At 68.8% G+C, this 113,781-nt stretch carries 97 protein-coding genes, 3 tRNA genes and 3 pseudogenes (1 of these 103 running past the window's edge); 56 read left to right on the forward strand and 47 right to left on the reverse strand.

Annotated features, from left to right (window positions below):
* The first annotated feature begins 30 nt into the window (after positions 1–30).
* The 3 genes from gspF to AC3A6X_RS03370 all read left to right on the forward strand — a co-directional run bounded on the left by gspF (position 31) and on the right by AC3A6X_RS03370 (position 4,082).
* A complete protein-coding gene (gspF, locus tag AC3A6X_RS03360) occupies positions 31–1,263 on the forward strand; it encodes a type II secretion system inner membrane protein GspF (RefSeq protein ID WP_487840796.1) in 1,233 nt (410 codons plus the stop codon).
* A gap of 14 nt (positions 1,264–1,277) precedes the next feature.
* Complete coding sequence (locus AC3A6X_RS03365; RefSeq protein ID WP_487840797.1) at positions 1,278–2,177, forward strand: 5'-nucleotidase; 900 nt, start codon at positions 1,278–1,280, stop codon at positions 2,175–2,177.
* A gap of 117 nt (positions 2,178–2,294) precedes the next feature.
* Positions 2,295–4,082 (forward strand): ABC transporter ATP-binding protein/permease, encoded by a 1,788-nt coding sequence (locus AC3A6X_RS03370; protein WP_487840798.1) that lies wholly within the window; start codon positions 2,295–2,297, stop codon positions 4,080–4,082.
* Here the strand turns inward: AC3A6X_RS03370 and queC are convergent.
* The 3 genes from queC to AC3A6X_RS03385 are packed head-to-tail and all read right to left on the reverse strand — an operon-like array spanning position 4,061 to position 7,518.
* Entirely contained in the window at positions 4,061–4,762 is a 702-nt protein-coding gene (gene queC / locus AC3A6X_RS03375) for a 7-cyano-7-deazaguanine synthase QueC (protein ID WP_487840799.1), read from the reverse strand. The two genes, AC3A6X_RS03370 and queC, sit on opposite strands and share 22 nt — an antisense overlap.
* Positions 4,763–4,780: 18 nt before the next feature.
* Positions 4,781–5,248: a cyanophycin metabolism-associated DUF1854 family protein gene (locus AC3A6X_RS03380; RefSeq protein ID WP_487840800.1), complete on the reverse strand. Its 468-nt coding sequence runs from the start codon at positions 5,246–5,248 to the stop codon at positions 4,781–4,783.
* Positions 5,248–7,518 (reverse strand): cyanophycin metabolism-associated ABC transporter, encoded by a 2,271-nt coding sequence (locus tag AC3A6X_RS03385; RefSeq protein WP_487840801.1) that lies wholly within the window; start codon positions 7,516–7,518, stop codon positions 5,248–5,250. Before AC3A6X_RS03385 ends, AC3A6X_RS03380 begins: the two co-directional genes overlap by 1 nt.
* 127 nt (positions 7,519–7,645) lie before the next feature.
* Here AC3A6X_RS03385 and AC3A6X_RS03390 point away from each other — a divergent pair, with 127 nt between their 5' ends.
* The 5 genes from AC3A6X_RS03390 to AC3A6X_RS03410 all read left to right on the forward strand — a co-directional run bounded on the left by AC3A6X_RS03390 (position 7,646) and on the right by AC3A6X_RS03410 (position 14,965).
* On the forward strand, positions 7,646–9,886 hold the full coding sequence (locus tag AC3A6X_RS03390) for a cyanophycin synthetase (protein WP_487840802.1): 2,241 nt from the start codon (positions 7,646–7,648) through the stop codon (positions 9,884–9,886).
* A 45-nt stretch (positions 9,887–9,931) separates the two neighbouring features.
* Positions 9,932–12,499 (forward strand): cyanophycin synthetase, encoded by a 2,568-nt coding sequence (gene cphA / locus AC3A6X_RS03395; protein ID WP_487840803.1) that lies wholly within the window; start codon positions 9,932–9,934, stop codon positions 12,497–12,499.
* 172 nt (positions 12,500–12,671) lie between these two features.
* Positions 12,672–13,061: a hypothetical protein gene (locus tag AC3A6X_RS03400; RefSeq protein WP_487840804.1), complete on the forward strand. Its 390-nt coding sequence runs from the start codon at positions 12,672–12,674 to the stop codon at positions 13,059–13,061.
* Positions 13,062–13,167: 106 nt separating this feature from the next.
* Positions 13,168–13,419, forward strand: coding sequence for a hypothetical protein (locus AC3A6X_RS03405; protein ID WP_106555108.1), 252 nt, complete (start codon positions 13,168–13,170; stop codon positions 13,417–13,419).
* 31 nt (positions 13,420–13,450) lie between these two features.
* Positions 13,451–14,965 carry a CYTH and CHAD domain-containing protein gene (locus AC3A6X_RS03410; RefSeq protein WP_487840805.1) on the forward strand — a complete coding sequence of 505 codons (1,515 nt, stop codon included), beginning with the start codon at positions 13,451–13,453 and terminating at the stop codon, positions 14,963–14,965.
* 474 nt (positions 14,966–15,439) lie between these two features.
* Here the strand turns inward: AC3A6X_RS03410 and AC3A6X_RS03415 are convergent, their stop codons facing one another.
* The 3 genes from AC3A6X_RS03415 to AC3A6X_RS03425 all read right to left on the reverse strand — a co-directional run bounded on the left by AC3A6X_RS03415 (position 15,440) and on the right by AC3A6X_RS03425 (position 17,709).
* Positions 15,440–15,724: a hypothetical protein gene (locus tag AC3A6X_RS03415; protein WP_487840806.1), complete on the reverse strand. Its 285-nt coding sequence runs from the start codon at positions 15,722–15,724 to the stop codon at positions 15,440–15,442.
* Positions 15,721–16,389, reverse strand: coding sequence for a hypothetical protein (locus AC3A6X_RS03420; RefSeq protein WP_487840807.1), 669 nt, complete (start codon positions 16,387–16,389; stop codon positions 15,721–15,723). Before AC3A6X_RS03420 ends, AC3A6X_RS03415 begins: the two co-directional genes overlap by 4 nt.
* 351 nt (positions 16,390–16,740) lie before the next feature.
* Positions 16,741–17,709, reverse strand: coding sequence for an AraC family transcriptional regulator (locus tag AC3A6X_RS03425; RefSeq protein ID WP_487840808.1), 969 nt, complete (start codon positions 17,707–17,709; stop codon positions 16,741–16,743).
* A gap of 140 nt (positions 17,710–17,849) precedes the next feature.
* Here AC3A6X_RS03425 and AC3A6X_RS03430 point away from each other — a divergent pair, with 140 nt between their 5' ends.
* From AC3A6X_RS03430 to AC3A6X_RS03470, 9 genes are all read left to right on the forward strand, one after another.
* Positions 17,850–18,752 carry an NmrA family NAD(P)-binding protein gene (locus AC3A6X_RS03430; RefSeq protein WP_487840809.1) on the forward strand — a complete coding sequence of 301 codons (903 nt, stop codon included), beginning with the start codon at positions 17,850–17,852 and terminating at the stop codon, positions 18,750–18,752.
* A gap of 149 nt (positions 18,753–18,901) precedes the next feature.
* On the forward strand, positions 18,902–19,252 hold the full coding sequence (locus AC3A6X_RS03435) for an alpha/beta hydrolase (RefSeq protein WP_487840810.1): 351 nt from the start codon (positions 18,902–18,904) through the stop codon (positions 19,250–19,252).
* Positions 19,253–19,461: 209 nt separating this feature from the next.
* On the forward strand, positions 19,462–21,351 hold the full coding sequence (gene glgB / locus AC3A6X_RS03440) for a 1,4-alpha-glucan branching protein GlgB (protein ID WP_487840811.1): 1,890 nt from the start codon (positions 19,462–19,464) through the stop codon (positions 21,349–21,351).
* Positions 21,344–23,389 (forward strand): alpha-1,4-glucan--maltose-1-phosphate maltosyltransferase, encoded by a 2,046-nt coding sequence (locus AC3A6X_RS03445; protein WP_487840812.1) that lies wholly within the window; start codon positions 21,344–21,346, stop codon positions 23,387–23,389. The genes glgB and AC3A6X_RS03445 overlap by 8 nt, the downstream gene beginning before the upstream one ends.
* Positions 23,390–23,400: 11 nt before the next feature.
* Positions 23,401–26,736 (forward strand): maltose alpha-D-glucosyltransferase, encoded by a 3,336-nt coding sequence (gene treS, locus AC3A6X_RS03450; RefSeq protein ID WP_487840813.1) that lies wholly within the window; start codon positions 23,401–23,403, stop codon positions 26,734–26,736.
* Between the two features lie 41 nt (positions 26,737–26,777).
* Complete coding sequence (locus AC3A6X_RS03455) at positions 26,778–27,488, forward strand: mechanosensitive ion channel family protein (RefSeq protein ID WP_487840814.1); 711 nt, start codon at positions 26,778–26,780, stop codon at positions 27,486–27,488.
* Positions 27,485–29,659: a glycogen debranching protein GlgX gene (gene glgX, locus AC3A6X_RS03460; RefSeq protein ID WP_487840815.1), complete on the forward strand. Its 2,175-nt coding sequence runs from the start codon at positions 27,485–27,487 to the stop codon at positions 29,657–29,659. The genes AC3A6X_RS03455 and glgX overlap by 4 nt, the downstream gene beginning before the upstream one ends.
* Positions 29,656–31,506, forward strand: a complete 1,851-nt coding sequence (gene treZ / locus AC3A6X_RS03465) for a malto-oligosyltrehalose trehalohydrolase (RefSeq protein ID WP_487840816.1) — start codon at positions 29,656–29,658, stop codon at positions 31,504–31,506. The genes glgX and treZ overlap by 4 nt, the downstream gene beginning before the upstream one ends.
* A complete protein-coding gene (locus tag AC3A6X_RS03470; protein ID WP_487840817.1) occupies positions 31,499–36,628 on the forward strand; it encodes a malto-oligosyltrehalose synthase in 5,130 nt (1,709 codons plus the stop codon). Before treZ ends, AC3A6X_RS03470 begins: the two co-directional genes overlap by 8 nt.
* A 52-nt stretch (positions 36,629–36,680) precedes the next feature.
* On the opposite strand, the gene AC3A6X_RS03475 is transcribed toward AC3A6X_RS03470, so the two are convergent.
* From AC3A6X_RS03475 to AC3A6X_RS03485, 3 genes and pseudogenes are all read right to left on the reverse strand, one after another.
* Entirely contained in the window at positions 36,681–36,878 is a 198-nt protein-coding gene (locus AC3A6X_RS03475) for a hypothetical protein (protein WP_487841107.1), read from the reverse strand.
* A gap of 51 nt (positions 36,879–36,929) precedes the next feature.
* A pseudogene (locus AC3A6X_RS03480) lies at positions 36,930–37,058 on the reverse strand (ESPR domain-containing protein); the annotation flags it as partial.
* A 239-nt stretch (positions 37,059–37,297) separates the two neighbouring features.
* Positions 37,298–37,495, reverse strand: coding sequence for a hypothetical protein (locus tag AC3A6X_RS03485; RefSeq protein WP_487840818.1), 198 nt, complete (start codon positions 37,493–37,495; stop codon positions 37,298–37,300).
* Between the two features lie 170 nt (positions 37,496–37,665).
* Here AC3A6X_RS03485 and AC3A6X_RS03490 point away from each other — a divergent pair, with 170 nt between their 5' ends.
* From AC3A6X_RS03490 to AC3A6X_RS03505, 4 genes are read left to right on the forward strand one after another with little or no spacing between them, the layout of a single operon-like run.
* Entirely contained in the window at positions 37,666–38,256 is a 591-nt protein-coding gene (locus tag AC3A6X_RS03490) for a cytochrome b (RefSeq protein WP_487840819.1), read from the forward strand.
* Positions 38,253–38,813, forward strand: coding sequence for a YceI family protein (locus AC3A6X_RS03495; protein ID WP_487840820.1), 561 nt, complete (start codon positions 38,253–38,255; stop codon positions 38,811–38,813). Before AC3A6X_RS03490 ends, AC3A6X_RS03495 begins: the two co-directional genes overlap by 4 nt.
* Positions 38,813–39,541: a YceI family protein gene (locus AC3A6X_RS03500; protein WP_487840821.1), complete on the forward strand. Its 729-nt coding sequence runs from the start codon at positions 38,813–38,815 to the stop codon at positions 39,539–39,541. Before AC3A6X_RS03495 ends, AC3A6X_RS03500 begins: the two co-directional genes overlap by 1 nt.
* Entirely contained in the window at positions 39,538–40,113 is a 576-nt protein-coding gene (locus tag AC3A6X_RS03505; protein WP_487840822.1) for an SRPBCC family protein, read from the forward strand. The genes AC3A6X_RS03500 and AC3A6X_RS03505 overlap by 4 nt, the downstream gene beginning before the upstream one ends.
* 8 nt (positions 40,114–40,121) lie before the next feature.
* Here the strand turns inward: AC3A6X_RS03505 and AC3A6X_RS03510 are convergent, their stop codons facing one another.
* Positions 40,122–41,627 (reverse strand): tripartite tricarboxylate transporter permease, encoded by a 1,506-nt coding sequence (locus AC3A6X_RS03510; protein ID WP_487840823.1) that lies wholly within the window; start codon positions 41,625–41,627, stop codon positions 40,122–40,124.
* Positions 41,627–42,049: a tripartite tricarboxylate transporter TctB family protein gene (locus AC3A6X_RS03515; protein ID WP_487840824.1), complete on the reverse strand. Its 423-nt coding sequence runs from the start codon at positions 42,047–42,049 to the stop codon at positions 41,627–41,629. Before AC3A6X_RS03515 ends, AC3A6X_RS03510 begins: the two co-directional genes overlap by 1 nt.
* Positions 42,050–42,420: 371 nt before the next feature.
* On the opposite strand from AC3A6X_RS03515, the gene AC3A6X_RS03520 reads away from it, so the two are divergent.
* Positions 42,421–48,810 (forward strand): amino acid adenylation domain-containing protein, encoded by a 6,390-nt coding sequence (locus AC3A6X_RS03520; protein ID WP_487840825.1) that lies wholly within the window; start codon positions 42,421–42,423, stop codon positions 48,808–48,810.
* 61 nt (positions 48,811–48,871) lie between these two features.
* Here AC3A6X_RS03520 and AC3A6X_RS03525 read toward each other — a convergent pair whose 3' ends face one another.
* On the reverse strand, positions 48,872–50,164 hold the full coding sequence (locus tag AC3A6X_RS03525) for an SUMF1/EgtB/PvdO family nonheme iron enzyme (RefSeq protein ID WP_487840826.1): 1,293 nt from the start codon (positions 50,162–50,164) through the stop codon (positions 48,872–48,874).
* Positions 50,165–50,316: 152 nt separating this feature from the next.
* Here AC3A6X_RS03525 and AC3A6X_RS03530 point away from each other — a divergent pair, with 152 nt between their 5' ends.
* The 7 genes and pseudogenes from AC3A6X_RS03530 (at position 50,317) to AC3A6X_RS03560 (ending at position 56,952) form a co-directional block, all read left to right on the forward strand.
* Positions 50,317–50,856 carry a TRAP transporter small permease subunit gene (locus tag AC3A6X_RS03530; RefSeq protein WP_487840827.1) on the forward strand — a complete coding sequence of 180 codons (540 nt, stop codon included), beginning with the start codon at positions 50,317–50,319 and terminating at the stop codon, positions 50,854–50,856.
* 36 nt (positions 50,857–50,892) lie between these two features.
* The gene (locus AC3A6X_RS03535) at positions 50,893–52,443 is read left to right on the forward strand and encodes a TRAP transporter large permease (RefSeq protein ID WP_487840828.1); all 1,551 of its coding nucleotides are present in this window, start codon (positions 50,893–50,895) and stop codon (positions 52,441–52,443) included.
* On the forward strand, positions 52,440–52,907 hold the full coding sequence (locus tag AC3A6X_RS03540) for a hypothetical protein (protein ID WP_487840829.1): 468 nt from the start codon (positions 52,440–52,442) through the stop codon (positions 52,905–52,907). The genes AC3A6X_RS03535 and AC3A6X_RS03540 overlap by 4 nt, the downstream gene beginning before the upstream one ends.
* A gap of 80 nt (positions 52,908–52,987) precedes the next feature.
* Positions 52,988–53,080 (forward strand): annotated as a pseudogene (locus AC3A6X_RS03545) (2Fe-2S iron-sulfur cluster-binding protein); the annotation flags it as partial.
* A gap of 282 nt (positions 53,081–53,362) precedes the next feature.
* Positions 53,363–54,844 carry an aldehyde dehydrogenase family protein gene (locus AC3A6X_RS03550; RefSeq protein ID WP_487840830.1) on the forward strand — a complete coding sequence of 494 codons (1,482 nt, stop codon included), beginning with the start codon at positions 53,363–53,365 and terminating at the stop codon, positions 54,842–54,844.
* Between the two features lie 42 nt (positions 54,845–54,886).
* Complete coding sequence (locus AC3A6X_RS03555; RefSeq protein ID WP_487840831.1) at positions 54,887–55,606, forward strand: cupin domain-containing protein; 720 nt, start codon at positions 54,887–54,889, stop codon at positions 55,604–55,606.
* A gap of 20 nt (positions 55,607–55,626) precedes the next feature.
* Positions 55,627–56,952, forward strand: a complete 1,326-nt coding sequence (locus AC3A6X_RS03560; protein WP_487840832.1) for an NAD(P)/FAD-dependent oxidoreductase — start codon at positions 55,627–55,629, stop codon at positions 56,950–56,952.
* A gap of 228 nt (positions 56,953–57,180) precedes the next feature.
* On the opposite strand, the gene AC3A6X_RS03565 is transcribed toward AC3A6X_RS03560, so the two are convergent.
* The 4 genes from AC3A6X_RS03565 to AC3A6X_RS03580 are packed head-to-tail and all read right to left on the reverse strand — an operon-like array spanning position 57,181 to position 62,377.
* The gene (locus AC3A6X_RS03565; RefSeq protein ID WP_487840833.1) at positions 57,181–58,512 is read right to left on the reverse strand and encodes an MmgE/PrpD family protein; all 1,332 of its coding nucleotides are present in this window, start codon (positions 58,510–58,512) and stop codon (positions 57,181–57,183) included.
* A gap of 13 nt (positions 58,513–58,525) precedes the next feature.
* Positions 58,526–60,619 (reverse strand): acetate--CoA ligase family protein, encoded by a 2,094-nt coding sequence (locus tag AC3A6X_RS03570; protein ID WP_487840834.1) that lies wholly within the window; start codon positions 60,617–60,619, stop codon positions 58,526–58,528.
* Positions 60,616–61,419 (reverse strand): enoyl-CoA hydratase/isomerase family protein, encoded by an 804-nt coding sequence (locus tag AC3A6X_RS03575; RefSeq protein ID WP_487840835.1) that lies wholly within the window; start codon positions 61,417–61,419, stop codon positions 60,616–60,618. Before AC3A6X_RS03575 ends, AC3A6X_RS03570 begins: the two co-directional genes overlap by 4 nt.
* A 13-nt stretch (positions 61,420–61,432) precedes the next feature.
* Entirely contained in the window at positions 61,433–62,377 is a 945-nt protein-coding gene (locus AC3A6X_RS03580) for a tripartite tricarboxylate transporter substrate binding protein (protein WP_487841093.1), read from the reverse strand.
* A 220-nt stretch (positions 62,378–62,597) separates the two neighbouring features.
* On the opposite strand from AC3A6X_RS03580, the gene AC3A6X_RS03585 reads away from it, so the two are divergent.
* On the forward strand, positions 62,598–63,389 hold the full coding sequence (locus tag AC3A6X_RS03585; RefSeq protein ID WP_487840836.1) for an IclR family transcriptional regulator: 792 nt from the start codon (positions 62,598–62,600) through the stop codon (positions 63,387–63,389).
* Here AC3A6X_RS03585 and AC3A6X_RS03590 read toward each other — a convergent pair.
* From AC3A6X_RS03590 to hrcA, 4 genes are all read right to left on the reverse strand, one after another.
* Positions 63,376–63,564: a hypothetical protein gene (locus tag AC3A6X_RS03590; protein ID WP_487840837.1), complete on the reverse strand. Its 189-nt coding sequence runs from the start codon at positions 63,562–63,564 to the stop codon at positions 63,376–63,378. The two genes, AC3A6X_RS03585 and AC3A6X_RS03590, sit on opposite strands and share 14 nt — an antisense overlap.
* Positions 63,565–63,978: 414 nt before the next feature.
* A tRNA-Arg gene (locus AC3A6X_RS03595) sits at positions 63,979–64,055 on the reverse strand.
* A gap of 61 nt (positions 64,056–64,116) precedes the next feature.
* Positions 64,117–64,193, reverse strand: a tRNA-Ile gene (locus AC3A6X_RS03600).
* Positions 64,194–64,228: 35 nt separating this feature from the next.
* Positions 64,229–65,233 (reverse strand): heat-inducible transcriptional repressor HrcA, encoded by a 1,005-nt coding sequence (gene hrcA, locus AC3A6X_RS03605; RefSeq protein WP_487840838.1) that lies wholly within the window; start codon positions 65,231–65,233, stop codon positions 64,229–64,231.
* Between the two features lie 28 nt (positions 65,234–65,261).
* Here hrcA and AC3A6X_RS03610 point away from each other — a divergent pair, with 28 nt between their 5' ends.
* The 3 genes from AC3A6X_RS03610 (at position 65,262) to rapZ (ending at position 68,858) form a co-directional block, all read left to right on the forward strand.
* The gene (locus AC3A6X_RS03610) at positions 65,262–66,158 is read left to right on the forward strand and encodes an NAD kinase (protein WP_487840839.1); all 897 of its coding nucleotides are present in this window, start codon (positions 65,262–65,264) and stop codon (positions 66,156–66,158) included.
* A gap of 142 nt (positions 66,159–66,300) precedes the next feature.
* Positions 66,301–67,983 carry a DNA repair protein RecN gene (recN, locus tag AC3A6X_RS03615; protein WP_487840840.1) on the forward strand — a complete coding sequence of 561 codons (1,683 nt, stop codon included), beginning with the start codon at positions 66,301–66,303 and terminating at the stop codon, positions 67,981–67,983.
* A complete protein-coding gene (gene rapZ / locus AC3A6X_RS03620; protein ID WP_487840841.1) occupies positions 67,980–68,858 on the forward strand; it encodes an RNase adapter RapZ in 879 nt (292 codons plus the stop codon). Before recN ends, rapZ begins: the two co-directional genes overlap by 4 nt.
* On the opposite strand, the gene mutY is transcribed toward rapZ, so the two are convergent.
* The 3 genes from mutY to mutM form a co-directional block, all read right to left on the reverse strand.
* Positions 68,855–69,922 (reverse strand): A/G-specific adenine glycosylase, encoded by a 1,068-nt coding sequence (gene mutY / locus AC3A6X_RS03625; RefSeq protein WP_487841094.1) that lies wholly within the window; start codon positions 69,920–69,922, stop codon positions 68,855–68,857. The two genes, rapZ and mutY, sit on opposite strands and share 4 nt — an antisense overlap.
* A complete protein-coding gene (locus AC3A6X_RS03630) occupies positions 69,915–71,876 on the reverse strand; it encodes a dynamin family protein (RefSeq protein ID WP_487840842.1) in 1,962 nt (653 codons plus the stop codon). Before AC3A6X_RS03630 ends, mutY begins: the two co-directional genes overlap by 8 nt.
* A 71-nt stretch (positions 71,877–71,947) precedes the next feature.
* Positions 71,948–72,763, reverse strand: a complete 816-nt coding sequence (gene mutM, locus AC3A6X_RS03635; protein ID WP_487841095.1) for a bifunctional DNA-formamidopyrimidine glycosylase/DNA-(apurinic or apyrimidinic site) lyase — start codon at positions 72,761–72,763, stop codon at positions 71,948–71,950.
* Between the two features lie 81 nt (positions 72,764–72,844).
* Here mutM and AC3A6X_RS03640 point away from each other — a divergent pair, with 81 nt between their 5' ends.
* From AC3A6X_RS03640 to AC3A6X_RS03675, 8 genes are all read left to right on the forward strand, one after another.
* A complete protein-coding gene (locus tag AC3A6X_RS03640; RefSeq protein WP_487840843.1) occupies positions 72,845–74,668 on the forward strand; it encodes a tetratricopeptide repeat protein in 1,824 nt (607 codons plus the stop codon).
* Entirely contained in the window at positions 74,665–75,156 is a 492-nt protein-coding gene (locus tag AC3A6X_RS03645; RefSeq protein ID WP_309967994.1) for a lipoprotein insertase outer membrane protein LolB, read from the forward strand. The genes AC3A6X_RS03640 and AC3A6X_RS03645 overlap by 4 nt, the downstream gene beginning before the upstream one ends.
* On the forward strand, positions 75,153–76,016 hold the full coding sequence (gene ispE / locus AC3A6X_RS03650) for a 4-(cytidine 5'-diphospho)-2-C-methyl-D-erythritol kinase (protein WP_487840844.1): 864 nt from the start codon (positions 75,153–75,155) through the stop codon (positions 76,014–76,016). The genes AC3A6X_RS03645 and ispE overlap by 4 nt, the downstream gene beginning before the upstream one ends.
* 69 nt (positions 76,017–76,085) lie before the next feature.
* A tRNA-Gln gene (locus AC3A6X_RS03655) sits at positions 76,086–76,162 on the forward strand.
* Between the two features lie 68 nt (positions 76,163–76,230).
* A complete protein-coding gene (locus AC3A6X_RS03660) occupies positions 76,231–77,205 on the forward strand; it encodes a ribose-phosphate pyrophosphokinase (RefSeq protein WP_487840845.1) in 975 nt (324 codons plus the stop codon).
* A gap of 99 nt (positions 77,206–77,304) precedes the next feature.
* Complete coding sequence (locus AC3A6X_RS03665; RefSeq protein WP_309968000.1) at positions 77,305–77,967, forward strand: 50S ribosomal protein L25/general stress protein Ctc; 663 nt, start codon at positions 77,305–77,307, stop codon at positions 77,965–77,967.
* Between the two features lie 85 nt (positions 77,968–78,052).
* On the forward strand, positions 78,053–78,685 hold the full coding sequence (pth, locus tag AC3A6X_RS03670; protein WP_487840846.1) for an aminoacyl-tRNA hydrolase: 633 nt from the start codon (positions 78,053–78,055) through the stop codon (positions 78,683–78,685).
* Positions 78,686–78,720: 35 nt separating this feature from the next.
* Complete coding sequence (locus tag AC3A6X_RS03675) at positions 78,721–79,170, forward strand: hypothetical protein (protein ID WP_487840847.1); 450 nt, start codon at positions 78,721–78,723, stop codon at positions 79,168–79,170.
* Here AC3A6X_RS03675 and AC3A6X_RS03680 read toward each other — a convergent pair.
* A complete protein-coding gene (locus tag AC3A6X_RS03680) occupies positions 79,167–79,460 on the reverse strand; it encodes a YfhL family 4Fe-4S dicluster ferredoxin (RefSeq protein WP_309968009.1) in 294 nt (97 codons plus the stop codon). The genes AC3A6X_RS03675 and AC3A6X_RS03680 overlap by 4 nt on opposite strands.
* A gap of 234 nt (positions 79,461–79,694) precedes the next feature.
* Here AC3A6X_RS03680 and AC3A6X_RS03685 point away from each other — a divergent pair, with 234 nt between their 5' ends.
* The 6 genes from AC3A6X_RS03685 to AC3A6X_RS03710 all read left to right on the forward strand — a co-directional run bounded on the left by AC3A6X_RS03685 (position 79,695) and on the right by AC3A6X_RS03710 (position 86,306).
* Positions 79,695–80,645 carry an ABC transporter permease gene (locus AC3A6X_RS03685; RefSeq protein WP_487840848.1) on the forward strand — a complete coding sequence of 317 codons (951 nt, stop codon included), beginning with the start codon at positions 79,695–79,697 and terminating at the stop codon, positions 80,643–80,645.
* Positions 80,642–81,523: an ABC transporter permease gene (locus tag AC3A6X_RS03690; protein WP_487840849.1), complete on the forward strand. Its 882-nt coding sequence runs from the start codon at positions 80,642–80,644 to the stop codon at positions 81,521–81,523. Before AC3A6X_RS03685 ends, AC3A6X_RS03690 begins: the two co-directional genes overlap by 4 nt.
* 13 nt (positions 81,524–81,536) lie before the next feature.
* Entirely contained in the window at positions 81,537–82,523 is a 987-nt protein-coding gene (locus tag AC3A6X_RS03695) for an ABC transporter ATP-binding protein (protein ID WP_487840850.1), read from the forward strand.
* Positions 82,520–83,323 carry an ATP-binding cassette domain-containing protein gene (locus AC3A6X_RS03700; RefSeq protein WP_487840851.1) on the forward strand — a complete coding sequence of 268 codons (804 nt, stop codon included), beginning with the start codon at positions 82,520–82,522 and terminating at the stop codon, positions 83,321–83,323. Before AC3A6X_RS03695 ends, AC3A6X_RS03700 begins: the two co-directional genes overlap by 4 nt.
* 86 nt (positions 83,324–83,409) lie before the next feature.
* Positions 83,410–84,903, forward strand: coding sequence for an ABC transporter substrate-binding protein (locus tag AC3A6X_RS03705; RefSeq protein ID WP_487840852.1), 1,494 nt, complete (start codon positions 83,410–83,412; stop codon positions 84,901–84,903).
* Positions 84,900–86,306 (forward strand): amidase, encoded by a 1,407-nt coding sequence (locus tag AC3A6X_RS03710; protein ID WP_487840853.1) that lies wholly within the window; start codon positions 84,900–84,902, stop codon positions 86,304–86,306. The genes AC3A6X_RS03705 and AC3A6X_RS03710 overlap by 4 nt, the downstream gene beginning before the upstream one ends.
* A 15-nt stretch (positions 86,307–86,321) precedes the next feature.
* Here AC3A6X_RS03710 and AC3A6X_RS03715 read toward each other — a convergent pair whose 3' ends face one another.
* Positions 86,322–87,185: a LysR family transcriptional regulator gene (locus AC3A6X_RS03715; RefSeq protein WP_487840854.1), complete on the reverse strand. Its 864-nt coding sequence runs from the start codon at positions 87,183–87,185 to the stop codon at positions 86,322–86,324.
* Positions 87,186–87,295: 110 nt separating this feature from the next.
* On the opposite strand from AC3A6X_RS03715, the gene AC3A6X_RS03720 reads away from it, so the two are divergent.
* From AC3A6X_RS03720 to AC3A6X_RS03730, 3 genes and pseudogenes are all read left to right on the forward strand, one after another.
* A complete protein-coding gene (locus AC3A6X_RS03720) occupies positions 87,296–87,694 on the forward strand; it encodes a tautomerase family protein (RefSeq protein ID WP_487840855.1) in 399 nt (132 codons plus the stop codon).
* A gap of 13 nt (positions 87,695–87,707) precedes the next feature.
* Positions 87,708–89,057: a tetratricopeptide repeat protein gene (locus tag AC3A6X_RS03725; RefSeq protein ID WP_487840856.1), complete on the forward strand. Its 1,350-nt coding sequence runs from the start codon at positions 87,708–87,710 to the stop codon at positions 89,055–89,057.
* Between the two features lie 20 nt (positions 89,058–89,077).
* Positions 89,078–89,502, forward strand: a pseudogene (locus AC3A6X_RS03730) (LysE family translocator).
* 15 nt (positions 89,503–89,517) lie between these two features.
* On the opposite strand, the gene AC3A6X_RS03735 reads toward AC3A6X_RS03730, so the two are convergent.
* A complete protein-coding gene (locus AC3A6X_RS03735; protein WP_487840857.1) occupies positions 89,518–89,880 on the reverse strand; it encodes an SPW repeat protein in 363 nt (120 codons plus the stop codon).
* A gap of 163 nt (positions 89,881–90,043) precedes the next feature.
* Here AC3A6X_RS03735 and AC3A6X_RS03740 point away from each other — a divergent pair, with 163 nt between their 5' ends.
* A complete protein-coding gene (locus AC3A6X_RS03740; protein ID WP_487840858.1) occupies positions 90,044–93,049 on the forward strand; it encodes a transglycosylase domain-containing protein in 3,006 nt (1,001 codons plus the stop codon).
* Here the strand turns inward: AC3A6X_RS03740 and AC3A6X_RS03745 are convergent.
* Positions 93,044–93,715 (reverse strand): histidine phosphatase family protein, encoded by a 672-nt coding sequence (locus tag AC3A6X_RS03745; RefSeq protein ID WP_487840859.1) that lies wholly within the window; start codon positions 93,713–93,715, stop codon positions 93,044–93,046. The genes AC3A6X_RS03740 and AC3A6X_RS03745 overlap by 6 nt on opposite strands.
* A gap of 70 nt (positions 93,716–93,785) precedes the next feature.
* Between AC3A6X_RS03745 and AC3A6X_RS03750 the strand changes: the two genes are divergently transcribed.
* Entirely contained in the window at positions 93,786–94,496 is a 711-nt protein-coding gene (locus tag AC3A6X_RS03750) for an alpha/beta fold hydrolase (RefSeq protein WP_487840860.1), read from the forward strand.
* Here AC3A6X_RS03750 and pcp read toward each other — a convergent pair.
* From pcp to AC3A6X_RS03795, 9 genes are all read right to left on the reverse strand, one after another.
* Complete coding sequence (gene pcp, locus AC3A6X_RS03755) at positions 94,493–95,143, reverse strand: pyroglutamyl-peptidase I (RefSeq protein WP_487840861.1); 651 nt, start codon at positions 95,141–95,143, stop codon at positions 94,493–94,495. The genes AC3A6X_RS03750 and pcp overlap by 4 nt on opposite strands.
* A 19-nt stretch (positions 95,144–95,162) precedes the next feature.
* Positions 95,163–95,903 carry a 5-oxoprolinase subunit PxpA gene (gene pxpA / locus AC3A6X_RS03760; protein WP_106557472.1) on the reverse strand — a complete coding sequence of 247 codons (741 nt, stop codon included), beginning with the start codon at positions 95,901–95,903 and terminating at the stop codon, positions 95,163–95,165.
* Positions 95,893–96,936 carry a 5-oxoprolinase subunit C family protein gene (locus AC3A6X_RS03765; RefSeq protein WP_487840862.1) on the reverse strand — a complete coding sequence of 348 codons (1,044 nt, stop codon included), beginning with the start codon at positions 96,934–96,936 and terminating at the stop codon, positions 95,893–95,895. Before AC3A6X_RS03765 ends, pxpA begins: the two co-directional genes overlap by 11 nt.
* Complete coding sequence (gene pxpB, locus AC3A6X_RS03770) at positions 96,933–97,589, reverse strand: 5-oxoprolinase subunit PxpB (RefSeq protein ID WP_487840863.1); 657 nt, start codon at positions 97,587–97,589, stop codon at positions 96,933–96,935. The genes AC3A6X_RS03765 and pxpB overlap by 4 nt, the downstream gene beginning before the upstream one ends.
* Positions 97,586–98,089, reverse strand: a complete 504-nt coding sequence (coaD, locus tag AC3A6X_RS03775) for a pantetheine-phosphate adenylyltransferase (protein WP_487840864.1) — start codon at positions 98,087–98,089, stop codon at positions 97,586–97,588. The genes pxpB and coaD overlap by 4 nt, the downstream gene beginning before the upstream one ends.
* A gap of 36 nt (positions 98,090–98,125) precedes the next feature.
* A complete protein-coding gene (locus tag AC3A6X_RS03780; protein WP_487840865.1) occupies positions 98,126–98,776 on the reverse strand; it encodes an RsmD family RNA methyltransferase in 651 nt (216 codons plus the stop codon).
* The gene (locus AC3A6X_RS03785) at positions 98,769–99,584 is read right to left on the reverse strand and encodes a TIGR00266 family protein (protein WP_487840866.1); all 816 of its coding nucleotides are present in this window, start codon (positions 99,582–99,584) and stop codon (positions 98,769–98,771) included. The genes AC3A6X_RS03780 and AC3A6X_RS03785 overlap by 8 nt, the downstream gene beginning before the upstream one ends.
* Before the next feature lie 61 nt (positions 99,585–99,645).
* On the reverse strand, positions 99,646–100,986 hold the full coding sequence (locus AC3A6X_RS03790; RefSeq protein ID WP_487840867.1) for a M16 family metallopeptidase: 1,341 nt from the start codon (positions 100,984–100,986) through the stop codon (positions 99,646–99,648).
* Positions 100,987–101,006: 20 nt separating this feature from the next.
* The gene (locus tag AC3A6X_RS03795) at positions 101,007–102,470 is read right to left on the reverse strand and encodes a M16 family metallopeptidase (RefSeq protein WP_487840868.1); all 1,464 of its coding nucleotides are present in this window, start codon (positions 102,468–102,470) and stop codon (positions 101,007–101,009) included.
* A 29-nt stretch (positions 102,471–102,499) separates the two neighbouring features.
* Between AC3A6X_RS03795 and ftsY the strand changes: the two genes are divergently transcribed.
* The 3 genes from ftsY (at position 102,500) to rpoH (ending at position 105,303) form a co-directional block, all read left to right on the forward strand.
* Entirely contained in the window at positions 102,500–103,687 is a 1,188-nt protein-coding gene (gene ftsY, locus AC3A6X_RS03800; protein ID WP_487840869.1) for a signal recognition particle-docking protein FtsY, read from the forward strand.
* A 61-nt stretch (positions 103,688–103,748) separates the two neighbouring features.
* Positions 103,749–104,210 carry an Mpo1 family 2-hydroxy fatty acid dioxygenase gene (locus tag AC3A6X_RS03805; RefSeq protein WP_487840870.1) on the forward strand — a complete coding sequence of 154 codons (462 nt, stop codon included), beginning with the start codon at positions 103,749–103,751 and terminating at the stop codon, positions 104,208–104,210.
* A 157-nt stretch (positions 104,211–104,367) separates the two neighbouring features.
* Entirely contained in the window at positions 104,368–105,303 is a 936-nt protein-coding gene (gene rpoH, locus AC3A6X_RS03810) for an RNA polymerase sigma factor RpoH (RefSeq protein WP_487840871.1), read from the forward strand.
* 54 nt (positions 105,304–105,357) lie between these two features.
* Here the strand turns inward: rpoH and AC3A6X_RS03815 are convergent, their stop codons facing one another.
* The 6 genes from AC3A6X_RS03815 to AC3A6X_RS03840 are packed head-to-tail and all read right to left on the reverse strand — an operon-like array spanning position 105,358 to position 110,314.
* Positions 105,358–106,185, reverse strand: coding sequence for a DNA alkylation repair protein (locus AC3A6X_RS03815; RefSeq protein WP_487840872.1), 828 nt, complete (start codon positions 106,183–106,185; stop codon positions 105,358–105,360).
* A gap of 13 nt (positions 106,186–106,198) precedes the next feature.
* Positions 106,199–106,807, reverse strand: a complete 609-nt coding sequence (locus tag AC3A6X_RS03820) for an SCO family protein (RefSeq protein ID WP_487840873.1) — start codon at positions 106,805–106,807, stop codon at positions 106,199–106,201.
* 8 nt (positions 106,808–106,815) lie between these two features.
* A complete protein-coding gene (gene cyoE, locus AC3A6X_RS03825) occupies positions 106,816–107,721 on the reverse strand; it encodes a heme o synthase (protein WP_487840874.1) in 906 nt (301 codons plus the stop codon).
* Complete coding sequence (locus AC3A6X_RS03830; protein ID WP_487840875.1) at positions 107,718–108,902, reverse strand: COX15/CtaA family protein; 1,185 nt, start codon at positions 108,900–108,902, stop codon at positions 107,718–107,720. The genes cyoE and AC3A6X_RS03830 overlap by 4 nt, the downstream gene beginning before the upstream one ends.
* Positions 108,903–108,921: 19 nt before the next feature.
* Positions 108,922–109,647: an SCO family protein gene (locus tag AC3A6X_RS03835; protein WP_487840876.1), complete on the reverse strand. Its 726-nt coding sequence runs from the start codon at positions 109,645–109,647 to the stop codon at positions 108,922–108,924.
* Positions 109,589–110,314 (reverse strand): SURF1 family protein, encoded by a 726-nt coding sequence (locus AC3A6X_RS03840; protein WP_487841096.1) that lies wholly within the window; start codon positions 110,312–110,314, stop codon positions 109,589–109,591. Before AC3A6X_RS03840 ends, AC3A6X_RS03835 begins: the two co-directional genes overlap by 59 nt.
* A 99-nt stretch (positions 110,315–110,413) precedes the next feature.
* Here AC3A6X_RS03840 and AC3A6X_RS03845 point away from each other — a divergent pair, with 99 nt between their 5' ends.
* Positions 110,414–110,635 carry a twin transmembrane helix small protein gene (locus tag AC3A6X_RS03845; protein WP_487840877.1) on the forward strand — a complete coding sequence of 74 codons (222 nt, stop codon included), beginning with the start codon at positions 110,414–110,416 and terminating at the stop codon, positions 110,633–110,635.
* 71 nt (positions 110,636–110,706) lie between these two features.
* Here AC3A6X_RS03845 and AC3A6X_RS03850 read toward each other — a convergent pair whose 3' ends face one another.
* The 5 genes in view from AC3A6X_RS03850 to ctaD are tightly spaced (at most 53 nt apart) and all read right to left on the reverse strand, a layout consistent with a single transcriptional unit that may run on beyond the window.
* Entirely contained in the window at positions 110,707–111,588 is an 882-nt protein-coding gene (locus tag AC3A6X_RS03850) for a cytochrome c oxidase subunit 3 (RefSeq protein ID WP_487840878.1), read from the reverse strand.
* Between the two features lie 53 nt (positions 111,589–111,641).
* The gene (locus AC3A6X_RS03855; protein ID WP_309968113.1) at positions 111,642–111,857 is read right to left on the reverse strand and encodes a DUF2970 domain-containing protein; all 216 of its coding nucleotides are present in this window, start codon (positions 111,855–111,857) and stop codon (positions 111,642–111,644) included.
* Complete coding sequence (locus tag AC3A6X_RS03860; protein ID WP_487840879.1) at positions 111,854–112,486, reverse strand: cytochrome c oxidase assembly protein; 633 nt, start codon at positions 112,484–112,486, stop codon at positions 111,854–111,856. Before AC3A6X_RS03860 ends, AC3A6X_RS03855 begins: the two co-directional genes overlap by 4 nt.
* A gap of 22 nt (positions 112,487–112,508) precedes the next feature.
* Complete coding sequence (locus tag AC3A6X_RS03865) at positions 112,509–112,619, reverse strand: cytochrome oxidase small assembly protein (RefSeq protein ID WP_487840880.1); 111 nt, start codon at positions 112,617–112,619, stop codon at positions 112,509–112,511.
* Between the two features lie 13 nt (positions 112,620–112,632).
* Positions 112,633–113,781, reverse strand: partial view of a cytochrome c oxidase subunit I gene (ctaD, locus tag AC3A6X_RS03870; protein WP_487840881.1) — the 3' portion only. 492 nt of this gene lie beyond the right edge of the window; 1,149 of the gene's 1,641 nt are visible here — the last part of the coding sequence; its start codon lies off the right edge, out of view — the gene reads right to left on this strand; it ends in the stop codon at positions 112,633–112,635.

Below are 113,781 nucleotides of genomic sequence, written 5' to 3' on the forward strand. Positions count from 1 at the left end.
GCGGACTCGCGCATTTTGCCGCCAGTCCCCATGCCCGCCTATTCGTTCGAAGCCATAGACCAACAGGGGCAGCCCCGCAAGGGCGTGCTCGAAGCCGACACCGCGCGCAGCGCGCGCGGCCTGCTGCGGGCGCAGGCCCTGATCCCGCTGTCGGTGACGGTGGTCGGCAGCGCCGAGGGCGGCGCCCCCGCCTCGGGCGGCTGGCGCCGCTTACTGGGCGGCAGGCGCATCTTCAATTCCACCACCCTTGCGGTCTGGACCCGGCAGCTCGCGGGGCTGGTCTCCTCGGGCCTGCCGCTGGAACGCGCGCTCACCGCGCTGACCGACGAAGCCGAGACCGAGGAACAGCGCAACCTGGTCGCCTCGCTCCGGGCGGACGTCAACGCGGGCTCGCCCTTCGGGCGCGCGCTGTCGCAACATCCGCGCGAGTTCTCGCCCATCTACACCGCGGTGATCGGCGCCGGCGAGCAGAGCGGCAACCTCGGCCTGGTGCTCGAGCGCCTGGCCGACGACCTGGAGCAGCGCCAGGCCCTGCAGCAGAAGCTGGTCGGCGCGGCCCTCTATCCGGCGATCGTGACCCTGGTCGCGATCGTGATCGTGGTCTTCCTGGTCAGCTACGTCGTGCCGCAGGTGGCCAACGTCTTCGCCGGCACCAAGCGCGCGCTGCCGATCCTCACCGTGATCATGCTGAAGATGAGCGACTTCGTCCGCAACTACGGCTGGCTGATGCTGGGCGTCGTCGTGCTGGCGGCCATCGGTATGCGCATGGCACTGGCGCGCGCCGCCTTCCGCGAGCGCTTCGATGCCACCTGGCTCGAACTGCCGCTGGTGGGCCGCCTCTCGCGCGGCTACAACGCAGCGCGCTTCGCCAGCACGCTGGCCATGCTGGCCACCGCCGGCGTGCCCATCCTGCGCGCGCTGCAGGCTGCCTCCGAGACGCTGGGCAACCGCGCGATGCGCGCCGATGCGCTCGATGCGCTGGTGCTGGTGCGCGAGGGCGCGCCGCTGGCCTCGGCGCTGGCGCAGAAGAAGCGCTTCCCCGGCATCGTCTCGATGTTCGCGCGCCTGGGCGAGCAGACCGGCACCCTGCCCCTGATGCTGCAGCGCGCCGCCACCCAGCTGGGCGCCGAGGTGCAGCGCCGCGCGATGCACCTGGCCACCATCCTCGAGCCCCTGCTGATCGTCGCGATGGGCGCGGTGGTCATGCTGATCGTGCTGGCGGTGCTGATGCCGATCATCCAGCTGAACCAGTTCGTCAAGTAGTCGAGTCCTCAACCATGCCGGTCTCCCTGGACGACAAGCTGGTGGTCGCGATCTCGTCCCGCGCCCTGTTCAACCTGGAAGAAGAGAACCGCCTGTTCGATGCCGGCGACCCCGACGCCTACATGCGCCTGCAGCTCGAGCGCCTCGACGTGCCGGCCGCGCCCGGCATCGCCTACTCGATGATCCGCAAGCTGCTGCGCTTCAACGACGACGGCGTCCAGCGCGTCGAGGTCGTGATCCTCTCGCGCAACGACCCGGTGTCCGGCATGCGCATCTTCAATTCGGGCGCCGCGGCGGAGCTGCGCGTGCAGCGCGGCGTGTTCACGCAAGGACGGCCTCCCTACCGCTACCTCCGGCCGCTCAACGCCGACATCTTCCTGTCGGCCAACGCATCGGACGTGCGCGAGGCGCTGGTGGCCGGCTTTCCCGCCGCGCACGTGCGCGTCGATGGGGCCCTTGCCAGCGCGCTGCACCCCGACGAGGTCCGGATCGCCTTCGACGGCGATGCGGTCCTTTTCTCCGACGAGGCGGAGAAGGTGTACCAGATGGAAGGCCTCGATGCCTTCCAGGCGCACGAGACCAGCAAGGCCGCCGTGCCGCTCGGGGCCGGCCCGTTCAAGCCCTTCCTCGTGGCCTTGCACCGGCTGCAGCAGGCTTCGAGCACCGGCATGCGCGTGCGCACCGCGCTGGTGACGGCGCGCGGCGCCCCCGCCCACCGCCGCGCGATCCAGACGCTGATGGACTGGAACATCCGCGTCGACGAAGCCATGTTCCTGGCCGGGCTGCCCAAGGGCGAGTTCCTGCGCGAGTTCGAGCCCGACTTCTTCTTCGACGACCAGACCGGTCACGTCGATGCGGCCGCGCGGCACGTGCCGGCCGGGCATGTGGCCAGCGGGATCAGCAACCCCCGCTGAGCGCCGGACCCGCCCTGCGGACCCGCTTCTTGCTTCAGCCCCGCTTAAGACGCCGGCGGCTACGATCTGGCCCTCCGCGGCAGAACAGAACGCGCGTCCATCGCGCCCGGGAACTCCATGTCAACCTCGACCGACTCCAAGCCCTCGCTCCTGCAGACGCTCAGGCACATCCTCGCGCTGGCAGCCCCCTACTTCAGATCCGAGGACAAATGGAAAGCACGCGGCATGTTGGTGGCCGTGGTCCTGCTCAATCTCGGCACGGTCTACGTGACGGTGCTGATCAACGACTGGAGCCGGGTCTTCTATGACGCGCTGCAGAACAAGGACCAGGCCGTGTTCTGGACGCAGCTGCTGCGCTTCACCTACATCGCCATGGCGGGCATCCTTGTTGCCGTCCTCAAGTTTTACGTGACGCAGCTGCTGCAGGTGCGTTGGCGCGCGTGGATGACGCGCAACTACCTGACTCGCTGGTTGTCCAACCGCACGTTCTACCGGCTGGAGCTCGCGCGCTATGCGACACAGCCGGCGCTGACAGGCAACAACGCCGGGCAACCAGGCACGCCGGACAACCCGGACCAGCGCATCCAGGAAGACATGCAGATGTTCACCGACTACACGATGACCCTGTCGATGGGCATCCTGAATTCGGTGGTCACGCTGGTCACCTTCATCGGCATCCTGTGGACGCTCTCGGGTCCGCTGTCTTTCACGCTGATGGGCCAAGCGGTGTCGATCCCGGGCTACATGGTGTGGGTCGCCGTGCTCTACTGCGCGGCCGGCACGGTCCTCACGCACTTCATCGGGCGCCCGCTGATCGGCCTCAACTTCCGCCAGCAGCGTTTCGAGGCCGACTTCCGGCACCACCTGATCCGCGTGCGCGAGAACAGCGAGGCCATCGCCCTGGACCGCGGAGAGACGGTGGAGCACCGCCAGCTGGACACGCGTTTCTCGTCCGTCCTGCGCAACTATCTCTCCCTGATCCGCCAGCAGAAGAACCTGGTGGCCTTCACGGCTTCTTTCGCGCAGCTCTCGGTGGTGTTCCCCTTCTTCCTCGCGGCGCCGCGCTTCTTCAGTGGTGCGATCCAGTTCGGCACGTTGATGCAGATCTCGCGCACCTTCAACACCGTGCAGGACGCGCTTTCCTGGTTCGTCGACAACTACGATCGCGTCGCGATCTGGCGCGCCACCGCCGATCGTCTCACCAGCTTCGACGAGGCCATGACAGCACAGGCCGCCATGCAGAGCGCCGTCGAGCGCACCGAGGCGCCTGCATTGCAGGCGCAAGACCTCGATGTCGCCCTGCCCGACGGCACCGCGCTGCTCGACAACGCGGCACTTTCGGTGCAACCCGGCGAGAGCGTGCTGCTGCAGGGTCCCTCGGGCAGCGGCAAGTCGACCCTCTTCCGCGCCTTCGCCGGCATCTGGCCTTTCGCGCACGGGCATGTCGCGCTGCCGCGCAATGCGATGTTCATTCCGCAGCGCCCTTATGTGCCGGACGGCAGCCTGCGCGATGCGCTGGCGTACCCGGACCCCGCCTCCGACTACACCGACGCCCAGCTCGTGCAGGCGCTCGATGAGGCCATGCTGCCCCAGCTGGCCGGCCGGCTGGACGACACCGATGTATGGAGCCAGAAGCTCTCGGGCGGCGAGCAGCAGCGCCTGGCCATCGCCCGCGTGCTGCTGAAGAAGCCGGCATGGGTCTTTGCCGACGAAGCGACGAGCGCGCTCGACGCACCCACCGAAGAAAAGCTCTACCGCAAGCTGGTCGAGGGCGTGCGCACGGCCGGCGGGGCGATGGTGTCGATTGCCCACCGCGCCTCGGCCGCGGCCTTCCACGACAAGCACTGGACCCTGGTGCCGCAGCCCGAAGGCGCGGGCGCGCGCTACCGGCTCGAAGCCGCGTAGCGCTCCCAGCCGCGAGCGCGCAGCTCGCAGGCCGGGCAGCTGCCGCAGCCATAGCCCCACACGTGACGCTGGCCGCGGTCGCCGAGGTAGCAGGTGTGGGTGTCCTCGACGATCAGCTCGACCAGCGCATCGCCGCCCAGCCGGTGCGCCATGGCCCAGGTCGCGGCCTTGTCGATCCACATCAGCGGCGTCTCGATCACGAAGCGGCGGTCCATGCCCAGCGAGAGCGCGAGCTGCATCGCCTTCATGGTGTCGTCGCGGCAGTCGGGGTAGCCCGAGAAGTCGGTCTCGCAGACGCCGGTGACGATCACCGTCAGCCCGCGCCTATAGGCCAGCGCGCCGGCCAAGGTGAGGAACAGCAGGTTGCGGCCCGGCACGAAGGTGTTGGGCAGGCCGTTGGCCTGCATCTCGAAGGCGATGTCCTGCGTCAGGGAGGACGCGCTGATCCGGCCGAGCACGTCGACGTTGATCAGATGGTCCTCACCCAGCCGCGGCGCCCAGTGCGGGAAGCGCTCGCGCAGATGCGCCAGCACGGTGCGCCGCGCTTCGAGCTCGACGCTGTGGCGCTGGCCGTAGTCGAAGCCGATGGTCTCGACGCGCTCGTACTTGTCGAGCGCGTCGGCCAGGCAGGTGGTGGAGTCCTGGCCGCCGGAGAAGAGGACGAGTGTGGTGGTGTGCATCGAAGGTCGACCGTCGGCTCAGAGAAATCGTTCCAGCAGCTTGCGCGACGCCCGATCCAGCGCCTTCGCATCCGGAATGCGGAACTGCACCCCATGCGCGCTCGCGATCAGCAGCGCGCCGCCTTCGAGCCGGCGGATGTCCTCCTCGGCCTTGAGCACGAACCGGGTGTCGCCACGATCGGTGCTCACGGTCCAGGTGCTGGGCACGCCGAAGCTCGAGACCTTGTGCAGCTTCAGGAGCGTGGGTGCGAAGTCGCGCGCGGCCAGGTCTTCGGCGAGCAGTGCGCGCGTCGGCTCGGGCAGGTCGGCCACGCGATCGATCCACAGCAGCTCGCGGCCTTCGCTGCCGACCAGCGAGAGGCCTTCGCCGGGCGCACTGAGCGGGAAGGCACGCACCGGCACCACGCCGACGTGACGGACGCCTTCGGCCTCGATCAGGACGAGGTGGCCGAAGGCATCGCGTTCCAGCTTGAAACTGGCGCTCATCATGCCTCTCCCGCCGGATGCGCCGCATGCCCGGCGAACGCCAAAGCGGCACCGGCCCGCTCGTCCGCGGAGCCGGGGCTCTCGTCGTCGGCCTGGCGCAGCTGCGCCTGGTAGAGCCTCCAGTAGGCGCCCTGCTTCTCCATCAGCGCATCGTGCGGCCCGACCTCGACGACTTCGCCGCGGTCCATCACCACCAGCCGATCGGCCTTGCGCAAGGTCGAGAGCCGGTGCGCGATGGCGATGGTGGTGCGCCCCTGCACCAGGTTGTCCAGCGCCTTCTGGATTTCCTTCTCGGTCTCGGTGTCCACCGCCGAGGTGGCCTCGTCGAGGATCAGGATGCGCGGGTCGATCAGCAGCGCGCGCGCGATGCTGATGCGCTGGCGCTCGCCGCCCGACAGCCCCTGCCCGCGCTCGCCCACCAACGAGTCGTAGCCGTGCGGCAGGCGCAGGATGAAGTCGTGCGCATGGGCGGCGCGCGCCGCGGCCACGATCTCCTCGCGCGTCGCTTGGGGCTTGCCGTAGGCGATGTTCTGGGCGATGGTGCCGAAGAAGAGGAAAGGCTCCTGCAGCACCAGCCCCACGTGGCGCCGGTAGTCGGCCACGGCGAAGCGGCGGATGTCGGTGCCGTCGACCAGGATGGCGCCGTCGGTCACGTCGTAGAAGCGGCAGATCAGGTTGACCAGCGTGCTCTTGCCGGAGCCGCTGTGGCCCACCAGGCCGATCATCTCGCCCGGCTCGATCACGAGGTCCAGGTCGCGGATCACGGCGCGGCTGCCGTAGCGGAAGCCCACGTCGCGCATCTGGATGCGGCCCTGCACGCGCTCGATCTTCACCGGGTCGGCCGGCTCGGGCACGTTGCTCACGTGGTCGAGGATGTCGAAGATGCGCTTGGCCCCGGCCGCCGCCTTCTGCGTGACCGAGACGATGCGGCTCATCGAATCCAGCCGCGTGTAGAAGCGCCCGATATAGGCGATGAAGGCGGTCAGCACGCCCACCGTGATGTTGTGGCGCGCCACCTGCCAGATGCCGAAGGCCCAGACCACCAGCAGGCCGATCTCGGTCAAGAGCGACACGCTGGGCGTGAACAGCGACCAGGTCTTGTTGAGCTTGTCGTTGACCTGCAGGTTGTACAGGTTGGCGGCGTGGAAGCGGCCGGCCTCGCGCTTCTCCTGCGCGAAGGCCTTGACCACGCGGATGCCGGGGATGGTGTCGGCCAGCACGTTGGTCACCTCGCTCCAGACGCGGTCGATCTTCTCGAAGCCGGTGCGCAGCCGGTCGCGCACCACGTGGATCATCCAGGCGATGAAGGGCAGCGGCACCAGCGTGACAACCGCCAGCAGCGGGTTGATGGAGACCAGGATGACGGCGGTCATCGCGATCATCAGCACGTCGGTCAGGAAGTCCAGGGCGTGCAGCGACAGGAACACGTTGATGCGGTCGGTCTCCGAGCCGATGCGCGCCATCAGGTCGCCGGTGCGCTTGCCGCCGAAGTAGTCGAGCGGCAAGGTCAGCAGGTGCTCGTAGGTGGTGGTGCGCAGGTCGGCGCCGATGCGCTCCGAAACCAGCGCCAGCAGGTAGGTGCGGGCCCAGCCCAGCGCCCAGCCCGCGAGCGCCGCGATCAGCAGCAGGCCCAGGAAGAGCGCGACCTTCTCGACCGCGATCTGCTGCCCGTTCTGGAACGGGATCAGGATGTCGTCCATCAGCGGGATGGTCAGGTAGGGCGGCACCAGGGTGGCCGCTGTCGAGGCCAGGGTCAGCAGGAAGCCGGCAATCAGCTGCTTGCGGTAGGGCCGGGCGAAGCGGCCCAGGCGCAGCAGGACCCAGGTGGAGGGCGGGGTCTGGAGCTCGGGCTCGGCCAGGGGGCCATCGTCGGCCTCGGCCTCTGTCGCGGACGCGACACCGGCGGCCTGCTGGCCGAAGAGCTTCTGCAGCCGCAGCGCCGCAGCCTGGTGTGAAAGGGTGTAACGCCAGCGGGCCAGCCGGCCGCGGTCGTCCTGCAGGTCCAGCGAGCCGATGCCGGCATGGTCGGCCAGCTGCAGTTCCAGCCCCGGATGGGCCAACGGCCATTCGGCCCAGGCGCCCCCGGCGTCCCTGGCCAGCAGGCGCCGATCGGTCAGCGCGAGCAGTCCGGTGCTAAACCGAAGTTCTCCATCGAGGTCAACCGGGACCGTCGCCAGCACGTTTTCGGCAGTTCCGAGCCGGCTTTTCAGGGCAACCGAAGCCTCCTCTTCTTCGCCCCCCGGGGCCTCGACTGGATCGTGATGTTGCATTGTGTTTCTGTGTGTCTGGCCCGTCGCGGGCCGCCTCATGGCGCTCGCCGGGCGCCGATTCTGACCGATGGCCATGGGCGCGCTTGAAGGCGCCGCAGTGCTCGGCCAAAGCACAACGAACGTTTGCATGACCCGTTTCGACGACATCCGCCTGCTGCGCGTCAACTATCTGCGCGGCCCGAACCTCTGGACCTACCGGCCCGTGCTCGAAGTCTGGCTCGACCTCGGTGCCCTGGAGGACTTCCCTTCCAACAAGATCTCCGGCTTCACCGAGCGCCTGACGACGCTGCTGCCGGCCCTGATCGAGCACCACTGCGGCGTCGGCGAGCGCGGCGGCTTCATCCAGCGCCTGAACGAAGGCACCTGGGCCGGCCACGTGCTGGAGCACGTGGTGATCGAGCTGCTCAACCTGGCCGGCATGCCCACCGGCTTCGGCCAGACCCGCAGCACCTCGCAGCACGGGGTCTACCGCATGGTGTTCCGGGCGCGCGACGAGCAGGTCGCCCGGGTCGCACTGGCCGAGGGCCACCGCCTGCTGATGGCGACCATCAACAACGCCCCCTTCGACGCCGCCGACGTGCAGCGCGCGGTCGACGCGGTCAAGGCCAAGGTCGAGGACTGCTACCTCGGCCCGAGCACCGCCTGCATCGTCGGCGCCGCCACCGACCGCGGCATCCCGCACATGCGCCTGAACAGCGGCAACCTGGTGCAGCTCGGCTATGGCGCCAGCCAGCAGCGCATCTGGACTGCCGAAACCGACTACACCAGCGCCATCGGCGAGTCCATCGCCAGCGACAAGGAACTCACGAAGACGTTGCTGGCCGGCTGCGGCGTGCCGGTGCCCGAAGGCCAGGTGGTCGCCAGCGCCCAGGAGGCCTGGGAAGCCGCCGAGGACATCGGCCTGCCGGTGGTGGTCAAGCCTTCCGACGCCAACCATGGCCGAGGCGTCTCGCTCGAGCTGAACACCCGCGAGGAGGTCGAGGCCGCCTTCGCGGTGGCCGAGCCCGAGGGCAGCGACGTGATGGTCGAGCGCTTCATTCGCGGCCATGAGCACCGCCTGCTGGTGGTGGGCGGCCAGGTGGTGGCCGCCGCCCGCGGCGAGATCATCACCGTGACCGCCGACGGCCAGGCCAGCGTCGCCCAGTTGATCGACAGCCAGCTCAACAGCGACCCGCGGCGCGGCGTCGAGGAAGAATTCCCACTCGACTTCCTGAACGTCGCGACCGACCCCAAGCTGCAGCTCGAGCTCAAGCGCCAGGACCTGGACGCCGCGGCCGTGCCCGAGGCCGGCCGCGTCATCACCATCCAGCGCAACGGCAACATGGCCATCGACTGCACCGACCAGGTCCACCCCGAGGTCGCGCATGCCGCCGTGCTGGCCGCGCGCGTGGTCGGCCTGGACATCGCCGGCGTCGACCTGGTGGCGCAGGACATCGCCCGCCCGCTGGGAGCGCAGGGCGGCGCCATCGTCGAGGTGAACGCCGGCCCCGGCCTGCTGATGCACCTGAAGCCCGCGGTGGGCTCGCCGCGCCCGGTGGGCCGCGCGATCTGCGACCACCTGTTCCCCGACGACGCACCCGGCCGCATCCCGGTGGTGGGCGTGTCCGGCTCGCGCGGCACCGCCGTGCTGGCGCGCCTGATCGCCTGGCTCGTAGGCCTGGGCGGCCGCCACACCGGCCTGGCCTGCCGCGACGGCCTGTTCCTCGAGCGCCGGCGCGTCGATGCACGCGACAGCGCCAACTGGGACGCCGGCCGCCGCCTGCTGATGAACCGCGCCGTGCAGGCCGTGGTGATCGAGAACGGTGCCGAAACCATCCTGCGCCACGGCCTGGCCTATGACCGCTGCGAGATCGGCATCGTGACCGATCTGGAAGGCGCCGAGGACCTGGCCGAATTCGACATCACCGAGAGCGACCAGATGGTCAAGGTGCTGCGCACCCAGGTCGACGTGGTGCTGCCCGAGGGCACGGCCGTGCTCAACGCCGCCGACCCGCGCGTCGCCGGCCTCGCGCCGCTGTGCGACGGCGACGTGATCCTCTACTCGGCCGACCCGCAGGCCGAGGCGCTGTCCAAGCACCAGCAGGCGGGCGGCAAGGCCGTCCTGGTGCGGCAGGACCGCGTGGTGCTGGCCAACGGCAGCAGCGAATCCTTCCTGCCCGGGCTGGGCCGCCTGACCATCTGGCGCGCCACCCATGCGGGCGTGGGCCTCGAGAGCCTGCTGGCCGCGGTCGCCGCCGCCTGGGCCATGGGCATTCCGCTGAGCCTGATCGGCGCCGGCGTCGAAGCCTTCGAAGCCGACCTGCAGGCCGCGCTCGCCTCGCTGCAGCTGTCCCAGACCCTTCTTTCGCCCGAACAACAACTGGCTTGACCGGCAACGCCGGTCCTTCCGTATCGCCCCCTCAGTCTCAACGCCATGGACGTCAAACGCATTCGCGCGCTGCGCGGGCCCAATCTCTGGAGCCGCCACACCTGCATCGAGGCCATCGTCACCTGCAGCGGCGACGAGAACGCCGTCGGGCGGCTGCCCGGCTTCGAAAGCCGCCTGCGCGCCCTCTTCCCCACCATCGGCGAGCTGCACCCGATCGTGCTCGGCCAGCCGCTGGCGCTGGCCCATGTGCTGGAGAACGCCGCCGTCGCGCTGCAGGCCCAGGCCGGCTGCGCGGTGAACTTCGGCCATACGGCGCGCACGGTCGAAGAAGGCGTCTACCAGGTCACCTTCCAGTACAGCGAGGAAGCCGTCGGCCGGCGTGCGCTGGAGCTGGCCGAGCAGCTGATCGCCGCCGCGCAGAACGGTAAGGGCTTCGACGCCACCGCCGCCATCACCGAGCTGCGTGACCTCGACGAATCCGAGCGCCTCGGCCCGAGCACCGGCTCGATCGTCGATGCCGCCGTGGCGCGCGGCATCCCGTACCGCCGCCTCACCAGCGGCAGCCTGGTGCAGTTCGGCTGGGGCTCGAAGCAGCGCCGCATCCAGGCCGCGGAAGTCGACAGCACCAGCGGCGTGGCCGAGTCGATCGCTCAGGACAAGGAGCTCACCAAGCAGCTCCTCAACGCGGCCGGCGTGCCGGTGCCGCTGGGCCGCCCGGTCACGAGCGTCGACGACGGCTGGGCTGCGGCGCAGGAAGTCGGCCTGCCCGTGGTGGTGAAGCCGCAGGACGGCAACCAGGGCAAGGGCGTCACCGTCAACATCAGCACGCGCGAGCAACTGAGCGCCGCCTACGACTCGGCCGCGGCCTACGGCGAGGTGATGGTCGAGAAGTTCCTGCCGGGCTTCGACTTCCGCCTGCTGGTGGTGGGCGACCGGCTGATCGCCGCCGCCCGCCGCGATCCGCCGCAGGTGATCGGCGACGGCAGGCAGACGGTGCGCCAGCTGGTCGACCTGGTCAACCAGGACCCGCGCCGCGGCGAAGGCCATGCGACCTCGCTGACCAAGATCCGGCTGGACGACATCGCCATCGGCCGCCTCGAGGCGCAGGGCCTCGCGCCCGACAGCGTGCCCGCGCTGGGCCAGCGCGTGGTGCTGCGCAACAACGCCAACCTCTCGACCGGCGGCACCGCCACCGACGTGACCGACACCGTGCACCCCGAGGTGGCGGCGCGCGCCGTCGATGCGGCCCAGATGGTCGGCCTGCACATCTGCGGCGTCGACATGGTCTGCGAGAACGTGCTGCGCCCGCTCGAGGAGCAGCACGGCGGCGTGGTCGAGGTCAACGCCGCACCCGGCCTGCGCATGCACATCTCGCCCTCCTTCGGCCGCGGCCGCGCGGTCGGCGAGGCGGTGATGGACACCCTCTTCGCGCCCGGCGACGACGGCCGCATCCCCGTGGTGGCCGTCACCGGCACCAACGGCAAGACCACCACTGCGCGCCTGATCAACCACCTGCTCGCCGGCAGCGGCCTGCGCACCGGCATGACCAACACCGACGGCGTGTACGTCGACGGCCGCCAGACCGACAGCGGCGACTGCAGCGGCCCCAAGAGCGCGCGCAACGTGCTGCTGCATCCCGACGTCGATGCCGCCGTGTTCGAGGTGGCGCGCGGCGGCGTGCTGCGCGAGGGCCTGGGCTTCGACCGCTGCCAGGTGGCGGTGGTCACCAACATCGGCAGCGGCGACCACCTGGGCCTCAACTACATCACGACGGTGGAAGACCTCGCCGTACTCAAGCGCGTGATCGTGCGCAACGTGGCACCCGGCGGCTATGCGGTGCTCAACGCCGCCGACCCCAACGTGGCGGCCATGGCCACCAGTTGCCCCGGCAGCGTGATCTTCTTCACCCACGACCGGCAACACCCGGTGATGGCCACCCACCGCGCCCAGGGCAAGCGCACCGTCTACGTCGACCAGGACACGCTGGTCGCGGCCGAGGGCTCGTGGCGCGAGCGCATTGCGCTGCGCGACGTGCAGATCACGCGCAACGGCAGCATCGGCTTCCAGGTCGACAACGTGATGGCCGCCGTGGCCGCGGCCTGGGCCGTGGGCCTGGACTGGGACAGCATCCGCCGCGGCCTCGCCAGCTTCAAGAACGACGCGGCCGGCGTGCCGGGCCGCTTCAACGTGATGGACTACCGCGGCGCCACCGTGATCGCCGACTACGGCCACAACACCGACGCCATGCGCGCCCTGGTGGCCGCGGTCGACACCATGCCTGCGAAGAAGCGCTCGGTCGTGATCAGCGGCGCCGGCGACCGCCGCGACTGCGACATCCGCGACCAGACCGCCATCCTCGGCCAGGCCTTCGACGACGTGATCCTCTACCAGGATGCCGCCCAGCGCGGCCGCGCCGACGGCGAAGTCATGGCCCTGCTGCGCCAGGGGCTCGAAGGCGCCACCCGCACCCGCAGCATCGACGAGATCCGCGGCGAGTTCATCGCCATCGACACCGCGCTCGCGCGGCTGCAGCCGGGTGAGCTGTCGCTGATCCTGGTCGACCAAGTCGAGGAAGCGCTCGCTCACCTGGCCAAGCGCATCGCCGAAGCCTGAGGGGCGAAGGCCGGCCCGCATCCGGCCCCCGCCCTGCCAGACCTGTCCGACATGAAGCCGCGGCCCGGGTGCCGGGCGGCGAGCCACGCTGTCCCACAGCCCGCGCTCCTAGGGCCTTGGACACTGCCCCACCGGATGGCGCACGCTGCGCCGCCCCAAAAGGAGTGCCTTCATGAACAGGACCATTCGTTCCACCCTCGCGCTGGTGCTTGCCGCCAGCGGCCTCGCGGCACCGGCCTTGACCAGTGCCCAGGGAACAGACCCCATTTACCTGCGCGAACGCGCCGTCTGCGACAGTGGCCTGCAGGACCGCAGCGCCTGCCTGCGCGAAGCCGGCGCCGCGCGCTACGAAGCCAACCGCGGCGGCCTGACCAGCGCCGCGCCGACGACCTACGAGCAGAACGCGCTCGCCCGCTGCGCGCTGCAGCCTCCGGCCGATCGCTCCGCCTGCGAGGCCCGGATGCGCGGCACCGGCACGACCTCGGTCGAGGGCAGCGTGCTGGGCGGCGGTTTGATCCGCGAGACCGTGACGCCGATACCGGTGCCTGCGCAGGTCCAGTGAGCCAACCCGCCAAGCGAAAACCAAAGACCTACGCTGTCACACGACTGTCACAAAAGGGTAAGTAGGGATGGCTATAGTTCTGGGTCCATTAGGAGGAACCCAGCCCATGAACGCCATCAAGGTCGCCCGCCGCTTCATCGAGACGGACCCGGCCAACGAATCGGCCCAGATTCTCGCCCGCCTGGTCCTGGCCCTCGAGTCCGAGCGGAGCTTCGAGCTGGTCACGCTCTATGCGCTCGACTACAAGAGCTTCCAGCTGGCGATGGACATCTTGAAGGAATGGCGTCTGGACCGTTACTACGCGAGCAAGTCCAAGCTGTTCGACTTGTCGCTGCAAGTCAGCGAGCTGCCGGGCTGAGCGCGTCGCAACCGGGGTGCCGTCAGAAGACGTGACCGAATTCGAGCTCAAGTTCCAGGTCGACCCGCAGCACCGGGCTGCCGTCGAAAGCGCGGTGGCGCGCGGCAGCTCCCGGCGGGAACGCCTCCAGGCCCGCTACTACGACACCACGGACGGCGCCCTCGCAGTGCAGCGCATCGTCCTGCGCATCCGCAAGGAAGGCCGGCGCTGGGTGCAGACCGCCAAGGCGCCGGGCGGCAACGCGCTGGAGCGCCATGAACACAACGTCGAGATCGAAACCGCCAAGGCCAGCGACGTGCCGCTGCCACGCCTGGAGCGCCATGCCGGCACGCCCGTCGGCGCACTGATCGACAAGGCGCTGCGCGCCGCCGGCCAGGCGCCGGCCGAAGTCCTGCTCATGCCGACCTACGGCACCGACATCCGCCGCACCACGCGCGAGATGCGCACAGGCGATGCGCGTGTCGAGCTCGCGTTCGACCGCGGCGAGGTGCGCGCCGGCGATCGCTCCCATCCCGTGTGCGAGCTCGAGATCGAACTCAAGAGCGGCAGCCCGCAGTCCCTGCTCGAGCTGGCGCGGCGCTGGCGCATGCGCTATGGGCTCTCGCTGGACACCGTGTCCAAGGCCGCGCGCGGCGAACGCCTGGCCAAGGGCATCGAGTACGGCGAAGCGGTCAAGGCCGAGCCGCCCTCGGTGGACGAGGACATGGACGGGCCGCAGGTCTTCCGCGCGGTGATCGGCGCCTGCCTGGCGCAGATGCTTCCCAATGCCAGCGAAGTGGCGGCCGGCAGCCCCGACCCCGAGCACGTGCATCAGTTGCGCGTCGGCATTCGCCGCCTGCGCACGGCGCTGCGCGAGATGGCCGACTTCGCACCGGCCATCGATCCCGCCTGGGAGCCCGCCCTGGTCGACGCCTTCCGCGCGCTGGGCCGCCAGCGCGACCGCGAGCACCTGCAGAAAGGCGTGCAACCGCAGATCGAAGCGGCCGGCGGCCCGCCGGTGGCCTGGCCCGAGCCGGCCGAGCCGGAGCCGGCACCGGCCGCCGTGGTGCGCGACCAGGCCTTCCAGCTGGTGCTGATGAGCCTGATCGCCGCCTCGCTGCCGCCCGACGAGCAAGCCGCCGACGCGCCGCCGCCGGAGCAGCAAAAGGCCGAGCCGGCCCGCAAGCCGCTGCGCGCGCGCCTCGCGAAGCTGCATCGCCAGGTGGTGCGCGACGGCCGGCACTTCGAGGCGCTGGAGCCCGAGGCGCAGCACCGCGTCCGCAAGCGGCTCAAGCGCCTGCGCTACCTGGGCGAGTTCGTCGCGCCCATCTTCGGGGAGGGCCGCGCCGCGCGCTACCTGAAGGAACTGAAGCCGGCCCAGGATGCCCTGGGCGAGCACAACGATGCGGCCGTGGCGATCGACGCGTACCGCGAGGCGGCGAGCCATGACGGCAGCGCCTGGTTTGCCGTCGGGTGGCTCTCCGCGCGGCAGCCGCAAAGTGCGCTCGAATGCCGCGCGGCGCTGGACAAGATCGCGCAGGCGCGGCGGTTCTGGAAGGGCTCGTAGCTGGAATCGGCGCAGTCCGATGCTCTGGACTGTGAGGCGCCTTAGTGGATCGTCGCCGGGGAACGACGAGGTCGCTTTCGAACCGAGAACGTGACGGTGTGTCTGGATTGACGACCACCTCGCCCGTGGCGTGGAGCCGGTACTCGCCAGGCTTGGCCTTGCGGAATGAGCGCGTGTCCGGCGGAAGCGCGTAGCGCTCCCCCGTGCGGCGCCCCTCCAGCCGGAGAGAGATGCCGCCGCGCGGCGTGGCAGACAGGACGCGGCCGAAGACCTGCTGCTTGTCGATCAATTCGCCGTCAGCGTCGAGGTAGATCAGGCCCACGAGCAGCAGTTTTCCGGGAAGCCTGGCCGCGAAGCCGGCATCCCAAGGGGCAAGCGCATCGAATTCTTCGTTTATCGGGAGTCGCTGCGGTCAGTTCTTGTGAGCGTCGCAACCGAGAGGTCGCTACTTCACTTCCTGGCAGTGGTTACCTGTCACGCACCCGATCTTTTCTCGGCTTCGACTTGGTAACACGCAGCTCTGTCGCACAGTATGAATTCAGCAGACCCGCTGGCCTTTCCTTCTGAAAACTTGAAGCTCTTGAATGGTCGTAGCGATAGTTGAGCCGGATCTGCTCCGTATTTCATTTGCAGTTCCGAGCGTGAAGCTTCATAGACTGGCGATGATTCGATCATTTGCTTTCCGGCGTACGCAACAATCAGCACGACGCAAGACAGCAGCGCCAGCGTGAGGCCTATTTTTCTCAGGAGTTTCCTCATTGGTGCGCCATTGCCCGACATGTGCAATCTGCAGTCGACCGGGGGCGAGTCACAGCTGTCATCTGGACACCTCCTGCTGCCTCTGCCTTCAGCCCCCACTTCTTGCCGAATGAAGGATCGAGCCAACTCAATCCGCTGTACGGGCGGCCCGTTGTCAGACCTTTCCCAGTGTTCGCAGCGATGACGTCCAGGTTCATTCCCAGACCACTGATGCCTGCCTTGCCGAACAACTCCAAGAACGCTTGGTCGTCTCCACACTCCGCGAGCGCACCTTGACCCGCAGGCAAGCCACCGGTGGGCGAATACATGACGCCACCGCCGACCCCGTAGGCGCCACTCCTGATCGCCTTCTGGCTCACGTTGAGGCGGTAGTTGTCGTAGCGAACGCGCCAGACCTTGTAGTAGTACGTGTTGAGTGCGCGGATGATCGATTCGGGGTCGTCTCTGGGCGCGTAGCGCTGAACGAAGCGCCGAGCTTCCGTTGCCATTGCATCGATCTTGCGGGAATAGGTCTCGATGTCGATGGCCGGATAGATTTCTTTGGCGAAGGTCAGGGCAGCACGGCCAACGTCGATCTTGTCTTCCGGCAATTCGAGCAAGGCTCGAACTTCGTGGCTGAATGGAGAGACCAGCGGCTTGGCAGATATCGCAGATGGAATGGCCAAGGTCCACGCCATCCTGGTCAAAGCAGTCAACAGTCCGAAAAGCGCGGCTCTGCGCCTCAATTTTTGTTTGCCTTTTTTTCGCAGGCCGCGTTGTAGCACACCCGACAGACCGAGCCTACACAGACAAACCAAGCCTTATAGACCCTGAGATTTCGCTGCCCACAAAAGCAAACCAAACCCCCCCTCCAACTTTGTACGCACACGTCGGCAACAATTGATTTATCGGCCAAATCAACTCACATGACGCATTTCCCTGAATTCCCCTCCAGTAGACGACGTCGAATTCCATCTGCGACAGGATGTTTTTGCCGCCTGTTTTACAAACAAATTAACAATTGAAAACCAAGAGCATCAACTCGCACGCTGCACGACAACCCGCCCGCGCCGCGCCGCGCCCGGCGAGACACCGACATAGCGCTTGAACGACCGGCTGAACGCCGCCTCCGACTGGTAGCCCAACTGGCTGGCCAGCTCCACCAGCCGCGCGTTCTTCTCCTGTAGCAGCGTGAGCGCGATGTGCATGCGCCAGCGCGCCACGTACTGCATCGCCGGCTCGCCGACCAGGGCCGTGAAGCGGGCCGCGAAGGCAGAGCGCGACATCGCGGCCTCGGCGGCCAGCGAGGCCACCGTCCACGGCCGCGCCGGCTCGCGGTGGATGAGCGAAATGGCGCGGCCGATCTGCCGGTCCTGGAGGGCGCCGAGCCAGCCGGTGCGCGCCGCCGGATCGCGCGCCATCCACGAGCGGATGGCCTGGATCACGAGGATGTCGGCCAGCCGGGTGATCACGGTCTCGCCGCCCGGCCGCAGGGCTTTGGCCTCGGCCGCCATGAAGCGCAGCGTGCTGCCCAGCCATTCGGCCTCGGGCGAGCGCTCGGCATCCATGCGGATCACGGCCGGCAGCAGCCGGACCAGGCGCTGCGCCGCCGGATGGTCGAAGCGCACCGCCCCACACACCAGGCCGGTGACCGCGCCGCCGCCGCCATGGCGCAGCACTTCGTAGCGCTCGCTGAGCTGCTCGCGCGGCAGGTCGAAGAGCCCGGCCGCCTCCGCACCCGGCTCGCTCACCAGCCGATGGCCGGCGCCGTGCGGCACCAGCGCGAACTCTCCCGGCGCGAGCCGCTGCGGCTCGAGGCCCTCGACCTCCAGCCAGCAGGGGCCGGCCGTCACCACATGGAACATCAGGCAGCCCTCCATCGGCGGCAGCGCCAGTCCCCAGGGCGCACTGAACTCGGAGCGGCAGTAAAAGACGCCGTTCATGCGCAGGAAATGCAGGGCTTCGCCCAGGGGGTCCACGGGGATGAAGGCGTCGGCGATCTGCATGGGGCGAGTATGGGAGGCTCCATACCCATCGTCCAGGCCAACTGGACGAATGAGCATGAAATTGCGATCTCATGACATTGATAAGCCTCCCAGTGCCGACGATAGTAGACGCCATGTCTCAACCACCAGGAGCACCGATCATGACCACCACCCCTCTCCTCACCATCATGGGCGCCACCGGCCACACCGGCGGCAAGATCGCCCGGCGCTTGCTGGCCGCCGGCGCCCGGGTCCGCGCCATCGGCCGCAACCCCGACAAGCTGGCCGCGCTGGCGAGCGCCGGTGCCGAGGTGCTGGCGGGCGACAGCCGCGACCCGGCCTTCCTGGCGCAGGCCTTCCGCGGCGCCGATGCGGTCTACACCCTGCTCGCCACCGATCGCCAGGCGCCCGACTACGCGGCCCGGCAAGACGAGGAAGGCGAGGTGATCGCAGCCGCACTGCGCGCCAGCGGCGTGCGCCGGGTCGTCGCTCTCAGCAGCCTGGGCGCGGACGTGCCCGAGGGCACCGGCTTGATCGCCGGCCTGCACCGCCAGGAGCAGCGCCTGCGGAAGATCGCCGGCATCGACCTCTTGCTGCTGCGCCCGGTCTCTTTCTTCGAGAACCTCCACGACTCGCTCGGCACCATCAAGGCAGCGGGCATGCTGGCCGACACCGTCGCCCCCGACCTGGCCGTGCCCATGATCGCGACCGACGACATCGCCGCGGTCGCTGCCCAGGCCCTGCTGGCACGCGACCGGACCGACATCGCGGTGCGCGAGCTGCTGGGCCAGCGCGACATCAGCCATCGCGAAGTCGCCCGCTTGATCGGCGAAGCCATCGGCCAACCGGCGCTGCCCTATGTGCAGTTGCCCGAGGCCGACATGGGCGAAGCACTCGTCGGCGCCGGCCTGTCGCCCAGCTTCGTGGCGCTCTACCTGGAGATGACGCGCGCCTTCAACGAGGAGCGCATCGGCCCCCGCGAAGGCCGCACGCCTGCGAACACGACACCCACCCGCTTCGAGGACTTCGTTCCTGAACTCGCCGCCGCCTACCGCCAGATCTGAATACGGCCGGATGCCCCACCTCCCAAAAGTTCCGCTTCATTGTTTCTAGCGCGTGAACACCGTGATTCGATTTCTTCGGGTTTTCACCTAGTTTTCCGCGGCAGACTCCGTACCCGAACCATCCAAAGCCACTGAAGAAGGAACGAAAAATGAAGACCTCCAAGATCATCGCCGCCGCCGCCCTGTCGCTGCTCGCCGCCGCCGGCGCCCAAGCCGAAACCTATGAAGGCGTGCAAGCGCCCGTGTCGACCTTCAGCCGCGCCGAAGTGAACGCCCAAGCCACCGAGGCCGCCCGCGCCGCCAACCCCTATGCCGACGGCGCTGCCGCCGGCGTCGCACCGGTAGTTGCCAGCGTGCGTGACCGCGCCACCGTCGAGGCCGAGGCCGTTGCCGCCGCCCACGACGGGACGCAGAGCCTGGACCGCAAGGCCTTCGTGAACAGCGTGATCCCGGCGCAATACAAGATCGAGCGCAGCAACACGCGCCAAGCCGGTCTGTAATCACCGGCGGATCTCTCCGAAAAATCGGGCCTCGCGCAAGCGGGGCCCGATTTTTTTGCCTCGCAAGGACCAAGACGCGTCGCTGTCCGACAGGCCGAAGGGCACAGGGTGCTTGCCGCGGCGGTGCTGGGCCTCTACAAAGAGCGGTCCAGCCCGTCCGGCCGTGTTGTTCGCACGGCCGTGGGCTCGAACGCCCAAGGACGTCCGCAGTGACCATCACCACCACCGCCTTCAATGCCCAGGATCGCTACTTCTTCGGCGAGGGCACCCACTCCCGCCTCTACGATCAACTGGGCTGCCACCTGCGCGCCGAGGGCGGTGCCCGATTCGCGGTCTGGGCGCCGAACGCCGCATCGGTCTCGGTGGTCGGCGACTGGAACGGCTGGAACGGCGACGCCCACCCGCTGGAGCCGCACGAAGACACCGGCATCTGGACCGGCTCCGCCTGCGAGGTCGAGCCCGGCCAGGCCTACAAGTACCGCATCCGCTCGCGCCACAACGGCTACCAGGTCGACAAGGCCGATCCCTTCGCCTTCTTCTGCGAGCCGCCGCCGGCCACCGCCTCGCGCGCCTGGTCCCTCGACTACACCTGGAGTGACGGCGAGTGGATGGCCAAGCGCGGCCCGCGCAACGCGCTGGACGCGCCCATGTCCATCTACGAGCTGCACCTGGGCTCCTGGCAGCGGCGCGACGGGCGCTTCCTCGGCTACCGCGAGCTCGCGCCCCTGCTGGCGGACTACATGCACGAGATGGGCTTCACGCATGTGGAGCTGATGCCCGTCACCGAGCATCCGTTCTACGGCTCCTGGGGCTACCAGACCACCGCCTACTTTGCGCCCACCTCGCGCTACGGCACGCCGCAGGACTTCATGTACCTGGTCGACCACCTGCACCAGCGCGGCATCGGCGTGCTGCTGGACTGGGTGCCCTCGCACTTCCCCACCGACGAGCACGGCCTCGGCTACTTCGACGGCACCCACCTCTACGAGCATGCCGACCCGATGCAGGGCTTCCATCCCGAGTGGAAGTCCAGCATCTTCAACTACGGCCGCCACGAGGTGCGCAGCTTCCTGATCTCCTCCGGCCTGTTCTGGCTGGAGAAGTACCACCTGGACGGCCTGCGCGTCGATGCGGTCGCCTCCATGCTCTACCTCGACTACGGGCGCGCGCACGGCGAGTGGATTCCCAACCGCCACGGCGGCCGCGAGAACCTGGAGGCCATCGAGTTCCTGCAGACCCTCAACCGCACCGTCTACCGCGAGCACCCCGACACCCTCACCATCGCCGAGGAATCCACCGCCTGGCCGCGCGTCTCGCGCCCCACCGACATGGACGGCCTGGGCTTCGGCATGAAGTGGAACATGGGCTGGATGCACGACAGCCTGGCCTACATGCACGAGGACCCGGTGCACCGCCGGTATCACCATCACCAGCTGACCTTCTCGCTGGTCTATGCCTTCAGCGAGAACTTCGTGCTGCCGCTCTCGCACGACGAGGTGGTGTACGGCAAGGGTTCGCTGCTCGGCAAGATGCCGGGCGACAGCTGGCAGCAGTTCGCCAACCTGCGCGCGCTCTTCGGCTTCATGTGGGGACATCCGGGCAAGAAGCTGCTGTTCATGGGCGGCGAGTTCGGCCAGCGCCGCGAATGGACGCACGACGGCGAGCTCGAATGGTGGGTCGCCGCGCTCGAGGGCCACGCGGGGCTGCAGCGCTACGTGGCCCAGCTCAACCACGTCTACCGCGCCACCCCCGCGCTGTACGAGCTGGACTTCTCCGCCGCCGGCTTCGAATGGGTCGCCGCCGACGATGCCGAGCGCAGCGTGTTCGCCTTCCTGCGCAAGCCACGCGAAGGGGCGCCCGTGCTGATCGTCAGCAACATGACGCCGGTGCCGCGCACCAACTACCTGCTTGGCGTTCCCAGGGCGGGTTTCTGGCGCGAGCGCCTCAACAGCGATGCCAGCGAATTCGGCGGCGCGGGCTGGGGCAACTTCGGCGGGGTCGAGGCCTCGCCGGTGCGCGCCCATGGCCGCATGCACTCGCTCTGTCTCACGCTGCCGCCGCTGTCTACCTTGATCCTGGAGCACAGTCCCCATGCCTAAGGCCGCCGCATCGCCCACCCCGAAGATCGAACGCGCGGACGGCGAGGACGGCCGCGCGCGCGCCGTGATCGACGCCGTGCTGCCCAACGTCGACGGCGGCCGCTTCGCCGTCAAGCGCGTGGCCGGCGAGACCCTGCGCGTGCATGCGCACTGCTTCGCCGACGGCCACGACGTGCTGCGCGTGTTCCTGCGCTGGCGCTCCGAAGCCGATGCGGACTGGACCGAGCTGCCCATGAAGCCGCTGGGCAACGACGTCTGGGAGGCCGAGTTCGTCCCGCCCGCCATGGGCCGCTACCGCTACACCGTCACCGCCTGGGTCGATGCCTTCGAGTCCTGGCGCCACGACATGGCACGCCGCATCGACCCGGAAGACATCCGCATCGCCTCCCAGGTGGGCGCGCAGGAAATCGCCGCCGCGGCCGGGCGCGCCAAGGGCGCCGATGCCCAGGCGCTGGCCCGCTGGAGCAGCGAGCTGAAGACCGCGGCGATCGAAAACACCATGGAAGCGCCCGCCCTCAAGGCCCTCGCGCTGGACGAGGCCCTGTGTACCCTGGCCGAGCGCTACCCCGACCGCCGCCTGGCCACGCAGCACCCGGTGGAGCTCCCGCTGGTGGCCGACCGCGAGCGGGCCCGCTTCAGCACCTGGTACGAGCTCTTCCCGCGCTCCACCGCGCCCGAGGGCGACCGGCACGGGACCTTCAAGGACGTGGAGGCGCGCCTGCCGGCCATCGCGGCCATGGGCTTCGACGTGCTCTACTTCCCGCCCATCCATCCGGTCGGCCGCATCCAGCGCAAGGGCAAGAACAATGCGCTTGCCGCGCAGCCCGGCGATGTGGGCAGCCCCTGGGCCATCGGCGCCGAGGAAGGCGGCCACAAGTCCATCCTTCCCGCGCTGGGCACCCGCGAGGACTTCCAGCACCTGCGAAGCGAAGCGCAGCGCCATGGCCTGGAGATCGCGCTCGACATTGCCTTCCAGTGCGCGCCCGACCATCCCTACGTCAAGGCCCATCCCAGCTGGTTCCGCTGGCGGCCCGACGGCACCGTGCAATACGCCGAGAACCCGCCGAAGAAGTACCAGGACATCTATCCCTTCAACTTCGAGACCGAGGACTGGCAAGGCCTCTGGACCGAACTCAAGAGCGTGTTCGAGCACTGGATCGGCGAGGGCGTGAAGATCTTCCGTGTGGACAACCCGCACACCAAGGCCTTCCCCTTCTGGGAATGGGCGATCACCGAGCTCAAGCGCGATCACCCCGACGTGCTGTTCCTGGCCGAGGCCTTCACCCGGCCGAAGGTGATGCACCGGCTGGCCAAGCTGGGCTACTCGCAGTCCTACACCTACTTCACCTGGCGCAACACCAAGCACGAGCTCACCGAGTACTTCACCGAGCTCTCGCAGGGCCCCGGCAGCGAGTACTTCCGTCCCAACGTGTGGCCCAACACGCCCGACATCCTGCACGAGCGGCTGCAGGGCGGCGAGACCGCCGTCTTCATGGCCCGCCTGGTGCTTGCCGGCACGCTGGCCGCGAGCTACGGCATCTACGGCCCCGCCTTCGAGCTGCGCGAGCACTTGCCGCGCGAGCAGGGCAGCGAGGAATACCTCGACTCCGAGAAGTACCAGCTGCGGCGCTGGAACCACGACGACCCGCAAAGCCTCGCGCCCTTCATCGCCCGCGTCAACCACATCCGGCGCGAGAACCCCGCCCTGCATGCGGACCGCGGCCTGCGCTTCCTCACCATCGACAACGACGAGCTGCTCGCCTATGCCAAGCGCTCCGACGACGGCAGCAACGTGATCGTGACAGTGGTGAACCTCGACCCGCACAATGTGCAGTCCGGCTGGCTCGAGCTGGACCTGGCTTTCATCGACTGCGACTCCGCGCACCCCTTCCAGATGCACGACCTGCTGAGCAACCAGCGCTTCCTCTGGCAGGGTGGCCGGCATTTCATCCGGCTCGACCCGCACAGCGTGCCGGCACATGTCTTCGTTGTGCGGCGGCGGGTGCGCGACGAACGCGACTTCGACTACTTCCTGTGAGGCTGGCACCCATGAATGCACCGGTATCGCACCTGCTCCTCGAGACCGTCGAAATCGACAGCAGCGACGATCCACAGTGGTACCGCGATGCCGTCATCTACCAGCTCAACGTCAAGGCCTTCTTCGACTCCAACGACGACGGCTACGGCGACTTCAAGGGCGTCACCGCCAAGCTCGACTACGTGAAGGACCTGGGCGTCAACACCATCTGGCTGATGCCCTTCTATCCCTCGCCGCTGCGCGACGACGGCTACGACATCGCCGGGTACGAGGACGTGCACCCGCACTACGGAACGCTCGCCGACTTCAAGGTGATGCTCGACGAGGCCCACAAGCGCGGCCTGCGCGTGATCACCGAGCTGGTCATCAACCACACCTCCAGCGACCATCCGTGGTTCCAGGCCGCGCGCCGCGCGCCGCCGGGCTCGCCCGAGCGCGAGTTCTACGTCTGGAGCGACACCGACCAGCTCTACCAGGGCACCCGCATCATCTTCACCGACACCGAGACCTCCAACTGGGCCTGGGACCCGGTGGCCAAGGCTTACTACTGGCATCGCTTCTTCAGCCACCAGCCCGACCTCAACTTCAACAACCCGCAGGTGCTGGAGGCGGTGTTCAAGACCATGCGGTTCTGGCTGGACATGGGCGTGGACGGCTTCCGCCTCGACGCCATTCCCTACCTCTGCGAGCGCGACGGCACCAGCAACGAGAACCTGCCCGAGACCCACGTGGTGATCAAGCAGCTGCGCGCCGCCATCGACGCGCAGTACAAGAACCGCTTCCTGCTGGCCGAGGCCAACATGTGGCCCGAGGACGTGCGCGAGTACTTCGGCGACGCCGACGAATGCCACATGGCCTACCACTTCCCCCTGATGCCGCGCATGTACATGGCGATCGCGCAGGAGGACCGCCACCCGATCGTCGAGATCATCCAGCAGACACCCGAGATCCCCGAGGGCTGCCAGTGGGCCATCTTCCTGCGCAACCACGACGAGCTGACGCTGGAGATGGTGACCAGCAAGGAGCGCGATTACATGTACCTCATGTACGCCGCCGACCTGCGCGCCCGCATCAACGTCGGCATCCGGCGCCGGCTCGCGCCGCTGATGGAAAACGACATGGACCGGCTCAAGCTGATGAACGCCATGCTGCTGTCGATGCCGGGCTCGCCCATCATCTACTACGGCGACGAGATCGGTATGGGCGACAACTTCTTCGTGGGCGACCGCAACGGCGTGCGCACGCCGATGCAATGGAGCCCCGACCGCAACGCCGGCTTCTCGCGTGCCGATCCGCAGCGCCTCTACCTGCAGCCGATCATGGACCCCATGTACGGCTACGAAGCCCTGAACGTCGAGGCGCAGGCGCGCGACGCCAGCTCGCTCCTGAACTGGACGCGGCGCATGCTCGCCGTGCGCAAGACCAGCCATGCCTTCGGCCGCGGCAGGCGCGTGTTCCTGCGGCCCGGCAACCGCAAGATCCTCGCCTACCTCAGCGAATACGAGGACGACACCATCCTCACCGTGTTCAATCTCTCGCGTGCCGCGCAGCCGGTGGAGCTCGACCTCTCCGCCCACAAGGGCCGCATCCCGGTCGAGATGCTGGGCCGCACCTCCTTCCCGCCGATCGGCGAGCTGCCCTACCTGCTGACCCTGCCCTCCTACGGCTTCTACTGGTTCCGGCTCGCGCAGGATGCCGAGATGCCGAGCTGGCACCAGGAAGGCGTGGGCCTGCAGGACCGACCGACGCTGGTGCTCTTCGACGGCTGGACCAGCTTCTTCCGCGACCGGGTGATGCCCTGGCGCATCGGCATGGCCGAACGCATGCTCAAGCAGTTCGAGATCGACACGCTGCCGCGCTTCATGGAGATCCAGCGCTGGTACGGCGCCAAGGGCTCGGCCGTCGAGCGCGCGCGCCTCGTGGACCATGCGGTGTGGGAGAGCGACGGCGTCAGCTGGATGCTGCCTTTGGTCTCGCTCGACGGGCCTGCGGAGGATTCGACCTACTTCGTCCCGCTCGCGCTCGCCTGGGAGGAGCACGACGAAGACCGCCTCAACCGCCTCATGCAGGCCGGCGTCGCCAAGGTGCGGCAGCAGGCCAATGTCGGCGTCATGGCCGACGCCTTCTACGACGAGGCCTTCTGCCGCGCCATGGTGCGCGCCGTGCGCGACGGCAAGGAACTGCCGGCCGCCAAGGGGCGCCTGCGCTTCACGCCCACCGAGGCCTTCCGCCGCATCGAACGCGACCTCGACACGATGCCCGTCGGCCGCCCCGGCGCGCAGAGCAGCAACACCGTCGTGACCTTCGACGAGACGCTGTTCCTCAAGGCCTACCGCCGCGTGCGCGACGGCATCAACCCCGAGGTGGAGATGGGCCGCTTCCTCACCAGCGTGGCGCGCTACCCGCACTGCGTGCCGGTGCTGGGCGCGCTGGAATACATCGGCGAGGACGGCCGCATCGCGACCCTGGCGATGGTGCAGCGCTACGTGACCAACCAGGGCGACGGCTGGGTCTATACCCTGGGCTACGTCGAGCGCTTCCTCGAGGAGCTGCGCACCGCGGCCGATACGCTCGGCGCCGTCGCGCCGGCGGAAGCGCATGGCGGCTTCAGCGTGCTGATGCAGGTGCTCGGCCGCCGCACCGCGGAGCTGCACCTCGCCCTCGCGCGCCGAACCGGCGATCCGGCGTTCGACCCCGAGCCCCTGGCGCCCGAGGACATCGAGGCCATGCGCGAGCATGCGAGCGCCGACGTCGCGACCACCCTGGCCCTGCTGCGCGAGCGCCTGTCGCAGCTGCCGGCACCCGCGCAGGAAGACGCGCAGGCGCTGCTCGCACAGGAGAGCCGGCTTGCGGCACGCGCCACCGCGGCGATCGAGAACGGCCGCGGCCTGAAGACCCGCTTCCACGGCGACTACCACCTGGGCCAGGTGCTGGTGAGCGACAACGACTTCGTCATCATCGACTTCGAGGGCGAGCCCACCCGCAGCTTCGAGGAGCGCCGGGCCAAGGGCTCGCCGCTGCGCGACGTGGCGGGCATGCTGCGCTCCTTCAACTACGCGCGCTGGTCGGCGCTCAAGCGCGTGGCGCAGAACGCCGACGAGCTGCAGCGCCTGGCGCAGCCCGTGCGCGACTGGGAGACGACCAGCCGCGAGGCCTTCCTTTCCGCCTACCTCGGCACCATGAAGGAAGGCGCCCCCGCGATCCCAGTCGATTTGCAACTGCTCGACTTGTTCGAACTTGAAAAGGCGCTGTACGAGCTGCGCTACGAACTGAACAATCGCACCGACTGGGTCCAGGTCCCGCTGCAGGGCCTGCTGGCGCTGACGGGCCGCGACACCGCATCCTGACCACGCCCGCCGCGCGCGCCCGGGCCAACGGAGAAAGCATCATGGAAAGCTTCGGAATCCACCTGGAGCCCTTGCGGGCCATCCTGTTTCAGATCGGCGCCTTCCTGCCACGGCTGCTCTTCGCGCTGGTGGTCGTGGTCGCCGGCTGGCTCCTCGCCAAGCTGGCGCGCTTCACCGTCGTGAAAGGGCTGCACGCCATCAACTTCAACGTGCTCACCGAGCGCGCCGGCCTCGACGGCTTCCTGCGCCAGGGCGGCATGCGCGGCGACACCACCAGCCTGTTCGGCGTGCTGGTGTACTGGCTGGTCATCCTGGCCTCGCTGCTGATCGCCTTCAACGGCATGGGCCTCACCTACATCGCCGACCTGATCGGCAAGGTGCTGTGGTTCGTGCCCAATGTCTTCGTCGCGCTGCTGGTGCTGGCCTTCGGCTCCTACTTCGCACGCTTCGTCGGCGACACAGTCACCGCCTACGGCCGCAACGTCAAGCTGCAGGACGCTATGTTCCTGGGCAAGCTGGCGCAGTACGCGATCATGGTCTTCGTGGTGCTGATCGCGCTCGACCAGATCAAGGTCGGCGGCGACATCGTGCGCGAGAGCTTCCTGGTCATCCTGGCCGGCATCGTGTTCGCCCTGGCCCTGGCCTTCGGCCTCGGCGGCAAGGACTGGGCGGCCGAGCGCATCGAGCAATGGTGGCCGCGCGAGCACAAGGACCCGGCCGAACGCATCGAGGAGCGCAAGTTCCGCCGATGAAGACCAACGAGCTGATCACCGCGGTCTGGCCCGGCCGGCCCTATCCGCCCGGCGCCCACTGGGATGGCGAGGGCGTCAATTTCGCCCTCTTCTCGCAGCACGCGCAGAAGGTGGAACTGTGCATCTTCGACGAGAAGGGGCGCCACGAGCGCCACCGCATCGTCATGCGCGAGCGCACCGACGACATCTGGCACTGCTACCTGCCCGAAGCCCGCCCCGGCCTGGCCTACGGCTATCGCGTGCATGGCCCCTACAAGCCCGAGGAAGGGCACCGCTTCAACCCGCACAAGCTGCTGATCGACCCCTACGCCAAGGACCTGGTCGGCCAGCTGCGCTGGAGCGACGCGTTGTACGGCTACACCGTGGGCAGCAAGCGGGGGGACCTGTCCTTCGACCGGCGCGACAGCGCACCGCTCATGCCCAAGGGCCGCGTGCTGGAACCGGCCTTCACCTGGGGCAACGACCGCCGGCCGCAGATCGCATGGCAGGACATGGTGATCTACGAGATGCACGTGCGCGGCTTCACCATGACGCATCCGGACGTGCCGCCGCAGCTGCGCGGCACCTATGCCGGGCTCTGCTCCGCGCCCGTGGTCGACTACCTCAAGCGCCTCGGCGTCACCACCGTCGAGCTGTTGCCGATCCATGCCTTCCTCAACGACCACCGCCTCGCGGAGAAGGGCATGCAGAACTACTGGGGCTACAACACCCTGTGCTACTTCGCGCCCGAGATGCGCTATTGCGCCTCGCTCAAGGTCAAGGAATTCAAGACCATGGTGAAGACGCTGCACACCGCCGGCATCGAGGTGATCCTCGACGTGGTCTACAACCACAGCTGCGAGGGCAACCAGATGGGCCCGACGCTGTCGCTGCGCGGCGTGGACAACGCCTCCTACTACATCACCAACGCCGAGAACCGCCGCTTCTACGACGACTTCACCGGCTGCGGCAACACCGTCAACCTCGAGCATCCGCGCGCCCTGCAGCTGGTGATGGATTCGCTGCGCTACTGGGTGGAGGAGATGCATGTCGACGGCTTCCGCTTCGACCTCGCGGCGGCGCTGGCGCGCGAGTCGGGCAAGGTGGAGAACCTGGGCGGCTTCTTCGACGCCATCCGCCAGGACCCGACGCTCAACCGCGTGAAGCTGATCGCCGAGCCCTGGGACCTGGGGCACGGCGGCTATCACGTTGGCAACTTTCCCTACGGCTGGGCCGAATGGAACGACCGCTACCGCGACGGCTCGCGCGCCTTCTGGAAGGGCGACAACAGCACCCTGGGCGAGCTCGGGCACCGCCTCACCGGCTCGCAGGATCTCTACGGCTGGTCGGGCAAGCGGCCCGACGCGAGCATCAACTTCGTGACCGCGCACGACGGCTTCACGCTGCAAGACCTGGTCTCCTACAACGAGAAGCACAACGAGGCCAATGGCGAGGACAACCGCGACGGCCACAATAACAACCTCTCGTGGAACTGCGGGGTCGAAGGGCCGACGGATGATCCCAAGATTCTCGAGCTGCGCGAGCGGCAGAAGCGCAACCTGCTCGCCACCCTGCTGCTGTCGCAGGGCGTGCCGATGCTGCTGGCCGGCGACGAGCGCGGCCACACGCAGCTGGGCAACAACAACGGCTACTGCCAGGACAACGAGCTGGCCTGGCTCGACTGGAGCCCCGACGCCGGCAGCGAGGCGCTGACCACCTTCGTGCAGCGCCTGATCACGCTGCGCCGGGCGCACCCCACCTTTCGCCGCCGCAACTTCTTCCACGGCAAGCCGATGGAGGGCAGCGGCGTCAACGACGTGTGCTGGCTGCGTCCCGACGGCCACGAGATGACGCCGGAGGACTGGAACGACGCCAACGCCCGCAGCCTGGCCATGGTGATCTCGGGCCTGGGCATCACGGACCGTGGGCCGCGGGGCGAGGCACTGCGCGACGACGACTTCCTGCTGCTCTTCAACGCGCACCACGAGGCCCTGGAATTCAGGCTGCCGGTCGAGCATGGCCGTTGGCGGCTCCTGCTCGACACGGCTACCGGCGTTCTGCCGCCCGAGGACAGCCTGGGCGATTTGCCCCAGGCATGGACGCAGGACAGCTACCCGCTGCAGCCCCGCTCCTTCGCGCTGATGAGTCGCCCGACGCAGCCGCCGCCCAAGCCGCGGGAGGAGCCCGAGTGAAGCAGGCACACGACATGCCTTTCGGCGCCAGCCTGCTGGAAGGCGGCGGCGTGCGCTTCGCACTGTGGGCGCCGGCCGTCGAGCAGGTGGTGCTGGAGCTCGGCGCCGCGCCGTTCTCGCACCCGATGCGGGGCGACGCCGGGGGCTGGCACCGGCTGGAGCTGCGCGAGGCGCGGCCCGGCGACGCCTACCGCTTCCGCCTGCCTGGCGGCCTGCGCGTGCCCGACCCGGCCTCGCGCTTCAATCCCGACGACGTGCATGGCGCAAGCCGCGTGGTCGATCCCGGAGGCCACGCCTGGCAGCATGAGGACTGGCGCGGCCGCCCCTGGGAAGAGGCCGTGCTCTATGAACTGCACGTCGGCACCTTCACCGCCGAAGGCACGTTCACCGCTGCCCAGGCCCGGCTGCCCGCCCTGGCCCAATTGGGCATCACCGCGATCGAGCTCATGCCGCTGGCCGATTTCCCGGGCCGGCGCAACTGGGGCTATGACGGCGCCCTGCTCTTCGCGCCCGATGCGAGCTACGGCACGCCCGAAGAGCTCAAGGCGCTGATCGACGCCGCCCACGGCTTCGGCCTGATGGTGCTGATCGACGTGGTCTATAACCACTTCGGGCCGGAGGGCAACTACCTGCATGCCTACTGCCCGCAGTTCTTCAACCCCAAGCACCAGACGCCCTGGGGCGCGGCCATCAACTACGACGGCGAAGGCGCGCGCACGGTGCGCGACTTCTTCATCCACAACGCGCTCTACTGGGTCGAGGAGTTCCGCTTCGACGGCCTGCGCATGGATGCGATCCATGCCATTCGCGACGACTCGGCCCAGCACATCGTCCACGAGATCTGCCACGCGCTGCGTGCCGGCCCCGGCCAGGAACGCCATGTGCACGTGGTGCTCGAGAACGATGCCAACCAGGCCTCCTTCCTCGCGCGCGACGCGCGCGGCCTCCCGCTGTGCGGCACGGCCCAGTGGAACGACGACCTGCACCACGCAGCCCATGTGCTGGCCACCGGCGAAACCGACGGCTACTACGCCGACTTCGCCGACGACCCGGTCGCGCAGTTCGGCCGCGCGCTGGCGCAGGGCTTCGTCTACCAGGGCCAGCCCTCGGCCTTCCGCGGTGGCAAGCGGCACGGCGAGGACGCCAGCCGTCTGCCGCTGGGCGCCTTCGTCTCCTACCTGCAGACCCATGACCAGGTCGGCAACCGCGCCTTCGGCGAGCGCATCCAGGCGATCGGCGAGCCGGCGTTGGTCCGCGCCGCCTGGACCTGCCTCGTGTTCTCGCCGCATGTGCCGATGTTCTTCATGGGCGAGGAGTTCGAGGCCTCCACGCCCTTCCAGTACTTCTGCGACTTCGGGCCCGAGCTGGCGGCCGCCGTCTCCAAGGGCCGGCGCGAGGAGTTCGGCCGCTTCAAGGCCTTCGCCGACGAAGCGGCTCGCGCGCGCATTCCCGATCCCAATGCCGAATCGACCTTCCTGGCCTCCAAGCTGCGCTGGGAGGAATGCGACGATCCCCTGCACGAGGCCTGGCGCGTCCAGCTGGGCGAGATGCTGGCGCTGCGCCGTCAGCGGCTGGTGCCGCGCCTCGCCGGCCAGCGCGGCCCGGGGCGCTTCGAGGCCGAGGGCGGCCTGCTGCGCGTCGAGTGGACGCTGGCCGACACGACCCGCGGCCTGGACGGGCCGCACCTGCACCTCCTGGCCCACTTCGGCGAGGCGCCGGTCGACGGCGTCGCGCCGCCGTTGGGCGAACCCCTCTACATCGACGCGGTCGAGCGTGACAACGCCGGCGCGCTGCGCCTGGCGCGCGGCGCCGTCTTCGTGACGCTGCAGGAGCCCAGCCTTGCCTGAAGGCGCGCACGGCGGCGAATCGGAAGCGATCGCCCGGCTCTGCGCGCACTTCGGCATCGCGCTCGACTACCACGACATGTGGGGCGCGCACCGGCCGGTGCCGCGCGAGACCCTGCTTGCGCTGCTGGCCGAGTTCGGCGTGCGGCTGGACGACGGCGCGCAGGCCGACGCGCTGCTGGAGGCCGCGCGCCGCGCGAGCTGGTCCCGTGGCCTGCCGCCGGTGCAGGTGATCCGGGCCTCGGACGCCGGCTGGTCGCTGCCGCTGCGCATGCCGGCGTCGATGTCCCGCCTGTGCTGGCAGCTCTGCGAGGAGAACGGCGCGCAGCATCAGGGCGAGCTCGACGCGCACGCGCTGCCGGAAGCGGCCGGCATCGAGATCGAGGGCGAGCGCTGGTGCGAGCGCCAGCTGCCCTTCGCACGAAGCCTGCCGATGGGCTACCACCGCCTTCGCATCGAAGGGCACGAGGGCGAGACCCTCCTCATCAGCGCGCCCGAGCGCTGCTGGCGCCCCGCCGCGCTGCGCGATGGCGCCCGGGCCTGGGGCCCGGCCCTTCAGCTCTACGCGCTGCGCTCGCACCGCAACTGGGGCATCGGCGATTTCGGCGATCTGGTGAAGCTGCTCACGCAGATGGCGCCGCGCGGCGCCGATATCGTGGGCCTCAATCCGCTGCATGCGCTGTTCCCGCACAACCCGGCGCATGCGAGCCCGTACAGCCCCTCCTCGCGGCGCTGGCTCAACGTGCTGTACATCGACGTCGAGGCGGTCCCGGGCTTCGCCGCCTGCGAGGCCGCGCGCCGGCTGGTCGCCTCGCTCGAATTCCAGACCCGGCTCGCGGCACTGCGCGAGCTGCCGCTGGTGGACCACGCCGGCGTCGCGCGCGCGAAGTTCGAGGTGCTTGAGCTGCTGTTCGCGCATTTCCGCGCCAGCCACCTGTCGGAGGACGGCGGGAGTGCCAAGGACGACAGCGGCGCCGCCTTCCTGGCCTTCGTCGCGCAGGGCGGCGAGTCGCTGCGGCGCCATGCACTGTTCGAGGCGCTGCAGGCGCACTTCCACGCAGCCGACCCGTCGATCTGGGGCTGGCCGCTCTGGCCCGAGGATCATCGCGACCCGACCAGCCCCGCGGTCGAGGCCTTCGCGCAGCAGCATGCCGCGCGCGTGCAGTTCCACCAGTACCTGCAGTGGCTGGCCGCCGGTCAGCTGGCGCGCGCCAATGCGCACTGCAAGGCGCTGGGCCTGGGCATCGGCCTGTACCTCGACCTCGCGGTGTCGAGCGACCGGGGCGGCTCCGATGTCTGGAGCGAGGGCGCGCTGTTCGCCGCCGATGCGAGCGTGGGCGCGCCGCCGGACGACTTCAATCCGGGCGGCCAGGGCTGGGGGCTGCCGCCGCTGCGGCCCGACCGCCTGCGCGCCGGGCGCTACCGCTTCTTCATCGACACGCTGCGCGCCAACATGCGCCATGCCGGAGCCCTGCGCATCGACCACGTGATGGGGCTGATGCGCCTGTTCTGGATTCCCGCGGGGCGCAGCGCGCGCGAGGGCGGCTACGTGTACTACCCGCTGGAAGAGATGCTGGCCATCGTCGCCCTCGAAAGCCAGCGCCACCGCTGCCTGGTGATCGGCGAGGACCTCGGCACCGTCGCGCCCGAGGTGCGCGAGGCGCTGGCGCGCTTCGACGTGCTGTCCTACCGGCTGCTCTTCTTCGAGCGCGAGGGCGACGGCGCCTTCAAGCCGGCTGCCGCCTATCCCGCGCAGGCCCTGGCCGCGGTGGGCACGCATGACCTGCCGACGCTGGCCGGCTGGTGGAGCGGCGAGGACCTGCGCCTGCGCCTGCAGCTCGGCCTGATCCCCGACGAGGCGCAGCTCGAGCGGCAGTTGCTCGATCGCGCGCGCCACCGCGTGCAACTGCTGCTGGCGGTGCGGCACGCGGGCTTCATGAGCGCCGAGGAGGTCGCGCAGGCCACCAGCGAGGCGCAACTCGCGCCGCGCACCATCGAGGCCGTGCATGCCTTCCTGGCCGAGGCGCCTGCCCTGCTCATGATGGTGCAGCTCGAGGACGTGCTGGGCGTCGTCGAGCAGGCCAACATGCCCGGCACCATCAGCGAGCAGCCCAACTGGCAGCGCAAGCTGCCGGCCGACCTGCAGGCCCTGGCCGCCAGCGAGGCGATGGATTCGCTCGGCCGCACGCTGGCCCGCCTGCGGCCGCGCGCGAACCCCGCCGCCCAGGCGCAGCACGCGCCGATGCAGACGCACATCCCGCGCGCCACCTACCGGCTCCAGTTCCACAAGGGCTTCGGCTTCGACGACGCGATCCGCGTACTGCCCTACCTCGCGCGCCTGGGCATCAGCCATGTCTACTGCTCGCCGATCCAGCGCGCCCGCGCCGGCAGCATGCACGGCTACGACGTGGTGGCGCACGACCAGGTCAACCCCGAGCTCGGCGGGCGCGAGGGCTTCGAGCGCTTCGTCGCGGCGCTGCGGGCGCACGGCATGGGCCAGCTGCTGGACCTGGTGCCCAACCACATGGGCGTGATGGGCGCCGACAACGCCTGGTGGATGGACGTGCTGGAGAACGGCCCCGCCTCGCTCTACGCCCAGCACTTCGACATCGACTGGCAGCCGCTCAACCCCGAGCTCGCGGGCAAGGTGCTGGTGCCGGTGCTGGGCGACCACTACGGCGACGTGCTCACCAGCGGCGATCTGGTGCTGCGCTTCGAGGAAGGCAGCGGCAGCCTGGCCGTGTACTACTTCGAGCATCGCTTTCCGCTGGCGCCCGAGAGCTATCCGCGGGTGCTCGGCGGCGCCGCGGCGCAGCTCGAGGAGGCGCAGCTTGCGGCCCAGCTGGCGGGCATCTCTTCTGCCTTCGGCCGGCTGCTGGGGCAGGATGCGAGCGACGACCACGCGCGTGCCGAGCAGGCGCGCGACAAGGAGCTGCTCAAGACCCAGCTGGCGCAGCTCGCGGCCCGCCAGCCGGCCGTGGTGCGCGCCATCGTCGCGCGCGTGGCCGAGCTCAACCTGCCGAGCGCGCGCGACGAGCTGCATGCGCTGATCGAAGCCCAGGCCTGGCGGCTCGCGTACTGGCGCGTGGCCGGGGACGACATCAACTACCGGCGCTTCTTCGACATCAACTCGCTGGCCGGGTTGCGCATGGAACACGAGGAGGTGTTCGAGGCCACGCAGTCCTTCGCGCTCGACCTGGCGGCTTCCGGGCAAGTCGACGGATTGCGCATCGACCACCCGGACGGCCTCTATGACCCGGCACGCTATTTCCGCCAGTTGCAGGAAGGCTATGCGCGGCGCGCCGGCCTGGTGCTGGCCGAGCGCGATGCCGACGGGCGCCCCCCGCGGCCGCTCTACGTGGTGGCGGAGAAGATCAAGGCCGAGGACGAGGAAGTCCCCCAGGACTGGGCGGTGCACGGCACCACCGGGTACCGCTTCGCCAACGTGGCGAACGGGGTGCTGATCGACACCGGCGCAGCGGAGAAGTTCGAGAAGATCTGGCGCAACTTCACCGGCGTGCGCGACAGCTTCCAGGTGCTGGCCCGCGCCGGCAAGCGCGACATCATGCGCAGCGCGCTGGCCTCGGAGCTGACCGTGCTGTCGACCGAGCTGCTGCGCATCGCGCGCGCCGACCGGCGCACGCGCGACTACACCTTCAATGCGCTGCAGCGCGCGCTGGCCGAGGTCGCGGCCTGCCTGCCGGTCTACCGCACCTACATCATCGAGGCGCCCTCCGCGCAGGACGAGCGCTTCATTACCTGGGCCGCCCGCGAGGCGCAGCGCAACAGCCGGGAGGCGGACCTCACGATCTACGACTTCGTGCAGCAGACCCTGCTCGGCCGCGCCGTGCCCGATGCCGACGAGGCGCTGCAGCGCAGGGCGCTGCACCTGGCGATCCGCTTCCAGCAATTCAGCGCGCCGGTCACGGCCAAGGGCGTGGAGGACACCGCCTTCTACCGCTACTTTCCCTTGAGCGCGCTCAACGAAGTGGGCGGCGAGCCGGCGCGCTTCGGCATGACGGTGGACGAGTTCCACGCGGCCGGCACCGACCGCGCGCGGCACTGGCCGCACACGATGCTGGCCAGCTCCACCCACGACAACAAGCGCTCCGAGGACGTGCGCTGCCGCATCGACGTGCTGTCCGAGATGCCGGGCACCTGGCGCCTGGCGCTGCGGCGCTGGCGCGCACTGACGCGCGGGATCCGCCGGAGGCTGGAGGCTGGCGGCGCGCCGTCGGGCGCCCCCTCGGCCACGGACGAATACCTGCTCTACCAGACCTTGCTCGGCACCCTTCCCGCCGACGGCCTGGACGACAGCACCCGCCAGGCCTACGTCGAGCGCATCGTGCGCTACATGCAGAAGGCGGCGCGCGAGGCGAAGCTCCACACGCGCTGGACCAATCCCGACGAGGCCTACGAGCAGGCGCTGGAAGGCTTCGTGCGCGCGGTGCTGGGTTCGCGGGCCGACCCGCGCTTCGTCGACGAGCTGCAGACGCTGGGCCGCACGCTGGCCTGGTTCGGCGCGCTCAACAGCCTGTCGCTCACGCTTCTGAAGTTCGCTTCGCCGGGGGTGCCTGATGTCTACCAGGGCAACGAGCTGATGGACCTGAGCCTGGTCGATCCGGACAACCGGCGGCCGGTGGACTACGCACTGCGCGTGCGCTGCCTGGACGAGCTCGAGGCGATGGCGCGGGCTGACGACCTGCCGGCCCGCGTCGCCGCGCTGGTGCCCGCAGCCGCCGGCGATGGACGCGCCAAGCTATGGGTCTGCTGGCGCATGCTGTCGCTGCGGCGCGAGCAGCCCGCGCTGTTCCGCGAAGGCGACTACCGGGGACTGCAGGCCGAGGGCGCGAAGGCCGCGCACGTGGTCGCTTTCGCGCGGCGGCATGGGGATCAGATGCTGGTGCTCATCGCGGCGCGCCTGTTCAGCTCGCTCGCAGCGTCGGGCGAGGCGCCGGTGGGCGAGCTGTGGGGCGACACGGTCGTGCGCCTGCCGGAGGTCGCCGAGGGCATGCGCTTCGAGAACGTGTTGACCGGCGAGATGCTCGCGCTGCATGAGGGCGTGATCCGCGTTTCAGCCGCCTTCGCCCATTTCCCGGGTGCGGCGTTGCGCGCGAAGCCCTGACGGGATCGCTGCCCAACCGGCGCTTGCACGGCTCGTTCCTTTCACGACACTGCTACCACCGCACTCGCAGGCCCGCCGAGGCGTTGAGCTGCGACTTCACGCGGGTGTCTCCACCCGAGGCCCACAGCTTGCCCACTTCACCGTAGAGGCTGATGGTGACGCCGCCTTCCACCACCGGCAGGTGCGCGCCCAGCGTCATGGACCCGGTCAGATCGATGACCGCATCGTTGCCTGTGATGCAGGCGGCCAACTCGGCTGTGCTGCCTGCGGTACATGCATGGGCGGCGGGCATGCCGGTGCACAAGATGGCGGCGGTCAGCGCGCAACCCCTCGCGACACGACTGCGCTTGCCTCGCGCACGGGCATTCTCCGGAGCAGCCACCCAGGCGCCCAGCGCTCGGTTCCAAAGGCTGCGATGTGTTCTGTTCATGGGGAAGGTCTCGGTCGTTCAAGGACCACGCGGGCGAGCCGCACGTGGCAGGCAATGCCGCCTCGAGCCGTGCCCATGCTCTTCGAACGCCAGAGCCGTTCTTCGACAAGGCGCATGGAACCCGGGAGGGTTCGGCGACCGTCGAATGCTAGAAATGCCTTGGGGCGATGTCAGGCGAATGCGACAAAAAGCGAGAATCGGCTCTCGCTCATCGCTGCCCCCTTCCGCTCCCGGCCGCCTCAGCGCCCCTGGTTCAGGCGGCTGAGCCCCAGGTCGGTCAGCATGCAGGTGCCTTGGCGGTCGGTGGTCACCAGGCCGTTGGAGCGCAGGCGGCTGGAGACCTTGATGGTCTCGGTGGGGTGCCGCTTGGCGAGGGCGTCGCGCAGCGCTTCGAGCGTGCGCCACTGTTCGTCGTTGAGCTGGATCTTCTTCGTCATGCTTCCGGGGGTCCTCGGGGCAGGAGTGTGGCGCGCAGGCATGCCAGGCGCCTCCTTCAGAAGTGCTCTTGTCAAACGAGCCGAATCTGGTTATAGAAACCGCGAAAAACCAAGGCCCGTCGACGCCGGCAGCCCTTGTACGCAGGCGGCACAGCCGGTACAAGCGCAGCATGCGGCCCAAACCCAGCTCCATCGACGCCAACGCGCGTGCCGAGCGGGCGCCCGCCTGGAACGGCGGCGTCAAGTTCTTCCACTGGCTGATCGCGCTGCTGATCCTCGTCCAGTTCGCGCTCGGCTGGCTGGCGGTCGGCTGGCGGCTCTCGCCGACCAAGCTGGATTTGTTCGTCTGGCACAAGTCCATCGGGGTGCTGGTGCTCGCGCTGGTGCTGCTGCGCCTCGCGTGGCGGCTGCTCGCGCCGCCGGCACCCGCCCTGCCCGCGCACATGCCCGCGTGGGAACGCGCCGCGGCGCACGCCAGCCACGTGCTGCTCTATGTGCTGATGCTCGCGCTGCCGCTGAGCGGCTGGGTCGTGCAGTCGACCTCCGGCATGCCCTTCCGCATCTTTTGGCAATGGCCGCTGCCGGTGATCGCGGCAGCCGACAAGGCCGCGTCCGATCTCGCGGCGATCGTGCATCTCTCGCTGGGCATCGCCCTCGCCGCCCTGCTGGTCGTGCACATCGGCGCGGCGCTGCGGCATCACTTCATCCAGCGCGACGAGGTGCTCACGCGGATGCTGCCCACCCGGAGACGCGCTTCATGACCCGCCTGGCCTGCCTCACCCTGCTGCTCGCCTCGGCCGCGCTGGCGCCCGCCTTCGCCGCCGAGTGGAAGATGGACCCGGCCGCGAGCCGGCTCGATTTCGCCGCGAGCTTCGAAAAGACACCAGCGCCCGGCGTGTTCAAGGACTTCGAGGTGCGACTGGACTTCGACCCCGAGCGCCCGGCCGACGGCCGCCTCGAGGTCCGCATCGGCGTCGCGAGCGCCGACATGGCGAATGCCGACATCAACAAGGCCATCGCCGGCCCCGAATGGTTCGACTTCGCACGCCATCCCCAGGCCGAGTTCCGCGCCACCGAGATCCGCCGCGTGCAGGGCAACAGCTACCTCGCGCGCGGAACGCTGAGCCTGAAGGGGGTGCAGCAGGCCGTCGAGGTGCCCTTCAGCTGGAGCGACGCGGCCGATGGCGCCAGCATGCAGGGCGAGCTCACGGTGAAGCGGCTGCCCTTCGGCATCGGCACCGGCGAGTGGGCGGCGACGAACGTCATCGGCCCTGACGTGACGATCAAGTTCCGCATCCGACTCCGCAAGGCCTCCTGATGCCGCGGCGAGCTCTCTGCGCCCTCGCCCTGCTGGCCGCGCTGCTCGCGGCCTGTACGCCGCCGCTGCGCGAGGCCGCGCCCCAGCCGCCCGCCACGGCCCCGGCCGAATTCCCGCGGGCGTTCTACGAGCAGGCGCTGTCGCGCGGGCAGCCGGTCTATCGCATCGAGCCCGCGCGCTCGCTGGTCGCCATCACCGTGCGCCGCGGCGGATCGCTGGCGCGGCTGGGTCACGACCACGTCGTCGCCAGCCGCGGCGTGCAGGGCCTGGTCGCACCCGGGGACGGCCGCGCCGACCTGTACCTGCCGCTCGCCGGGCTCTCGGTCGACGAGCCGGCGCTGCGCGCCGAGGCGGGCCTGGACACCCAACCCGGCGAAGCCGACATCGCGGCAACGCGCACCAACATGCTCGACAAGGTGCTCGAGGTGCAGCGCTTCCCCTTCGCGCTGATCGGCGTGAAGACACGCGCCGACGCGCGGCTGGACGTGGCCATCACGCTGCACGGCCAGACCCGCCACTTCGAGGTGCCGGCGCGAGTCGCTGCGGGACGCGGCGAGATGAGGGTCAGCGGCGAGCTGGAATTCGACCAGTCCGAATTCGGCATCGTGCCCTTCTCGGTGCTGGGCGGCGCGATCCAGGTGCAGGACCGCCTGAGCCTGCGCTTCAACCTGCATGCCACCGAGGCCGCCGACCTGCAGGCACGGGTTCGCGCAGGGTCGATGCCGTGAGCCCCCGCCGCATCGTTGCCGCTGGCCTGCTGCTGGCCGGGACCCTCGCGGCACAGCCCGCCGTCGCCGCCGGGCCGATCCGCTTCGAGGCCGAAGGCGAAGGCGAACTCATCACCATCACCGCCTCGGCCGACATGCAGGTCGACCCGCGCACCGTGTGGGCCGTGATCTCCGACTACGACCGCCTGGCCGAATTCATCCCCGACATGCGCAGCTCGCGCGTAATCCGCCGCGACGGCGACCAGGTGCTGGTCGAGCAGACGGGCGAGTTCGGCTTCCTGTTCTTTCGCCAGCCGGTCGAGGTGCGGCTGTCGGTGGCCGAGTCGCCGCCGCGGCGCATCGTGGCGCATGCGGTCGGCGGCAACCTGCAGTCGCTGGAAGGACGCTACGCCATTGAAATCCTCCCCGGCGGCGAGGTGCGCCTGAGCTATTCCGGCCGGCTGGTGCCGGGGTTCCAGGTGCCGCGCTTCGTCAGCCGGATGGCGGTGCGCAGCACGATGGCCCGGCAGTTCCAGGCGCTGGTGCAGGAGATCGTGCGCCGCGATTTGTCGGCGCGCGGCGAGGCGCGCTGAGCGCTGCGCTATGCCACCGGCTGCTGCAGGGCGCTCTTCTTCCGGGCCTGCAGGAAGAACGCAACCACCTGCCAGGCGACAAAGACGCCAATCAAGGCCAGCAAGGTCCCGCTGATGGGCCGGGTGAAGAACATCGTGAAGCTCCCGCGGCTCAGCAGCAGCGAGCGGCGGAAGTTCTCTTCCAGCATCGGGCCGAGGATGAAGCCGAGCATCAGCGGCGCGGCATCCAGCTCCAGCCGCATGAACATGTAGCCGATGAAGCCGAACCCGGCCGTGATGAAGATGTCCTCCAGGCTGTTGTTCACGCTGTAGGTGCCGATGCAGCAGAAGAACAGGATCGACGGGAACAGCACGCTGTAGGGGATCTTGAACACCGACAGCCAATAGCGCACCAGCGGCACGTTCAGCACCAGCAGGAAGACGTTGCCCACCCACATGCTGGCCACCAGGCCCCAGAACAGGTCGGGGTGGCTGGCGATCATGTTCGGCCCCGGCTGGATGCCCTTGATGACGAAGGCCGCCAGCATCAGCGCCATCACCGGGTTCTCGGGGATGCCGATGCTCATCAGCGGGATGAAGCTGGTGCGCGCTGCCGCTTCGTCGGCCGCGGCCTGGCCGGCCACGCCTTCGATGCAGCCGGTGCCGATCTCGTGCTTGTACTTGCTGACCTTCTTGTCGAGCGCATACGCGGCGAACTGGGCGATGGTCGGGCCGCCGCCGGGCAGGATGCCCAGGAAGGAGCCGATCGCCCCGCCGCGCAAGGCGCTGGGGATGATCCGCTTGAACTCCTGCCAGGTCGGGATCAGGTGGATCTTGCCGTTGAAGGGCGAGCGCTCCTCGCGGGCGTCGAGGTTCTTCGTGATCTCGGCGATGCCGAAGCAGCCCAGCGCGATGCTCACGATGCCGACGCCGTCCATCAGGAAAGGCAGGTCCATGGTGAAGCGCGCGGTGCCGCTGTTCACGTCGGTCCCGATCTGCCCCAGCAGCACGCCGATCAGGCACATGGCCAGGCCGTTGAGCAGGCTGCCGGTGGTGACGAAGCTCACGCACACGAAGCCCACCAGCATCATGGCGCAGTAGTCCGCCGGGCCGAACAGGAAGGCCACTTCGCCGAGCATGGGCGCCATCCAGGCGAGCACCACGATGGCGATCGTGCCGCCGATGAAGCTGGAGACGCCGGCGGTGAACAGGGCCAAGCCAGTCTTGCCCTTCAGCGTCATCGCGTAGCCGTCGATGCAGGCCACGATGCTGCTGGCGTGCGGGATCTTCATCGTGATGGCGCTCACGCTGTCCCCGTACTGCGCGCCGTAGTAGATGCCGGCCAGCATGATGAGCGCGCCGCCCGTGGGGATGGAATAGGTCAGCGGCAGCAGCAGGCTGATGGTGGCCAGGGGCCCCAGGCCGGGCAGCAGGCCGACAAGCGTGCCCACCGTGCAGCCGAGGGCGCAGAACATCAGGTTCTGGATGGTGAGGGCGTGCGAGAAGCCGAACGCCAGGTTGTGCAGGACGTCCATCAGTAGAGCGGCAGGTTCAGGCCGAGGAGTTTTTGAAGGACCAGGGCCATGGTGACCAGGCCGGCGGCGATCTTGACGTTGCGCCACCACGAATAGGAGGTGCCGGCCAAGGTGGAGAAGAACACCATGAAGACGATGCCCGCGATCATGTTCACGACCATCGAGATCACCGCGAATCCGCAAAGGCTCGCGATGATGATGGCGATGTTCTTGAAGTTGAGGTCCAGGTGCACGCGCTCGACGAAGCGCGAGCGGATCACGGTCGCCAGGCCGATCAGGAAGAGCAGGAAGCTCACCAGGGCCGGGAACAGGCCGGGCCCGGCGCGGCTGAAATCACCGATCGGGTAACGCAAGGATTGCAGGCCGAAGGCGAGCGAGATCGCGATGAGGAAAAGTCCTCTGGAAAGATTTCGGTTGTTCATGGGGGCTGGATGCGGTTGTCTCCGGGTTCTCGGCGAGCGACCCATGCCTTGAGCAGAGGCCGCCGTGCGTTCATGCGCCCGGCCGGGGAACTGCCGGGCGGTCCGATGCTCGTGCGCCGGCACTGAACGGAATCTGACCTGTCGGTGCGGGGAAATACGTACCGGGACGCGGAGTTGGCGCGTATGAGGCGGGGTCTGACGAGGTCGCTCGATGGCGTTTTCTCCGAGATGGTTTAACGTTTTCACCTACCCATCGACCTCGCAAAACGTGTCAAAACCGTGATCGGAGGGAGTGCAGCGAATCCGGCGAACACGGTCATGCATGCACGCCTGTTGCTTGCGCGCGTCTCGTCGCATTCCCGAGGTTTCTCTTGACGATTTCTCCTGCCTTCGCTCCCGGGCCTTCGAACGCGCAGCGCGAACGCCGGCTGCCCCTGTCATCGGCGCAACTGAGGCTGTGGCTGCTGGACCAGATCGACGCGGGCGTGCAGGACGCCTATCACATCTCGGGCGCACTGGAGTTCCGCGGGCCGCTGGACGAAGAGGCCCTGAGGCGCAGCCTCGATGCCCTGATGGCGCGGCACGACGTGCTGCGCGCCACCGTCATGGAGATCGACGGGCAGGCGATGCAGCGCATTCCCCCCGCGCTGCGTTTCGCATGGCGCACGGAGGATCTTCGCCACCTGTCCGGCCCGGCCCTGGAGGCCGAGCGCCGCCGCCAGATCGAAGAGGAATGCGGCGCACGCTTCGACCTGCGCGCCGGTCCGCTGATCCGCGGCCGGCTGTTGCGCATCGCCGGCGACCGCCACACGCTCGTGCTGGCGCTGCACCACATGGTGACCGACGGCTTGTCGACGGCGATCCTGATGCGCGATGTCGCCGCCTTCTACACCGCCTTCGTGCAGGGACTCCCCGACCCGCTGCCGCCGTTGCAGGCGCAGTACGCGGACCACGTGCAGGAGGAGCGCGAACGCGCCTCGTCGAGCACGCGCCAGACCCGGCTCGACTTCTGGCGGCGCCAGCTGCAGGGCGCGCCCGAGCTGCTCGAGCTGCCCACCGATCGCCCCCGCCCGCCGCTGCAGAGCCACGCGGGGGACCGGGTCGACATGGTGTTCCCGGCGCCCCTGCTCGAGGCCCTGCGCGCCTGGGCCCGGCGCCGCGACGCCACCTTGCCGATGGTGCTGCACGCGGGGCTGTCGGTCCTGCTCGCGCGCCTGAGCGGCCAGGGCGACATCGTGATCGGCATGCCGGTGGCCAACCGGCGCCGCGCGGCCTATCGGCAGCTGATGGGGTTCTTCGTCAACACCATCGCGCTGCGCGTCGACCTCGCCGACAACCCGAGCGCCGCCGAGCTGGTGGAGCGCGTGCGCGGCATCGCGCAGGCCGCCTACCTGCGGCAGGACGTGCCTTTCGAGCAGATCGTCGAGACGGTCCAGCCCGCGCGCAATCCGAGCCACAGCCCGATCTTCCAGGTGCTGCTGGTGATGCACAACTTCGACACCGAAGTCATCGAGCTGCCGGACGCGACCCTGCAGCTGGTCGAGGTCCCGCCCCAGAGCGTGCCCTGGGACCTGGCGGTGGTCCTGCGCGAGACGTCCGACGGGATGGTGGGCCGCTTCGCCTATGCCACCGGGCTGCTCGACCGCGAGACGGTGCAGCGCTGGACCGGCTACTTCCTGCGTCTGCTCGGCGCCATGGCCAGCGACGAAACCCGGCGCGTCGCCGACCTCGAGATGCTCGACGATGCGGAACGCGCGCTGCTGCTCGGCGGCTTCGGCGATGCGCCCGCGCCGCTGCCCGCGCAGCCGCGGGTGCATGTCCTGTTCGAGGCGCAGGCGGCGCGCACGCCCGAGGCCCTCGCGCTGGTGGACGAGCAGCGCAGCTGGCGCTACGCGGAACTCGAGCGCGAGGCGAACCGGCTGGCGCATCGGCTGCGCGCCGCCGGCGTGGTCGCGGACGACCGCGTGGCCCTCTTCGTGGCCCGCGGCGCCGAGCTGGTGATCGCGATGCTGGCCGTGCTCAAGAGCGGCGGCGCCTACGTCCCGCTGGACCCGGCCGATCCGCCGGAGCGCATCGCCCGCATGCTGGGCGACGCGAAGCCGCGCGTCGTGTTGACGCAGGAACGGCTGCGCAGCGTGCTGCCGCCCTTGCACGCGCGGCTCATGCTGCTGGAGGCCGAGGCCAAGGCCCCGGAGATCTCGCCCTCGAAAAACCCGCCTGCCGCAGCTGCGCACGATCCCCTGGCCTACGTGATCTATACCTCCGGCTCCACCGGAGATCCGAAGGGCGTGGCGATGCCGCACTCGGCCCTGGTCAACCTCATCGAATGGCAGGCCCGGCAGCGCCCGCAGCGCAGCGCCCCGCGCACCCTGCAGTACGTGGCGATCGGCTTCGACGTCGCGTTCCAGGAGGTCTTCACCACGCTGTGCGGCGGCGGCACGCTGGTGACCGTGAGCGAAAGCACGCGCCGCGACATGGGTGCGCTGCTGCGCCTGCTGCGCGAGCAGCACATCGAGCGGCTGATCCTTCCCTTCATCTCGCTGCAGCACCTGGCGGAAGAGGCCGCGGTGACGAAGGCGCCGTTGCCCGCGCTGCGCGAGGTCATCACCGGCGGCGAGCAATTGCGCATCGGCACCGAGATCCGCGACCTGTTCAAGCGCTTGGGCGACTGCCGGCTGCAGAACCAGTACGGCCCGACCGAGTACCCGGTGGCCACCGCGCTGGACCTGGACGGCCCGCCCGAGGGCTGGCCGCTGCTGCCGTCCATCGGGCGCCCCATCGCGAACACCCGCGTTCGTGTGCTGGACGCCCAGCGCCGGCTGCAGCCGATCGGCGTCAAGGGCGAGATCTACCTCGGCGGCGCCGGCATGGCGCGCGGCTACCTGCTTCAGCCCGACATGACCAGCACCAGCTTCGTGGCCGACCCCTTCGACGCCCGGCCCGAAGCGCGCCTCTACAAGACCGGCGACATCGGCCGCTGGCACGCCGACGGCCGCCTCGAATACCTGAGCCGCGAGGACGACCAGGTGAAGCTGCGCGGCTTTCGCATCGAGCTGGGCGAGATCGAGGCGCAGATCGGGCGCCATCCCGCGGTCGGCGATGTCGCCGTGGTGCTGCGCGAGGACAGGCAGGGGGACAAGCGCCTGGTCGCGTACGTGGCGAAGGCGCCCGGATCGCCCCACGACGAGAACAACCTGGTCAGGCGCCTGCGCACGCACCTGCGCCAGCTGCTGCCGGACTACATGCTGCCGGGCGCCTACGTCGTGCTGCCCGCCCTGCCCTTGACCACCAGCGGCAAGCTCGACCGCCGCGCGCTGCCGCCGCCGCAAACACACGCGGGCCGCGAGCGGGTGATGCCGCGCCATCGCACCGAAGAAATGATCTGGGAGATCTGGCGCGACGTGCTGCACAGCACGGCTTTCGGCGTGGAAGACAGCTTCTTCGAGCTGGGCGGCCATTCGCTCATGACCATGCAGGTGGCGTCGCGCGTGCGCGAGCGGCTCGACATCGATATGCCGCTGGCCGCGCTCTTCGAGCACGTCACCATCGCCGAGCTCGCGGCGTGGATCGACCAGCGGCTGGCCGGCAAGCCCTCGGCGGCGCTGGCGTCGATCCCGCGCGTGCCGCGGGGCGGTCCGCTGCCGGTGTCCCTGTCGCAGCGGCGCATGTGGGTGATCCAGCAGTTCGATCCGGCCTCCGTGGCCTACAACGTGGCCGTCACGCTGCGCCTGCGCGGCCCGCTCGACCGCCAGCTGCTGCAACGCTCCCTCGATGCACTGGTCGAACGCCACGAAGGCCTGCGCACCCACTTCGTGCTGCACGAGGACGAGCCGGCGCAGGTCATCGCGCCGGCTGCCGGCGCGGCGATCGAGCGCATCGATCTTCGGATGCTGCAGTCCGGCGAGCGCGTGGCCGCGGCGCGGTCCGTCCTGCGCGACCGGGTGGCGACGCCTTTCGAGCTCACGAAGGCGCCGCTGCACCATGCGACGCTGGTGCTGCTCGGCGATGAAGACCACGTGCTGCTGTGGCTGCTGCACCATGCCATCACCGACAACTGGTCGGTGGCGATCCTGATGCGCGAGCTGCTGGAGGTGTACGCGAGCCTGAAGGCGGGCCATGCGCCGGAGCTGCCCGCGCTGCGCATCGAGTACGCCGACTACGCCGCCTGGCAGCGCTCGCCCGAGGCCGTGGCGCAGCGCCACCACGAGATGGACTACTGGGTCGGGCGCTTGCGCGGCCTGCAGCGGCTCGACCTGCCGACCGACTACCCGCGGCCGCAGCTGCCCACCTTCCGCGGCAGCCTGGTCGCCGCGACCCTGCCGCAGACGCTGCGCGAGCACCTGCACGACTTCTGCGGCCGGCACGGGACGACACCCTTCGTCGTCCTGCTCGCGGCCTTCAAGCTGATGCTGGCGCGGCACGCGAACAGCAGCGACATCGCGGTCGGCACGCCCATCGCCAACCGGCACCGCCTCGCCACCGAACAGCTGGTCGGCACCCTGGTCAACACGCTGGTGATGCGCACCGACCTCGCGGGCGACCCGGACTTCGTCGAGCTCGTGCGGCGCGTGCGCAAGACGGCGCTGGATGCCTATGCCCACCAGGATGCGCCCTTCGACGAGCTCGTCGAGGTGCTGGGCCAAGACCGCGTCGCGCAACCCGAAGGGCTGGTGCGCACGCTCTTCAACGTGCTCAACGCACCGCTCGGACGGCTGGCCCCGGTCGAATTCAGCGCCGAGGAATTCGAGCTGGAGCACACCGCCGCGCAGTTCGACCTGTCGATGCACGTCGACACCGAGTTCGGCCAGCGCATCTACCTCGAATACTCGACCGACCTGTATGCGCGGGAGAGCGCGCAGCGGATGCTCGAGAACTACCTGGCGCTGGTCAAGGAAGCCCTGGCCGATTCCGCGCGGCCCCTGTCACGCTATTCGATGGTGACGCCGGCGCAGTTGGCCTTGCTGCGCGATGGATGGAATGCCACGCAGCGCCCGCTGCCGCCGCAGCTGCTGGTGCATCGGCATCTGCGCGTCGGCGAGGCGGGGCTGCGCGACCGCGTCGCGGTGGTCGATGCCGCCGGCCGCGCCACGGGCTACGGGCAGCTCGAGGCCCGCTCGAACGTGCTGGCGCATGCGCTGCGCGCGCGCGGCATCGGCCGCGGCCATCGGGTCGGGCTGTGCGTCGCGCGCGATGCGGGCATGGTCGCGGCGCAGCTCGGCGTGCTGAAGTCGGGCGCCGCCTACGTGCCGCTGGACCCGGCGTTTCCGGTCGAGCGGCTGCGCTACATGGCGTCCGACGGGGCGCTGTCTGCCATCCTGGTGCCGCCGGAGCTGGCGCCTCCCTTCGCAGATGCCGGCGTGCCACTGGTGGATCCGCACGATCCGGCCTTCATCGCCGGCGCCTCGAGCGAGCCCCTGCCGCCCGACGCCGCGCGCGACGCCGGGCCGCTCGATGCCGCCTACATGATCTACACCTCCGGATCGACCGGCAAACCCAAGGCGGTGGCCGTTCCGCATCGGGCGGTGGTCAACTTCCTGGCTGCGATGGCGCGCACGCCGGGGCTGCGCGAGACCGATCGGCTGCTGGCCGTCACCACGCTCTCCTTCGACATCGCGGTGCTGGAGCTGCTCCTGCCACTGGCGGTCGGTGCGCAGATCGTCATCGCCGACCGCGAGCAGGTGAGTGATCCGGCGCAGTTGCACGCGCTGCTGGAGCGCCATGCCGTCACGGTGATGCAGGCCACGCCTTCGGCCTGGCGCTCGCTGATCGAGGCCGGCTGGACTGGTGCGGCCGGCTTCCGCGCCCTGATCGGCGGCGAGCCGCTTCAGCCGGCGCTGGCCGACCAGCTGATGGAGCGCACGGCCGCGCTGTGGAACATGTACGGCCCGACCGAGACCACTGTCTGGTCCACCTGCTGGCAGGTGCAATCGCCGCGGGAGGGCATCTCGATCGGCCGTCCCATCGCCAACACCTCCGTGTGGATCCTCGACGCCAACGGCCAGCCCTGTCCGATCGGGGTGCCGGGCGAGGCCTGCATCGGCGGCCTGGGCGTGGCCCTCGGCTACCACGGGCGCGAGGCCCTGAGCGCGGAGCGCTTCGTGCCTGATCCGTGGGGGGACGAGCCCGGCGCCAGGCTGTATCGCACCGGCGACCTTTGCCGCTGGCGTCACGATGGCGTGCTCGAGCACATGGGGCGGCTCGACCACCAGGTCAAGGTGAGGGGTTTCCGCATCGAGCTGGGCGAGATCGAATCGGTACTGCTCGGCCATCCGGCGGTGGCGCAATGCGTGGTCGTCACGCGGGCCGAACGCGAGGACGATGTGCGGCTGGTGGGCTACGTGGTGCTGCGCGAGGGCGACGGCGATACGGGCGCCCTGCGGGAGCATCTGCGAACGGAGCTGCCCGACTACATGGTGCCGCAGCACCTGGTGGCCTTGCCCGCGCTGCCCTTGCTGCCGAACGGCAAGATCGATCGCGGCGCGCTGCCGGCGCCTGACATCGAGATGGCCCGCCCGGCGTCCCGTGCCTGGCTGGCGCCGGAGACGCACGAGGAAAAGGCCATCGCCGCGATCTGGGCGGAACTGTTGGGCATCGACCGCGTTGCGGCCTCCGACAACTTCTTCGATCTGGGCGGGCACTCGCTGCTGGCGATGCGCGCGGTCATCGCGGCGGAGAAACAGCTGGGGTGGCGGATCGCGCCGCGAAGGCTGGTGTTCGAGACGCTGCGGCAGGTGGCGAATCCGGCGCATGGGAAGCGGTGATCCAGCACCAGCTGCCTAGGTGCGGATCCCGGTTTCCCCAGCGCGCCGGCCGAGGCCGCTATCAGAACGCGCAGGTGCGAAATCCGAAGAACCCGTCGTCCCGCTCCGGCCAGGCAAAGCCGCGGCGCTTGGGCGAACGCAGGCGCGCGCGGGTCGCAGCAGAAGCGCCGCGCAGTACGCGCGCCGTGCCGAAGGCGGGCTGCGGGTCGAACTCGGTGCCCGCGCTCCAGGGGTCGGCGCGGAAGTCGGGCCAAGGCTGCAGGGTGCCCGCGGTCCACTCGTGCACGTCGGCCCAGCGGAAGCCGCGCCGCGCGGCCTGGTGGGCAGCGATTTCCCATTCGACCTCGGTCGCGAGACGGCGCCCGGCCCAGCGCGCCCAGGCGTCGGCCTCCCACCAGCTCACATGCACCACGCTCTGGTTGCCGGCCGCGCGCATGGGGCGGCCGAAGCGCTGCTGCAGCACCGAGCCGCCGCTGCCGCGGCGCGCCGCGCCGATCTGCTCCACATGGCGCGGGCCGCGCCGGCCCTCGGTCTGGGCCGCGAGCCAGGCGAGCCCGCCCGGCAGCCACAGTTCCTCGCGGTCGTAGCCGCCGTCGTCGACGAACTCCACGTACTGGCTCCAGGTGACGGGCTGGGCATCGATCTCGAACTCCGGCACCTCCAGCATGCGCCGGCCGCGCTCCTGCGCGAAAGCGAAGCCGGCCTCGTCGAAACCAAGCGTCCATGCGGTGGCCGGCAGCACCAGTGGCTCGTGCTCCACCGGCGCGGGCCGCGCCTCGATGCCCAACGGCAGGCCGAGGGTCTGCGCCATCACCACCAGCTGCTCGCCGCGCAGGTCTTCGTGAAACAGCGCCAGCCGGTAGAAGTAGAGGCCGGCATCGGTCTCGACCGCATGCTCCAGCAGTTCCAGCGTGCTCTCCAGCGTGTCGAGCAGGTAGGCCTTGGTCTGCTCGAGGTCGGGCAGCTCCAGCGACCAGCGCTGCTTCGCCTCGACCTGCGCCGGGTTCCACCAGCCGTCGGCCTCCGGCTCGATGGCGGCCAGGCGCGTCGGCCGCACCGGGCATTCGGCACCGAACGCGCGCTGCGTGTTGCGCGCGATCCACCACTCGGCGAACCAGCCGATGTGGCCGGCCAGCCAGAGCGGCGGATCGATGTCCTCCTGCCGCGGCACGGCCAGTATTCCCGAGCCCAGCGCTTGCTCGTAGAGCGACAGCAGGTGCAGCGTGTGGTTGCGCGCGTCGATCAGGGCCAGCGAGAGCAGCTCGCGGCCTGCGCGGCGCATCTCGGGCGAGTCGATGGAATGAGGCAGGCCGGAAGCGCCGAAAGGCGTGCCGGACGGCGGGCTCGAAGGCATCGGCCATTATGGCCACGCGCGCGGCGCGGAGGGACTCCCCGGGTAAACCCGCCGCCCGCCTCCGGCCGGCGTTCGGCAGCGGCGCGGTAACATTGCGGGCTTTGCGCCGACCCTACCCGACTGGCGTTAAAACCACCCCAAAGAGACATACCTTGTCCGCATTCCTCAAGTTCGCGCTGGCCATGGACTGGATCAGCGCACAGCTCGGCAAGCTGGCGGCCTGGGCCGTGCTCGCCGCCTCCTTGATCTCCGCCGGCAATGCCTTCGTGCGTTATGGCCTGGACTTCAGCTCCAACGCCTGGCTCGAGATCCAGTGGTATCTGTTCGCCGCCACCGTGATGCTCGGTGCGCCGCTGGTGCTGAAGCTCAACGAGCACGTGCGGGTGGACATCATCTACGGCAAGCTCAAGCGCAACGGGCCGGTGTATGTCGATCTCTTCGGCCTGCTCTTCTTCCTGCTGCCCGTGATGGGCCTGCTGTTCTGGCTCACGCTCCCTTTCTTCCTCGGCATGCTGAGGAGCGGCGAGATGTCCGGAAACATTGGTGGCCTGATCCGCTGGCCGGCCGCGCTGATGATGCCCGTGGGCTTCGGCGCCGTGTTCCTGCAGGGCGTGGCCGAGGTGATCAAGCGCATCGCCTACCTGCGGGGCCTGATCGAGATGGACACGCACTACGAGAAGCCGGTGCAGTAAGCACCCCCTCAATCGCACCGCTTCCCAGGATAAGAAATGCAGATGGAAAATTTCGCCCCGATCATGTTCGCGGGGCTGGTGGTGATCATGCTGATCGGCTTCCCGGTGGCGTTCTCGCTGTCGGCGCTGGGCCTCTTGAGCGGCTTCATCGCGATCGAGATGGGCTGGTTCCCGCCGGGCTTCATGGCCAACCTGCCGCTCAACGTGTTCGGCATCCTGTCCAACGAAACGCTGCTGGCCATCCCCTTCTTCACGCTGATGGGCGCGGTGCTCGAGAAGTGCGGCCTGGCCGAGGACATGCTCGACTCCATGGGCCAGCTCTTCGGCCCGGTGCGCGGCGGCCTGGGCTACTCGGTGATCATCGTGGGCTTCATCCTCGGCGCCATCACCGGCACCGTGGCCGGCCAGGTGATCGCCATGGCGATGATCTCGCTGCCGGTGATGATGCGCTACGGCTACAACATGCGCTACTCCGCCGGCGTGCTCGCCGCCTCGGGGACCATCACGCAGCTGGTGCCGCCCTCGCTGGTGCTGATCGTGATGGCCGACCAGCTCGGCACCGACGTCGGCCAGATGTACAAGGGCGCCTGGGGGCCGTCGATCCTGCAGGTGCTGATCTTCGCGATCTACACCTTCCTGGTCTCGCGCATCCGCCCGAGCTACGTGCCGGGCGTGCCGGCCTCGGCGCGTACGCTGGAGGGCTGGGCGCTGTGGGGCAAGTGCCTGCGCGGCATCATCCCCTCGGCGATCCTGATCTTCGCGGTGCTGGGCTCGATGGGCGGACTGCCCTTCATGGACCACGCGATCGCGACGCCGACCGAAGCCGGCGCGATGGGTGCGGTGGGCTCGCTGATCCTGGCCGCCATCCACCGGCGGCTGAACTGGCCGATGCTCAAGGAGGCGATGAACGGGACCATGCGGCTCACCGCCATGGTGGTCTTCATCCTGATCGGCTCGCGCGTGTTCTCGCTGGTGTTCCAGGGCGTCGACGGCGCCAAGTGGATCGAGCACTTGCTCTCGGGCCTGCCGGGTGGGCAGATCGGCTTCCTGATCGCGGTCAACGTCTTCGTCTTCTTCCTGGCCTTCTTCCTCGACTTCTTCGAGATCGCCTTCATCATCCTGCCGATGCTCGGGCCCGTCGCGGCCAAGCTGGGCATCGACATGGTGTGGTTCGGCGTGCTGCTGTGCGTGAACATGCAGACCTCGTTCATGCACCCGCCCTTCGGCTTTGCGCTGTTCTACCTGCGCGGCATCGCCGACACGCTGTTCAAGAACGGCGCGCTGCCGCGCAAGATCGAGTCGCGCGACATCTACCTGGGCGCCATTCCCTGGGTCGGGCTGCAGCTGCTGCTGGTGGCGATCGTGATCTTCTTCCCGCAGACCGTCACCGTGTTCCTCGACAAGAAGGTCGAGGTGGACGTCGACAAGATCAAGCTGGAGATGCCGGCCGACCTGCAGGGCCCCGACAGCGGCGGCATCAACATGGACGACCCCTTCGGCAACAAGAAGTCCGCCGAGCCGGACGCGCTGCCGATGCCCGAGCCCGAAGTGCCGGCGCCGGCGCCCGGGGCCGACAGCAAGCAGTGAGCGCACCCGAGGCCGACGCGGGCGGGCCGCTCGAGAGCCCCGCCTACCCGCCTTTGGTGCGGATCCTGGCGGTGGTGCTGATCGTCGACCTGATCGCATTCGGGCTGTGGAGCCTGCCCGCACTGCGAAGCGCCGAGTGGTCGACGCCGGGCCTGCTGTTGTTCGGCGGCGCCGCGGTCTGCATCGCGTGGGTCGGCTACTGGATCGTCTACAGCCGCACGCGGCTCGAAGGCGACGTGCTGACGCAGACCTGGCTGTGGAACAAGCGCGAGAGCGCGGCGAACGTGGCGCAGCTCAAGCTGGTGCACTGGCCCTGGGTCGACCGCATCATCGCGCCCCGCCTGCTGGTGCGGCGCCGCAACGGCGCCGTCACCTGGTTCCATTCGGCCGACGCGCGTCTTCTGACCGGCTTTGCAGAACGCGTGGCCTTGCGCCTCGCCCCGGACCGACCCCATCATTCATAAGCAGCCTGCGCGTGCTTGCGCACGGGACTGCGCGGGCCGCTGAGCGGCCGGGGCCGAGGAGCTGCGCCCGCCGAAGCGATTCGCTGCTCAGCCACGGCCGGCGGGTGGGCGAAAGCGAGTTCGGCGACGTGCCGCGCGCCGGCTTCTGCCTGATGGGCGCCTGCCAGGACTGCCGGGCGCGGTCGCAACCGGTCGAGTGCGTCCGATGTAAAGGCCCCTGACGCATGCACGACGGCAGGATCTGCTGCAGCGACTCGCACAACCGCAGCCTGCTTTGTGCAAGACCCTCATTGAAGCATCGGCGCGAAGGGCACGCAGCCTAGACTTTTGGACATCCAAAGGCCCGACCTCAGCCCCATCATGAAGCACCCCACCGCATTACGAAGCCTCCGTGGCCACGCCTTTATGGATGGCAATGCACAAGCCTCACGTCGCGTTTCCGAAAGGCCGAATCCATGAACTCCTCCATCGTCGAACGCCTCAGGAGCACCGGCCGCCTGGATCGCGTGTTCATCGACGGCGAGTGGGTCGTGCCCCAGGGGCAAGCTCGAAGCTCTGTCATCGACCCGTCGACCGAGGAGCCTGTCGCGGAGATCGCGCTGGGAACTGAGCAAGACGTCGCTGCGGCGGTGGCCGCCGCGCGGCGCGCTTTCGCCACCTGGTCCGTGAGTTCTGCCCAGAGCAGGGCCTTGCTTCTTGATCGCGTTCACTCCCTGATCCTCGAGCGCGCGGAACTGTTCACTCAAGCGATCTCGTTGGAAATGGGCGCTGCCATCGGTTTTGCGCGCAGCACACAGGTGCCGTCTGCGGCGCAGCACATCCGCGTGGCCCGCGACAATCTGGTCGGTTATTCGTTTGTCACCCATCGCGGGGACATGGCCATCATGCGCGAGGCCATCGGCGTGTGCGGCCTCATCACCCCATGGAACTGGCCGCTCTACCAGATCACCGCCAAGGTCGGCCCCGCCCTGGCGGCGGGATGTACGGTCGTCCTGAAGCCCAGCGAGCTGTCGCCCCTGAGCGCCTTGCTCTTTGCGGAGGTGATGCAAGACGCCGGCATCCCGCCGGGCGTGTTCAACCTGGTGAGCGGCAACGGGCCGGAGGTCGGCGCCGCGCTGTCGGCGCATCCGGACGTGGACATGATCTCGATCACTGGTTCCACAAGAGCCGGTGTCCTCGTTGCCCAAGCGGCGGCCCCGACGGTGAAGCGCGTGGCCCAGGAACTCGGCGGGAAGTCGCCCAACCTCATCCTGCCGGATGCCGACCTGGCGCGTGCCGTACCGGCAGGCGTGGCGGCCGCCTTCCGCAACGTTGGCCAATCCTGCAGCGCTCCGACGCGCATGATCGTGCCCCGAGCGCACCTGCCGGAGGTCGAACGGATCGCGCTCGAAGCGGCATCCCGCATCTTCGTGGGCGATCCGCGTTCAGAGCAGACCACGCATGGCCCGGTGGCGAATCGCGCGCAGTTCAATCGGGTGCAGGAAATGATCAGCATCGGAATCGCCGAAGGCGCGCGGCTCATTTGTGGCGGCCTCGGACGGCCAGAGGCTCTAAGCCGCGGCTTCTACTGCCGACCGACCATCTTCACCGCGGTGCATCCTCAAATGCAGATCGCGCAGGAGGAGATCTTCGGGCCGGTGCTCGCGCTGATCCCCTATGACAGCGTGGACGAGGCTGTGGAGATCGCCAATGGCACCGTCTACGGCCTGGGCGCCCACGTGCAAGGCGAGGACCTCGGCGCGGCGCGCGCCGTCGCGGCCCGCATCCGCTCCGGGCAGGTGCATATCAACTATCCGGCCTGGAATCCCCATGCCCCCTTTGGCGGATACAAGCGGTCGGGAAATGGCCGCGAATACGGAATAGAAGGTCTCGAGGAGTACCTGGAAACCAAAGCCATTCTTGGCTTCCAGGATGCCTCGGCACCCGGTACCGACTGACAGGCTTTCAGTGAAAACATCGCGCAACGCGCAGGAGCAATCATGACCGTGGCCATCGTGCTGCACCGTGCCGACGGCGCGGCCCTTTCAACCTCTTTCCGCAGGGCGGCGTTCGGCAAAGACGATCCTTTTGCACGACATCGCGAGATCGCGTGGGAAGGACCGGGCTCGATGATCGCGGGCCGAACCAGCTTCATGGGTGAGCTCGAAGTCGCGAGCTTTCCTCACATCGAAACCATTGTTGTGGTGGAAGGAGAGCTGACCCTGACGGCGGCCGGGGCGGCCCCGCTGGTGCTCGGTCCACAAGCGGGCGCTGTCATCGGATGCGGTAGCGCGCTTCGCATCCACGCCGCATCCCGCGTGCGGTTTTCGTTTTGCGCGGCTGCCTGCGAGAAACCGACCAAGCGCGGCCTCATTCCCCTGCGCGCGGACGCCGACTTCAAGCCGTCCACACCGCCACCGGCGGAGACGCTGCTGGGCCCGGCCCCGCAATGCCGCAGCGACAATGTCTTCACCGAGGACGCTGCGCAGTACCTCGCGGGCACCTGGGACTCAACCCCCTACCACCGGGTCGTCCGTCCGCATCGCCTCAACGAATTCATGCATGTGCTGGCCGGCAGCGTGCGGTTCGCGGCCCCGGATGGCAGCGTGCTGTCGGTGGGCACCGGCGATGCGCTGTTCGTGCCCCAGGGCGCACCGATCGGATGGGAAAGCAGCGATCGCGTGGCGAAGTTCTACGTGGTCCAAAGCGTTCAGCCCTGACACGACGAGCGAGATTCATCATGTCCCCTCCGCTGCACCACCTCCAAACTTCGCCCACGCTGCCGGCCTCGGCTGACGTCGTCGTGATCGGCGGCGGCATCATCGGTGTCTTTAGCGCCTACTACCTGGCCCAGCGCGGCGTTTCGGTCGCCCTGGTCGAGAAGGGCAGGATCGGCGCCGAGCAGTCGAGCCGCAATTGGGGCTGGTGCCGACAGCAGAACCGCGACGCGCGCGAACTGCCGATGGCGAGCAAGAGCCTCGATCTCTGGGAACGATTTGCTGCCGAAAGCGGTGAAGACACCGGTTTTCATCGCTGCGGACTCTTGTATCTCAGCAACGACGAGGCCGAGCTGTCCCGTTGGTCCAGCTGGCGCGACTTTGCCAAGACCGCCGGCGTGACGACCCACATGCTCAATAGCCGGCAGGCCGCCCAGCGCGGGCAGGCGACCGGCCGCGCCTGGAAAGGCGGGGTCTTCTCGCCCAGCGATGGCACCGCCGATCCTGGCAAGGCAGCGCCGGCCGTGGCAGCTGCGCTCATCAAGCTCGGGGGCAGCGTCCACCAGAATTGCGCTGCCCGCGGCATCGAGACGGAAGGCGGACGGGTCAGCGGCGTCATCACGGAAGCCGGGGTCATCAAGACCAGGACGGCCGTGCTCGCCGGTGGCGCCTGGGCCTCCTCGTTCTGCCGGCAGCTCGGCATCCGTTTTCCCCAGGCCTCGATCCGGCAATCCATCCTTAGCGTGTCGCCTGTGGAGCATCGCTTGCCGGATGCCCTGTTTACGGCAGGCGTGTCCGTCACGCGCCGCAACGACGGACGCTACGCACTGGCCATCAGCGGCCGCGCACGCGTCGACGTGACGCCGCAGTTCATGCGATTCGCCCCGCAATTCGTGCCCATGTTCGCCAAGCGCTGGCGCAGCCTTCTGCCGGGAGGCCTGCAAGGCGTTCGCGGCGGCCACGAAACGCTGAAGCGGTGGCGGCTCGATGCGCCGACGCCGATGGAGCGGGTGCGCGTCCTCGATCCGAAGCCCTGTTTGTCCACGGTCAGGGAGACCCGCCGCCGCGCCGTCGAACTGCTGCCTGAACTGCGCGAAGCAAGGATCACGCACGCCTGGGCCGGCTTCGTCGACAGCACGCCCGACGGTGTTCCCGGCATCGGCGAAGTGCCCTCCATACCGGGCTTCATCCTGGCTGCGGGCTTTTCCGGACACGGCTTCGGAATCGGCCCTGGGGCTGGCCACCTGATCGCGGACCTTGCCACCGGTGCCGAACCGATCGTGGATCCCATACCGTACCGGCCGGAGCGATTCAGCGGCTCAGCATGGGGCAAGGTCGCTGATTTCTAGGCCGCGCCTGCGACGCGCCGAACCCCGACCCATCTACCCGGTTGAACGGCTGATCTGGAAGGCCGCGCAGCACGCGGTGTTCGCGAGCCCGGAACTGTTGGTGCAGGAGGTGGTTGCCCGGGTGCGGGATTCGGCGTGATTTGCCCGCCATGACACGCTGAACACCACGCCGAAGTCGGCCGCTTCGACCACCGCATCCTGCACGCGGTCATTTCGACTTGAAGGCCGTCAAGCGTGAGGCAGCGTGGCGCTCGTGTCCAACGACCACACCTGCGCCAGCAGCGCCCGAGAACGCTCGTTCCCAATCACGGGCGACGCCAATTCCAGAAACTTTCCTTCGAGTTCGCCATCTGTGAGCGCCTGCTCGGGGTCCCCCTTGCGGTTGGGCTGCAGGTGGTCGAGGCGACGCCCGTCGCGGGTCTCGATGACGATGCGCGCGGCGCGCTGCCCGGGGAAGGCCGCATCCAGTGCCGGATCGACCGCGACTTCGATGCGCTCCATCAGCGCACGCGTGACCTGATCCTCCAGCAGAGCTGGCTCGTAGGCCGCCAGGCGCACGCTGCCGTGCGTCAACGCCGTTGCCACCACGTAAGTCAGGCTGAACCGCGCTTCGTTGGCCGTGGTCGGATGGGTGTAGCAGGCGATGTCGAGTGCAGGCCGGTATGTCGCCACGTGCACGCGCTCGATGTTGCCGGCTTCGAGACCGTAACGCTGCTTCAGCTCGAGCGCACCGTCGATGGCGGCGAAGGTGTGACCGCAGCCGATGTGGTTCTTGAAGGTCAGCCTGGTGATGTGGAAGTCCTTCCCCAATGTCGCACCCGCCTCCGACCAGTCCGGGCCGTTGCTCATCGCTTGACCCAAACCGATCTCGCCGTCCAGCACGTCAAGCGAGCCGGTGACGCCGCGCCTCGCAAGCTGAGCCGCGAGCACGCCCGCCTCCGCGGCGCGACCTGCATGCAGCGGCTTGGACATCGAGTCCATGCGGAATGCCTGCTGCAAGCCGGCCGTGAAGGTGGCCGCCGTCGCCAAGGCATGCGCGAAGGCCGGTTCGTCCAGCGACATCAAGCAGGCAGCTGCAGACGCAGCGCCGAAACTGCCGACCGTTCCCGTGCTGTGCCAGTACTTGTAGTGCGGTCGGCCCATGACGACACCGATGCGCGTCGACACTTCGTATCCAAGAACGATGCCCCGCAGGAACTCGAGGCCGTTGGCGCCAACGTCCTGCCCCGCGGCCAACGCCGCCGCCACGGTCGCGGCACCAGGGTGGTACATGGCGTCCCGGAAACTGTCATCCACTTCCGCTGCATGGGCCGCCGTGCCGTTGATGAGCGCTGCCGCGCGCGCTGTCGCCGCGCGGCCCCCGGCCAAGAATGCTCGACCTCGGTCGAGGTCGTCGGCCAAGGCTTCTTCGAGCTGCCGCACGGGCGCGGCACTCAGGCCGGGAAACAGCGAGGCATACCAGTCGATCACGGCGCGTTTGGCATGGTGAATGACCTCGGGTGGCAGCGGCTGTCGATGAAACTCGGCAGAGTAGCGGGCGAAGACTTCTGTCGCGTGCATATCAACTTCCAGCTCAGGCCAGCACGACCACGCCGTCAGCGGCGCGCACACCCTGCCCCTGCGGCAGCACGAAGACCGGGTTGATTTCGGCCTCGAGCAAGCGCTTCCCGAGCTGGGCCGCCATCTTCGAGAAGGCGACGATGGCATCGACCAGCGCCTCGACATCGGCCTTGGGGCGGCCACGGAAGCCGTCCAGCAAGGGCCAGGTCTTCAGCTCACGTGCCATGGAGAGCGCATCCTCGCGGCGGAGGCCACCCTGGGAGGGCAACAGCCGCATCGTGGTGTCCTTGAACAGCTCGGCGGTGATGCCGCCCATGCCCAGCAGGATGGCCGTGCCCAACACATCGTGGTGCATGCCCAGGATCAGCTCGGTGCCGCCGCCCACCATTTCCTGCACGAGGAAGCGCTGGGGCCGCACGCCTGCCTTGCTCTCGACCTCGGCGGCCATCGCCTGCAGGCGCGCCCCCACCGTCTCGGCCGTCAGGTTCACGGCAACGCCGCCGACGTCGCTCTTGTGCGTGATCTCGGCCGACAGGATCTTGAGCACGATTCGACCGCCCAGCGCGCGCGCCGCAGCTTCGGCCTCAAGGGGCGTGGTCACCACCACCTCACGCGCGCAGGGCACGCCGAAGCGGGTGAACAGCTGCTTGGCCTCTGCTTCATCGAGGGAGCCTGCCGGCAGCTCGTCGATGACCACATCGGCCACAGACGCGCTGGATGGCTTCGGCTCCTGCCAGCTGCCGACGTTCAGCATCGCGCCCAGCGCGGAGGTACAGCTTTCGGCCGCAGCAAAGGCAGGCACGCCGCGCTGCGTGAGCAACGCCGCGACTTCGGGCGCATGCGGGCTCACGTAGGCGATCACCGGCTTGTCCGAGTGGGGCAAGCAATCCTGGATGGCGCCTGCCATCAGCTCCGGCATGGCCAGGCTGGACGAGCCGACGATGATCGCCAACGCGTCGTAGCTGGGGCTCTTGAGCAGGATGTCGATGGCGCCGCGCAGCAGGTCCGGCTGCAGACCGGCCAAGGTCACGTCGATGGGGTTGCGGTCCAGCACCGCGTGATCGCCGCTCTGCAGCGCGCGCAACGCCTCGGCCGTTGCAGCATCCGGCGCCGGCGTCTCGAATCCCTGCATGCCAAGATCGTCCGATACCAAAGTCCCGGCGCCGCCCGTCGAGGTCAGAATGGCCACGCGCTTGCCGCGCAGCTTGCGACCCGTGGCCAGTGCGACCGGGATGTCGAGGAGGTCCCCAAAAGTCTGGGCACGGATCACGCCGACCTGCTTGAACAGTGCGTCGTACATGCTGTCGGCGCCCGCCAATGCACCGGTGTGCGACACGGCGGCCTTCGCGCCGGCTTCGGAGCGACCGATCTTGAAGGCGACGACAGGCTTGCCCGCGCGAGCTGCCTTCAGGGCAGCGGCGCGAAACTTCTCGGGATTGCGCACGCTCTCCACGTAGAGGGCGATGACCTTGGTGTCCGCGTCGTCGGCCAGGTGATCGACAAAATCCGCCAGGTCCAGATCCACCTCGTTGCTGGTCGAGATCAGCTTCGACAGGCCGATTCCGCGTGCAGCGGCACGCGAAAGGAGCGCGCCGAGAATGCCCCCGCTTTGCGAAACCACGCCGATCCCGCCGACCGGGAAATGATCCATCTCGAGCGCGCCACTGGCGGAGAGCACGATGTTGTCGGTCAGGTTGACAAGCCCGATCGTGTTGGGGCCGAGGATCCGCATGCTGCCGGCCGCCTCGATGAGCTGCTGCTGGCGACGCGCGCCTTCCTCGCCGGTCTCGGTGTAACCGCTGGCGAGGACGATCGCGGCGGCAGCACCTTTCGCCGCGAGTTCGCGGACGGCCTGGTGCGCGCGCTCGGCACCCAGCAGCACGATGCCGACGTCGGGTGTTCCGGGAATCGAGGCGATGTCGGGATAGCAGGTCAGGCCATCGATCGAACCGACACGCGGATTGACCGGGTAGATCTCGCCCGTGAAGCCGTGCTTGCGCAGGTAGGCCACGGGGCGGCCGGCGGTCTTGGCGGCATCCGCCGAAGCGCCGATCACTGCGACGCTGCGCGGCTTGAGGAGCCTGCTGATGGAGTTCAGTTCGGTCATTTCGTCGTCTCCCTTTTTGCGCTGGTCTTGGCGAGGAACGCCATCACCGATTCGCGGTGCTCGGTACTCGTGTAGCAAATGCCCTGCGCCTGGCTGCCCTGTGCGAACACCTGATGCGCGGACATCTCGAAGCTCTGGTTCAGGATCGTCTTGCCCAGGGCCAAGGCGGTGGCCGAACCCTTGCTCATCTCGGCCGCCCAGCGCTGCGCGTCGGGGACGAGGGTCTCGGCATCCGACCGGCGATCGGCGATGCCAAGGCGCAAAGCCTCTTCGAGCTCGACCTTGCGGCCGCTGAAGATCAGTTCCTTGGCCTTCGAGAGGCCCACTCGGCGCGGCAGGAAGTACATGCCGCCGCCATCGGGAACGATGCCGCGGTTGATATACGACCAGGTGAAGCTCGCCGCATCAGAAGCGATGATGAAGTCGCATGCCAGCGCCGTGTCGGCGCCCAGGCCGGAAGCCGCCCCGTTGACGGCAGCAATCGTCGGCTTGGGCATGGTGTGCAGCAGCGATTGGGTATGGTGCACACGTTGCTGGCGGCTCCACCCGTTGAAGCCAACCTCGCCTGCAGGCGCCTGCATCCGCCGCTCCATGCCGGCGACATCCCCGCCGGCGCAGAAGCCCTTGCCGCGTCCGGTGAGCACCAAGGCACGGATCGCCTTGTCGTAGGTCACATGCTCCAGCGCCGCGATGAATTGCGTGCGCATGTCGTCGCTCATGGCATTGCGCTTGTCGGGACGGTTCAACCACAGGGTGGCGATGCCGTCCGCAACTTCCAGCTCGATCAGTTGTTCGGTCATTTCAACTTCTCCGTCATTCGTTGGTGATGTTGTTTTCCTTGACGACCTTGCGCCAACGCGCTTCCTCACCCTTGGCGTACTTGTCGAAGTCCGCCGGCGATCCGCCATTGATCACGAGGCCTTCCCCTTCCACGCGCTTGCGAAAGGCCTCCGTCTGGACTGCCTTCCTGGCGGCTGCGTTCAGGCGGGCGATGACATCGGCCGGAGTGCCTGCAGGCACATACAGGCCGTACCAGCTGTCGGCCACGTAGCCAGGCACACCGCTTTCCGCGATCGTGGGAACCTTGGCCAGAGCGTGGGAGGACGATCGCGTGGCCGTGGTCACTGCCAGTGCGCGCAGCTTGCCGCTTTCGACGAAGGTGCCCACTGCAGCCGCGGTCGCGAACATGACATCCACCTGGCCACCCAGCAAATCGGTGATCGCGGGACCCGCGCCGCGGTAGGGGATGTGGGTGATGTTCGTCTTCGTCAGGTTCTTGAAGAATTCACCCGCGAGGTGCGCCGACGTGCCCGCGCCTTGCGACGCGAACGACAGCTTGCCCGGGTTCGCCTTGGCTGCGTCGATGAGGTCCTTGACCGATTTGAGAGGGCTTTCCGCCCGCACCACCAGCACGTTCGGAGAAACCCCGATCAGCATGACCGGCGCGAAGGCCTTCTCGTAGTTGTAGGGGAGCTTGCTCTGGATGCTGGGGTTCACCACGTGGGCCACGGTGGCCATCACCATCGTGTAGCCATCGGGTGCGGACTTTGCCACTGCGTCCGTCCCGATGATCGTGCCCGCACCGGGCTTGTTGTCGATGATGACCGGCTGACCCAACTCCTGGCCCATGGCAATGCCCATGGTTCGGGCGACCAGATCGGTGCCGCCGCCCGGTGCAAACGGCACGACTATTTTCACGGGCTTGTCGGGGAAGGCTGCAAGCGCCGGCGTTGTGATTGCGGCGGTCGCTGCTGCGATTGAAAAAAGGACCGAGACGATGCTGAGGCGTGCCGTGGGTGAGCGTTGTTGCAAGGTTGTCTCCAAGTGGAAGTAGGACGGGCGAAGGCGGAATCGATGGCGGCTTGGGTCTTCTCATCGCGTGCCGGTAGCTTAGGTTTGCGTAACGCTTTGCGCATCCCCCTATTTCCAATCAATGGAATTACACTTCTGGCATTCTTCAGCCCCGAGTCTTTTGTCCATGTCGACCAGACGCCAACATTTCGAAGAGCCCACGCTGAACCGGTCCCTCGAGCGGGGGATCGAGATCCTCCGGGCCTTCAGGCCCGGCGCCGACTTGTTGGGAAACGGCGAGATCTCGGAGCGCACCGGGCTTTCGCGCGCTACCGTCAGTCGCCTGACCCAGACGCTGGTTGAAGTCGGAATGCTCGAGCACGATCGGAACCTTCGCGCCTACCGCCTTGCCGCGCCGGTCTTGAGCTTTGCCCACGCCATGCGCGCCGGCTCCCCTGTGTTGAACGCAGTCGCGCCGCTGATGCAGACCTTGGCGGAGAAACTTCGCATCAATGTCGGCTTGGCGGTTTCGGACCGGGACGAAATGGTCTACCTCGAATCGGTCCGCTATAACCGCAGGGTGTCGCTGCGCAACGTCGTCGCCGGGCAGCGAGTGCCGATGGAGCTCACGTCGCTTGGCCGGGCCTACCTGGCGGTCGCCGACGAGCCCAGGCGGCGCACGCTCATGGCGCAGTTCCGCGAACGACGCGCCAGCGGCTGGAACCAGATTCGCGACGAGATCAAGAGCGCGATCCGGAGCGTGGCCGAGCGCGGCTTTTGCTCGGCTTCCTGGCAACCGGAGGTGGTCGCACTCGCGACGCCGGTCGTGCTGGAAGGCCGACCGATCTACGTGCTCAACGTGAGCGTCACGACGAAGGGCGGCATTGCGGAGACCGAATCGATGCTTGGAGGCCCGCTGCTCGAGCTCTCGGAGAAGGTGAAAACCACCCTCGCCGCGCTGGAGGTCAATCGACCTTGATGTTGGCTTCCTTGACCGCCTGGCCGATCTTGGACAGGTCCTCGCGGACCAACTTCTTGAACTGTTCGGGATTCGACTTCGCTGGAACGAAGGACAGCTCGGCGAACTTGGCCTTGAGCGCCGGCGTGTCGACCGCCTTGGCGATCTCGGCATTGAGCCGGTTCGTCACCGCCACGGGCATATCTGCTGGTCCCCAAATGCCATACCACGGCACATAGCCGAGCAGGCTTTCCGCGCTACTACGCCTGCAAACGACCTCGCGAGTCCTGACAACTTGGGGAGCCCCGCCTGGCTCGCCGTGCGAGGCACGGCCTGGAGCGCACGGGTCCGGCCGGCTTTCCGCAACACAGGGCGAACCCTGTTCCGGCGAGGCTAGCGGAAACCGCGACCGCGTGGCGCAGATCATCAGCTGCACGGTGCGCTCGAGTCCATCAAGGCCGACAACGGCCGGTGGAATAAGAGCCTGGCCACCCTGAGGCGCGAACAAGAAGAGGGGCGACGGGACGTAAGTCCCCCAAAAGTCCCCACGCAAAGAAAAACGGCTTAGAGGAGGTAAGCCTCTAAGCCGTTGACCCATAAGGGAAATAAGTGGTGCGGCTGGCAGGATTCGAACCCACGACCCCTTGGTTCGTAGCCAAGTACTCTATCCAACTGAGCTACAGCCGCACAGCTTGCGATTATAGCATGCTCGCGACGCCTCTTTGCCGGAGGTGATGCAAACATGCAGTGGTAGGCCGTGCTGGGATTGAACCAGCGACCAACGGATTATGAGTCCGCTGCTCTAACCAGCTGAGCTAACGGCCCACGCAGTCGGGATTCTAGTGGCGCGCCGCCCCGCCCTATTTGCGGTGGCTCAGCGCGTTGGTGACGAGCTTCGACGTGATGTCGACGATCTGGATCATGCGGTCGTAGGGCATGCGCGTCGGCCCGATGACGCCGAGCGTTCCGACCACCTCGCCGTCCACCTCGTAGTTCGCGCTCACGATCGAGAGATCGTCGAAGGGCACGACCTGGCTTTCCCCGCCGATGAAGATGCGCACGCCCTCGGCCTTGCTCGAGACGTCGAGCAGGCGCAGCAGCTGCGCCTTCTGTTCGAAGAGCTCGAAGGCGCGGCGCAGGTGGCTCATGTCGCTGGAGAAATCGGTGACCGACAGCAGGTTGCGCTCGCCGGCGATCACCACTTCGTCCTGCGCCTCAGTGAGCACCTCGGAGCTGACCTGCACCGCCGCCTGCATGAGTGCCGCGATCTCGCCGCGCAGCTGCTCCATCTCGGACTGCAGCCGGTCGCGCACCTGCTCGATCGAAAGGCCCGCGAAGTGCGCGTTGATGTAGTTCGAAGCCTCCACCAGTTGCGACTGCGAATAGTCGACCTCGGGAAAGATCACCCGGTTCTGCACATCGCCGTCGGGCGAGACGATGATCACCAGCAGGCGGCGCTCCGACAGGCGCAAGAACTCGATCTGCCGGAATGCCGAGGCACGGCGCGGCGCCATCACCACGCCGACGAACTGCGACAGGTTGGACAGCAGATTGGCGGCATTGGCGATCACCTTCTGCGGCTGGTCGGGCGGCAGGCTGGGTGCTGCGAGATGCTCGCGCTGCGCGGTCAGCATGGTGTCGACGAACAGCCGATAGCCGCGCGCCGTTGGAATGCGGCCGGCCGAGGTGTGAGGACTGACGATGAGCCCGAGCCCTTCGAGGTCGGACATCACATTGCGAATGGTCGCAGGCGACAGCTCAAGTCCCGAAGCACGGGAAAGCGTACGGGAGCCCACAGGCTGCCCTTCGGCGATGTACCGCTCGACCAATGTCTTGAGCAGCAACTTGGCACGGTCGTCCAGCATTGAAAGATTTTAGTGTTGTAATTTACAGATGACATCCAGCTTCCGGCGCGTCGCATTGATCGGCAAGTACCAGGCTTCCGGCGCGCGCGTGCCGGTCGGCGCGCTGGACGAGGTCATGGAAGGCATCGGCGCCTTTCTCGAATCCCAGGGCTGCGAGGTCTTCGTCGAGCAGGCGGACGAGGGCGGGCGGGCGCGGACCCGCTACGCCGCCCTGTCGGTCGACGAGATCGGCCGGCGGTGCGACCTGGGCCTGGTGGTCGGCGGCGACGGAACCATGCTCGGCATCGGGCGCCAGCTCGCCTGCTACGGCCTGCCGCTGATCGGCATCAACCGCGGGCGGCTGGGTTTCATCACCGACATCGCGCTGAACGACTACCAGAGCGTGCTGATCCCGATGCTGGCCGGCGAGTACGAGGAAGACCATCGCAGCCTGATGCAGGCGAATGTGGTGCGCAAGGGCGTCTCGGTGTTCGATGCGCTCGCCATGAACGACGTGGTCGTCAACCGCGGCGCCACCTCGGGGATGGTGGAGCTGCGGGTTTCGGTGGGCCACCACTTCGTCGCCAACCACCGCGCCGACGGCATGATCATCGCCTCGCCCACCGGCTCCACCGCCTATGCGCTGTCCGCCGGCGGCCCGCTGCTGCACCCGGCAGTGCCGGGCTGGGTGATGGTGCCGATCGCACCCCACTCGCTCTCCAACCGCCCGATCCTGCTGCCGGACGCGGACGAAGTCTCGATCGAGCTGGTCGGCGGCCGTGATGCGAGCGCCAATTTCGACATGCAATCGCTCGCGACCATGGCCATCGGCGACCAGATCGTGGTGCGCCGCTCCGAGTACCGCGTGCGCTTCCTGCATCCCCGGGGCTGGAGCTATTTCGACACGCTGCGCAAGAAACTGCACTGGAACGAAGGAGGTTCCTGATCCATGAGCTGCACGGCCGCCCCGAAGACGAATAGCACCGTAGCCGAAGGCGAAGGTACTCCAATGAGCCCGCACGCTCAGCCTGTTCGTCGCCCCTCGCGGGCGCCCTCCGAGCCCTTCGCCACCCTGGGCGGGCATTGACATGGCGCTGCGTCGCATCGCCTTGCGCGATTTCGTGATCGTGCGCGCGCTCGAACTCGATCTGGCCGCGGGCTTTACCGTACTCACCGGCGAAACAGGTGCCGGCAAGTCGATCCTGATCGACGCGCTCCAGCTGGCGCTCGGCAATCGCGCAGACGCCGGCGCGGTGCGCGAAGGCGCCGACCGCCTCGACGTCAGCGCCGAATTCGATGCCGACCCGGCCCTCGCGGCCTGGCTGGACGAAGGCGGCTTCGAGGCCGGCGATGCACTGCTGCTGCGCCGGACGGTCGATATCCAAGGTCGCAGCCGCGGCTGGATCAACGGCAGCCCCGCCACCGCGACCCAGTTGCGCGAACTCGGCGACCGGCTGCTGGACATTCACGGCCAGCATGCCTGGCAAAGCCTGACGCGCCCCGAGGCCGTGCGCGGCTTGCTCGACGCCTATGCCGGCGCCGACGATGCGGCGCTCGCGCAAGCCTGGCAAAGCTGGCGCCAAGCCATCGCGGCGCTGGACAAGGCACGCTCGGCCCAGGACTCGCTGCAGCGCGAACGCGAGCGTCTCCAGTGGCAGGTAAGCGAGGTCATGAAGCTCGCGCCGGGCGCCGACGAATGGGACGAGCTCTCGGCCAGCCACACCCGAATCTCCAACGCGCAGGCGCTCATCGATGCGGCCGAGGGTGCTTGCAGCGCGCTGGAAGACGACGAGAGCGGCGCGCTCGCCGCGCTGAGCCGGGCAGTCACGCTGCTGCAGAACTGCGAGCACATCGAGCCGGCCTTCAAGGAGCTGGGCGAGGTGCTGGCCTCGAGCGTGGCCCAGGCCTCCGACGCCGCGCATTCACTGCACGGTTATCTGCGCCAGGCCGACACCGACCCGGAACGGCTCGCCGAGCTGGACGAGCGGATGGGCCTCTGGATGTCGCTGGCCCGCCGCTACAAGCGCACGCCGGCCGAGCTGCCCGCCCTGCTGGCCGGCTGGCAGGCCGAACTGCAGACGCTGGACGCACAAAGCGACCTGGAGGCGCTGGAACGCGCCGAGCAGTCCGCCCAGCAGGCGTACATGAAGGAGGCCAGAGCCCTGGGCAAGGTGCGCAAGCAGGCCGCCCCGCGGCTGGCACAGGCCGTGACGCAGGCCATGCAGGGTCTGGGTATGCAGGGCGGCCGCTTCGAAGTCGTTCTGGAAGCGCTGGCCGAACCCGCCCGCCACGGGCTCGAGGACATCGCCTTCCTGGTGGCGGGCCATGCGGGCAGCACGCCGCGCGCGATCGGCAAGGTGGCCTCGGGCGGCGAGCTCTCGCGCATCGCACTGGCGATCGCCGTCACCACCAGCCAACTGGGCGCCGCGCAGACCCTGATCTTCGACGAGGTCGATGCCGGCGTCGGCGGCGCCGTGGCGGAGACCGTCGGCCGCCTCATGAAGCTGCTCGGCCGAGACCGGCAGGTGCTGGCCGTCACCCATCTGCCGCAGGTAGCCGCCTGCGCCGACCACCATCTGCTGGTCGCCAAGCAGCAGACCAGCGCCAGGACCAAGGACGGCATCCGTACGGAAAGCAGCGTCTCGGTGCTCGACGACGACACCCGCACCCGCGAGATCGCGCGCATGCTGGGCGGCGAGCGCATGTCGCAGACCTCGCTCGCGCATGCGCGCGAAATGCTGGGCAAGAAGGCGCCGGAGACTTCGTCATGAGCCTTGAACTCGTGCTGATCACCGGCATGTCCGGCTCGGGCAAGTCCGTTGCCCTGCACGCGCTGGAAGACGCGGGCTACTACTGCGTCGACAACCTGCCGCCCGAGCTGCTCATGCCCTTCGTCGCCCTGCAGCGCGAGCAGCAGGCAGAACGTGTGGCGATCGCGATGGATGTGCGCAGCGGCGTCTCGCTGCCGCTGGTGCCGCAGCAGCTGGACCGGCTGCGGCAAGAGGGCGTGTCGCTGCGCTCGCTGTTCCTGGACTCGACCACCGACGCGCTGGTGCGCCGCTATTCGGAGACCCGGCGGCGCCATCCCCTGTCGCGCCACGATGGCCGTACCGATGCGCCGGAGCAGCAGCGCGTGCTGGTACAGGCCATCGAGCTCGAGCGCGAGCTGCTGGCGGAGCTGCGCGACGGTGCCGACGTGATCGACACCAGCATCATCCGGCCGGCGCAGCTGCAAAGCTACATCAAGGCGCTGATCGCGGCGCCCGAGAGCGCGCTCACGCTGGTCTTCGAGTCCTTCGCCTTCAAGCGTGGCGTGCCGCTCGATGCCGACTACGTGTTCGACGTGCGCATGCTTCCCAATCCGCACTACGTGCCCGCGCTGCGGCCATTGACCGGCCGCGACGCTCCCGTGATCGAGTGGCTGCGCGAGCACGACGATGTCGCGCGCATGTACGGCGACATCGAACAGTTCCTTCTTCGTTGGCTCGATGCATTGGCGCGCGACCATCGCAGCTACGTGACCGTGGCGATCGGCTGCACCGGCGGCCAGCACCGCTCGGTGTTCCTGGTGGAGCAGCTGGCCCGCGGCTTCAGTACGCGCTGGGCCGCGCTCAAGCGGCACCGCGAGCTGGACGCCCTGGCCTAATCGCCGGCGACCAGCAGCTTGCGCACCGGCGCCGGCAGTCCGAGCGCCGACCATTCGACGGCAGCGAACCAGCTGCCCGATTCGGTCGGCGGGCGCTCGGCCGCACACGCCACCGACACCGGGTGCAGATGCAGGTCCTTGTGCGTGAGCACGTGCAGGAAAGCCGGGGCGTCCTCCGCGGTACGGCGCGCATCGGGCGCCAGCTCGTCCAGCAGCGAAGCGCGGCTTTCGTAGACCGGCAGGCAGTAGAGCCCAGCCCAAATGCCGCGCGAAGGTCGCTTCTCGAGCCAGACGCGCCCCTTCGAATCGAGTGCCTTCAGCATCCACAGGGCCTGTGCGCTGCGACGCAGCTTGCGTGTCTTGACCGGAAAGCGCTCGGGTGCGCCCTCGCGCCGGCCCACGCACAGCGCGCTGACCGGGCAGATCATGCAGCTGGGCTTGCGCGGGAGGCACACGGTGGCGCCCAGGTCCATGAGGCCCTGCGTGTAGCCGGCGATGGCGCGCCGCTGCGCCGCCGGCAGCAGCTCCGTCGCCAGCGCCCACAGGGCCTTTTCCTGCGCGACGGACGCCAGGTCGCCTTCGAAGCCCAGCACGCGCGTCAGCACCCGCTTCACGTTGCCATCGAGGATCGCGACCCGCTCGCCGAAGCAGAAGGCGGCGATGGCAGCGGCGGTCGAACGGCCGATGCCCGGCAGCGTCTGCAGCTCGGCGGCCGTGCGCGGGAAAGATCCGCCGAAGCGCGCGACCACGTCCTGGGCGCAGCGGTGCATGTTGCGCGCGCGGCTGTAGTAGCCCAGGCCGCTCCACAGGCCCAGCACTTCGTCCTCGGTGCCTGCGGCCAGGGCCTGCACGGTGGGAAAGCGCTCGAGGAAGCGGGCGAAGTAGCCCAGCACGGTCGAGACCTGGGTCTGCTGGAGCATGACCTCAGACAGCCACACGCGGTACGGGTCCTGGGTGTTCTGCCATGGAAGCTCGCTGCGGCCGTGGCTGCGCTGCCAGTCGACGACGCGCGCGGCGAAGTCCGCCGGCAGCCGCTGGGCCGCCGGTTCCAGATCTTCAGGCAGCACTGAGTTCGCTGCGCGCCGCAGCGGCAGAGGGCGCCTCGTTGCTCGTGAGCAGCGCCGTGAACTCCCGCAGGCGCACGTGCAGCTCGGCCAGCCCGGCCTCCTGGGTGGCGATCTCGGCCAGGCGCTCGTCGAGGTTGCCGGCGGCGTTCTGGATGCGCTCGACCGCCTCGATGCGCTTGGTGAAGTTGCGGCGGCGCTCCTTGAGCTGCGCGTCGAGTTGGGCGCCGGCGCCCTTGCTCCAGCGTTCCACCTCGGTCATGGCCGCCTCGTTGACCACCCGCAGCCGACTCGCCAGCGCACGCACCAGCTTGTCGCAGAAGTCGGGCTGCGCCAGCTTCAGCAGGTTGCCGATGCCGAGGTAATGGATGTGGCTGTTCTCGATCTGGCTCAACTGCTCCTGGAAGCCTGACAGGTCGGGCTCGGCCGGCGCCTGCAGCGCGAAGCCGTGCTCGGCGTTGAGCTGGCGGAAAGTCGCGTGCAGCATCGACTGGATCTCGGCGGTGGTCGCCTGCACCTCGCGCAGGTTGTTGCGCAGCGCGTCGAATGTCGCGCCGTAGACCTTGCGCACGTTGAACTTGATGCCGGGCCGCTTGAGCGAGGCCGACAGTCGGGCCATATCGGCCTTGAGCGCAGTGCTGCCCAGCACCGCGTACACCTCGCGCAGCAACTTGCCCTGCACCGAGCGCAGCGCCAGGATGCGCGTGTTGCTGCCCTCGAACTCGGCCTGCTCCTGCTCGATGCGGGTGCGCATGTGGCGGATGACCGAGACGTTCTTGCCGCGCAGGCCCTGCAGTTCGAGCGCCTGTTCCGACAGGTCGCGCTGGCGCACCTTGAGGATGCGCGCGGCCTCGGCCTGGAGGGCCGAGATGCCGGCGTCAACCGCCAGCCGCAACATGCGCTCGCGCTTGCCGAGCAGGCCCTCGCCCAGCACGGACTCGAGCGCGGGCAGCCGGCTCGCCTGCAGCAGCGGCACGTCGCGGCGGATCTTGGCCTGCAGGCCCTTCTGAGCCGATACCGGAAGGACCTGCGTGAGCGGTACGCCCAGCAGTTCGGCCGCGCCCTTGCGCTGGCGCTGGATCTGGGCATCGATCTGGGCCGGCGTGCTCAGCGTGTCCCACATGGTGTCGATCTTGTTGAGTACCACGATGCGGGTTTCGCCCGGATCGCCTTCGGTGATCAGGTGCTCGCGCCAGATCGCGAGATCGGAACGGGTCACGCCCGTGTCCGCACCGAGGATGAAAACCACGGCGTGGGCCTGCGGAATCAGGCTCACCGTCAGCTCGGGCTCGGCGCCGATCGCGTTGAGGCCGGGGGTGTCGAGGATGACCAGCCCCTGCTCCAGCAGAGGGTGCGGCATGTTCAGCAGGGCATGGCGCCAGCGCGGGATTTCGACCTGGCCCTCGGCGTCGGGGACGGGATTGTCGTCGGGCGATTCGTCGCTCCAGAAGCCCAGCGAACGCGCCTCGGCCAGCGGCACGCGCCGGACCTCGGCCACCTTGTTCATGGTCTGCGAGAGCTGCTCGGCATCTTCGACGTCGATCGGGATCTCGGTCCAGTGCTCGGCCTTGTCGCGCCAATGGGCGAGCGAATGCGGCTCGAGCCGGGTTTCGATGGGCAGCAGCCGCAGGCAGGGAAGAAAGGAGGTGTCGTAGCCCAGCTCGGTGGGGCACATCGTCGTGCGGCCTGCACTGGCCGGCATGATGCGGCGACCGTAGGCGGCGAAGAAGATCGCGTTGATCAGCTCCGACTTGCCGCGCGAGAACTCGGCCACGAAGGCAACCATGACCTTGCTGGTGCGCATCTGCGACTCCAGCTCGCGCAGGCGCTCGGCCACGCTCTGGTCCAGCAGCTCGTTCTCATCCAGCCAGCGCGACAGCCATTTGAGGCGGTGCGCGAAGTTGCGTCGCCAGGCGCCATGCTGGTCGAATTGCTGATTGAAGGAACGGGTCAAGGGCGTGTAAGGGTTGCTTACAAAATATTAGCACCCACATGGCGCTGGCGTGGCAGTAGTCTGCCGGGCTTTCAGTACTTTTGGCACGTCGGGCAAAAATAAGTCGAGCGCTGCCCCTGGCGCACCTGCCGCACCGGGGTGCCGCACACCCGGCAAGGCTCGCCGGCGCGGCCGTAGACGGTCGCCTCCAGCTGGAAGTAGCCACTTTGCCCGTCGACATTGGAGAAATCGCGCAGCGTGCTGCCGCCGCGCTCGACCGCTCTGGCGAGAATCTCCCGCACTGCCGCGTGCAGCCGCAGCGCGCGCGGACGGCTGATGCGGGAAGCGGAGAGGCTCGGACGAATGCCGGCCAGGAACAGCGCCTCGGAGGCGTAAATGTTGCCGACGCCCACCACCACGTCGCCGGCCAGCAACACCTGCTTGATCGGCGCCTTGCGGCGCCTGAGGCCCGCAAGGAAGCGATCGGCATCGAAGGACGCTTCCAGCGGCTCCATCCCCAGGCCGCCCAGCAGCTTGATCGCCAGGGGCGAGGTCTCGTCCTCCACGTACACCACTGCGCCGAAACGCCGCGGATCGTTGAGGCGCAAGGTGCCGAGGCTGGTCACCATGTCGAAATGATCGTGGACGCCCGGCGCGGGCAGCAGGGTGTCGAAGCGCAGGCTGCCGGACATGCCCAGGTGCATCAGCAACAGGCCCGCGTCCATGTCGACCAGAAGATATTTGCCGCGCCTGCGCACGGCGCGCACCGTGCGACCCACCAGCACCGCGGGCTCCACTGACAGGGCCCAGCGCAGCGGCTTGCCGAGCCGCACCGCTTCGATGCGCGCACCCGCGATGCGCTCGGCGAAACCGCGCCGCGTAACTTCGACTTCGGGTAGTTCAGGCATGGAGGAAGGCTGACACGAAAACAAGGCGAGATCGAAGCCCCGCGCGGCCATCGCTCGAAAACCTTGGATTATTATGGCTCGATGATCCCCTCGCTCCGCCGATCCCGCCTTGCGGCGGCCGCGCTCTTGGCCCTTGTTTCCCTGGCTGCGCAAGCGCAGCCCAACACGCCCGCCCCCGCAGCACCGACCAGCCCCGCGCCCCTCATCGAACCGGCAGCACCGCCCGTGACGACCGCTGCGGCCTCCATCCCGCGCGAGGAGAAAGCGCAGCCCTCGGCGATGACGGCCGAGCTCTTCTACGAAGTGCTGATGGGCGAGCTGACGGCGCGCTCCGGCGACCCCGGTTCGGGCTATGCGCTGGTGCTGGATGCCGCACGCCGCTCGCGCGACCCCAAGCTGTTCCAGCGTGCCGTGGAAATCGCGCTCCAGGCGCGTTCCGGCGATGCCGCCCTGGCCGCGTCGCGCGCCTGGAAGGAAAGCCTGCCCCAGTCGCGCGATGCGCGTCGCTTCGAGCTGCAGATCCTGATCGCCCTGAACCGCATTTCCGAAACCGTCGAGCCGCTCAAGGCCGAACTGGCGTCCACGCCCCAGGTGGAGCGGCCCTTCCTGATGGCCATCATCGCGCGCAACTACGCCCGGGCCACCGACAAGAAGCTTGCCGTTTCGGTCGTCGAACAGGCGCTGGCGGACGACCTCAAGAGCCCAGCCACCGGCGGCGCAGCCTGGGCCACCGTGGGCCGCCTGCGGCTGGCGGCGGGCGACGCAGCCGGGGCGCTGGAAGCCGCGCGGAAAGGCCAGGAGATCGACCCCTCCGCCGATGGCCCTGCCATGCTGGCCCTCGAATTGGTGGACCCCGCCCAGCCCGAGGCCGAAGCACTGGTCAAGCGCTACCTCGCCGGCCCCAAGGTCCTGCCCGAGATGCGCATCGCCTACGCGCGCGTGCTGGTGGAAGGCCGCCGCTACACCGATGCGAGCGCGGAACTCGCCGCGCTGACCGCGGCACGCCCCGAATTGCCCGAGCCCTGGCTGCTGCTGGGCAGCCTGCAGACCCAGGCACGGCAGGATGCGGCAGCCGAAAGCTCGCTCAAGCGCTATGTCGCGATGGCCGACACGCAGCCCGATGCCGAAGCGCGCAGCCGCGGCCAGACCCAGGCCTTCCTGCTGCTGGCGCAGCTGGCGGAACGTCGCAAGGACTTCGTGGGCGCCGAGCACTGGCTGTCGCGCGTCGACAGCACCGAAGACTTGGTGGGCGCGCAAACGCGGCGTGCGGCGCTGCTGGCCCGCCAGGGCAAGTTGCCCCAGGCCCGGGAGCTGGTCCGGGCCCTGCCCGAGCGCACGGAGGACGACAAGAAGCAGAAGTTCATGGCCGAAGTCCAGCTGCTGCGCGACGCCAAGCAGTACCAGGCCGCCTACGACATGCTGGCGCAGGCCAGCTCGGCCAAGCCCGAGGACACGGACCTGATCTACGACAAGGCGATGGTGGCCGAGAAGCTGAACCGCCTCGACGAAATGGAGCGCCTGCTGCGCCGCCTGATCGAGCTCAAGCCCGACAACCAGAACGCCTACAACGCGCTCGGTTACTCGCTGGCCGATCGCAAGATCCGGCTCGAGGAGGCGCGAACGCTGATCAAGAAGGCGGTGCAGTTGGCGCCGGAGGACCCGTTCATTGCCGACAGCCTCGGCTGGGTCGAGTTCCGCCTCGGCAACACCGACGAGGCTATACGCATTCTCGAGGCCGCGTACAAGCGCAGGCCCGACCCCGAGATCGGGGCGCACCTGGGCGAGGTGCTCTGGGTCAAGGGCCAGCGCGATCGCGCCATGTCGATCTGGAAGGAAGCCTTCCTGACCGATGCGGACAACGAGACGCTGCAGGAGACGCTCAAGCGCCTGCGCGTGAAGCTTTGAAGCGTCGCCTTGCCCTCTGTGCCGGCTGGGCCGGCCTGCTGCTGGCCGCAGGCTGCGCCAGCCCCGGAGGCCCGCCGGGCGCGGCCACCGGTGAGGCCTGGAGCGGGCGGCTTTCGCTGCGCGTCGACAGCGAGCCGGTGCAGACCTTCTCGGCCCTGTTCGAGCTGCGCGGCGCCCCGCAGGCCGGCGAGCTCATCCTCACGAGCCCGATCGGCAACACCCTGGCCCAGCTGCACTGGGCGCCGGGCGAGGCCCTGCTGAAGAACGGCAGCCAGACGAGGCGCTTCGAGTCGGTCGACGCGCTGATCGAAGCCGCCACCGGCGCCGTGATCCCGGTCGGCGCACTGTTCGGCTGGCTGGCCGGCCGCGAAGAACGGGTGCCCGGCTGGCGGCCGGACCTGTCCCAGGTCGGCGCCGGCCGGCTGCAGGCCACGCGCGATTCGCCACAGCCGCGGGCGGATCTGCGCATCGTCTTCGAACGCGCATGAAGGCGCTCTACGACCTTCCGGCGCCGGCCAAGCTCAATCTCTTCCTGCACATCACCGGCCGGCGTGCGGACGGCTACCACCTGCTGCAGTCGGTGTTCATGCTGATCGATTGGTGCGACACCCTGCATGTGGAAAAGCGCAGCGACGGCCGGCTCACGCGCGAGGACCTCACGACCCCCCTGCCGTCCGATGACCTCGTGCTGCGCGCCGCGAAGGCGCTCCAGGCTTTTTCGGGAACGACGCAGGGCGCCCATATCGGCATCGCCAAGCAGGTGCCGGCGCAGGCCGGCATGGGAGGCGGCTCCTCGGACGCAGCCACCTGCCTGCTGGCGCTCAACCGCCTGTGGAACCTGGACCTGCCGCTATCCGAACTGGCGCAGATCGGCCTCGCGCTGGGCGCCGACGTGCCCTTTTTCCTCCACGGGCGCAACGCCTGGGTAGAAGGCATCGGCGAGCAGATCACGCCGATCGACCTGCCGCCGGGGCGCTTCGCCGTCGTCAAGCCGCCCCAAGGGCTGGATACCCGTCTTATTTTTGCAGCGCCGGATCTTCAACGCGCAACGCCTGCTGCTATAATTTCTGGCTTTGCTGCATGCGCTGAACAAGACGGGGGCGAGATCAAGAGTCTCGGCTTCGGTCGCAACGATCTGCAGCCGGTTGCTGAGAGGCTCTGTCCCGCCGTCACCGATGCCATTGCCTGGCTCGGTCGCAAAGGACTCCAGGCTCGCATGACCGGTTCGGGAAGTTCGGTGTTCGCGGCAATGCCGCATGATGTAGAACTTGCCGGTGCGCCTTTGGGCTGGCAGGTTCGCAAGTGCAGCAATCTGGTCATCCATCCCCTGGTGGGTTGGGCGGTCTAGAAGGTCAGAGCGCTTTTGTGGTCTGATGCGACATATATCGGTGGGTGGCTTCTGGCCGCCAACCTGTGTAGGGGAGTCGCCAAGCTGGTTAAGGCACTGGATTTTGATTCCAGCATGCAAAGGTTCGAATCCTTTCTCCCCTGCCAAATCCTCACATTCACGAGAGTATTGGCGGCCCCTCAAACGGGCCATTTCCTTTTTTGCCGGGACGCTCATGCAGGCTCACCATCCTGATTTCATGGTTTTCACCGGCAATGCCAACCCGGGCCTTGCCGCCGAGATCGCGCAGAACCTGGGCACCTCGCTGGGTGCCGCCCGCGTCGGCCGCTTCTCCGACGGCGAAGTCACTGTCGAGATCAATCAGAACGTGCGTGCGCGCGACGTGTTCGTGGTCCAGTCCACCTGCGCGCCGACCAACGAGAACCTGATGGAGCTGCTCATCATGGTCGACGCGCTCAAGCGCGCCTCGGCCGAGCGCATCAGTGCCGTCATCCCCTACTTCGGCTATGCGCGCCAGGACCGCCGTCCGCGCTCGAGCCGGGTGCCGATCTCGGCCAAGGTGGTGGCCAACCTGCTCGAAACCGTGGGCGTGGCGCGTGTGCTGACCATGGACCTGCACGCCGACCAGATCCAGGGCTTCTTCGACATCCCGGTCGACAACATCTACGCCTCGCCCGTGCTGCTGGGCGACCTGCGCCTGAAGAACTACGAAGACCTGATCGTGGTCTCGCCCGACGTCGGCGGCGTGGTGCGCGCCCGCGCACTGGCCAAGCAGCTCAACTGCGACCTCGCCATCATCGACAAGCGCCGCCCTCGCGCCAACGTGAGCGAGGTCATGCACGTGATCGGCGAGATCGACGGCCGCAATTGCGTGATCATGGATGACATGATCGACACCGCCGGTACGCTGGTGAAGGCAGCCGAGGTGCTGAAGGAACGCGGCGCCAAGAAGGTCTACGCCTATTGCACGCACCCGATCTTCTCGGGCCCCGCCATCGAGCGCATTGCCAAGGGCAGCGCGCTCGACGAAGTGGTCGTGACCAACACGATCCCGCTCAACGACGGCGCAACGGGCTGCACCAAGATCCGCCAGCTCTCCGTGGCGCCGCTGATCGCAGAGACGATCCAGCGCATCGCCAAGGGCGAGTCGGTCATGAGTTTGTTCTCGGACCAGGAGAACCTCTTCTGAGAGTTCTCCAGGCCTGAGCAAGAAGCCGGGCGCCCTCCGCGGCGCCCTTTTTGAAACCGGAGTCGTACTGGTCGCGGTCGACTTCCACAGGAGTGAGTCATGAAATTCGTCGCTTACGAGCGCGCCAAGCAGGGCACGGGTGCGAGCCGCCGTCTCCGCATTTCGGGCAAGACGCCCGGTATCGTCTACGGGGGTGATGGCCAGCCTCAGCTGATCGAGCTCGATCACAACGCGCTGTGGCATGCCCTCAAGAAGGAAGCCTTCCACTCGTCCATCCTCGAGATGGAATTGGCCGGCGCCACCAGCAAGGTGCTCCTGCGCGACGTGCAGTACCACCCTTTCCGCCCGCTGGTGCAGCACGTGGACTTCCAGCGCGTCGATGCCCGCACGCGCATGACCGTCAAGGTGCCGCTGCACTTCAAGGGCGAGGAAGAGTCCACTGCCGTCAAGCTGGACCACAACCTCGTGAACCACGTGATGACCGAACTCGAAGTCAACTGCCTGCCTGCTGACCTGCCCGAGTTCATCGAAGTGGACCTTACCGGCCTGACCAAGAACGCAACGCTGCACGTCAGCGACATCAAGCTGCCCAAGGGCCTGAAGTACATCAGCCACGGCAGGGGCAACCCGGTGGTGGTTTCGGCCGTGTCGCCGCTGGTGGCTGAAGAAGCTGCGCCGGCGGAAGGTGCCGCCGAAGGCGCCCCGGCCGCCGCCAAGACGGACGCTAAGGCGCCCGCCAAGGCGCCCGCCAAGAAGAAGTAATCGCGCCCCGCGCCTGCTTCGCCACCCGGCCCGCCTCGCGCGGGCCGTTTTATTTTGGCGAGCGGCGACCCGATAATCCCGCCCCATGATCAAGTTGTTCGTCGGCCTCGGCAATCCCGGTCCCGAGTACGAAGCCACGCGGCACAACGCGGGCTTCTGGTGGATCGACGCGCTGGCGCGCGAGCGCAAGCTCACGCTGGTGCCGGAGCGCAGCTACCACGGGCTGGTGGCCCGCATGCAGGTGGGTGGCCAGCCGGTGTGGCTGCTCGAGCCGCAGACCTTCATGAACCTCTCGGGCAAGTCGGTAGCCGCGCTGGCCCGCTTCTTCAAGATCGAGCCCCACGAGATCCTGGTGGTGCACGACGAGCTCGACGTGGTGCCGGGCCAGGCCAAGCTCAAGCGCGGCGGCAGCCATGCCGGGCACAACGGGCTGCGCGACATTCATGCGCAGCTGGGCACCGACGACTACTGGCGGCTGCGCCTGGGCATCGGCCATCCGGGCGTGAAGTCCGAGGTGATCGGCTGGGTACTGAAGAAACCCCTGAAAGAACAGCGCGAGGCGATCGAGGACGCGATCGCCCGCACGCTGCACGCCTTCCCGGCCTTGGTCGCCGGCGAAATGGACAAGGCGACCCTGCTCATCCACACGAGCAAGCCGCCGCGCCCCAAACCGCCGCGGCGCGAGCCGGGCGAAGGCGAACCGCCCGCTCCGGCCTGAGCGCAACCCCCAAAGCGAAAGGGAGAGAAAGAAGAATGAAGAACTCGACATCCAACATCGCCATCCTGGCGATGGCGGCCTGCGCGTTGTGGGCCTCGCCTGCAGCGGAGGCCGGCAGCGCCGCCTGGCGCTGCGGCAATACCTACTCCGACCGGCCTTGTCCGGACGGCAAGCCGCTCGCCCTCGATGATGCGCGCGATGCCGATCAAAAGCGGGACGCGGATCGCACGACCCGCGAGGCCCTCGCCGCCGGCGACCGGCTGGAACGCGAGCGCCTGCGCCAGGAAAAGGCCCAGGCCGGCCGCCAGCCCGCGCTCATCGACAGCAGGCCTGCGGCGCCCAAGCCGGAGACCGACAACGCGAAGAAAAAGAAGAAGGGCAAGAAGGAGCCCGATTACTTCAGCGCCCACGACCCGGTGGCCACGGCGAAGAAGAAGGCGGAGAAGGCCGAGAAAGCCGGTCGCCGCAGCGCAGAGAAAAGCTAGGCCTGCGCGGCCGCGGGCGGCTTGCCTTCAGCGCCGGCCGCCTTGGCCGCAGTCAGCCGCTCGAACTTCTGCCACAGGGTCTCTTGGGATTCGACGTGGGCCGGATTCTTGGGAATGCAAGCCACGGGACAAACCTGCACGCACTGCGGCTCGTCGAAGTGGCCCACGCATTCGGTGCACTTGTGCGGGTCGATCTCGTAGATCTCCTCGCCCATGTAGATCGCATCGTTGGGGCACTCGGGCTCGCAGACGTCGCAGTTGATGCATTCGTCGGTGATCATGAGGGCCATGGGGCGCATTATCCGTCGGCCGCCGCCGGGCCGCCCCAAGGCGGCCGAAGCCCCCTCTGGGGGCAGTGAGGACGCGAAGCGCCGAACGTGGGGGACAACGGCATCCGCCGCCGGGCCGCCCCAAGGCGGCCGAAGCCCCCTCTGGGGGCAGTGAGGAAGCGAAGCGCCGAACGTTGGGTCAACAGTGCCCGGGCATGGTCGTTGCGTCTGTCGGGTTATGCTGCGCACCGCCCCATGAGCCTCTTCCTGTTCAAGCGCTTCGTGACGCTGATCGCCACGCTGATCGGCGCCTCCGTCATCGTCTTCCTCGTGCTCGAGATCCTGCCCGGCAATGCCGCGCAGATGCTCATGGGCCCCGATGCCTCGCCCGACGCCGTGGCGGCCTTGGCCACCAAGCTGGGCCTGGACCAGCCGGCCTGGACCCGCTACTGGCACTGGATCGGCGGCCTGCTCACCGGCAAGCTCGGCGACAGCTACGCCTACAGCACCCCGGTGGTCGAGCTGATCCTCGAGCGGCTCGCCCTGACCGTGCCCCTGGCCCTGCTCGCGATGGCCCTCACCACCGTACTCGCGCTGCTCGTGGGCGTGACCGCCGCGGCGCGCCACAACAAGCTGGGCGACGTCGGCCTGATGGGACTGACGCAGGTGGGCATCGCCATCCCCAACTTCTGGTTCGCCATCCTGCTGATCCTCGTCTTCTCGGTGCAGCTGCAGTGGTTCTCGGCCGGCGGCTTCGAGGGCTGGGACGACGGCGTGCTCGCCGGGCTCAAGGCGCTGCTGCTGCCCGCCCTCTCGCTCGCGGTGGTGCAGGCCGCGATCCTGGCGCGCATCACCCGCTCGGCGGTGCTGGAGGTGATGCGCGAGGACTTCGTCCGCACCGCGCGCGCCAAGGGCGTCTCGCAGCGCGCCGTGCTGTGGACCCACGTGCTGCGCAACGCGCTGATCCCGGTGATCACCGTCATGGGCATGCAGTTCTCCGAGCTGCTGGCCGGCACCATCGTCGTGGAGAACGTGTTCTACCTGCCGGGCCTCGGCCGTCTGATCTTCCAGGCCATCAGCAACCGCGACCTGATCGTGGTGCGCAACTGCGTGATGCTGCTGGCGGCGATGGTCGTCATCGTCAACTTCGTGGTCGATGTGCTCTATGCGGTCATCGACCCTCGCATCAAGGCCTCCGACATATGAGCGCCGTTCCCAGCACCGTGCCCAGCGCGGCAGCCTTCAAGGTGCCCGGCTTCTGGCGTCGCGCCCTGCATCACCGCAGCTTCGTCATCGGCGGCGTGCTCACGCTGCTGCTGGTCCTCGCCGCCACCGTCTCCCTGGTCTGGACGCCCTGGTCGCCCTACGAGATGAACATGGCCGACAAGCTCAAGCCGCCGACCGCTTCGCACTGGCTGGGCACCGACACCTTCGGCCGCGACGTGGCCTCGCTGCTGCTGGTGGGCGCGCGTGCGTCCATCCTGGTCGGCGTGATCGCGGTCGGCATCGGCCTGGTGGTGGGCACGGCGCTGGGCCTGCTGGCTGCCGCGCGGCGCGGCTGGGTGGAAGAAGCCATCATGCGCTTCGCCGATTTCTCGATGGCCTTCCCCGCCATTCTCTCGGCCATCATGATGACGGCCGTGTTCGGTGCCGGCATCGTCAACGCGATCATCGCGATCGGCATCTACAACATCCCGACCTTCGCGCGTATCACGCGGGCCTCGGCCAACGCCATCTGGTCGCGCGAATATGTGGCCGCAGCGCGCGCCTGCGGCAAAGGGGCCTTCGCGATCACGATGCAGCACGTGCTGCCCAACATCTCGGCGGTGCTGATCGTGCAGTCCACCATCCGCTTCGCGATCGCGATCCTCGCCGAGGCCGCCCTCTCCTACCTGGGGCTCGGCACGCAGCCCCCCCAGCCTTCGTGGGGCCGCATGCTCAGCGAGGCCCAGACCATGATGTTCCAGGCCCCCTTGCTCGCCGTGTTCCCGGGCATGGCGATCGCGCTCGCCGTGCTCGGCCTCAACCTGCTCGGCGACGGCCTGCGCGACCTGCTCGACCCACGCCTCGCGCGCGCCCGCTGACCCCTCGCCCTCCATGACCCTGCTCGAAGTCGACGATCTCCATGTCCAGCTGCAGACGCAGCGCGGCCCCGCGGAGGCGGTGCGCGGCATCGGCTTCACGCTCGAGCGCGGCGAGACGCTCGGCATCGTCGGCGAGTCGGGCTGCGGCAAGTCGATCACGGTGCAGTCGCTGATGGGCCTGCTGCCTTCCACCGCCAAGGTCACGGGCAGCATCCGCTTCGACGGCACCGAGCTCGTCGGCCTGCCCGAGCGCGCGATGTGCGAGATCCGCGGCAACCGCATCGGCATGATCTTCCAGGAGCCGATGACGGCGCTGAACCCGGTCCACACCATTGCGCGCCAGGTCGGCGAGCCGCTGCGGCTGCATCGCGGCCTGTCGCGCGCCGAAGCCCGCAAGGAGGCGCTCGCCCTGCTGGAGCGCGTTGGCATCCCCGACGCGGCCTCGCGCCTCGATGCCTACCCCCACCAGTTCTCGGGCGGGCAGCGCCAGCGCATCGGCATCGCGATGGCGCTGGCCTGCGGGCCCGACCTGCTGATCGCCGACGAGCCCACCACCGCGCTCGACGTGACCATCCAGAAGCAGATCCTCGAGCTGATCCAGGGCCTGGTGGACGAGCGCGGCATGGCGCTGATCCTGATCTCGCACGACCTGGGCGTGATTGCGCAGAACGTCTCGAAGATGCTGGTGATGTATGGCGGCAGCGTGGTCGAGAGCGGGCCCACGACGGCCGTCTTCGCCGAGCGCGCCCACCCTTACACCCAGGGGCTGTTCGCCGCCCGCCCAGCGCTCGGCGCGCCGCGCGGGCAGAAGCTGTCCACCATCCGCGGCAGCGTGCCCGATCTGGTCGACCTGCCGGGCGGCTGCCCCTTCGCCGGACGCTGCCGCTTCACCATCGACGACTGCCACGCAACGCGGCCGCCGCCCACGCCCATGCCGCACGGGCACGAGGTGCGTTGCATCCGCCTCGGCGAGGTGATCGCGGAGGGAGCGCCCGCATGAGCTTGCTTCTCGAAGTCGACGACCTGGTGCGCCACTACGACCTGCCGCGCGAGCGCCTCTTCGGCCCGCCGCCCACGGTCAAGGCGCTCAACGGCGTGAGCTTCTGCCTGCAGCCCGGGCGCAGCATGGGCATCGTCGGCGAGTCGGGCTCAGGCAAGTCGACCATCGCCCGCCTGGTGATGGCGCTCGACACGCCGACGGCCGGCACGGTGAAGCTCCTCGGCCGCAACCTCCATGCCCTGCCCAGGCACGAGCTGCGCGCCGCGCGCCGCGACGTGCAGATGGTGTTCCAGGACCCCTACGGCTCGCTGGACCCGCGCCAGACCGTGGCGCGCATCGTCGCCGAGCCGCTGGAAGCGCTGGCCGAGACCACCCGCGCCGAGCAGCGCGAGCGCGCCGGCGAGTCGCTGGCAGCCGTGGGCCTGCGCAGCGGCGACCTCGACAAATACCCGCACGAGTTCTCCGGCGGCCAGCGCCAGCGCATCGCGATCGCCCGTGCGCTGATCACGCGTCCGAAGCTCATCGTGGCCGACGAGCCGGTGAGCGCGCTCGACGTCTCGGTGCAGGCGCAGGTGCTGAACCTGATGCAGGAGCTGCAGCAGAAGTTCGGCATCAGCTACCTGCTGATCAGCCACGACCTCGCGGTGGTGAACCACCTGTGCGACGAGGTCTGCGTGCTGCACCGCGGCCTGGTCGTCGAGCGCGGCGCGCCGCAGCAGTTGTTCGCGCATGCGCAGCACCCGTACACGCAGGCCCTGCTCGCGGCCGTGCCGCGCGCCGAGCCCACGGCGCTGGCCTGAGCAGGTGCTTCCCCCGAGCACGCGTCACCCACGCATGATGTAACGTCGTATTTCCCCTTCTCAGCTTTTTGCCTGGAGCCTCGACCATGTTGAAACGCCGCACCCTCCTGACCACCGCCGCACTCGTCACCGTGCCGCTCGCCCTGCCGCAGGCGGCGCTGGCCCAGGGCCGCAAGGACGCGCTGGTGATCGGCATGACGCTCGAGCCGCCAGGCCTGGACCCGACCACCGGCGCGGCGTCCGCCATCGCTGAAATCACCCACTACAACATCTACGAGACGCTGACGAAGATCAACGCCGATGGCAAGGTGACGCCGCTCCTGGCCGAGAGCTGGGAGGTCTCGCCCGACCTCAAGACCTACACCTTCAAGCTGCGCCGCGGCGTGAAGTTCCAGAATGGCGAGCCGTTCAACGCGCAGGCGGTCAAGTTCTCGTTCGATCGCGCCGGCGCCGAGAAGAGCACGAACAAGGACAAGCGCACTTTTGCCAACCTGAGCACGCAGGTGGTCGACGACAACACGGTGGTGCTGATCAACAAGGAGATCGATCCGGACCTGCCCTTCCTGCTGGGCCAGGCGACCGCCATCATCGTCGAGCCGAAGAGCGTGGACACCAATGCCACGAAGCCCGTCGGCACCGGCCCGTACAAACTCGACAGCTGGGCCAAGGGCTCCTCGGTCGTCGTGAGCAAGTGGGACGGCTATCGCAATCCGGGCGAGGCCAAGCTCCGGCGCGTCACTTTCCGATTCATTTCCGACACCGCCGCGCAGGCGGCAGCGCTGATGGCGGGCGATGTCGACGTGTTCAAGCCCATCGGCACGCGCGCGGTTGCGCAGTTCAAGAACAATCCGCAGTTCCAGGTCATCCAGGGCGGCTCGCGCGCCAAGACCATCCTGGCGATCAACAGCAAGAAAAAGCCGCTGAACGACGTGCGCGTGCGCCGCGCCATCCTCGCCGCGATCGACCGCAAGGCCGTGATCGAGGGCGCCGCAGACGGCTTCGGCACGCCCATCGGCAGCCACTACGTGCCCGGCGCGCCCGGCTATGTGGATACCACCGCCATCAACCCCTACGACGTCGAGAAGGCCAAGAAACTGCTGGTTGAAGCGGGCGTGAAAACGCCGCTCGAACTCACGATGACGCTGCCGCCGCCGCCCTATGCGCGCCAAGGCGGCGAAGTGATCGCGGCCGAGCTTGCCAAGATCGGCATCAACGTGAAGATCCAGAACGTCGAATGGGCGCAATGGCTCAGCAACACCTACGGTGGCGCACACGACTACGACCTCACCATCGTGTCGCACGTCGAGCCCTTCGATCTGGGCAACTATGCCAAGCCGGACTACTACTGGGGCTACGACTCCAAGGAGTTCACGGCGCTCTACGCCAGGATCAAGACCACCGCCAACGCGGCCGAGCGCAACAAGCTCCTGGGGGATGCGCAGAAGCTGCTGGCCACCGACGCAGCGAACGGATTCCTCTACCAGCCCCAATTTCCCAGCGTCGCCAGGAAGGGCGTCAAGGGGCTGTGGAAGGAAAGCCCGATCTTCGTCAACGACCTTGCGGCGCTGTCCTGGTCGTGAGCAAGGCGCTACATGACCTGTCGGCACGGGAGCTGCTCGACGCCTACCGCGACGCCAGCCTCTCGCCGGTCGAGGTCACGCGGGCGGTGCTCGACCACATCGCGCGCTGGGAACCGAAGCTGCAGGCCACCTGGCTTCTGCGTCCCGAGGCCGCGCTCGAGCAGGCACGCGCCTCCGAGGCGCGCTGGCGCCGCGGCGAGCCGCTGGGCCTGCTCGACGGTGTGCCCACCACGATCAAGGAGAACATCGCCACCCGCGGCGACCCGATGCCGGCCGGTACGGCCGCGGTCGAGCTTCGACCGGCCGCCGCCGACGCACCGCCGGCCGCGCGGCTGAAGGAAGCGGGCGCGGTGATCGTCTCGAAGACCACCATGCCCGACTACGGCATGCTGTCCTCCGGCCTCTCGAGCTTCCACACGCTGGCGCGCAATCCCTGGGACCTGACGAAGACGCCGGGTGGTTCGAGCGCCGGCGCCGGCGCCGCCGCGGCGGCCGGCTACGGCCCGCTGCACATCGGCACCGACATCGGCGGCTCGCTCAGGCTGCCGGCCAGCTGGTGCGGCATCTTCACGCTCAAGCCCAGCCTGGGCCGCATCCCGATCGACCCGCCCTACATGGGCCGCGCCGCCGGTCCGATGACACGCAGCGTCGCCGATGCCGCACTCATGATGCAGGTGCTGGCCCAACCCGACGCGCGCGACAGCATGAGTCTGCCGGCGCAGGACATCGCCTGGTCGTCCTTCGACGTCGGCGCGGAGCATCTGCGCGGCCTGCGCATCGGCCTGCTGCTCGACGCGGGCTGCGGCCTGGCGGTCGACGCCGAGATCCGTGCGGCCGTCGAGGAGGCGGCCCGCCTGTTCGAGCGAGCCGGCGCCCTCGTCGAGATCCTGCAGCCCTTCATGTCGCAGGCCATGCTCGACGGCATGGACCACCTCTGGCGCATGCGCTCGCTGGTGGACATCAATGCCCTCCCGGCCGAGCGGCGTGCCAAGGTGCTGCCCTACATCCGCGCATGGGCCGAGAGCGCATCCGGCTTCGGCGGCGAGCATGTGTTCCGGGCCTTCAGCCAGTTCCACGCGACGCGCGTGGCGGCCGTGTCGGCCTGCGCGAAGGTCGACTACGTGATCTCGCCCACCGCGCCCAACCTGCCGTCGGACGCCGAGCTGCCCTCGCCCACCAACGATCCCCTGCGGCCGCTGGAGCACATCGGCTTCACCGTGCCCTTCAACATGTCGGAGCAGCCGGCGGCGTCGATCAATTGCGGCTACAGCCGCTCAGGCCTGCCGATCGGCCTGCAGATCGCGGGCCATCGCTTCGACGACCTGGGCGTGCTGAAGGTCTCGCGCGCCTTCGAGCTGATCCGCGGGCCGCAACGGCCCTGGCCGCAGCCGCCCGGCGCCTGAAGCGCGTCTCGCAGCTCAAACGAGCTGCGAGGCCAGCAGCTCGCGCGCGCGCGTCACGAACGCCGACTCGCCGCGCCGCGGCGGCAGGAACTGGAAGGCCACGCGCGGCAGCGCAGGCAGCCCGTGCGGCAGTGCCAGGCGCGCCACGCCCTCGCACAGGGAGGATTCGTTGAGGCAGGCCACGCCCAGTCCCGCGGCCAAGGCCGACTGAAGTCCCGCCACGCCCGACGCGACATGCGCCACGGTGAAGGGCACGCGCCGCTGCTTCAGCAGCTTGACCGTGAACTGGTGCAGCGAGCAGGTGTCGGGCAGGACCAGCAGCCGCAGCGGCTCGCCACGCACCGGGCGCAGGCCGGTCGCCCCCATCCAGGCCAGCGATTCGCGGCGCAGCGCCGGCGCTTTCGATGAGGCAGAGTCGCCTTGGCCCGCGATGCGCATCGACAGGCCCACGTCGAACTGCCCCTGCGCATAGCCCGCCTCGATCGCGCCGCTCTTCATGACGCTCACGTGCAGCCGCACCTGCGGGTAGCGCTCGCCGAGGCGTCCCAGCAGCCGCGCGAGTTCGCCCGGCCTGAAATAGTCGGTCACCGCCAGGCGAAGCTCGCCCTGCAGCGTTTCGCCGCGCAGGTCGCGCAGCGCCTCGTCCGCGAGCGCCAGCAGGCGTTGCGCATGCCCCAGAAGCCGCGTGCCGGCGACGGTGGGCGCCACGCCGGCCTTGCTGCGCGTCAGCAGAGACTGGCCGACGCGCTCCTCGAGCTTGCGCATCTGCTCGCTGACGGCGGATTGCGACAAGAACACCTGCGGCGCGGCCGCGGTGAGGCTGCCCGCCTCGACGACGGCGACGAAAGTTCTGAGCTGCTCAAGGTCGAAGGTCTGCATGGCTCTATCCATCCATCCGATAAGCCGATGATATCCATCATATCTTCCCGCTTTTCCGATGGACTTCAACTTTCCACAATGAGTCCTCACCGATTCGAAAGGAAAGCGCCATGCCCCATATCGTGATTCACCTCTCCGGCCAGCCCGACGCGCAGCTCACCCGCCGCGTGGTCGACACCGTCGCCGAGCTGACCCAGAGCGTCCTGGACAAGAAGCTGCCGGTGATCGCCATCACCGTGCAGTACATCGCGGACGACGCCTGGTTCATCGGCGGCCGGTCGCTGGCCGAGCTCGGCAAGTCGGCCTGCCACCTGGACATCAGCATCACCGACGAGACCAACACCAAGGCGGAGAAGGCGCGCTACCTGCGCGAGGTCTACGGCGCGATGGCGGCGCTGCGGAAGAACCTCCACGAGGTCTCGTACGTGCATCTGATCGACGCGCGCGCCGCAGCCTATGGCTACGGCGGGCTCACGCAGGAGTACCGCCACCAGCAGGCTGGGGTCTAGGCAAAATGCGCCCATGCAAGACAGCCTGGGCAACCCGATCACCCTGACCGACCCTGCCAGCCAGCGCGCGGTCAACGACTTCGTCGAGGGCTTCATCGCCTGCGAAGCGCGGGCCGCCGACGTGCTCGCGGCGGCGGAGGACGACAGCCCCCTCGTACAGGCCTACTGCGCGACGCTGCACCTGTTCGCCGAGTCGCGCGATGCCGCCGCCAACGCGCGCCCCTTCATCGAACGCGCGCAGGCCGGCGCCTCGCAAGCCAGCCCGCGCGAGCAGCGCTACATCGAGGCCATCGCGGCCTGGGCCGAGGGCGACATCGCCCGTGCGATCGCCCTGCATCACGAGCAGGCCTTCGAGCATCCGCGCGACCTGGCCTCTCTCAAGCTGGGCCAGTACCACTGCTTCAACATCGGCGACTGCCCCGGCATGCTGCGGCTCGCGCTGGCGGCGCTGCCTGCCGCCGCCGACGTGCCCTACCTGCACGGCATGGCGGCCTTCGGCTACGAGCAATGCCATCGGATGCGCGAGGCCGAGGCCAGCGCGCGCCGTGCCATCGCGATGGAGCGCAAGGAGCCCTGGGCCCACCATGCGCTCGGCCACGTGATGCTGACCGAGGGCCGGCTCGCCGAGGGCCTGGACTTCATGCGGGGCGTGAGCGACACCTGGGTCGGCCTCAACTCCTTCATGGTCACCCACAACTGGTGGCACGTGGCGCTGTTCCTGATCGACCTGGGCCGCGACGCGGAAGCACTCGCGGTCTTCGACGAGCAGGTGTGGGGCGTGGTCAAGGACTACTCGCAAGACCAGATCGGCGCCGTGTCGTTGCTGGCGCGCCTCGAGCTTGCGGGCATCGACGCCGGCGAGCGCTGGCAGGCGTTGGCCGGCTACCTGGCGCAGCGGCTCGACGACCACGTGCTGCCCTTCCTCGACCTGCAGTACCTCTACGGCCTGGCGCGCGCCGGCCGGCCCGAGGCCGAGCGCCTGCTTCGCAACATCGAGGCCTTCGCGCCGCAGGCCCCGCCTTCGACGCGGGCCGCCTGGCAGCGCGTCGCCGTGCCGGCTGCGCGCGGCCTGCTGGCCCACGCGCGCGGCGACGCCGCCGGCGCCATCGAAGGGCTGGGCCTGGCGCTGCCGCGCCTGGTGGAGATCGGCGGCAGCCATGCGCAGCGCGACCTCTTCGAGCAGCTGTACCTCGATGCACTGATCGCCAGCGGCACCTCCGCGGCGCTGGCGAGCGCCCAGGGCCTTCTGCAGCAGCAGGTCAACGCCCAGCCGGAGTCGCTGCGCCTGCGGCGCCAGGCCGACGCCGTCCATGCGGCACTGCGACTGCCGCAACTGGTGGTGTCCAATGCCACCAACCCCTGATCTCCCGAGGAGTCCATCCCGTGTCCATTGAAATCTGGCTTGCCTTCGTCGCCGCGTCCGCGGTGCTGCTGATCATTCCCGAGCCGACCATCCTCACCGTCATCAGCTACTCGATGGCGCACGGCCGCCGCGCCAACGTGCCGCTGGCGGCTGTTCGCCAACACCTGGCTGGTGACGGCCCTCAACCCCAAGGGCATCGTGTTCTTCGCGGCCTTCCTGCCGCAGTTCATCCGGCCGGGCGAGGACGTCTCGCGCCAGCTCTGGATCTTCGCCCTCACCTTCGTGGCGATGGCGACGCTCAACGCCACGCTCTATGCGGTGTTCGCTGCCCGCGGCGCGGCGCCTGCTGAGCTCGCCGCGCGCGCAGCGGCGCTTCCACCTGGCGGGCGGCTCGCTGCTCTCGGCCGCAGGCGTGTGGGCGCTGCTGGCCAAGCGCCCCGCCTAGAACCCCGGACCGCGCTCAGTGCGCGGCGCGGTGCCACCAGCGGCTGTATTCCTCGTCGGTCAACAGCGTCCACGCCGCCAGCACCAACACCACCAGGCCCGTGACGACCGCGGTGAGCATGGCGTCGGCGTTGCCGTTGAAGCGCAACACCCAGGGCGACGCCATCAGCCACAGGCCGAGCGCCGCTTCGGTCCACTCCTCCCAAGCGCGGGGAAGCAGCATGGCGCCGAGCGCGGCAGCGATCAGCGCGACGCCGACGATCACCGCATTGGGCATCGCGGCCGCCTCGCTGTTGTAGCCCAGGATCCAGGGCGAAAGAAGCAGCCAGGCACCCAGCGCCCCATTCACAGGGTCTTGCCAATGTTTCACTTGGAACATGGTTCATACCTCCTGCCGGCGGGAAGGCCGGTTCTGCTTTGAGCCTTGCACGGTGCTGCGGGTTCCTGGCTGCCCGTTCCCCCCACGTTCCTCCCAAACAGCCCGCGAAAGGAGCATCATCCGGGCTGAAGAACCCCGGTACGGGCACACAGCGAGGCAGGTCGTGGCAAGGCTCAAGACGGTCTTCTGGCTCGGTGCGGGGCTCGCCGTGATGGCCGCGCTCGTCGCCGCCACCGTGGACGAGCTCAAGACTTCGAGGCTGCAGTCGGCCATTTGGCGCGACTTGGGGCGCGATGCGCACTTCAACATGGAGCCCGGCCCCAGCGACACCATCCGCTTCCCGCATTCCGGGCCCTACGACGAGCGGCTCGGCTACCGCCAGCTGCCTGAGTTCATCGAGCGCCTGCAGGCCCGCGGCTACGAGGTGACGCAGCAGGCCCGCATGTCGCCGCGGCTGATCGAGCTGCACGAACACGGCCTCTATGGCCCCTACCGCGAGAAGAACCAGGCCGGCCTGACGGTACGCGACTGCCGCGCCCGCACCCTCTCGCAAACGCGCGTGCCCGAGCGCGTGTACGAGCGCTTCGAGGAGGTCCCGCCGCTGCTGGTGGACGCGCTGCTCTTCGTCGAGGACCGCCATCTGCTGGACGCGCAGCCGGCCCAACGCAATCCCGCGGTCGACCCGGAGCGCTTCGCGAAGGCGACGCTGGAGCAGCTGCACCGGGCGGTCGGCGCACGGCAATCGGCTTCCGGCGGCAGCACGCTGGCCACCCAGATCGAGAAGTACCGCCACTCGCCCCAGGGCCGCACCGTGTCGATCGGCGACAAGCTGCGCCAGATGGCGTCGGCCTCGCTGCGCGCCTACCAGGAAGGCGAGGACACGCAGGCGCGGCGGCGCCAGGTGGTGGTCGACTACCTCGACACCGTGCCGCTGGCCGCACGGCCGGGATTCGGCGAGGTGCACGGACTCGGCGACGGCCTGTGGGCCTGGTACGGGCGCGACGTGCGCGAGGTCAACCGCCTGCTGTCCGACAACGCCGAGGGAGCCCCGCCGTCCGACGAGGTGCTGCGGCGCCAGGCCGAGGCCTTCAAGCAGGCGCTGTCGCTGATGATCGCGCAGCGCCGGCCCTCGCAGCACCTGCTGGACAACGGCGAGAGCCTGGCCCGGCTCACCGACAGCTACCTGCGGCTGATGGCCGAGGCGGGCGTGATCGCGCCCTCCCTGCGCGATGCGGCGCTGCAAGTCTCCCTGCAGCGCCAGGCCGGACGGCCCGCGACGCCGCGGCCCGACTTCGTCGAGCGCAAGGGCTTGAGCGCCATGCGCGGCGAAGTGTCCGCCCTGCTCGGCGTGTCGCGTGCTTACGACCTCGAGCGCCTCGACCTCGAGGTGGACGGCAGCATGGACAGCGAGGCGCAAGCGATCGCGGCACAGGCGCTGGCCGCACTGCGCACGCCCGCGGGCGCGAAGGCGGCGGGGCTGTACGGCCATCACCTGCTCGACCCGGGCAACGACCCGCGCCACCTGGTCTACAGCTTCACGCTGTACGAGCGCGGCGCGCACGCCAACCTGCCGCGCATCCAGGCCGACAACATCGACCAGCCCTTCGACGTGAACCAGGGCGCGCGTCTGGACCTCGGCTCCACCGCCAAGCTGCGCACGCTGGTGAGCTACCTCGAGCTCGTCGCCGAGCTGCACGAGCGCTGGGCCGGGCGCGATGCATCCGCCATCGCCGCATGGATGCCGAGCAAGCGCGATCCGCTGGGCACCTGGGCGCGCGACTACCTGCTGCGCACCCGGGACCGCAGCCTCGCTGCGATGCTGGAGGCGGCCATGCAGCGCCGCTACTCGGCGGGCGCGGGAGAGGCCTTCTTCACCGGCGGCGGCCTGCACAGCTTCAGCAATTTCGATCGCACGCGCGGCGGGCCGATGACGGTGCAGGAAGCCTTCAGGCACTCGGTCAACCTGGTGTTCATCCGCGTGATGCGCGACATCGTGCGCCACCGGATGTACGGCGACGAGGCCGTCGGGCGCAGCATGCTGGAAGACCCTTCCGACCCGGGCCGGCGGGAGATGCTGGTGCTCTTCGCCGACCGCGAGGGCTCGGCCTATCTGACGCGCTTCCACCGGAAGTACGCGGGCAAGTCGCCGGCCGAGGCCGAAGCGCTGCTGCTGAAGGGCGTGCGCCCCTCGGCGCCTCGCCTCGCGAGCGTGCTGTTCACGCTCGAGCCCCAGGCCAGCGAGGCGCAGCTCGACGAACTGCTCACGCAGCGCCTGGGACGCGGGGCCAGCTCGCCGCGCGCGCTGCGCACGATGCACAAGACCTACGCGGGCCTCTCGCTGGCCGATCGCGGCTACGTGGCGCGCGTGCATCCGCTGGAGCTCTGGGTGGTCGGCTACCTGCGGCGCCACCCCGGCGCGACGCTGACCGAGGCGCTGGACGCGAGCGTGCAGGTACGGCAGGACGCCTACGCCTGGCTCTTCAGGACGCGCCACAAGAATGCGCAGGATCGGCGCATCCGCGAGTTGATCGAGCGCGACGCTTTCGCCCAGATCCATCGCTCATGGCAGCGCTTGGGCTATCCCTTCGCCTCGCTGACGCCCTCGTACGCCAGCGCGATCGGCGCCTCGGGCGACCGGCCGGCGGCGCTGGCCGAGCTGATGGGCATCCTGGCCAACGACGGCCGGCGGCTGCCGCAGCAGCGCGTGAGCGCGCTGCACTTCGCGCGCGACATGCCTTACGAGACGCGGCTGGAGCAGCGCGGCGCGGCATCGCAGCAACTGCTGGCGCCGGAGGTCGCGCAGGTCGCGCATCGCGCGCTGCTCGACGTGGTGAACAACGGGACCGCACGCCGTCTCAAGGATGCAGTCCGGGATGCGAAGGGGCGGCCCATCGAGATCGCCGGCAAGACCGGCACCGGCGACCACCGCTTCCAGGTGATCGGACGCGGCGGACGTGTGATCGCCGAGCGCAAGGTCGAACGCACGGCCACCTTCGTCTTCACGCTCGGCGACCGCTACTTCGGCACGCTCGTGGCCTATGTGCGCGAGCCGCACGCGGCGCGCTACCGCTTCACCAGTGCGCTGCCGGTGCAGCTGCTGAAGTCGATGGCGCCGCAGCTGCTGCCGGTGCTCCAGCGCGAGGGCTGCGCCGCCGACCGCGGCTCATGACTTGCGCAGGTGCCGCCCCTGGTCGTAGCTGGGCTGTGCCGGCAGGCCGTCAAGGTGCGCCGTGTCGGCCCAGTCGATGATCTCGATCTGCGCAGGCCTCGCGGCGTCGGCGATGCGGATGCGGTTGAAGCCTGCATTGGGAATCGCGCTCTGGCGCGGTCCGTTGAGGCCCAGGCCCTTCACCGTGCGCCAGACCATGTCGAGCACGCCGCCGTGGGTCACCACCATCACGGTCTGCTGCTGGTGCGCGGCCGCGATGCGGCCCAGCGCTTCGATGACGCGTGCATGAAACTCGCGCGGCGACTCGCCCTCGGGCATGCGATGGTCCTCGTTGAACTTGAGCCAGTCTTCCCAGGCGCGCGGGTGCAGGCGCTGGATCTCGTCGGCATTCATGCCTTCGACGACGCCGAAGTTCTGCTCGCGCAGCTCCACCGAGCCGACGATGTCGAGCCCGAGCTGCTGCGCAGCCGGCGCCGCCGTCTGCTGCGCGCGCAGGAGGTCGCTGCTGACAAGGAACTGGACCGATTCACGCGCGAGTCGCAGGCCGAGCCGGCGTGCCTGCTCGTGGCCGGTGTCGTTGAGGGGAACGTCGATGTGGCCCTGGAAGCGCAGCTCGCGATTCCAGTCGGTTTCGCCGTGGCGGATCAGGATGAGTTCGGTGGGCATGGAGTGAGGCTATTGTCCTCGCAATACATGTCAGGGCGGCGGCGGCACGTGGATCGCAGAGAATCGCCACATGCCCCGTCTAGTCCTGTTGCCCGGCCTCGCCTGCGACGAGCGCCTCTGGGAAGCCCAGCTGCCCGCCCTGCCCCCCGGTATCGACGTCCGCGTGAGCGACGCGCACATGCGCCACGCGCGCATCGAGGCCATGGCCGCGGCCGTGCTGAGCGAGCATGAAGGCCCGCTGATCCTCTGCGGCGCCTCGATGGGCGGCATGATCGCGATGGAGGCCGCACGCCAGGCGCCCGAGCGCATCGCGGGCCTCGCGCTGCTGGGCACCAACCCGCGGCCCGAGACGCCCGAGATGTACGAGCTGCGCACCTCGGCGATCGAGCTCTTCGAGCACGGCGAGGCGCGCGACGTGATCCAGTTCAATGCGGGCTTCGCCTTCCATCCCGAACAGGCGAGCGACGCGGCACTGGTGCGGCGCTACGTGGAGCTGGTGCTCGATGCGGGCGCGCAGCAGCTCATCAGGCAGAACCGCGCGCTGATGGAGCGGCCCGATCAGCGTCCGTCGCTCGCGTCGCTGCGCTGTCCGGTGCTCGTGATCTGCGGCGACGGCGATCGCCTGACGCCGCCCGAATGCTCGCAGGAGATTGCAGAACTGGTGCCACAGGCCGAGCTGGTGTGGATCCAGACCTGCGGCCACATGCTGACCATGGAGAAGCCTGCAGAGGTCAACGCCGCGCTGATGCCGTGGCTGCAGCGGCAGCTGCAGTCGCGTTAGCTCAACTGGCCGCCGGTCTCGCGCACATCCTCGCGCACCACGAGCGCCGTGGCGACTGCGATGCGCAGCGCGGCGATCACGGTGTCGAGCGCCATGCTCGGCACGCCGGGTAGGAGCGCCGCCTGTTCGGGCAGGTAGGGAATGTGGATGAACCCGCCGCGCACGCCCGCTGCCACCGGCCGCGTCACGATGCGGTGCATGAGGCCGAAGAAGAGATGGTTGCACACGAAGGTGCCGGCGCTGTTCGACACCGCGGCAGGAATGCCGCCCGCGCGCAGGTCGCGCACCATGGCCTTGATCGGCAGCGTGGAGAAATAAGCCGCCGGCGCGCCAGCGACCACCGGCACGTCGATGGGCTGGCAGCCCGCGTTGTCGCAGATGCGGCCATCATCGACGTTGATCGCCACGCGCTCGGGCGTGACCTCGCTGCGCCCGCCGGCCTGGCCGATGCCGATCACCAGTTGCGGTTGCAGCTCGTCGATGGCCGCATCGAGCTCGCGTAGCGCGGCGCCGAAGACGCAGGGGATGCGGCGTGCATGCACCACGGCGCCTTCGCAGCGCCAGCCTTCGAGCGCGCTCACTGCTTCCCATGAGGGATTGAGCGCTTCCTTGTCGAAGGGCTCGAAGCCCGTCAGCAGCACGTTCACGACAGGCGTGCTCAGCTTCTCAAGCCGTCGCGGCGACCGTGATGCCTTCACTCTCGAGGCGCTCGCGGATGCGGCGCGCAAAGGCCAAGGCATGCGCGCCGTCGCCATGCAGGCAGACGGTCTGCGCGTTGACCTTCACCACCGTGCCGTCGATCGCGGTCACGCGGTGATCGCGCACCAGCGACAGCGTCTGCGCCAGCGACTGCTCTTCGTCCTCGATCAGCGCGCCGGGCCGGCTGCGCGGCACCAGGCTGCCGTCGGGCATGTAGCCGCGGTCGGCGAACACCTCCTCGACCGGCTTCAGGCCCGCGCGTTCGGCGGCGCCGATCATCCCGCTGCCGGCGAGGCCGAAGAAGCGCAGGCCGGGGTCGAAGCGCCGCACGGCCTCGCACAGGGCCTCGGCCAGCGCCGGTTCCTTCACCGCCTGGTTGTAGAGCGCGCCGTGCGGCTTGACATGCGCCAGCGTGCCGCCCTCGGCCTTGACGATGGCGGCCAGCGCGCCGACCTGGTAGAGCACGCCCGCGACGACCTCCTCGGGCGGCAACTGCATCTCGCTGCGGCCGAAGTTCTCGCGGTCCGGGAAGCTGGGATGCGCGCCGATCGCGACGCCGTTGTCGAGGGCCCAGCGCACGCACTGGCGCATGGTCTTCGCATCGCCCGCATGCCAGCCGCAGGCGATGTTGGCCGAGCTCACGAGCTTGAGCAGCGCCTCGTCGTTGTCGCAGCCTTCGCCGAGGTCGGCATTGAGGTCAATCCGCATGGTGGCTTTCTCCTTCGGCCGGATTGTGCGCCGGCAGCGGCCAGCCCGCAGCCGCCAGGGATTGCCCGAGCTGCGCGAGGTAGTGCCGCTGTTCGGCCCAGGCCTGCAGGGCGGTTGCGGCATCGACTTCCGCCAGGCGCAGGCGACCGTTGAGCGGCGCCCGTGCGAGCTTCCAGAGATCGGCGCGGATCACCACGCCGATGCGCGGATAGCCGCCGGTGGTCTGGGCATCGCCCATCAGGATGATCGGCTGCCCCGAGGGCGGCACCTGGATCGTGCCGGGGATCACGGCCGAGGACAGCATGTCGGCATTGCGCTTGCGCTTGAGCTCGGGGCCCTCGAGGCGGTTGCCCATGCGATTGCTCTGCGGCGTGACGCGCCAGGCTGCGCCCCACAGCTGTTCGCGCGCGGCGAGCGTGAACTGCTCGAACTCGGGGCCGGGCATGACGCGCAGGACGACGGCGCCGTGCTCGTCCTGCTCCCAGGCGGGCGCGCGCAGGCCGAAGGCGCGCCGCGCCAGGCGCGCCGCATCGAGGCTCGGCACGCCCAGGGGCAGGCGATCGCCCTTCTTGAGCGCGCGGCCCAGGTGGCCGCCGAAGCCGGCCTTGAGATCGGTGCTGCGCGAGCCGATGACTGGCGGCACGTCGATGCCGCCGGCCACGGCGAGCCAGCTGCGCAGGCCCGCCTTCGCGCTCCATTCGTTCGCGGGTCCGAGCCGCAGCACCTGGCCCGGCTGCACCGGAAGGCTCCAGCAGGGCCACAGCGGCGCACCGTCGAGCCGCGCGCCGAAGTCATCGCCGGCCAGCGCGATGCGGGTGGGCGCCTCGAAGCGGATCTCGCACCCGCCCAGGGTGAGCTCGAGGCCGGCCGCGTTGTCACAGTTGCCCACCAACCGATTCGCGAGCGTGAGCCCGAGCGCGTCGAGCGCGCCGCCCGGGCAGATGCCTTGCTGCCGGTGCCCGTAACGGCCCAGGTCCTGCACGGAAGCCAGCAAGCCGGGACGCAAGACCGTGAGAGCGCCCTCGGCCCTCACAGCTCGGCGCTTTCGACGACGAAGTGCACGCGGTCGCCCGGGCGCAGCAGGGTGGGCTCGGCGGCGCGCGGATCGAAGAGCTCGAGCGGGGTGCGGCCGATCAGTTGCCAGCCGCCCGGGGAGACCAGCGGATAGATGCCGGTCTGCGCGCCGCCGATGCCGACCGAGCGGGCCGGCACCGCAACCCGGGGTTCGGCGCGCCGCGGGGTCGCCAGCTCCGGCGGCAGCCCGCCCAGGAAGCCGAAGCCCGGCAGGAAGCCCAGCAGGTAGACCACGTACTCGGCCTCGCTGTGGCGCCGCACCACCTCGGCCGGCGCGAGCCCGGTGTGGGCCGCCACCTCGGCCAGGTCGGGGCCGGCCTCGCCGCCATAGGCGACCGGGATGCGGATCTCCCGCCCTTCGATCGCCATGCCCGCGAGCTGCGGCCAGGCCGACAGCACCTGCATCTCGAGCTCGGCCGCATCGACCTCTTCGGGATCGAAGAGCAGGCTCAGGTTGTTCATGCCCGGCAGTACCTCGCGCACGCCGCGCCACTGCAAGGCCTCGTTCGCCAGTGCCCAGATCTGCTGCTGCTGCGCCAGCGTCGCGGGCGCCGGCAGCTCGCACAGCAATGCCGCGTCGCCCAAAGCGTGCAGGCGCGGCCCCGCGCTCATTCGCGGCCCAGGCTGCGAACCTTGGCCAGCAGGCTGTCCTGCACGTTGGGCGAGACGAACTTGTCGACCTCGCCGCCGAGCATCGCGATCTCGCGCACGAAGGTGCTGGAGATGAACTGGTATTTGTCGCTGGGCGTGAGGAACACGGTCTCGACCTCGGGCATCAGCGAGCGGTTCATGCCGGCGAGCTGGAACTCGTAGTCGAAGTCGGTCACGGCGCGCAGGCCGCGCACCATGGCCTTGCCGCCGCGCGCCACGACGAAGTCGCGCAGCAGGCCCGAAAAGCTCTCCACCGTGACCTGGTCGCTGAAGGGAACCACCGCCTGGCGCGCCATGTCCATGCGCTCCTGGAGCGTGAACAGCGCCTTCTTGTGATGGCCCGCGGCCACCGCGACGATGACCTTGGAGAACAGCTGCGTCGCTCGTCGCACCACATCTTCGTGGCCGAGCGTCAAGGGGTCGAAAGTGCCGGGGTACACCGCGATGACGTTGCTGGACATGGTTGCTTCCTCCTGGTGCGGCCTGCTTCGGCCGGATTATGCAGTGCTGTCAGTCGCAAGTATCAAGAGATGTGCATGGACTGCGCCGGCCTTGAGATATCGGAACACGCCGAGGCCGAGTGCGGCCAGTTCCTCGTCGGCCCAGCGGCGCGCCGCTTCGAGGTAGACCACGCCTGCGGGCCGCAGTGCGCGCGCTGCCGCGCGCAGGGCGGGCTCGTAGAGGGCCGCGTTCTCGAAAGGCGGGTCGAGGAACACGACATGCAGGCTGCCCGGCGCCGCACGTTCGAGCGCAGTGACGCCATTGCCGCGCTCGATGCGCACCGCCGCGGCCTCCAGCTTGGTCTTCAACGCCTGCAGTTGCGCGACCAGCGCTGCGTCCTGCTCGCACAGCAGCACGGAGGCGGCGCCGCGCGAGGCCGCTTCGAAGCCGAGCGCTCCGGTGCCCGCGAAGGCATCGATGCAGTGCCAGTCCGGCAACTCCCCGCCACTGGCGCCTGCCAGACTGGCGAGCCAGTTGAACAGGGTCTCGCGCACGCGATCGGGCGTGGGGCGCAAGCCGGGCTTGTCGGCCACGGCGAGGCGGGTGCGCTTCCATCGGCCGCCGATGATGCGGACCTCGTTGCGGCGCGCCTCTGCGGGCCTCGGTGCCGCCTTCACACTGCCGCGCGCCGGTGCCCGCTTATTCATCGTCGCCGCCCAGAACGCCGCCCAGCAGCCCGCCGGCAGCGAAGCCGCCCAGCACCGAGCCCTCTTCGCGCGAACCGCCGCGTTGCGGTGCCGCCGCGAACACGCGCGAGGCGAGGCGCGAGAAAGGCAGGCTCTGCAGCCATACGGTGCCGGGGCCGCCGAGCTTGGCGAGGAACAGCCCCTCGCCGCCGAACAGGGCAGTCTTGATCTTGCCGACGTACTCGATCTCGAAATTGACGTTCGGAGTGAAGGCCACCACGCAGCCCGTGTCCACCATCAGCGTCTGCCCCGGCGCCAGCTCGCGCTCGACCACCGTGCCGCCGGCATGCACGAAGGCCAGGCCGTCGCCGTCGAGCTTCTGCATGATGAAGCCCTCGCCGCCGAAGAAGCCGACCGAGAGCTTGCGCTGGAAGGCGATGCCCAGGCTCACGCCGCGCGCGGCGCAGAGAAACGCATCCTTCTGGCAGATCAGCGTCCCGCCCAGCGCTTTCAGGTCCATCGGCAGGATCTTGCCGGGATAGGGCGCGGCGAAGGCCACGCGGCGCTTGTCCTGCGCGTTGTTGGTGTAGACGGTGGTGAAGAGCGATTCGCCCGTCACCAGCCGCTTGCCCGCGCCCAGCAGCTTGCCGAACAGGCCGCCGCCCTGCTGCGCCGAGCCGTCGCCGAACACCGTGTCCATGGCGATGCCGCCGTCCATGAACATCAGGCTGCCGGCCTCGCCGATGGCCGCCTCGCCGGGGTCCAGTTCGACCTCGACGAACTGCATCTCGGCGCCGCGGATCTCGTAGTCCACCACATCCATCGCCATCTTGTCGCTCCTCGTGTTGCGCTGTAAGGCGAGGATGGTAGCCAAGCGGCGATGCGCAGCCTCAGGGCTTGCCGCCGACCACGACCGTCACCATGCGATCGGGCTGCAGCTTGCGCGCGAAGGCGGCCTTGACGTCCGCCGCCGTGACCGCGTTCATGCGCGCGGTCCAGGTCTCGAGGTAGTCGAGCGGCAGGTCGTTCCACGCGATGTTCGACACGTTGCCGAGCAGCTTGCGGTTGCTGTCGAGCAGGAGCGGAAAGCCGCCGATCAGGTTGTCCTTGGCGGCCTTGAGCTCGGCCTCGGTCGGCCCTTCGGCGACGAAGCTGGCGAGCACCTCGCGCGAGACCTTCACCGCTTCGGCCGCCTGGTCGGGCCGGGTCTGGAAGCCGATGCGGAAGGAGCCCGCGTGCAGGCCCGGCGAGAAACTGCTGTAGACGCTGTAGGCCAGGCCGCGCTTCTCGCGCACCTGCTCGGTCAGGCGCGAGACGAAGCCGCCGCCGCCCAGGATGTAGTTGCCGAGGGTGAGCGCGAAATGGTCCGGATCGCTGCGCGGGTAGCCGGGCTGGCCGATCCAGACATGGGCCTGGGCCGAATCGAAAGGCAGGCGCTCGTCCTTGGGCGCGGCGAGGGGGACGACATCGGCCACCGGCGGCAGCGCGGCGCAATCGCCCGCCGGTGAGGGCAGGCGCGACAGCAGCGTGTTCGCGATGGTTTCCGCCTGCGCGCGCGTGACCGCGCCGACGATGCTGAGCTTGGCGCGGCAAGGCAGGATCAGCTGCTCGTAGCGCTGCCGCATCGCCGCGGTGTCGATGCGCGCCAGGGTGGCCTCGGTCGTGTCCAGCCCGTAGGGATGGTCGCCGAATACGTCCTGCGAGAAGGTGCGCGCCGCCAGGGTCGCGGGCTTGGTGTTGGATTCGCGGATCGAGGCGTTGATGCGCTCGCGCTCGCGCTGCCATACGTCCTCGGGGAAGGCCGGCTCGCCGATTTCGCGCGCTGCGAGCTGCACCGCCTTCTGCAGCAGCGTCGGCTCGGACAGCGTGCGCAGCGAGAAGCTCATGCGGTCGGCGCTGGCGCTGGCGTCGAAGTTGGCGCCCAGATCGGCCCAGGCTTCGCCCAGGGCGTTCTGGTCCATGGCTGGATCGCTCCCATTCGCGCGGATTCCTTTCTCGACCATGCCGGCAGTCACGCCGGCCAGGCCGGACTGCGCCGGCGGATCGCGCCGGCTGCCGGCGTCGAAATCGATCTGCACGTCGACGATGGGCAAAGCGTCGGTGGCAGCCAGGTAGATCTTGGCGCCGCTGGGCAGCGTCCAGTGCTCGATCGGCACGGCCGCCTGCGCCGCAGCGCCGGCCAGCGCCAGTGCGAGGCACAGCAGGGTTCGGGTGTTCTTGAAGCTCAGCATGGTGGGGCCGCTCCGGGTCTTCAACGCAGGTCGCCCGCAGGCGCCGCGAAGCCGCGCGCGCGGCGTTGGGGATCGGGCGGCAGCGGCCGCAGGATGGCAGCCGTCAGCTGGTCGTCGCCGAAGTACTTCGCGGCCACCGCCTGCACTTCTTCGGCCGTCACCTTCTGCAGGCGCGCGATGATGCGCGCGCTGGCGTCGAGCGGCAGGCCCTGTATCCAGTGGCTGCCGAGCTCGCGCGCCTGGGCCATCACCGAATCGAGCTTGTAGGTCTCGCTGGCCGTCCACTGAGTCTTGACGCGGGCCAGCTCGGCCGCCCCGATGCCCTCGCGGGCGATCTTCGCCACCTGCTCGCGCAGAGCCGCCTCGACCACCTCCGGCGTCTTGCCGGCGGCAGGCACGCCATCGAGCACGAAAAGCTGCGGGCCGCGGCCGACGAAGCCCGCGTACGCGCCGGCCGAGTCGGCCACGCGGCCCGGGCCCTGCGTGAGCGCGCGGTCGAGCCGCGCACCGGGGTAGCCGTCGAGCACGGCGGACAGCACCGTGAGCGCATAGACATCGCTCGCGCCGTCGAACTGGTCGGTCGCCGGGATCTGCGGCGAGCGGAACGCCAGCGAGACGTAGGCCTGCTCGGCCGGCGCCTTGAATTCGATGCGCCGGATGCCGCGCTGCGCCGGCTCGATGCGCGGCTTGCGCTCGGGCACGGCACGGGCGGGAATGCGGCCGTAGTACTTCTCTGCCAGGGCGCGCACGCGCTCCACATCGACGTCGCCGGCGATCACCACCGCCGCGTTGGCGGGCACATACCAGCGTTGGAAGAAGGCGCGCGCGTCGGCCGGCGTCATGGCGTCGAGGTCGCTCATCCACCCGACGATGGGGCGGTGATAGGGCGAGGCGGTGAAGATCGCGGCGTTCTGCTGCTCGCCGAGCAGGGCGCGCGGCTGGTCGTCGGTGCGCAGGCGGCGCTCTTCCTTGACGACCTCGATCTCGCGCTTGAACTCGTCGTCCGGCCACTGGTTGCTGGCGAAGCGGTCGGACTCCAGGACCATCACCTGCTCCAGCTTGTCGGCCGGGATCTGCTGGTAGTAGCCGGTGTAGTCGCGCGTGGTGAAGGCGTTCTCGCGCCCGCCCAGCGCAGCGACGCGGCGCGAGAACTCGCCGGGTTTCAGCGCCTTGCTGCCCTTGAACATCATGTGCTCGAGCACATGCGCCACGCCCGAGGTGCCGTCGACCTCGTCGAAGGAGCCGACCCGCACCCAGAGCATCTGCACCGCCGTCGGCGCGCGCCGGTCGGGCTTGACGATGAGCGTCATGCCGTTGGCGAGGGTGAATTGGCGGGCCTGGACCGGCCGGGCGGCCGCAGAAGCGGCGGCGGCGGGAGCGTCCGGCGGAGGTGTCTGGGCCAGAGCGGCTCCGACCCAGGGCGCCATCAGCACCGAGGCCAGCACCGCACCAGACGCAGCGCGGCGTGGCGAGGGGTGTTTCATAGAATGGGTCGGATTGTAAAAACGCCCCGATGTTCAGTTTCTTCAAGAAAAAGCCGCCAGCCGACAGCGACAGGCTGGCCCCCGCGCCGGTCGAGACGCCCGCGGAGCCGCCGGCGCCCGCCAGGTCGCTGCTCTCGCCGTCCAGTTGGTTCGGCGGCAAGCCGGCCGAGCCGACGCCGCCGGCGGCTGCCCCTGCCCCCGCCGCGCCGGCAGTCCCCTCGCCTGTCGATGTCCCCGTCCTCGCCGCCGACGTGCCGGTGCCGGTGCCGGTGCCAGTGCCACCGCCACCGCCTGCGCCTGTGGAAGCTCCGCCTCCCGAGCGCAGCGGCTGGCTCAGCAAGCTCAAGACAGGCCTGCGCAAGACCGGCAACAGCATCACCGCCGCCTTCGTCAACGCCCAGATCGATGACACCCTCTACGAAGAGCTCGAAGAGGCCCTGCTGATGGCCGACACGGGCGTGAAGGCCACCGAATACCTCCTGGAAGACCTGCGCCGCCGCGTGCGCAGCAACATGGCGACCGAGGCCTCGCAGGTCAAGGTGCTGCTGGCCGACGCCATTGCGGACCTGCTGCGGCCGCTCGAGAAGGAGCTGGTGATCGGCAAGCACACGCCCACCGTGGTCATGGTGGCGGGCGTCAACGGCGCCGGCAAGACCACCTCGATCGGCAAGCTGACCAAGCACCTGTCCAACGAGGGCGCCTCGGTGCTGCTGGCGGCGGCCGACACCTTCCGCGCCGCAGCGCGCGAGCAGTTGCTGGTCTGGGCGGACCGCAACACGGTCGAGATCGTGAGCCAGGAAGGCGGCGACCCCGCTGCCGTGAGCTTCGACGCGGTCAATGCCGGCAAGGCGCGCGGCAAGGACGTGGTGCTGGTCGACACCGCCGGCCGTCTGCCAACCCAGCTGCACCTGATGGACGAGCTCAAGAAGATCAAGCGTGTGGTCACCCGCGCCGACCCCACGGCGCCGCACGAGCTGCTGCTGGTCATCGATGGGAACACCGGCCAGAATGCCTTGGCACAGGTCAGGGCCTTCGACGAGGCGCTGGGCCTGACGGGCCTGGTCATCACCAAGCTGGACGGCACGGCCAAGGGCGGCGTGCTCTGCGCGATCGCGCGCGAGCGGCCAATTCCGGTGTATTTCATCGGCGTCGGGGAGAAGCTGGAAGACCTGGAGACCTTCAAGGCGCGGGAGTTTGCCCAGGCCCTGATGGGATAGCGCCGGCGCCGGTGCTTCTGGCATCATCTTCATGGGCCGCAGAGCCCTCCAGGAGACAGCCATGCACAGCGCCGCCACGCCCCTGCCGGGCACCGACCGCAAGGTCGATCGCCTGCTCGCCCACTATGGCGAGAGCCACCAGAACCCGACCAACGAGGCGATCCACCTGGTCGCCATCCCGGCGATCATGTTGAGCATCGTCGGCCTGCTGTATGCCCTGCATCCGTGGGTGGCCTACGCCTTCGTGGCCGCCAGCGGGGTCTATTACCTGATGCTGCGCTCCGCGAGCTTCTTGATCGCGATGGGGGTCTGCATCGTCGTGGCACTGGCTGCAGTGCATGCGATGGGAGACCTTGTGCTCCCGATCTCCGCCACCATCTTTGTGGTGGCCTGGATCTTCCAGTTCATCGGCCACAAGATCGAGGGCAAGAAACCTTCCTTCTTCGAAGACATCCAGTACCTGTGGGTCGGGCCGCTGTTCGTGCTGTCCAGGCTATTCTTGCGCCTGGGCATCCGCTGGTAACAGCGGCTAGACCCCAGACCCGGCGCCGTCCTATTGGCGTGGAAAGGGCGCGGGGATAGGCTGTGCCTATCAACCCTATTGAAACTCCGGGGGACCCTTAGCTTAGCACTCCGTCCAACCGAGTGCTAATATGCCTCTGAACGAAGGAGTTTGCCCAATGACAGCAATGTCCGGAGCCCCCGCCAACCAGCTCGCCATCGCCAATCCCTGGTCGATGGTGCCCTCGCTGGGTAACCTGGACGCCTACATTTCCGCAGCCAACCGCCTCCCCCTGCTGACGCAGGAGGAAGAGCAGCGCTACGCGCGTCGGCTGCGCGACACCAATGACCTGGAAGCCGCCAGCGCGCTGGTGCTCTCGCACCTGCGCCTCGTGATCTCGATTTCCCGTCAGTACCTGGGTTACGGGCTGCCGCACGGCGACCTGATCCAGGAAGGCAACGTCGGCCTGATGAAGGCCGTCAAGCGCTTCGACCCCGACCAGGGCGTGCGGCTGGTGAGCTACGCCATGCACTGGATCAAGGCCGAGATCCACGAGTACATCCTGAAGAACTGGCGCATGGTCAAGGTCGCGACGACCAAGGCCCAGCGGAAGCTGTTCTTCAACCTGCGCTCGATGAAGCAGGGCTTCAAGGCCGACTCGGCCGACGGCGACACGCACCGCGACACGCTGAGCGCGGACGAGGTCTCCCAAGTGGCGACCCGGCTGAACGTGAAGCCCGAGGAAGTGCTCGAGATGGAAACGCGCATGTCGGGCGGCGACGTGCTGCTCGACCCCAGCCCCTCGGACGACGGCGACGATGGCTTCGGCCCCATCGCCTACCTGGCCGACGCCTCGCAGGAGCCCACGGCGCAGATCGAATCGCGTCAGCGCGACCGCCTGTCGACCGACGGCATCTCCACGGCCCTGGCGACGCTGGACGACCGCAGCCGCCGCATCGTCGAAGAGCGCTGGCTCAAGGTCAACGACGACGGCTCGGGCGGCATGACGCTGCATGAGCTGGCTGCGGTCTATGGCGTGAGCGCCGAGCGCATCCGCCAGATCGAGGTTGCGGCCATGAAGAAGATGAAGAAGGCGCTGGCGGAATTCGCCTGAGCCTCGGTCGCCTCCCCATCGAAGCCCGGCGTCGTCCGGGCTTTTTCTTTGGGCTCAGCGCTTGTCCAGTGTCCGGAGCGCCCGCCGGACAACGTACGCGGTCTGCGGCACGTCCCTGCCCTCGTCGAGCCAGCGCGCGCAGGTCTGCTCGACCCACTCGGGCTTCGCCCGGCTGGCATCGTTGAGCCAGTTGGCGACCGAGTTCTGAACATAGCGGCTGGGATCGGCCCGCAAGGGTTCCAGCAGCGGCAGGCCCAGCCAGGGCTCGGCCTTGAGCCGCTCGATCTGCGCGCACCAGACACCGCGCGGCCGCGTGAGCTCGCTGGCGAAGCGGCGGATGTTCGGGTCAGCGTCCGCCACCCAGGGCGCCAGCAGCACCAGGGCCTCGTCGAGCGAAGCGATGGTGGCCTCGCGCACCGCCATCCACGCCATCTCGCGCACGCCGAAGTGCGGATCGGCGGCAAAGCGACGCACCGCCTGCAGCTGCGCCGGCAGCGGCAGGCCCGAGAGCGTGACCCATTGGGTGGCCCAGCTGCGCGCGACGTCGCTGGGATGCGTGGCGAGGCGATGCGCCACCGCGTCGCGCTCGGCGTGGAGCGCCGCGAGGTCATAAAGCGCCCGCGCGATATGTCCGTGGCGCTTCATGGGCTTGAAGGCCGACAGCATGGCGAGGGTGTCGACGAGGCGCTCGCTCTCCGGATCGAGACCCAGTTGCCCCGCAACGCTGCGTGCCAGCCGCGGCAGCTCCAGTGCCATGAATTCGTTGAGGTTGACGGTCTCCAGCAGGCCCTCGTTGAGCGCCTGCAGCACCTCCGGTGGGATCAGCGCGATGCGGAAGGCGCCCTTGCGCTGCCGCAGATGATCGACGCTCGCGGAAGCCATCGGCGCCGGCGGTTCAGTCGGACCTCAACAGGGCCTTGAGATCCGACACCATCGCCGGCACGCCTGCGCCGTAGCGGGCATAGAGCCGCAGTCGGCCCTCGGTGTCGTAGACGAAGCTGGCGGCCGAGTGGTCCATCGAATAGCTGGTCGGCGTCTTGCCCTCGACCTTCTTGTAGTAGACCTTGTAGTCCTTCGCCAGTGCGGGCAGTTGCTCCGGCGTCGGGATCAGCGCGACGAAGGCCGGGTCGAAGGCACCCATGTAGGCCTTCATCACGGTGGGCGTGTCGCGCTCCGGATCGACGGTGACGAAGAGCACCTGCAGCTTGTCGCCGTCGCTGCCCAGCTGCTGCTTCACCTGCGCCATCTCGGTCATGGTGGTCGGGCAGACGTCGGGGCACTGCGCATAGCCGAAGAACATCACGACGACCTTGCCCTTGAAGTCGGCCAGCGTGCGCTGCCTGCCGTCGGCATCGGCCAGGGTAAAGCCCTTGGCATAGTCGGCGCCGGTGATGTCCACGGCATTGAAGCTGGGCTTCCTGTCCGTGCAGGCCGCGAGGCCCGTGCCGGCGACAGCCGCCAGCCCGGTCCAGGCCAGCAATCGAAGTGCGTGCCGCTTGTTCATGGATTTGTTCATCGCAGGTAGTGGTCGATCAGCAGCGCGGCAAAGAGCACGCTCAGGTGGATCAGCGAGAAGCGGAAGGTCTTTCGCGCCAGCGTGTCCGAGTACTTGCGCCACAGCGCGAAGGCGTAGCCGGTGAAGCCGATGCTCACGGCCACCGCGACCGCCAGGTAGAGCCAGCCGCTCATGCCGTAGATGAAGGGCATGAGGCAGGCGGCGAAGAGGATGAAGGTGTAGAGCAGCACCTGCAGCCGCGTGAACTCGTTGCCGTGGGTCACCGGCAGCATGGGCAGGCCCGCCTTGCGGTAGTCCTCCACGCGGTAGAGCGCGAGCGCCCAGAAATGCGGCGGCGTCCACAGGAAGATGATGAGGAAGAGGATCAGCGCCTCGGGCCCCACGTCGCCCGTCATCGCGGCCCAGCCCAGCACCGGCGGCATCGCACCGGAGGCGCCGCCGATCACGATGTTCTGCGGCGTCAGCGGCTTGAGGATCACGGTGTAAATCACGGCGTAGCCGACGAAGGTCGCGAAGGTAAGCCCCATGGTGAGCGGATTCACCGCAAACCACAGCAGCGCCGAGCCGGCCGCGCACAGTCCCGCCGAGAACAGCAGGGCTTGCCGGTCGCTGAGCTCGCCGCGCGCGGTGGGCCGCCAGGCGGTGCGCTTCATCTTGGCGTCGATGCCCTTCTCGACCAGGCAGTTGAAGGCCGCCGCGGCGCCGGCCACCAGCCAGATGCCGATGCAGGCCACCACGATGCGCTGCAGCGCGGCCAGGCTGGGCAGGCCGGGCACGGCCAGCACCATGCCGATGAGGGCGCAGAACACGATCAGCTGCACCACGCGCGGCTTGGTCAGCGCGTAGAACTGGCGCAGCACGTTGGCGGTGCTGTGGCTGTGGACCGAGGCTGGCGTGGTCATGCAGCCTCCATCCCGCGGCGGCGCTCCTGCGCAGCGGCGGACACGGCGCTTCGCGCGCCCCGGCTCTCGCACAGCGTCCAGGTCAGCACCACCGCGAGCGCCGCGGCGCCGCCGGTATGCAGCACGGCCGCCACCAGCGGCCAGCCCAGCAGCACATTGCCCAGGCCAGTCGCCAGCTGCAGCAGCGCCAGCCCCGCCAGCCATCGGGCCTGCGGGCGCAGCGGTGCGACGCGCCGCAGGTGCCAGACGAGCAGGCCGATCGCGACGAACACCAGGTAAGCCATGAGGCGATGCACGTAATGGATGGCGGTGAGCGCCGTGAAGTCGATGGGCGCGCCGTCCGCGCCCTCGCCCAGCGAGCGCCAGATGTGGAAGCCCTGGGCGAAGTTCATCGGCGGCCACCAGCTGCCCTGGCAGGTCGGGAACTGGGTGCAGGCGAGCACCGCGTAGTTGGTGCTGACCCAGCCGCCGAGCGCGATCTGCAACAGCAGCAAGACCGTCACCACGATCAGCAGCGTGCGCAGCGCCGAAGGGATTGCCGTGGGCAGCCGCTCCGCCGCCGCCTGCCGGTAGCGCACCGCCTGGATGCACAGCAGCGCCAGCAACACGACGGCGCCCAGCAGGTGCAGGGTGACGATGGCAGGGTACAGCTTCCAGGTCACGGTCAGCGCACCGAAGGCGCCTTGCAGGCAGACCCACACCAGCGTGGCAGCCGGCCACCAGGCGCTCAGCGGCCTCTCGCGCGCATGCTCCGCATGCCGCTGGTTCCGCCGCGCCACCCAGGTGGACAGCGCCAGTACGAGGATCAGGAAGCCGACGCCCGTGGCCAGGTAGCGATGCACCATCTCCACCCAGGCCTTGCTGTGCGTCACCGGGCCGGTGGGCTGCGCAGCCTGCGCCATCGCGATGTCGTGGCGCGCGCCGATGGGGCTCGCGTTGCCGTAGCAGCCGGGCCAGTCGGGGCAGCCCAGGCCTGAATCCGTCAGGCGCGTGAAGGCGCCGAACAGCGTGAGGTCGAAGGTCAGGAACAGCGTCAGCACGGTCAGCACGTGCAGGCGCCGGGCCGCGCCATGGCCAGCGCTGCGGCGCCAGACCCAGAGCAGCGGCCCGAGGGCGAGCAGCACCCCCACCGCCAGCAGCCAGGCGATGGGGGTCAGGTCGTAGAGAGAGTTCGTGTCCATGGGGTGCGGAGTGCCGCGGCTAGCGGCCGGGCTCGTCCCAGGAGGCCGAGGCGCGCAGCAGGCGCTCGAGGTCGCGCTTGGCGCGGGCTGCGCCGGCGGTGTCCATGCGGGCGGGGAAGCGCATCATCCAGTTGCCCATGGGATCGACCACGTAGAAGTGCTCCGCCAGCGCATGGCCGGATTCGGGAGCCAGCCATTGCGCCAGCTGCGCCGGCGGCACGCGCAGCACGGTCGCGCCTTGCAGGCCGTTGTCGAGGCGCGCGGGCACAGGCGCCGTGTCGCTCACCAGCCAGACGCGGTCGAGCCGATCCTTCTCCCGCCCCAGGCTCTCGCGTAGCTGGCGCTGCAGGTAGAGCTGCTGCTCGCACAGCGCATCGCAGCCGGCATCGGCCACTGCGACCAGCAGCCACTGGCCCTTGAGCGTGGAGAGGCGCACCGGCGCGCCTTCACGCGTGGCCGCCATCAGTTCGGGCATGGTGCGCTGCGGGTCGATCAGCTCGCCATAGACGCGCCGCCCCTCGGGCCGGATCACGTAGTAGGTGAAGTACGAGGCGATCACCGGCGCCGCGCAGCACAGCATGACCAGGATCATCTTCCAGCGGCCGAGCACGGTGCGCCGGCCCTCGGCACCATCGAGTGCCTGGCGAGGCGAGGGCATCGAGTGCACCGTCAGCCCGAGCGGCTCGTCAGCCACGGCGGAGGCGGCGCGCGCTGCGGAAGGGGGCGATGAGTTGAAACCAGACATAAAGGATGACGACGAGGGCGGCGAGCCCAAACCACTGGAACGCATAGCCGTAGTGCTTCTCGATGCCCAGCGCCGGGACCGGCCAGTCGCGCTGCAAGCCCTCGGAGGCCGTGCCGGTCTGCAGCAGCGAGACATCGGTCCGCAGGGGCAGCCCGGTCTGGGCGCGGAACGCTTCGAGATCGAGATTCTGCCGGATGGGCGAAGACCCCGGCGCCGCGGCGGGCGGCGGGCTTTCCTTGCCCAGTTCGAGCAGGTGCGCGGGCGGCGGCGCGACCCGGGCGATCAGTTCGACCAGGCCGCTCGGCGTCTCGACCGGGGCGAGCTGCGCGCGGTCGGTGAAATTGCGCTGCACCCAGCCGCGCTGCACCAGCACGGTCTGGTTGCTGCCTTCGATGGCAAAGGGCGTGAGCACGTAGAAGCCGGGCAGCCCATGCATCTGGCGGTTGTCCAGGTAGACCGTGTGCGGCGCCAGCCAGAGCCCGTGCAACCGCACCGGCCGGTGCATGGCGGAAGTCGCCGGGTCGAGCGCGAGGAAGTCATCCTGCTCGAGCGGCGGCAGGGTCTTCTGCGCCTCGATCTGGGTCTGCAGCGCTTCCTTCTGCGCGGCACGCGACAGCTGCCATCGTCCGAGCGAAATCGTCGCTGCGAGCATCACCAGGGCCGCCATGGTGATCAGCCAGAAGCGTCCGCCGCGCGCACGCCGCGCGGCGGGTGCCAAGTCATCGTTCACGCCATGGGCCGGCTGCTGCGGCCGATAATCGGAGTCATGAAATACCTTGTCGCCCTGGCCTTCATCGGCATCCTGGCGAGCCTCGGTGTCGCGCTGTTCTTCATGCTGAGGGATGGGCGCGAGGGCCGCGCCAAGAGCGGCGGGATGGTGCGCGCGCTCACCGTTCGGATCGGGCTCTCGGTGCTTTTGTTTCTGTGCCTGCTGCTGGCCTGGAAGCTCGGCTACATCCAGCCGGGCGGGCTGCCCGTCGGCAAGTAGGTCGTGCTCGTTCCACAGACGCCATGAAAAAAGCGCCTTACGGCGCTTTTTCTTTGTGCCGTCCGGAAAGCTCAAAGCCAGTAGACCAGGAAGTACAGGCCGAGCCACACCACGTCGACGAAGTGCCAGTACCAGGCCGCGCCCTCGAAGCCGAAGTGGCGCTCCGGCGTGAAGTGGCCGCTGCGCAGGCGCAGGGTGATGAACAGCAGCATCAGCATGCCGATGAACACGTGCAGCCCGTGGAAACCGGTCAGCATGAAGAAGGTGGAGCCGTAGGCGCCGGAGCTGAGCTTGAGGTTCAGGTCGGTGTAGAGGTGGTAGTACTCGTAGCCCTGCACGCCGAGGAAGGTGGCGCCCAGCAGCACGGTGAGCCACATGAAGCGGATCGCCTGAGCGCGGTGGTTGGCGCGCAGCGCGTGATGGGCGATGGTCAGCGTGACGCCCGAGCTCAGCAGCAGCGCGGTGTTGATGGTCGGCAGCCAGAAGGGGCCGACGGTCTGGAAGGGCTCGACGATGTCGGCCGGAGAACCGGTCACACCGGCCGCCACGGTCGGCCACACGGCCTTGAAGTCGGGCCACAGCAGGGCATTGTCGAGGCTGCCGAGCGCGGGCAGCGCGTGGGTGCGAGCCCACCACAGCGCGGTGAAGAAGGCGCCGAAGAACATCACCTCGGAGAAGATGAACCAGCTCATGCTCCAGCGGAAGGAGAGGTCCACCTTGTGGCCGTACTGGCCGCTCTCGCTCTCGCCGATGGCGCGGCGGAACCAGACGAAGAGCGTGGCCAGCCACCACACCATGCCCAGCAGCAGCGACCAGGCGCCCCACTGGTGGCCGTTGATCCATTGAGCGGCGCCGAAGATCACGAAGAGCAGGCCGATCGACGCCATTACCGGGTACGGCGACGGCGCGGGCACGAAGTAGTAAGGCGTGGTGCCGTGGGTGCTTGAACTCATATCAGGTCCTGGTTCTCTTCTCTCGATTCAAATCTGTGGGGCACTTGTCTCTGTCAGGGCGCGACGACGAATTTCACCAGCAGGATCAGGCCGACCACGAAGAGCACGGCGGCCACCAGCCCTACGGCCACGACGTGCAGCGGCGTGAGCTTGGCGATGTCTTCCTGGTAGTCGCTGTTCTTGCGCACGCCGAAGAAGCCCCAGGCCACCGCCTTGGCGGTGCGCCACAGGGAGCCTTTCTTGGGCGGCGGTGTCTCGGCCATGATCATGAGCGCGGCCCCGCGGCCGGCGCGGGCACAGCGCTATTGGCGGCCACGGGCGCGGACGGCGTCTTGCCGCCGACCTCGAAGAAGGTGTACGACAGCGTGATCGTCTTGACGTCCTTGGAGATCTTCGGATCGATCACGAATGCGACCGGCCACTGCTTCTTCTCGCCCGCGTCGAGCGTGTACTGGTTGAAGCAGAAGCACTCGAGCTTGTTGAAGTACGGCGCGGCCTGCTGCGGCGCGTAGCTCGGGATGGCCTGCGCGGCCATGCGGCGGTTCTGCACGTTCTGGAACTCGTACATCACCGTGTTGAGCTGGCCCGGATGGACCTGCATCGAGCGCTGCGCAGGCTTGAAGTCCCAGAGGCCGCGCACGTTGGCGTCGAACTCGACCGTGATGGTGCGGCTGGTGTCGACCTGCGTGTTGTCGGGCAGCCGGACGTTCTTGCCGCCGCTGGCGCCGCCCGGCACCTCGAGCTCGGAGAGCGCCAGGATGTTGATGCCGGTCATCTCGCAGATGGCGCGGTACAACGGCACCAGCGCATAGCCGAAGGCGAACATGCCGGCCGCGACCACGGCCAGCTTGCCCACCATGCGGACGTTCTCGCGCCGGATACGTTGACCGATGCCCATGTTCGCTTCGCCTCGTGCCCAGTCAGCGTCCGACCCAGACCATGCGGACGACGAAGCCGATGAAGAACAGCACCGCGATGGAGGCCAGCGTGAGCCCCATGCGCCGGTTGTTCCTCTTCTGTTCAGGCGTCATCGCATGCATCCTCTCAGCCGATCACCTTGGTGGCGGTGGCGTCCAGCTTGGGCGGGGTCTCGAAGGTGTGGAAGGGCGCCGGCGACGGCACTTCCCACTCCAGGCCCTCGGCCGCTTCCCAGGGCTTCTGCGAAGCCCTCTCGCCCTTGCCCATCATCGTGGGCAGCACGATGAAGAAGAAGAAGTAGACCTGCGCCAGGCCGAAGGCGAAGGCGCCGACCGAGGCCAGGGCGTTGAAATCGGCGAACTGCATCGGGTAGTCGGCATAGCGGCGCGGCATGCCGGCCAGGCCCAGGAAGTGCATCGGGAAGAAGGTGATGTTGAAGGAGATCAGCGACCACCAGAAGTGGATCTTGCCGCGCGCCTCGTTGTACATCACGCCGGTCCACTTGGGCACCCAGTAGTAGTAGCCGGCGAACATGGCGTAGAGCGAGCCGGCCACCAGCACGTAGTGGAAGTGGGCGACGACGTAGTAGGTGTCCTGCAGCTGGGTGTCGATCGGCGCGATCGCCAGGATCAGGCCGGTGAAGCCGCCCATGGTGAACACGAAGATGAAGCCCACCGCGAAGAGCATCGGGGTCTCGAAGGTCATCGAGCCCTGCCACATGGTGGCGATCCAGTTGAAGATCTTCACCGCCGTCGGCACCGCGATCAGCATGGTCGCGTACATGAAGAAAAGCTGACCGGTCAACGGCATGCCGGTAGTGAACATGTGGTGCGCCCACACGATGAAGGACAGGATCGCGATCGAGGAGGTCGCATACACCATCGAGGCGTAGCCGAACAGGCGCTTGCGCGAGAAGGCCGGCACGATCTGGCTGATGATGCCGAAAGCCGGCAGGATCATGATGTAGACCTCGGGGTGGCCGAAGAACCAGAAGATGTGCTGGTACATCACCGGATCGCCGCCGCCGGCGGGGCTGAAGAAGCTGGTGCCGAAGTGACGGTCGGTCAGCGTCATCGTGATGGCGCCGGCAAGCACGGGCATCACGGCGATCAGCAGGTAGGCGGTGATGAGCCAGGTCCAGCAGAACATCGGCATCTTCATCAGCGTCATGCCGGGGGCGCGCATGTTGAGGATGGTCACGATGATGTTGATCGAGCCCATGATGGACGAGGCGCCCATGATGTGCATCGCGAAGATGCCGGCGTCCATCGAAGG

This window comes from Variovorax sp. Soil_C_12, from assembly GCF_057657375.1.

Coding starts and splice junctions, on each gene's coding strand:
- queC (WP_487840799.1), bottom strand. CDS start 4,762: ATGCACACCACCACACTCGTCCTCTTCTCCGGCGGCCAGGACTCCACC.
- AC3A6X_RS03835 (WP_487840876.1), bottom strand. CDS start 109,647: ATGTCTGGTTTCAACTCATCGCCCCCTTCCGCAGCGCGCGCCGCCTCC.
- AC3A6X_RS03865 (WP_487840880.1), bottom strand. CDS start 112,619: ATGACGCCTGAACAGAAGAGGAACAACCGGCGCATGGGGCTCACGCTG.
- rpoH (WP_487840871.1), top strand. CDS start 104,368: ATGACAGCAATGTCCGGAGCCCCCGCCAACCAGCTCGCCATCGCCAAT.
- AC3A6X_RS03735 (WP_487840857.1), bottom strand. CDS start 89,880: ATGTTCCAAGTGAAACATTGGCAAGACCCTGTGAATGGGGCGCTGGGT.
- AC3A6X_RS03510 (WP_487840823.1), bottom strand. CDS start 41,627: ATGGACGTCCTGCACAACCTGGCGTTCGGCTTCTCGCACGCCCTCACC.
- AC3A6X_RS03565 (WP_487840833.1), bottom strand. CDS start 58,512: ATGCACGCGACAGAAGTCTTCGCCCGCTACTCTGCCGAGTTTCATCGA.
- AC3A6X_RS03610 (WP_487840839.1), top strand. CDS start 65,262: ATGACATCCAGCTTCCGGCGCGTCGCATTGATCGGCAAGTACCAGGCT.
- AC3A6X_RS03405 (WP_106555108.1), top strand. CDS start 13,168: ATGAACGCCATCAAGGTCGCCCGCCGCTTCATCGAGACGGACCCGGCC.
- AC3A6X_RS03795 (WP_487840868.1), bottom strand. CDS start 102,470: ATGAAACACCCCTCGCCACGCCGCGCTGCGTCTGGTGCGGTGCTGGCC.
- AC3A6X_RS03455 (WP_487840814.1), top strand. CDS start 26,778: ATGGAAAGCTTCGGAATCCACCTGGAGCCCTTGCGGGCCATCCTGTTT.
- AC3A6X_RS03495 (WP_487840820.1), top strand. CDS start 38,253: ATGACCCGCCTGGCCTGCCTCACCCTGCTGCTCGCCTCGGCCGCGCTG.
- AC3A6X_RS03845 (WP_487840877.1), top strand. CDS start 110,414: ATGAAATACCTTGTCGCCCTGGCCTTCATCGGCATCCTGGCGAGCCTC.
- AC3A6X_RS03515 (WP_487840824.1), bottom strand. CDS start 42,049: ATGAACAACCGAAATCTTTCCAGAGGACTTTTCCTCATCGCGATCTCG.
- AC3A6X_RS03665 (WP_309968000.1), top strand. CDS start 77,305: ATGAAATTCGTCGCTTACGAGCGCGCCAAGCAGGGCACGGGTGCGAGC.
- AC3A6X_RS03660 (WP_487840845.1), top strand. CDS start 76,231: ATGCAGGCTCACCATCCTGATTTCATGGTTTTCACCGGCAATGCCAAC.
- AC3A6X_RS03705 (WP_487840852.1), top strand. CDS start 83,410: ATGTTGAAACGCCGCACCCTCCTGACCACCGCCGCACTCGTCACCGTG.
- AC3A6X_RS03560 (WP_487840832.1), top strand. CDS start 55,627: ATGTCCCCTCCGCTGCACCACCTCCAAACTTCGCCCACGCTGCCGGCC.
- pxpA (WP_106557472.1), bottom strand. CDS start 95,903: ATGCGGATTGACCTCAATGCCGACCTCGGCGAAGGCTGCGACAACGAC.
- treS (WP_487840813.1), top strand. CDS start 23,401: ATGAATGCACCGGTATCGCACCTGCTCCTCGAGACCGTCGAAATCGAC.
- AC3A6X_RS03570 (WP_487840834.1), bottom strand. CDS start 60,619: ATGACCGAACTGAACTCCATCAGCAGGCTCCTCAAGCCGCGCAGCGTC.
- AC3A6X_RS03715 (WP_487840854.1), bottom strand. CDS start 87,185: ATGCAGACCTTCGACCTTGAGCAGCTCAGAACTTTCGTCGCCGTCGTC.
- recN (WP_487840840.1), top strand. CDS start 66,301: ATGGCGCTGCGTCGCATCGCCTTGCGCGATTTCGTGATCGTGCGCGCG.
- AC3A6X_RS03525 (WP_487840826.1), bottom strand. CDS start 50,164: ATGCCTTCGAGCCCGCCGTCCGGCACGCCTTTCGGCGCTTCCGGCCTG.
- AC3A6X_RS03830 (WP_487840875.1), bottom strand. CDS start 108,902: ATGGACACGAACTCTCTCTACGACCTGACCCCCATCGCCTGGCTGCTG.
- AC3A6X_RS03815 (WP_487840872.1), bottom strand. CDS start 106,185: ATGGCTTCCGCGAGCGTCGATCATCTGCGGCAGCGCAAGGGCGCCTTC.
- rapZ (WP_487840841.1), top strand. CDS start 67,980: ATGAGCCTTGAACTCGTGCTGATCACCGGCATGTCCGGCTCGGGCAAG.
- AC3A6X_RS03390 (WP_487840802.1), top strand. CDS start 7,646: ATGACCCGTTTCGACGACATCCGCCTGCTGCGCGTCAACTATCTGCGC.
- AC3A6X_RS03805 (WP_487840870.1), top strand. CDS start 103,749: ATGCACAGCGCCGCCACGCCCCTGCCGGGCACCGACCGCAAGGTCGAT.
- pth (WP_487840846.1), top strand. CDS start 78,053: ATGATCAAGTTGTTCGTCGGCCTCGGCAATCCCGGTCCCGAGTACGAA.
- AC3A6X_RS03780 (WP_487840865.1), bottom strand. CDS start 98,776: ATGAATAAGCGGGCACCGGCGCGCGGCAGTGTGAAGGCGGCACCGAGG.
- AC3A6X_RS03535 (WP_487840828.1), top strand. CDS start 50,893: ATGCAGATGGAAAATTTCGCCCCGATCATGTTCGCGGGGCTGGTGGTG.
- AC3A6X_RS03720 (WP_487840855.1), top strand. CDS start 87,296: ATGCCCCATATCGTGATTCACCTCTCCGGCCAGCCCGACGCGCAGCTC.
- hrcA (WP_487840838.1), bottom strand. CDS start 65,233: ATGCTGGACGACCGTGCCAAGTTGCTGCTCAAGACATTGGTCGAGCGG.
- AC3A6X_RS03550 (WP_487840830.1), top strand. CDS start 53,363: ATGAACTCCTCCATCGTCGAACGCCTCAGGAGCACCGGCCGCCTGGAT.
- AC3A6X_RS03585 (WP_487840836.1), top strand. CDS start 62,598: ATGTCGACCAGACGCCAACATTTCGAAGAGCCCACGCTGAACCGGTCC.
- AC3A6X_RS03695 (WP_487840850.1), top strand. CDS start 81,537: ATGACCCTGCTCGAAGTCGACGATCTCCATGTCCAGCTGCAGACGCAG.
- gspF (WP_487840796.1), top strand. CDS start 31: ATGCCCGCCTATTCGTTCGAAGCCATAGACCAACAGGGGCAGCCCCGC.
- AC3A6X_RS03430 (WP_487840809.1), top strand. CDS start 17,850: ATGACCACCACCCCTCTCCTCACCATCATGGGCGCCACCGGCCACACC.
- AC3A6X_RS03415 (WP_487840806.1), bottom strand. CDS start 15,724: ATGAGGAAACTCCTGAGAAAAATAGGCCTCACGCTGGCGCTGCTGTCT.
- AC3A6X_RS03445 (WP_487840812.1), top strand. CDS start 21,344: ATGCCTAAGGCCGCCGCATCGCCCACCCCGAAGATCGAACGCGCGGAC.
- AC3A6X_RS03400 (WP_487840804.1), top strand. CDS start 12,672: ATGAACAGGACCATTCGTTCCACCCTCGCGCTGGTGCTTGCCGCCAGC.
- AC3A6X_RS03555 (WP_487840831.1), top strand. CDS start 54,887: ATGACCGTGGCCATCGTGCTGCACCGTGCCGACGGCGCGGCCCTTTCA.
- AC3A6X_RS03640 (WP_487840843.1), top strand. CDS start 72,845: ATGATCCCCTCGCTCCGCCGATCCCGCCTTGCGGCGGCCGCGCTCTTG.
- AC3A6X_RS03725 (WP_487840856.1), top strand. CDS start 87,708: ATGCAAGACAGCCTGGGCAACCCGATCACCCTGACCGACCCTGCCAGC.
- AC3A6X_RS03435 (WP_487840810.1), top strand. CDS start 18,902: ATGAAGACCTCCAAGATCATCGCCGCCGCCGCCCTGTCGCTGCTCGCC.
- AC3A6X_RS03850 (WP_487840878.1), bottom strand. CDS start 111,588: ATGAGTTCAAGCACCCACGGCACCACGCCTTACTACTTCGTGCCCGCG.
- ispE (WP_487840844.1), top strand. CDS start 75,153: ATGAAGGCGCTCTACGACCTTCCGGCGCCGGCCAAGCTCAATCTCTTC.
- mutM (WP_487841095.1), bottom strand. CDS start 72,763: ATGCCTGAACTACCCGAAGTCGAAGTTACGCGGCGCGGTTTCGCCGAG.
- glgX (WP_487840815.1), top strand. CDS start 27,485: ATGAAGACCAACGAGCTGATCACCGCGGTCTGGCCCGGCCGGCCCTAT.
- AC3A6X_RS03485 (WP_487840818.1), bottom strand. CDS start 37,495: ATGACGAAGAAGATCCAGCTCAACGACGAACAGTGGCGCACGCTCGAA.
- AC3A6X_RS03575 (WP_487840835.1), bottom strand. CDS start 61,419: ATGACCGAACAACTGATCGAGCTGGAAGTTGCGGACGGCATCGCCACC.
- AC3A6X_RS03840 (WP_487841096.1), bottom strand. CDS start 110,314: ATGGCGGCCCTGGTGATGCTCGCAGCGACGATTTCGCTCGGACGATGG.
- pxpB (WP_487840863.1), bottom strand. CDS start 97,589: ATGAGCGCGGGGCCGCGCCTGCACGCTTTGGGCGACGCGGCATTGCTG.
- AC3A6X_RS03425 (WP_487840808.1), bottom strand. CDS start 17,709: ATGCAGATCGCCGACGCCTTCATCCCCGTGGACCCCCTGGGCGAAGCC.
- AC3A6X_RS03855 (WP_309968113.1), bottom strand. CDS start 111,857: ATGATCATGGCCGAGACACCGCCGCCCAAGAAAGGCTCCCTGTGGCGC.
- AC3A6X_RS03675 (WP_487840847.1), top strand. CDS start 78,721: ATGAAGAACTCGACATCCAACATCGCCATCCTGGCGATGGCGGCCTGC.
- AC3A6X_RS03490 (WP_487840819.1), top strand. CDS start 37,666: ATGCGGCCCAAACCCAGCTCCATCGACGCCAACGCGCGTGCCGAGCGG.
- AC3A6X_RS03385 (WP_487840801.1), bottom strand. CDS start 7,518: ATGCAACATCACGATCCAGTCGAGGCCCCGGGGGGCGAAGAAGAGGAG.
- AC3A6X_RS03680 (WP_309968009.1), bottom strand. CDS start 79,460: ATGGCCCTCATGATCACCGACGAATGCATCAACTGCGACGTCTGCGAG.
- AC3A6X_RS03750 (WP_487840860.1), top strand. CDS start 93,786: ATGCCCCGTCTAGTCCTGTTGCCCGGCCTCGCCTGCGACGAGCGCCTC.
- AC3A6X_RS03500 (WP_487840821.1), top strand. CDS start 38,813: ATGCCGCGGCGAGCTCTCTGCGCCCTCGCCCTGCTGGCCGCGCTGCTC.
- AC3A6X_RS03790 (WP_487840867.1), bottom strand. CDS start 100,986: ATGCTGAGCTTCAAGAACACCCGAACCCTGCTGTGCCTCGCACTGGCG.
- AC3A6X_RS03745 (WP_487840859.1), bottom strand. CDS start 93,715: ATGCCCACCGAACTCATCCTGATCCGCCACGGCGAAACCGACTGGAAT.
- AC3A6X_RS03685 (WP_487840848.1), top strand. CDS start 79,695: ATGAGCCTCTTCCTGTTCAAGCGCTTCGTGACGCTGATCGCCACGCTG.
- AC3A6X_RS03820 (WP_487840873.1), bottom strand. CDS start 106,807: ATGAACAAGCGGCACGCACTTCGATTGCTGGCCTGGACCGGGCTGGCG.
- AC3A6X_RS03370 (WP_487840798.1), top strand. CDS start 2,295: ATGTCAACCTCGACCGACTCCAAGCCCTCGCTCCTGCAGACGCTCAGG.
- ftsY (WP_487840869.1), top strand. CDS start 102,500: ATGTTCAGTTTCTTCAAGAAAAAGCCGCCAGCCGACAGCGACAGGCTG.
- AC3A6X_RS03860 (WP_487840879.1), bottom strand. CDS start 112,486: ATGGGCATCGGTCAACGTATCCGGCGCGAGAACGTCCGCATGGTGGGC.
- AC3A6X_RS03785 (WP_487840866.1), bottom strand. CDS start 99,584: ATGGCGATGGATGTGGTGGACTACGAGATCCGCGGCGCCGAGATGCAG.
- AC3A6X_RS03700 (WP_487840851.1), top strand. CDS start 82,520: ATGAGCTTGCTTCTCGAAGTCGACGACCTGGTGCGCCACTACGACCTG.
- AC3A6X_RS03690 (WP_487840849.1), top strand. CDS start 80,642: ATGAGCGCCGTTCCCAGCACCGTGCCCAGCGCGGCAGCCTTCAAGGTG.
- AC3A6X_RS03365 (WP_487840797.1), top strand. CDS start 1,278: ATGCCGGTCTCCCTGGACGACAAGCTGGTGGTCGCGATCTCGTCCCGC.
- AC3A6X_RS03380 (WP_487840800.1), bottom strand. CDS start 5,248: ATGAGCGCCAGTTTCAAGCTGGAACGCGATGCCTTCGGCCACCTCGTC.
- coaD (WP_487840864.1), bottom strand. CDS start 98,089: ATGTCCAGCAACGTCATCGCGGTGTACCCCGGCACTTTCGACCCCTTG.
- cyoE (WP_487840874.1), bottom strand. CDS start 107,721: ATGACCACGCCAGCCTCGGTCCACAGCCACAGCACCGCCAACGTGCTG.
- cphA (WP_487840803.1), top strand. CDS start 9,932: ATGGACGTCAAACGCATTCGCGCGCTGCGCGGGCCCAATCTCTGGAGC.